Genomic DNA, 112,052 nt, shown 5'->3' on the forward strand with positions numbered 1-112,052 from the left:
GCGCCGTCCATATTGTGGATTTGCTGCTTGAGGCCGCCGAGGGAGCACAAGCAACGCAAGGGGAGGAGCGCATTCGGCAGACGTCCTAACACCACAGTGGGCGGCCTCTCCGTGCCAGGAATGCCCATAGCTGGTCTAACAAGAACCCCCGCGATGGCGCGGGGGTTTTGAGTTGATTCAATGATCGGGAGTTGGAAATGAGCTACAGCGCTGCATCGAGGCGCTTTGGCATCGCCTGGAGCGCCTTCCCCGTGCCGATGGCGACCGCTTCAGCCGGATTGGGCGCGACATGCACCGGCACGTGCAGTTCCGTGCTCAGCCATTGCTCGATGCCATGCAGCAAGGCGCCTCCCAACATGGGGCGGAGTCTTGCCGATCATTTGTTTTGCCTTTTGGCCGATTGCCATGAGCTTGTCCGCCTGGCGGTTATAGGCGACCGTTGCTGGTTCGTCAAACAGAAGCCCTTTCGTCTGGCTGAACAGCCTGACATTCATCGTCCCTAAATCAACGCCCAGCTGTGAGGAAGCGAACAACGGAAACACCTGCCTTTGTCAAAAATCGATGAACGGACAACTAGTCATCATCTATACCATTCGACAAGAGCCGCGGCTTTATGTCCATATTGTCGAAACGGGAGGGGGCAGCCGTTGCGGCTGGGGATCATAAAAAATTTTTTTGTTTTCATGTATAAAAGACGAAAAGGGAGGAAATGAATAATAGCGTAACGTTTCCAGGTATTCCCCCGATCCCCTATGAATATATATTAGGCCCTCCGGTTTCGGAGGGCCGCTTTTTTGGCATAATAAAAACCCCCTGCCTATTAAGCGCGCTTAATATGACAGAGAGCTTTTGCAATGAACCGCTACAGACGCTTGGCTCCGACATATCTTGTTTTCCAATAGCTGCTGTTTAAGCTGTCGATTTTGACACCGCGGGAAACGGCATGAATAACTTGATTGTTCCCAATATAGATGGCAACGTGGGAGACGCCTTTTGTCTGTTTCGAAGTGTCAAAAAACACCAAATCCCCTGGCTGCAATTTCGATTTATGTACGTATTTTCCTTTTTTATACATTTCTTTGGACGCGCGCGGCAACGTGACGCCGACTTTTTTATGGGTATAGTAAACAAATCCGGAGCAGTCAAATCCTTTTGGCGTTGTGCCGCCATACCGATACGGAGTGCCGACCAGTTTTTTGGCCTCGGCGATCAGCCTCGTCTTGTTGGCGGCTGCGTCAGAACTGGGAGTGCTTACAAAGAAGCAGGAAAAAAGAACGATGAATGCTACAGAAACAAGAGTGAGCCATTTTTTCATTTTCCCGAACCCCCGACAAAATCATTTTCCATTCGACGTTGTTTGATTACAGTATAACAGAGGAAAACAGTCTTGTTTTTTACAGTTGAATTAAATAATGTTACAGTGTGATTACAAATATATATTAAGTTGCAATAAAGATTTTCCGATTGTTCGATTCTGTTTTCCTTCATAACAAGTCATTTTGATAGAATGCAGCGGGTGCTCTACTGGATGTAAAACAAAGTTCCAACTTATATATATTTCGTGGCAGTGCCAGCGACTGACTACAATCGGAACGGCCGCATCGACGGCGAAAAGGAACAAGCGGTTCCACCTGGGACAGTTTACCGCCGCCATTTTCCAGAGATCGAAGAGGCGTTCCACGGCCGGTTTGCGTTGGAACAGCATCCGACAACGGATGAATGGGGAAGGAGCATTCAAGGAAAAAAAGATGTCATCTTGCCGGCGATCATCCGCCTCGGGCATAATATAGGTGTCAAAGTGTTGACCGAAGGGGTCGAAACGGAGACCGAAGCGGCCTATTTGCAAGGAAAACGGTGCGATGAGGCGCAAGGCTACTACTTTTCCCCACCGCTTCCGTATGATGAGTTTGTTCGCTTTTTGAAAGAGCAGCATGTGAGGCGGCGGGCGCAGGAGTTGACGTGAAATGGACGGATTTTGGCGCATCGCCGAGGAGAAAATTCGCGAGGCGATGAAAAACGGCGAGTTTGACAACTTGCCCGGCTTCGGCAAACCGCTTGAGATTGAAGACCTTTCCCGCATTCCAGAGGAGCTGCGGCTCGGGTATTTGTTGCTGAAAAACGCCGGCTATGTGAGGGAAGAAGCGGAGTTGCGCAAAGAGCTTTTGACGCTCGAGGACTTGCTTCGTTGCTGCGAGGATGACGAGAAAAAGCAGGAACTTACGAAAAAATGGACGGAAAAACAGCTTCGTTTTTCCGAACTGATGAAAAAACGGCAACGGGCAAACTCGAAGGCGTTGCGCGACTATGGGCGGCGTATTGAAGAGAAATTTCGCTAAACGTTTTTTTTAAACAAGAGCTGAAACAGTTGCATAAAATGAAACGGTGGATGACGAAAGAAGAAAAACAACAGCTTCATCAGCTTCATGAACAAACGAGGCAAGCGATGGAGAACAATGATCAGGAGGCCATGAAAAAACTGCTCCCGCAATGGCTTGAGCATATGAAAAAGAAAAATGAACGGTTGGCGAAATGGCTTCAAGAAGTGAAACAAGGATGATATAATGAAGAAAAAGGCCGTGTTCGATGCACGGCTTCTTTTTTTACTTTTTGTTGTCAGCCAAGGCAGGCGGTCGGGGAAGATTGCGCCTGTTTGTGCGCAGAAACCGACTCAGTCTGCCTGATGGATGCCGGAATGGGGGGTTGCGCCGTGGGGTATCCGATTGTTCTTCATGTGCGCGGCCGCCGCGCGGTCGTCGTTGGCGGCGGGAAGGTGGCGGCGCGGAAAGTTTACGGTTTGCTTGAAGCAGAAGCGGACGTTGTGGTAATCGCCCCGGAGGCGGTGCCGGACATTGAAGCGCTCGCGGCCAAAGGAGAGATCGTTTGGCGTAAGAAAACGTTCGCTGAAGACGACTTGGCAGGAGCGTTTCTTGTCATTGCGGCGACAAACGACCGGAATGTGAACGAAGCGGTGGCGCAAGCAGCAGCGCCCGGCCAACTCGTAAATGTCGTGGATGACCCGAAACGGTGTGATTTTCACGTTCCCGCTGTCATCCGCCGCGGTCCGCTCACCATTGCCGTGTCGACCGGGGGAGCAAGTCCGGCGCTTGCCCGTCGCATCCGCCGCGAGCTTGAGGAGAAGTATGGTGAAGAGTATGAGCCGTATCTTCAGTTTTTGCAGAAGGCCCGCGATATCATTTTGCGTGAGGTGGCGGACGATGCCGCACGAAAGCGGCTGTTTCGGGCGCTCGCTGCTGAGTCTTTCCGGCAGCGCGGCCGATGGGATGAAGAGTTGGCCCAGCTATTGGTGAACGAAAAAGAACGAAACGGGGAAAGAGGGAAAGAGCCATAAACATTCCGATGTATATTGTCGATGCGTTCACTGACCGGCCGTTTGCCGGCAACCCGGCGGCCGTCTGCTTGTTGCCGCAGCCGGCCCGTGATGAGTGGATGCAGCGTGTTGCCGCAGAAATGAATTTGTCTGAGACGGCCTTTTTAGTTCCACATGAGGGCGGCTATCGTCTGCGCTGGTTTACCCCTAAAGCAGAGGTTGATTTGTGCGGCCATGCAACGTTGGCGAGTGCCCATGTGCTGTGGGAGCGCGGGGAACACCGCCGAGATGAAGCGATTGCCTTTTTCACGAACAGCGGAGTATTGACGGCTATAAACAACGATGGTTGGATTCGGCTCGATTTTCCGAACGAAACGCCAGTGCGGGTTGAGTCGCCTCCTGCTGCGCTTGTTGGTGCCTTGCCAGCTGAACCGCTGTTTATCGGGCGCAACCGGTTCGATTATTTGGTGGAAATCGGCTCAGAACAGGAGGTGCGCAGACTGACCCCGGATTTCCGCCTGCTTCAAGAAGTAGATGCGCGCGGCATCATTGTGACAAGCCGTTCAGCGGCAGAAGAAGTGGATTTTGTATCGCGGTCCTTTTTTCCAGCTCTCGGTGTGCCGGAAGACCCGGTTACCGGCTCCGCCCACTGTTGCCTCGGGCCGTATTGGGCGGACAAGCTTGGGAAAACGACGTTAGTCGGCTACCAAGCTTCAGCCCGCGGCGGCATTGTGCGGGTGATGGTGGCAGGCGAGAGGGTTCAGCTCGAAGGAAAAGCCGTCACCGTGCTGAAAGGGGATCTGGCCGCCGAGGCCGCTTTCGGATTGCAACCCATCTGAAACATTCCAGCGGAAACAATGCCTGTTCCGGATCCGGTTGGGCGGGCTGGTGTTTTCTTCACTGCCTATGCCAACGAAAAAGGCGCCCAAGCCTCACGTGAAAGGCGGGCTTCCTTTTTTCGGCGGCGGGCCGGCCGTGCCGGTTCAGCCAGCTTGGAGGTGCGGCCGGCGCCTGTATACGTTTAGTCATCCCACCGATACGTCCAAAACCGTTCTGTTTTGAGCCAAGCAAGTGCATCGCCGCGTTTGGATGCCGCTTGCATCAGCCCTTCGGTTTGCGAACGGTGGGCGCGGATGGCGGCCAGCTTCGTCTCGATCACCGGGCTGACATCGCGGATGACGTCTGGCTGGCCAAGATCTTGTTCACAGTTTTTCGCAAACGCCACACAATGGACGGTCGGCCGTTCTTCTTTCGGCCAGCGCGTCAAGGCGCTGATGACTGCAGCGCCGCATGCATCGTGGTCAGGGTGAACGCTGTAGCCGGGGTAAAACGTGATGACGAGCGACGGGTTTGTTTCTGCCACGATGGCGGCAATCCGGTCAGCGAGTTCGTTTTCATCCTCAAATTCGACCGTTTTGTCGCGATACCCGAGCAGGCGCAAATCGCGAATGCCGAGAACGCGACACGCTTCTTCCAGCTCCTGCTTGCGGATGAGCGGAAGCGTTTCGCGGTTGGCAAACGGGGGCACGCCCATGTTTCGCCCCATTTCCCCAAGGGTCAGGCAGGCGTACGTCACCGGTGTGCCGCTTTGCACATGCTGGGCGATGGTGCCCGAAACGCCAAACGCCTCATCATCCGGGTGGGGAAACACAACAAGTACGTGTCGTTCCTTCATCGCAAGCCCCTCCTTATGCGAACGGCGTGTCGCTCAGCTCAAGAGCGACAGCCAGTTTCCCTTCGTAATCGTGTCCGGCCAACAACAATTGTCCTTCGTTCGTCCATTCCCAATGGGTCAGCCCTTCGGCGTACACCCAGCCGATTTGAAGCTTCAGCCCGACGCGGTACGGCCCCGGGCCGGTGATTTTGCCGCGGGTGAAGCGGATGCGGGCGTTGCGGATGTAGGCGCCGACGGAATAAAAGCCATCGTTATGATGGGAGGCGTATGCTCCGTTCGTCGTTTCCAAATGAATATATACGTCGCGATTGGCAAAACGATTCAGCGCCTCTTGTACGGCGGCCGTGTCGATCGGTTGCAAGCGGCTCCCTCCTTGCTGTTTGTTTTTCTATTATTGTACATGACCGAGGCGTGTGAGCGGAACTATTTCGACTTCTATTGTATAATAAAAAAAGAGACACATCTTGGACTCATCCGCACCTACAAAGCGTTGAATGATGATTCAACGAAAGAAGGGTGATGATCGATGGGGTTTCAAGGCAATGGTGTCACGATGCTCAATTTTGACGGCACTTACCGGCCGCAAAAGCGATTGTTCCGCTTTCCGCACGAATGGATCGATCTGTCGGATGTGCCGGAGACGAATTTGTATTGCAGCGGGGAGGCTCTCGCCGAAATCGAACGGCGGCTGCGCCGTCGGCGGATGCGCGGAGCGGTTTTAATCGGGAACGGCAACTTCCATTATGTAAGCTATTTGCTCATAAAGGAGATGAAAGAGCCGTTTACGCTCGTCTTGTTTGACCATCATACCGATGCCGAAGGGGGGAGCGACCGCCTCATTTCATGCGGCTCGTGGGTCGCTTACGCACTCGGACATCCGCAGCTGCAAAAAGTCATCATTGTTGGTCCGTCATGTTCTCCAAGCCATCTTCGTTTATCTCCAAAGATTACAGTTCTTCCTTTCGATGATCACGATGAATGGCCGACGGCGCTTTTGGACGCTATTCCGACCGGGAGCGTCTATATCAGCATTGATAAAGATGCGCTGCGCCGCGAAGACGCCGTGACGAACTGGGATCAGGGGATGATGCCGCTTTCCCGGCTGCTCGCTTGTTTGCGCCTTCTGCTATTCTATAAAAAAGTGCTCGGCGTGGACATATGCGGGGAGTACCCGCAAGCGGCTGTCGATGTATTCCATCCGTTTTGCCGTGAAGCGCAGCAAAAAAATGAGCGTGCGAATACGGCCATTTTGGAGACGTGTTTTCAATATGCGGCGCCGCATTTGCGGCCGGCTTAAGCAGGACGGATGGTGATCGCGCTTTTTCATTGGTGGAAAGAGCGCTTGGCGGCAGACGGACAACGTCTGCGCTGGGAATAGATCCAAAGCGGTGCAACAGTCAAATGCCGCTTCCGTACACAATGCGGAACTTAGTTTCGTCAGGGCGGACGGGGCGCGGCTCAACGTGCATGCGGGAAACTTTGGCAAACATCGTGCCGGCTTCAATCGTATCCAAAAACAGTTGGAGCTCGCTTTCATGCCCTTGGGCTTCCATCTCCACCGTCCCGTCATCGTTGTTTTTCACCCAGCCGGTCAGCTGGCGTTTGAGCGCTTCGTGTTGGACGAAATAGCGAAACCCGACGCCTTGCACGCGCCCTTCGACCATGACATGAACCCGTTTCATCATGATTGAAGACCTCCTTCGCTGCGGTCGCTTCGCTTCCATCATACCATGAAAAAAGGAGCTTGTCTGCTCAAGCTCCTTTTTTCGCTGCCGACAGCGCCTGCACCTGTTGTTGAATGAGCGTTACAAGCCGCGGATGATCCCCTAAGTATGAGCATAAATGCCACTGTTGATCGGAAACAGGCATCGCTTGCAGCTTCCGTTCGACTGTTTTCATTAAAACGCCGGTAAACAGCAAATACGGCACGATAAAGACGCGCCGGTATATGGATGCCTGCGCCCGCTTGAACCCTTCGTCAAGCGTCGGGCGGATGGCGGCGAGAAAACAAACGTCAACGTGCGGCACGCTCGTTTTTTCTTGCAAGCGCCGGGCGATGGCGGCGATGTCGCGCTTCGTATCCGGGTCGCTGCTGCCGCGGCCAATCAGCAGAACCATTGATTCATGATCAAGCGGCGCCGGCTGCTCGCCGATGCGGTCGATGATGATGTCAATCATTGCATCGTGGACGCCAAACGGTGCTCCGCAGACGATCTCCAAAGACGGATGGCGCTGTTTCGCTGCTTTAAGCGCAGCCGGAATGTCCTGTTTGGCATGTCCGGCGGATAGAAGCAGCAACGGGATGACGATCACACGGGTTGCCCCTTGGGCGGCGCAACGGTCAACGCCGGTCGCAATATCCGGCTCAGCCAGCTCAACGAAGCACAGTTCTTGAATCGGGATGTCGATGGCCGCCTTGCATTGTTCAACGAAGCGGGCTGCTTCTCGGCGCGCAGCCGGAACCCGGCTGCCGTGGCTGACGTACAAAATGGCTTCCATCGCCATTGCCTCACGAGGTGGCGCCGGCAGCTGCCGATGATGACAGCAACCGCTCAAACCATTGAATGTTGGCGCGCAGCCGGACGACATCCCCGATGATGACCATGCTTGGATTTTCGATGCGTTCTTTGGCGGCAATAGCGGTGATTGTCGCCAGCGTGCCGGTGACCGTGCGCTGGATGGGGGTCGTTCCCCACTGAATGATCGCCGTCGGCGTATCCGGCGCCTTGCCGTATTTCATCAGCTGGCCGCAAATGTATGGCAAATTGTGGACGCCCATGTAAATGGCGATCGTATCAATGCCTTTGGCGAGGCTTTCCCACTTAATGTCTTCGCGGGTTCCGTCGCGGCGATGCCCCGTGACAAAGGCGACGCTGGAGCTGAACTCGCGATGGGTGACAGGAATACCGGCGTAAGCGGCCGCCGCGATGGCCGATGTGACGCCAGGGACGATCTCAAACTCGATCCCGTGCTGAACGAGCGCTTCCGCCTCTTCACCGCCGCGCCCGAACACAAACGGATCGCCGCCTTTTAAACGGACAACTGTTTTTCCTTTTTTTGCATGCAGAACGAGTGAACGGTTGATCGTTTCCTGCTGCATAGCATGGTAGCCGGGCAGCTTGCCGCAAAAAATGAGTTCAGCGTCTGGCTTGGCATATGCCAGCAAGTCTTCATTAATGAGGCGGTCGTACAAAATGACGTCGGCTTGTTGAATGCATTTCAACCCTTTGACGGTAATGAGTTCCGGATCGCCGGGGCCGGCCCCGACCAAATATACTTTCCCCATCGTTGTTTCAGCCCTTTCTGTCGTGATCCCGTCAGCTGCCGGCAGCAGTGCAAACGTTCCGTTGACGGGCGTGTTGATTAACCATTAAAAACCAGTTGATATCGCTCTATTCCTAGCTTTTCTGCCGTAGTCGGCAAGCAGTTCGCTTGCCATGCCGACTGGGCATGCGTATAGCATGCCCTCCTCGAACAATGAACGCTTTGCAGGCAAATGACATTTGCCCGCCGGCGTTCTTGTTCGTGGGAAGAGGCAGAAAAGCTTGTGTTCAGCCATATGATTCTGTGTTTTAGTAATGGATAATCAACACTCGTGTTCCGTTGAATTTCATTGTAAACGGCCTGGCCGTGGCATGAAAACGACTTTGTAAAATCGTCTCCCACTCTTTTTTCGAGTGGGAGACACGGTATCGTTAATGGGTTTCCGATGCGGGGATGAATCCGCGCTCCCGCAAATACGCGAGCACTTGCTCGACACATTCGTCCACCGAATAACGATGCGTTTCGATGGTCAGCTCCGGCGCTTCCGGCGCTTCATACGGCGAATCGATGCCGGTGAATTCGCGGATTTCCCCGCGGCGCGCTTTTTGATACAGCCCCTTTGGATCGCGCTTCTCGCATTCCTCAATCGGGCAGTTGACATATATCTCAATGAATTCGTCTTCCTCGACTAAGCGGCGAACGAGCGCCCGGTCTTCGGCAAACGGCGAAATGAATGCCGTTAACACGAACTGGCCGCTGTCGACAAACAGTTTGGCGACTTCGCCGATGCGGCGGATGTTTTCTGTCCGATCGGCGGCGGAAAAGCCGAGGTCTTTATTGAGCCCGTGGCGGATATTGTCGCCATCGAGAACGTAATTTTGAATGCCAAGCTCAAACAGCCGTCTGGAGACGGCGTTCGCCACCGTCGATTTGCCGGATCCGGACAGGCCGGTGAACCAAAGGACGGCGCTATGATGGCCGTTGCGTTGGCGGCGATCTTCTTTTGTCACCGATGTATGATGCCAAACGATATTCGTGCTCATCTCGCTCCTCCTTTAGCGTGTCGACGGGGTGACCGTTTCGCGTTCTTGCAGCCCTTTGATCAAAACGGCGGCCACTTCCGGACGGCTGAATGTGCTCGGCGGCACTTGGCCGTTGCGCAACATTTCACGGACTTTCGTGCCAGAAAGGACAACGTGATATTGCGCGTCGTGCGGGCATGTTTTCGTCGATGCCATGCCTTCGCATTTCGTGCAATAAAAGCTGTGTTCGAAAAAGAGCGGTGTAATGCCAAGCTCTTCGGCTGTAAAGTTCGAGAAGATTTTTTGCGCATCATACGTGCCGTAATAGTTGCCGACGCCCGCATGGTCGCGGCCGACGATGAAGTGCGTGCAGCCGAAGTTTTTCCGCACCATGGCATGGAAAATCGCTTCGCGCGGACCGGCATAGCGCATCGCAGCTTGGAAGACGCCCAAGAAAACGCGGTCTTTCGGATAATAGTTTTCCAGCAGCACTTGATAGCTTTCCATCCGGATGTCGGCCGGAATATCGTCCGCTTTCGTTTCGCCGACGAGCGGGTTTAAAAACAAGCCGTCCACGATTTCAAGCGCGCATTTTTGAATGTATTCATGGGCGCGGTGAACCGGGTTGCGTGTTTGGAAGCCGACGACGGTATTCCAGCCGAGTTCGGCAAATCGTTTCCGCGTTTCGGCCGGATCGAAATAAAACGGAGCAAACTGGCCTTTGTCGGTCCGTTTGACGAGCGTAACCGCTCCGCCGACGTACACATCTGGTTTTTCAAACAGCTTGCGCACGCCCGGGTGAGCGAGTTCATCGGTTTTATAGACGAGCTTGGCTTCTTTCGTTTTATCCGGGCGGTAAATATCGGCGATTTCAATGACGCCGTAGACGTCGCCGCCATAAACGAGTTTCGCTTTGTCGCCGACAGCGAGTTCACTCGCTTTTTCTTCCGTCACCGCCAGCGTGATCGGAATGCTCCAGACAGTGCCATCAGCGAGGCGCATCGTTTCTACGACCGCATCGTAATCGGCTTTCGTTAAAAACCCGGTGAGCGGGCTGTAGGCGCCTGTGCCGATCAGCTCAAGGTCGCTTAGTTCGGCTTTGGACAGCTCGATCGTTTTCGTTGCTTCATCGATTGGGTAATCCGGATTCCAACGGTTGATCAATGTGCCGCCATGCGGAATGCTCAAACTCATGTTCATAACCTCCTAGATTGATAGATGTTCATTAAATGCCGCCGCCATGTTCATGAAGCGAACGCTCTTCTTCGGCGACTGTTTTTTTTAAGCTGATGACGCCAAGCGTCGCCAGGCAGACGCTGAAGATGGCAATCACCGTGTAAACATCGCTGTCAAGCAACAGTTTCACAAGGCTGTACGAAATGACAAGGGAAAATATTGGCGAAACAAACCACACTTTCAACAGTTGCACGACAATCCGCTTTTGCCAAATCGACATCCCGCTTTTCGCCGTGCCGATGCCGATGATCGCCGATGTCGTAATCTGCGTAAGCGGAACAGGCAAACCAAACAGCGACGAAATGATGACGAGCACGGCTCCCGTGCCGGAAATGGCGCTTCCTTCAAACGGGGAGAAGTTTGTAATTTTCTTTCCGTTTGTTTCTAACACGCGATGCCCAAGCAACAGGGCGCCGGCAGCGACAAACAAGCCGCCGAAGATAGTTGCCGGCCCGACCGCCATCAGCCCGGCGCCGACGAGCGGCCCGACGGCATTGGCCACATTGTTCATGCCGGCGGAAAACGCCTCGAGAAAGCCGGTGACAACGAGCAAGGCCATGAATGTTTTTTGCCAGCGCCCTTGTTCAAGCTGCGGATATTTTCGCTTGAGCGCCAAAAACCATTTGCCGACAGCCAGCGTAAACGAAAAGGCGACGATCGGGATCACGATCCATACCGACACGATAAACAGCAGCTTATGAAAGTACAACGCCTGATAGGCGATGCCAACGCCGACGACTGATCCGACGGTGATCTCGCTCGTCGAGAGCGGAATGCCCATGATGTTCGCCGCAAAAAGTGAAATGGCCGCCGCCGTTAAAATGATGACGACGATTTTGACGGTGAGGATCGAAGACGGAATAATGCCCGACCCGATCGTTTTCACTACTTCTCCGCCGCCGAGGCTGCCGAGAAACACGCCGATGCCGCAAAGAAGGAGGGCCATCGACTTTTTCGGAATGGCGCCCGACCCGTACGCGACGCCCATCGAGGCGGCCGCGCCGCTCGCCCCGATGTTCATGGCGAAGAAAAAGGACACAATAAAGGCAATGGCAAGGAGCATATCGTTGTTCTCCCCTTATGTGAGATGGAGCCCGCACTCCGTTTTCCCCTGGCCGGCCCAGCGCCCGGAGCGCAAATCGTTCGGATCCGATGCCGGCGCTGTGCAAGGGGCGCAGCCGATGCTCGGGTAGCCCCGGTCATGGAGCACGTTGTACGGAAGACCGTGTTTATATACGTAATTCCAAACGTCTTTCCACGTCCAATGAATGAGCGGGCACACTTTAATGGAGCGGAATTTGTCGTCTTTATTGATGTACTCGACATGGCGCCGCGTCGGCGACTGTTCGCGGCGCAAGCCGGAAATCCAGGCGGTGACGCCGGTCAAGACTTCCCGCAGCGGAATGACTTTGCGCAACTCACAGCATTTGTTCGGATCGCGTTTCCATAGTTCATCGCCGAACTGTGCAGCCTGCTCCTCCAGCGTCAAGTGCGGCTGTTTCATCACGATGCGGAGCGACGGGTATTTTTCCTGTACGTTCGCGATCGTGTCGTACGTCTCTTGGAAATGCAGCCCTGTATCCAAAAAGACGATTTCCGCATCCGGCTTGACTTGGGAAATCAAATCAATGAGCACAATCCCTTCAATGCCGAAACTGCACGCATAGACAATGTCATCGCCGTATTCGCGGTACGCCCAAGCAAGGACAGCCAACGCCCCTTTCGTTTCATCATCGGACGGAAAAGACGGTTTTTCGGCCGTTTCCCATTGGTCATACGTGAGCATCGTTTCCCCCTCCTTAAAAACAAAGAAAATCAACATAATTAGTCGGATATTCATCCGGCAACGGGCAGCCTGGCGATAAAAACGCCCCTTCCATTTCGGAAAGAGCGGAAGAACGAGGGACGCCTTATCTTCCAAAATGGATCCCATTTTGCTGGAATTAGCACCTTGCCAAACGCGGCAGGTTGCCGGAGTTCATCGGGCCAGTCCCTCCCCCGCTCTTGATAAGCGTATGTAATTTATATTGATTAAAATTTTAACACAATTGGCGCTAATGTCAATCCTAGTTTTTCGATAGGAATTTTTTATATACATAGGCAGCTTCGCGATGCTTCCATCCGGTGACGGAAGGAGAGGATTACCGCTTGCGCAGGCTTCCGAGCTCCTCAACAATGGCCTGTATTTCGCTTGGACTGAACGTTTCACGCTTCATGACCATGTCGTAAATGTCTTTCAGTTCGTCATACCATGCCTCGGAAAAATGGGCCGGCTTAATCGCATCAAAATTGAGCACTTTTAATTTTTTCTTCAGCTGTTCAACGATATATTCGACGTTTTCTGCGGACGGTTTCGATAAATCCATGGTTTCGCTCCTTTCGTGGCAGGTTATCATGTATTGTACCACACCGGCGGTGAAAAAGGGGAGAGGCAATATAGTCCACGCCAGCGTTAGGTGGTAAAATATAGGTGCATGTGCACGAGCTGCTAGAAAGCGGCTATCAAGCGCTTGGATGAAAAGGGAAAACTAATGCCAAGAAAACGGGATGGAAAGGAGTGGCTGCTTCGATGGTCAAAGTGTTGTTTGTTTGCCTCGGCAACATTTGCCGTTCGCCGATGGCGGAAGCGGTATTCCGTCATTTGGTGAACGAACGGGGGCTTGACGGACAGATTGTCGTTGATTCAGCGGGAACGGGCAGCTGGCATGTCGGGGAGCCGCCGCATGAGGGGACAAGACGGATTTTGAGTGAAAACGACATTGATTATTCCGGCATCCGCGCCCGGCAAGTCGGGCGCCGCGACTTGGAGGAATTTGATTACATCATCGCCATGGACGCCGCCAATTTGAGCGATTTGCGCCGGCTCGCCGGGCCGAATTCGCCGGCGGTGATCGCCCGGCTGCTTGATTTTGTCCCGGATCGGGAAAAAGACGATGTGCCGGATCCGTATTATACCGGGAATTTTGCCGAAGTGTACCGCTTGATTCGCTCCGGCTGCGAGCATTTGCTTGACGCGATCGTCCGCGATCATCGGCTGGCCCCTAGGGAAAGAAAATGATGAAAAAACGGAAAAGGAGGGCGACCCGTGTTGGTGGATATGACGTTCATCCGCGAGTTGGCCCGGCGCTTTACGGAGGATGAAGTTCCGCGGCTGTCGGCGGAATTGGCGTATTACTTTCTGTTGTCGTTGTTCCCGTTTTTATTGTTTTTAATGACGCTGCTGGCTTACTTGCCGATCCCGCACGAAGATGTGCTTATGCTTGTGCGGCAGTATGCGCCGAAAGAAGCGCTTCATCTGATCGAGACGAATGTCCACCGTCTGATGGATGAGCAAAACGGAAAGCTGCTGTCGTTAAGCATTATCGGCGCCATTTGGTCGGCATCGAACGGCATGAGCGCCATTATGCGGGCGTTAAACCGCGCATATGACGTACAAGAGGACCGTCCGTTTTGGGTTGTGCGGGGCCTGTCGATTGTGCTGACGCTCGGGATGATCGCGGTCATTATCGTTATGCTTGTATTGCCGGTATTCGGGCGGATGATCGGGTTGTTTTTGTTTTCCACCCTCGGGTTGTCGCAGCCGTTTTTGACGATATGGAACACATTTCGCTGGGTGACGAGTGTGATCATCTTGTTTGTTGTTTTTACCGCCCTTTATTATTTTGCCCCGAACAAACAGCTGCGTTGCGTCAATGTCGTGCGCGGCGCTTTGTTCGCCACCGCCGGCTGGATTGCGATATCATGGGCGTTTGCCTATTATGTCAACCATTTTGCTGACTATACAGCCATGTACGGAAGTCTCGGCGGGATGATTGTGCTGATGATTTGGTTTTATTTATCGGGCATGATTCTCGTGTTAGGAGGGGAAATGAACGCCATTTTCGATTGTGAACGTGAAGGAAGAAAGCGGCTCCGTTGATGTGCATAAATGCTCCGCAAACCGGATAACGTAACGATGCGGGGGATTTTGATACAGGGGGGATTGCGATGACGAAGCACACGAAAAAAGACGGGGGTACGAAGCAAAAAGGGAAAAACAGGCCGAAACATAAAACGAGCGGCAGCGCCAACGGCCAAAACGGCTATCATTAGAAAAGGTGTCCCAATGCGGGACACCTTTTTCGCTGGGGCGGTCAGCGAACGGCGCTTTACTCCACAATTTCTTCATGATGGTGGTAATACCACTCGTAAATGTACTCGATCTCGGCGTCAGTTATGCAGGCGAGCTCTTCCCGCGACAACCCCGCACTTTTTCGATAAACTCGATCATGTTTTTCCGTTCTGCTCTGCTCATCATCGCCACTCCTTTTTTCTGTTTTAAAACAGTAACTTGTTATCTTGTTTTATTATATAACACTGAAAATAAAATGGTCAATGATTTTTTTAAAAAAACAAAAAATAAAAAAGCGGTCAAGCCGCTTTTTCCTGTTCCTTCCGTCCGGAAAGGCAGACGGCGGGGATGAGAAGAACAGCGGTGACCGTTAGAAAAAAGGCGTTCGTTGCCGCATCGACGGCGCTTCCGGCAAGGGGCGGGCCCACCATGCTGCCGAGGCTGTACAGCATTCCGCACAACAAGTTGCCGGTCGGGAGGAGCGCTTTCGGCAACAAGTCGGTCATATAGGCAATGCCAAGGGAAAAAAGGGAGCCAGTAAACATGCCGGCGGCAAACAGACAGGCAGCAAGCCCGACAGTGGACGCACCGACCGTGAGCACGGCCAAAAAACAGCTGGCGCCGGCCAGCAAGGCAAAACGAATTACCGCCCGCCGCCCGAACCGGTCGCTGAGCGCCCCGAGCGGGAGCTGAAAGACGATGCCGCCTAACGAGAAAAACGGCAAAATGAAGGCGATCTGTTCAGCGCTCATCTGCTTGCGCAAGGCATACAGCGGGAACACGGAATGAAGGGACGCTTCCAAAAAGCCGTAGGCAAGCGGCAGCAAGAGCGCTGGCCATGCATGTTTCCATGCACCGACCCACCGGCCGGCGGCTGAGGAAGAGCGTTCAAACGGCTTCGGTTTTTCTTTTGGCAGCCAAAAGACGGCCACCCATCCGCTGAAACTGAGGAGAGCGGCCAAATAAAACGGCCACGCCTCATTGATCGAGGCGAGCGAAGCGAGAAGCGGGCCGGCTGTAAAACCAAGGCCGAATGCCAAACCATACAGTGACAGACGCCGCCCGCGCTTAGCCGGCAGCGAAAAGTCGGTGATCCATGTCTGCGTCGCGAAATGAAGCATATGGTCGCCGACGCCGATCAAAAAACGGAGAGCCAGCCAAATAAAAAATGAAGAAAAAAGTGGAAAAAGAGTGAGCGAACATATTACAATAGAACCACCAAGGAGAATGATGGGTCGATACCCATACTTCACCAACGGACGCTCCAGAAACGGTGAAATGGCCAGCACGCCGATATATAGAGCAGCAGCATGCACCCCGTTGACGGACGAAGGGACGCCTTGTTCATCAAGCAACATGGCTAACAGCGGAAGCAACATTCCTTGGGACAAGCCAGAGATGGCCACGACCGCAGTTAAAATGGCAAAACGCATCGTCATATCCTCACTTCTTTAAATTGGCCAGCCCGCGAACAAACAGAATCCGTCTTTTCACGGCGGAACGGCTGGCCCGTATTCCATCGTACATACAAGCAACGATCAATGCAACGAAAAAATGTTGATGGGAAAGGTGGAAGAAACACAAATGAACAGGTTGTTTGCCTGGATGGCATGGATCGGCGTGCCGGTGTCAGTAATCGGCGGCTTTCTTCACTGGCCGACCGTCTTGATGTTTGGGCTGTATTGTTTGACGATCATTGCGCTCGCCAGCTATATGGGGCGGGCGACAGAGAGTTTGGCCATCGTCGCCGGACCGCGCATCGGCGGGCTGTTAAACGCCACTTTTGGCAATGCGGTCGAGTTGATCATCTCGATTTTTGCCTTGCAAGCCGGACTCGTGGATGTCGTGCTCGCCTCCTTGACCGGCTCGGTGCTGGGAAATTTGCTGTTGGTTGCCGGGTTATCGTTTTTTGTCGGCGGTTTGAAATATAAACGGCAAGAATTCAATATTTATGACGCCCGCCATAACGCCGGGCTGCTGACGTTTGCCATTTTCGTCGCGTTTGTCATTCCGGAAGTGTTTACAATGCAAATGGACGGCGGCGAACGGCTTGCGTTGAGCGTCGGCATTTCGATTATTATGATTTTGCTTTACATCGCTGCCCTTTACTTCCGGCTTGTCACCCACCGCGGCGTATACCAGCATAAATCGGACGAAGCGGAAGAACATGAGGAGCCGGAATGGGGAAAAGGAAAAGCGACCGCCATTTTGGCACTGGCTACGCTCGCGGTTGCCTACTTGTCAGAGCGGCTCGTCCATACGTTCGAAACCGTGGCGGAGTCGTTTGGCTGGAGCGAGCTGTTTATCGGGATCATCATCGTCGCCATCGTCGGCAATGCGGCGGAGCATGCTTCGGCTGTTATGATGGCATACAAAAATAAAATGAACGTCGCCGTCGAGATCGCCGTCGGCTCGACCTTGCAAATCGCCATGTTCGTCGCGCCGGTGCTTGTGCTCGTTTCGCTTTTGTTTCCGGAAAAAATGCCGCTTGTCTTTTCACTTCCCGAACTCGTCGCGATGGCCGCTTCGGTGCTCTTGATGATCGTATTGTCCAACGACGGCGATACGAACTGGTTTGAAGGGGCGACGCTGCTGGCGGCCTATATCATTATGGGCATTGGTTTTTATTTGCTTTGACGGATTCACCCGGGCGGTTGGCGCTCGGGTTTTTTGGACAGAGGCACGGCGCCGGGACGGAAGAAATTTTCACTGTCACGGATAAACGGTGCGTTTTGACGGAAAATAACAGTGAATATGAGATAGAAAGGAGCGAATGCGATGAAAAAATGGGCGGTTTCGCTGTTTGCGAGCGCACTGCTTCTGTATGCGGCAGCGTTCCCGGCATTGGCGGCTTCCGGAAAGCCGGCGCCCGGTGCGGTGATCGATATCTCGAAAGAGAACACATACCCGAATCCAACGCAAGACTTGCCGCATCTAGAGCCAAGCTCGTTTACGAAACAGCTGCTGAAATCAGCCAATGTGAACATTGAGAATCCTGAATTGGTTCATCTCTTTAATGAATCTTCGGCAACGAACGCGCCGTGGGCCATCGGCTACCGGGCGACGATTTATTTAGGCCAATGGCCACTCAACTACCAATCGCTCGAAACATCAACAAATTGGGAGTATCAAAAGGTCAATACGAATTTTCTCGACAACCGCGGCGGCGACACAGCACAAAAACTGTATTACAAACAGGAAATGCAAAAATACGTCCGTGGCGGCTTGACGGTGAAAGTGCCGAATGAAGACGCCGTCAAACGGATGATGTTGAACAAGGCCATGGAAAAAACAAATTTACCGCTCGCTTTCAGCACCGTTGTCGGTCTTGGCACGAAAAAGGATCAGCCGTACAACGTGCCGGCGAAAAAAATGGGCTATTTGTATGCGTATGCTCCGGCTGTGAATGAAAAAGGGAAAGTGACGTACGGGGAAGTGTATATCGTCTTGAAAGGAAACAAAAAGAAAATCGTCGTCAAAAACGTGACGACAAGAGGGGTCGGGGCATGGATTCCGGTGCAAGACCGGCTGTATATGTCCTATGTCGTCAGCGAGCAGCCGAGATAAAAGAGTCGGGCCCAAAAAGCAGGCGCGTTTTGGGCCCGACTCTTTTTTATGCGCATGGCCGATGATGCGCTTGCCTCTGCGGCGTTGCTGTTTATCGGGCGATGCGCGCCGCCCGTTTTGTAAAATCGACGCCGCGGTAATACGTCTGCTTGACGAGCACATTGGGCCCTAAGCAGCGAGCGGCCGGGCAGCGGCAAAGAAGTTCATTGGCGAGTTTCGAGCGCCGCCATCGGTTATACACATCCGGCAATGAATCGCGGACGATGTTGCCAAGCGGCGGTTCATCGCCGAAATCGGTGACGATGACATCGCCGGTGAAAATGTTGACATTAAGCCGCGAACGGCCGTCAGGGTCGTTGCGGACGGTGACGTTTTTGCTTTCATACAGCCGCTTTAATAGGCGAAGATCGTCTTCATTGTCGCTGCACGGGTAAAATGGCAGCGTGCCAAACAACATCCAGACGTTTTCATCGCGAATGTCAAGCAAATGGTGGATCGCCGCGCGCAGCTCATCGAGACTTAGCGTCTCTAAGGCGCTGGCAAAATCGCTTGGGTACATCGGGTGAATTTCATGGCGCCGGCAGCCCATTTCCTCAACGACTTGGCGATGGATCGTTTCCAAATGGCGGACGGTCCGTTTGTTTAACATCGTTTCCGCCGATACCATCACGCCGGCATTGGCCAGCGCTTTTGCATTGTCAAGCATGCGCTGGAAGTATTTCTCACGTTGGGCGCGCGTCGGTTTCCGCTCCATCATAGCGAATCCACCGTCGATGAAATCGTCGATTGTCCCCCAGTTGTGGGAGATATGGAGCACATCCAAATACGGAATCACTTTTTCGTAGCGGGACAAGTCAAGCGTCAAATTCGAATTCAGCTGCGTTCGCACCCCGCGCTCATGTGCATAGCGGAGAAGCGGAACGACGTATTGTTCAACCGATTTTAATGACAGCATCGGCTCGCCGCCGGTGATGCTTAATGAGCGTAAATGCGGAATTTCTTCAAGCCGGCGGAGCAACAACTCAAGCGGCAGCGCCTCGGGATCCTTCGCTGTCAACGTATAGCCGACGGCGCAATGTTCACAGCGCATATTGCAAAGCGTCGTTGTCGTAAACTCGACGTTCGTCAGTTCCAACTTTCCATACTCTTCTAGATCAACGTACGCCTCCCACGGATCGTACGCTGGCGTAATGGCCGGCATGGCGAATGAACGCATCGCTTTCTCCTCTCTCTATATAAAAAAGTTCCATCCTTCATTATTAGCCGCCTTATAAGCCCTTGTCAATCGTTTTAGCTGTTTTGCCTCTACCCCATTCGTATGATGAGAAAGGAACCATCATGAGATGGGAAAGAAAGATTTTTTACACAACAGCGAGAAACGGAGTATAATAAAAAAAGATAAGGACAACTGCCTATGCACGATGAGCATGGGAAGGGGCGTTTAGACAAATGGAAAAGTTCCAGCAAAGCATGTACGACTTGATCGTCGAGACGTCGACGAAGCTGCCGAAGGACGTCCGTCGAGCGATCGCTCGGGCGAAAGCGCGCGAAAACGCCGGCACGCGGGCGGCGATGGCATTGGATACAATCGTTGGCAACATTCAAATGGCGGACGAAAACGTATCGCCGATTTGCCAAGATACGGGCTTGCCGACGTTTAAAATCAAAGTGCCGGTCGGCGTCAACCAAATCGAAATGAAAAAAGCGATCCGGGCTGCCATTGTCGAAGCGACGAAAAATGGCAAACTGCGCCCGAACTCGGTCGATTCGCTCACCGGCAAAAACAGCGGCGATAACTTAGGGGAAGGCGTGCCGGTCATTAAATTTGAACAGTGGGAAAGCGATTACATTGACGTTCGCCTTATTTTAAAAGGCGGCGGCTGTGAAAACAAAAACATCCAATACAGCCTGCCGTGTGAACTCGAAGGGCTCGGCCGCGCCGGCCGCGATTTGGACGGCATCCGCAAATGCATTTTGCATGCGGTGTATCAGGCGCAAGGGCAAGGGTGCAGCGCCGGCTTCATCGGCGTCGGCATCGGCGGCGACCGCTCATCCGGCTATGAGCTCGCCAAAGAACAGCTGTTCCGTCCGGTTGATGACGTCAACCCGATTGAAGAATTGCGCCAACTGGAAGAATACATTATGGAAAACGCCAACAAGCTCGGCATCGGCACGATGGGCTTTGGCGGCGAATCGACGCTGCTTGGCTGTAAAATCGGCGTCATGCATCGCATCCCGGCGAGCTTCTTCGTCTCCGTCGCCTACAACTGCTGGGCGTTCCGGCGCATGGGCGTGAAAATCGATCCGGCCACCGGTGAGATCATCGAATGGCTGTACCAAGACGGCGAAGACGTCGATTTTGCAAAAGAGTTGGAAAAAGCGGAAGCGGCCGCGGCGCTTGAACAAGGAGAGACGCGCGTCATCGATCTCGTTCCGCCGCTGTCGGAAGAACAAGTGCGGAAGCTCCGCGTCGGCGACGTCGTCCGCATCAGCGGCGTCATTTACACCGGCCGCGACGCCATTCATAAATATTTGATGGATCACGATGCCCCCGTCGATTTGAACGGGCAAATCATTTACCATTGCGGCCCGGTCATGCTAAAAGATGAAGACGGCCGCTGGCACGCCAAAGCCGCCGGCCCGACGACCAGCATCCGCGAAGAGCCGTATCAAGGCGACATTATGAAAAAATTCGGCGTCCGCGCTGTCATCGGCAAAGGCGGCATGGGCGCAAAGACGCTGCAAGCGTTAAAAGAACACGGCGGCGTGTACTTAAACGCCATCGGCGGCGCGGCCCAATATTATGCGGACTGTATCAAATCAGTCGAAGGCGTGGATCTCATGGAATTTGGCATTCCAGAAGCCATGTGGCATTTGCGTGTTGAAAACTTCACCGCCGTCGTTACGATGGACTCGCACGGCAACAGCTTGCATGAAGATGTAGAAAAATCATCGTTGGAAAAACTGGCCCAATTCAAAGAACCGGTGTTCAAATAAACGTGAAAAAACGATTGGCAGCGTGACTCCCCAAAAGCATCCGCTTTTGGGGTCTTTTTTTGCAAAAAATGGCGTGCGTAAAGCAGCTGAGGGCGAAAACAATAAAAAAGAGGAAAAGACGGCGGCCAAGGAGGAACCAGGCATGAGATGGCTTATTTCTCTCGTTTTAGCGATTGCGCTTTTTCCCGCTTCTGCGTTTGCCGCAAGCAATCAAGCGATCCATTGGGGATTCAAGCGGAGCGAAAACCACGAGCCCCCGTCGGCGGGAAAAGAGCTCGATGAGCTGCTTGCCAAATATGACGCGTTTTATTTAGGCGATACGAGTGAAAAAACGATTTACTTGACGTTTGACAACGGCTATGAAAACGGCTATACGGTGCAAATTTTGGACATCTTGAAAGAAAAACATGTGCCGGCCGCCTTTTTTGTCACCGGCCATTATTTGCAAACCGCGCCTGATTTAGTGAAACGAATGGCTGCCGAAGGACATATCATCGGCAACCATTCGTGGCACCATCCCGATTTAACGACCGCCAGCGATGAGCGGGTGCGCGAAGAGTTCGAAAAAGTCAAGGAAAAGACAGAAGAGCTGACCGGGCAAAAAGGGATGATGTACCTTCGCCCGCCGCGCGGCATTTTCAGCGAACGGACGTTATCTCTCGCCCGCGAGCTCGGCTATTACCACGTCTTTTGGTCGCTGGCGTTCGTCGACTGGCAAACCGACCGTCAGCGCGGCTGGCAATATGCCTATGACCAAATCATGAAACAAATTCACCCAGGCGCGATTTTGTTGCTGCACTCCGTATCGAAAGACAACGCCGACGCGCTGCCGAAGGTGATCGACGACTTGCGAAAACAAGGGTATACGTTTGCCAGCTTAGATGAATTGATGGCGAAAAAGATGGGACTCCATCCGTGGCTGTTTCGCCCATAAGCGGTTTCGTTTGAAAAATGGCCCCACCCGTGAGCCGTTTGGTTCAGCGGGTGTTTTTCGTTATAATGAGGATACGGACGAAAGAAACAGGTGAATGCGATGTGGACAAAAACAGTGACGGTGACGGCGCCGTACGATTTCGCCCACGCCCTTGAGCGGCTTTCGCTCGACCCGCTGTTGGCCGTGGATCGGGAACGGCAGCGCATCACCGTGCCGCTCGCCCTCGACGGCTGTTTCGTGCCCGTAACGGTGGAAGGCGTCGGCACAAAAGATGACCCGAGATTTGTCGTTTCAGCTCCTTTTCCCGAGCGGCAAGACGAGGTGATGGAGCGGATTTCGCATCTGTTTCAATGGCGGACGCCGCTCGGGCCCATTCACGAGCATTTCCGCCGCACTGACCTGGCGCCGCTGTTTGCCGAGTATGAAGGAATGCCGCTTGTGCTCGATTTTGATCTATATTTTTGCCTCATCAAATGTTTGATCCATCAGCAACTTCATCTCAAAGTCGGCTATCGGCTGACGGAGCGGTTTGTGAAAACGTTCGGAACAGAAGTGGATGGCGTTTGGTTTTACCCGCGCCCGGAAGAAGTGGCCGCCCGTTCGTACGAGGATGTGCGCGCCTTGCAGCTGAGCGGGCGGAAAGCGGAATATATCGTCGATGTGTCGCGCCTCATCGCTGACGGAAAGCTGCGGCTTGATGAACTTAAGCAGATGGAAGACGGCGAGGTGATGGAGCGGCTGACGGCCGTGCGCGGCATCGGCCCGTGGACGGTGCAAAACTTCCTCCTCTTCGGCCTTGGTCGTCCAAACGTCTTCCCGCCGGCGGATATCGGCTTGCAGCGGGCGGTTGAAAAACAATTCGGGCTTCCGAAGCGGCCGACCGCAAAAGAGATGGCGGCGCTCGGCGAGCGGTGGAAACCGTACGCCAGCTATGCGGCGCTTTATTTGTGGCGAAGCATTGAATGAGAGGGACCGATATGGAAAAGCAACAAACGAACATCAAAATCAAAAAAGGCGACCAATTTCCTGTGACCATTCAACGGATCGGCATTAACGGCGAAGGGGTCGGCTATTTCCAAAAACAAGTCGTCTTCGTCCCCGGCGCGTTGCCGGGGGAAGAAGTCGTCGTCGAAGCGACGGACATCCATCCAACCTACGCTGAGGCGAAAATCAAGCGCATCCGCAAGCGCTCGCCAAACCGTATCAAGCCGCCATGCCCGCTCTATGACCAGTGCGGCGGCTGCCAGCTCCAGCACTTATCGTACGAAGCGCAGCTTGAAGCCAAACGCGACATCGTCATCCAAGCATTGCGCCGCCACGCCCGCCGCCTCGATGTCGACAAACTTGACATCCGCCCGACGATCGGCATGGCCGACCCGTGGCAATACCGAAACAAAAGCCAATTTCAAGTCGGGATGAAAAGAGGGAAGGTGCTCGCCGGGCTGTACGGCCTCAACTCCCACCGACTCGTCGACCTATCGGAATGCCGCATCCAGCATCCGCAAACGACGCGCGTGACGAACATCGTGAAAACGATTTTGCAAGACTTGCGCATCCCGATTTACAACGAGCGGACGAGAACGGGCGTCGTGCGGACGATCGTCGTCCGTGTCGGCTTCCATACGGGCGACATCCAGCTTGTGCTGGTGACAGCGACAAAAGACATTCCGCGCAAACAGCTGCTCATTGACGAAATTCGCCGCCGCCTTCCGGAAGTGAAATCAATCGTGCAAAACATCAACGGCGAAAAAACGTCGCTCATTTTTGGCAACGAAACCGAAGTGCTCGCCGGCGACGAGTACATTCAAGAAACGCTCGGCGACTTGTCATTTGAACTGTCGGCGCGCGCCTTTTTCCAGCTTAACCCGATCCAAACGGTCAAGCTGTACGAAGAAGTGAAAAAAGCGGCCGCCCTCACCGGAACGGAGCGGATCGTTGACGCCTACTGCGGCGTCGGCACGATCGGGCTGTGGCTCGCCCGCGATGCGAAAGAAGTGCGCGGCATGGATACGATCCCCGAAGCGATTGAAGACGCCAAGAAAAACGCAGACAAACATGGCTTTACGAACACGCACTATGTCGTCGGCAAAGCGGAATATTGGCTGCCCAAATGGGTGAATGAAGGCTGGAAGCCGGACGTCATCATCGTCGACCCACCCCGCGTCGGCTGCGACCGGGCACTGCTTGACACGATCCTTGGCGTCTGTCCGAAAACGGTCGTCTACGTCTCGTGCAACCCATCGAGCCTCGCCCGCGACCTCGACGCCTTGGCGGCCCAATACCGCGTCGACTACATCCAGCCGGTCGACATGTTTCCGCATACGGCGCATGTAGAAAGTGTAGCTCGATTAGTATTAAAGTTGTAAACACAAAATAAACTCGTTCCACTGAAAACATAACCGTTCATCACGAGAAAGAAAGTTGAGTATTGGAAGATGTTTGTCATAGCCGAGAATTTTTTAAACATATGTGGAAAACCATCGGGACAGGGAAGATATGGAGGAGAGAGATCAAAAATAAAGCGAAAGACGGGAGTTACTACTGGGTTCAGTCTACCATTGTCCCCTTTTTGGATGAACGAGGAAAGCCGTATCAATACGTGTCGATTCGAACGGATATTACCCGTTTGAAACAGTATGAAGAGCAAATCAAATATATGGCCAACCATGATGATTTGACGGGCCTTCCCAATCGCCGTTTTTTAACATTTTTCGTCTTTGCCGGTCATTGCATTCGACTGTCGAGTGACCGAACAACGCCGCTTAAAGACCCATGAATGGGTCTTGTGAAGCGAGTCGTTGTTCGGTCTTCCGTCACGCTAAGGCGTGACGGAGGCAAGCCACACGCTTGCCTTCGACAGTCGAAAATGGGCAAACCACTTTTCTGTCAAGGATATGTTAAACTTCTTTGTTGCATCTATATAAATTGCTGAAAGAGACGAAAGAGGAGGAACGACTGCTGGCCGTTTATTTTATTGATTTAGCGCGGTTTAAAAACATTAATGATTCATTGGGGCATTCGGTGGGAGACGAAGTGTTGAAACAAATGGCTGATCGTTTTCGAACAGTATTAGATCAAAAGCTGTTTTTGACTCGCGCGGGCGGTGATGAGTTTGTCGCTGTGGCGCCGCGGGTGAATTATCAGTTTATCCTTGCGTATGTGCGGACAATCCAACAAGTGTTGGCCCGACCATTGGAGATTGAAGGAAGAGAGCTTATTCTCTCCGCCAATATCGGAATCAGCGTTTTTCCTTTTGATGGAGAAGATTTAAACACGTTGCTCGGCCATGCGGACATGGCCTTGTATCATGCGAAAGAGGAAGGAAAATTTTATCAATTTTATCATCGAACGATCAATCAGCGCTTAATTAGGGAAACGATATTAGAAAGCCATTTGCATCGTGCTATCGAAATCAAATATTAAAGGAAATGGGGTGCAACGGAGGGCAAGGGTATTTTTGGAGGCAACCTGTGTCGGAAACGGAGATTGGATCGTTGTTGCAATGCAATGAGTGAACAGTTCAAAATGGCAATATAGGTCGTCTTGCCATACTCGGGTATGTTGAGGCAACGAATGAAGAGGAAAAGGAGCTGGTTTCATGGAAACGCTCAGACAACGGCTGCGATCCATTGATCAAAAGGGATATAAAGCGTATAAAACGATCGAAGGGACGTATTCGTTTCTATTGTTTACGCTCGCGATTGACCACGTGCAGGGCGATCCGTTTGCTGAGCCGTCCAAGGTCCGCGTGATCATACCGCGGGCGAAAACGGCGTTGGCAGCGGAGTGGATGAATACGAAACCGCGCCGCATCCGCTGTGAAGATGTGCTGGCGCGCCGCGTCTATCATGAATTGCGGCAATGGCCGCTGCGGGCGCGTGGATCGGGAAAAAGCGGGCTCGTCTTGATCGATGCCCCGGAGCAGAAGGTGCTCGAGCGGACAGCAGTGCAAGTGACAGACGAGACGGTCACTGTCTGTTTGTCGGTCGGGTTGCCGGCGAACGGGCGTCGCATTTTGGCGAAAGAAGCTGAGGCCATCTTTTTCGAGCAAATTCCATCTGTCATCGAGCGGGCGGTGTACGGCCTTCGGGAGGAGGATATTCGTGCGGCAGTCGAGCTTGCCGATCAGCAGCACGCCATTCGCCGCTATTTGCGTGAACACGGATTGGTGGCGTTTGTCGCGAACGGTGCGGTTTTGCCGCGGGAGAGCGGAGTGAGCGACAAGCCGCTTCGACGTGGAGCGGTGCCGTTTCAAAGTCCGCCAGAGCTGGAGATTGCGATCCCCGTTCCGCATCGCGCTGAACCGATCAAAGGCATGGGCATCCGCAAAGGGATTACGCTGATTGTCGGCGGCGGCTATCACGGCAAATCGACGCTGCTGCAGGCGCTGGAGCACGGCGTGTATGATCATGTCGCCGGCGACGGGCGGGAGTTTGTCATCACGGACAGCGGGGCGGTGAAAATTCGCGCCGAAGACGGCCGGAGCGTCGCCAGTGTTGACATTTCCCCGCTCATTGGCACGCTGCCGTATGGAAAAGAGACGAAACAGTTTTCGACGGAAAACGCGAGCGGCAGCACCTCACAGGCCGCGAGCATGATCGAAATGATTGAAGCGGGGGCATCGGCGTTTTTGATTGATGAAGATACGAGCGCGACGAATTTGCTCATCCGAGATGGACGCATGCAGGCGCTCGTGGCGAAAGATGCCGAACCTATCACGCCGTATATCGACAAGGCGCGTCAACTATTTCGCGATTACGGCATTTCGACCGTTCTTGTCGTCGGCGGATTGGGGGATTACTTGGATATCGCGGATTGCGTGATCAAAATGGAGCAGTACGTCCCGTTTGATGTGACGGCAGAGGCAAAACAAATCGCCTTGCAGATGCCGTCGGGACGGAAAGCGGAAGGCGGCGAGTCGTTCGGCTGCATTCATGAGCGCATTCCGCTGCCTGGGAGTTTAAACAGCCAAAAAGGAAAAAAAGAAAAAGCGGTCGCGCGCGGACGGCACGTCATTCAGTACGGGCAAACCGATCTATTGCTTTATGCGCTTGAGCAGCTGGTCGATGACAGCCAAACGCGGGCGATTGTCGCGGCGCTGCTGTATATGGAACGAAAAGGATGGTTCGACGGAAAGAAAACCGTCCGCCAACTGCTCGATGCGATCGAAGAACAATGGGATCGCCAAGGCTTGGGCTCCGTTTCGTTCCGAAAAGGGCATCCGGGTGAACTTGCCCGACCACGCCGATTCGAGCTGGCGGCGGCGCTCAATCGGCTGCGGACGCTCCGTTGCCGCCAACGCTGAACCATTGCGGGCGGAAGCGGATTGAACCTGCTTTCGCTTTTCGTTTCCGTTGATTTTGTCTAGCGTCCCCTTTCGATTATCGTTATAATTATGTTTATCAGTTCAATGAAACGGATGGCGGCGGGGAGGCCGCGGTTTGGCTGAAGGGGGATCGAGGCATGGGCAAATCAAAAGGTTCGATTGAATCGGAAATCAGCAAAGCATTGACAAAATGGGAAAAAGATTTTCTTGGCCGCGGTTCGGTATCGGTGAAAACCGATATTTTGCGCGATATGATCATCGTTTCGTTGCACGGCATCCTGACGCCCGCCGAGTACGCGCTTTGCGAATCAAAAGAAGGAATGTTATCGGTGAAGCGGTCGCGGACGAGTTTAGTGGAGTCTGGAGTCGATGACTTGAAAGAAATGATTTTTGAAATCACCGGCGAGAAGGTGAAGAGCTTCCATACGGATTTAAGCACCCGAACGGGCGAGCGGGTGATCGTCTTTAAGCTGTTCAACGATTTAGAAAAACAGCTGACGGGCTAAATGTTCGCCCGCATCGCCATAAAACGGCGCTCCGGACGAAGAAGGCATTTTTTTATAAAGTTGAAGAAGGCATTTTTTTATAAAGTTATTGTATAATTGAAACAACTTTTGTATAGTAAGTATAGGATAAACATAAAGGACAGCATGTCGGGAGCCCTTCAAAAAACTTACGCCAGTGTAAGTTCGTTGAAGGGAAACCGACCGGTGTCTGTTGCACAGCGGGAGATCTTCAAACAATCGCCTCACGATTGGTTGAAGGTAAACCGGCTATGGGCAATCTATAGGCAATGGTGCGGCCTTTTTGGTCGCGTTGCCTGATTGACATAGCCGGTTTTTTCTTTTTTCTCCCGAACGAAGACAAAGGACGAGGGGAGGAGAATGTGATGGCAGCACAATGGTTCATATGGGGATGGCTCGCCGCAGTGGCCATCGTTTTCATCAGCGCAGCCGCATGGCTGCATCCGCGCATGCCGGAGCGGTATGTGCATGTGCACGTCTGGCTGTTGCTTCTTCCGGGAGCGGCGGCTGCCGCCGGATGGATCGGCGCCGGCAACGCAGAGGCCGGGCCGTGGCGGTTTGATGCGGTCAGTTGGTTGGTGGCCGTCTATATTTCACTTCTCAGTTGGGCGATTCAACGGTTTGCCGTTCGCTATTTGCATGGCGACCGCGCTTACCGGCGCTATTTTTCCTTGTTGACGTGGACGGTGTCGGCCGCTTCTCTGACATGGGCAAGCGGCGACATGCGCCTCGTTGCCGTCTGCTGGGGGCTTCCATTGATGGGCCTTGTGGCGTTAACGGCATTGAAAAAAGAATGGAGGCCGGCGCAGTTTGTCGCCCGGCAAATGGCGGTCGTGTTCAGCCTGAGTTGGCTGGCCGTCGTCATCGCTGCCGTCTGGCTCGGAACGGCGGCCGGCGAATGGCAGCTTGCTTCTGCGCTGTCGGCGGAGCGCCTTGCCCGCCTAGACGCCTGGGAGAAGGCGGTGATGAACGGACTGCTTATTTTGGCCGCCATTATCCCGGCTGGACAATGGCCGTTCCATCGTTGGCTGATGGAATCGGCGGTGACGCCGACGCCGGTGTCGGCGGTGATGCATGCGGGGCTCGTCAATGCCGGCGGGCTGCTGCTTTGGCGCTTTTCCCCGCTCTTTAGCGGGACGGGGGCGCATATCGCATTGTTTGTGATCTCCTTTTGCTCGATTTTGATTGGTATGGGCATTAGTTTGGTGCAGGCGGACTATAAACGCCAGCTGGTCGCGTCCACGATGGCGCAAATGGGAGTTATGCTTGTGCAATGCGCCCTCGGCGCCTACGGGGCGGCGGTTGTGCATTTGGTGCTGCACGGGCTGTTTAAAGCGACGCTTTTTCTGCAGTCCGGTTCGGTTGTTCCGAGGATCGGCCGGCCGGGATTCCAACGAGGAAGCGGGTCATGGCAGGGAGGTCTTCTCCTTGGCGTGCTGCTTGGGGTGTCTTTTTGGTTCGCTTCCCCGAATGAACAGGCCCGCCTGCTGAGCGCGCTTTTGCTTGGGGCCTCGGCGGCGGTCGCTTGGGGACGGCTAGCCGATTTCCGCGAAGGCCGCTGGATGGGCCTGGCGGCGGTGGCTGTGTTGGCGTTTGGTTCGGAAACGGTGCGCCATCAGTTTTTGACGCTGCTCGGCCAGGGGGAAGCGACGGTTTTTGTGCCGCCTGCCGCGTTTGAATGGACAGTAGTCGTCTTGTTTGCGATGGCGGCATTGACCGCCGCCTGGCTGGCAAACCGGTGCACATCGGCGCTTGCCGTTCGGGTGTATATGCATCTCGTTCATCTCGGGGAGCCGCGCCCAGCGGCTATGGAGGCGCATCCCCGTTATTTGGCATCCTATCTGAAGGAGGGAATGGCTCATGAGTAAAAGTGCAATGCCGCTTGAACGGCTAACGGGGGAATCGAAGCCCACCGGCGCAGAAGCCCTCCCGCTTGCTATGCTTGTCAGCGAAGCGGCAAAGGCGGTTGCGCCGCTTTGGCCGATTTCCGCCTTTATCGCCCGCCATCCGTGGATGGGGCTTGAAGAGCAGACGTTTGCCGACGCAGCCGACCGCCTGCAGCAGGCGCATGGAATTGATTTGTATCCGCCGATGGCGGTTTTCCATGCGGCGATGGCAAAAGGGGAGATTGACCTTGTATTCGTCGAGCGGCGGCTGCAGCGTTGGCTTGACAACAAGCCGCTCCCGGTGCGGCGCCAAGAAGCAGAGCGAATGTGCCGCGCCCTCCTTTGGAATGAGACGGTGCCCAAGGAGGCGCTTCGTCTGCCGGAACTGGCGGAGCTGGCGCATGCGGCGGCATGGCGTCCGGCGGCTGTTCGGACGGCGGGCGCCGCGTTGCACGGCGTAAGCCAACGCCTTGACCAACAAACCGTCAAATGGTGCAAACTGTTTTATGGTTCGAACACGGCGCCATGGGCGCTTCCACATCGTGAGCTGGGGTTTTACGGAGCATGGCGCCGGCTCATCGCCGCCGACCCGGCGCTCTCGAAAGAGGAACGGAAGCGGCTTGCCGATTGGCCGCACGACGGGGAAGAGGCGCTGCGTCAAGCGTTGATGAAGCTTGGCGTACAGGAGGAAGAGACCGCCGCTTACTTGGAGGCGCATTTGTTGGCGTTGCCCGGCTGGGCTGGCATGGTTGTATGGCAGTCGCGCCGGACGGGCGACGAATTGCGGGGATTGATTGACTATTTGGCGGTCCGTCTGTCGCTTGAATGGACGCTTGTGGCGCCATATTTGCCGCTTGAACGGGAGGATCATGCGGACATCGGCGCTGCTCTTTCACTGTTGGCCGCTTGGCTGCATTGGGGAGGGATGACGCTGGAAGACTGGCGGAACCTGTCCGGCAAAGAGCAGCGCGCCCGGTTGGCGTTTATCGATCGGTTTTGGCGAATTGACCGGTGTCATCTTTGGCTTGAAGCGTGGGAAGATACGTATGAAGCGAAATTGAAAGAAGCGGTATTGGCGCATCAGCCGATGGATGAGACGAAGAAGGCGGTAGCGCAGCTATTGTTTTGCATCGACGTCCGTTCCGAGCCGTTCCGCCGCCATTTGGAAGCGGCCGGACCGTTTGAAACGTATGGCTGCGCCGGCTTTTTCGGCTTGCCGATTCAAACGCGCGCACTTGACAGCGATGACGCTCACCCGTCATGCCCGGCGATCGTCGCGCCGCAGCATGAAATCAACGAAACCGCCGCTTTGGAAGCGGCGCGTCCGTACCGTCGCCGGCGCGATGCATTCCGCTTTGTCGGCCAGACGTTTAAAAAGATCAAACAGCATATGTTGGCCGGCTTATTGCTTCCGGAAATGAGCGGACCATGGCTCGGCCTTCATACCTTCGCCCGCAGCGCCGCGCCGGCTTGGGCTGGCCGGGTCGTCCGCCAGGCGGAAGCGGCAGCCGAACATAAGCCGAAGACGGACTTGTCGCTCCACCGCCATGGAAAGGATGAATCGTCTGGACTGCCGATCGGCTTTACAACCGAGGAACAAGTGCAATACGTGAAGCAGCTGCTCGTCAACATTGGCTTGACGTCTTCGTTCGCTCCGCTTGTGGTTGTTTGCGGCCATGAAAGCGAGACGGCCAACAACCCGTACGCTTCGGCGCTCGATTGCGGGGCGTGCGGTGGTGCGGCCGGAGCGTTCAACGCCCGCGTATTCGCCGCGTTGGCCAACTTGCCGGAAGTGCGCGCTGGACTGGCGGCTGAAGGGATCAACATTCCGGATGAAACGGTGTTTGTCGCTGCGGAACATATTACGACCGTCGATGAAGTCCGCTGGCTTGATATGCCGCCGTTGTCCGCAGCGGCTGAGGCGGCGTTTCGACAGCTGAAGCAGGCGCTTGGCGAAGCGAGCCGCCGTGCGAACGCTGAGCGGATGGCAAAGCTCCCCCATGTCGGACAGACGCCGCGCGATCCGGTGGCGGAAGCGCAACGGCGCGCCATTGATTGGAGCGAGATCCGTCCAGAATGGGGATTGGCCCGGAACGCTGCGTTCTTGATCGGCCGCCGCAAGTTGACAAAAGGAAAGGACTTAGACGGCCGGGTGTTTTTGCATAGCTACGATTGGCGCGAAGATCCGACCGGTGAGGCGCTCGCCGGCATTATCGCCGGGCCGGCGACCGTCGGACAATGGATTAACTTGCAATATTACGCTTCAACAGTCGCACCGCACTACTACGGGAGCGGCGATAAAACGACCCAGACGGTGACCGGCGGCATCGGCGTCATGCAAGGGAACGGGAGCGACTTGTTAGCCGGCTTTCCATGGCAGTCGGTCGCCGCGTCCGATCGCGAACTGTTTCATGCCCCGCTTCGGTTGCTTGTCATCATCGAAGCGCCGTCCTATTATATCGAGCAGCTGCTCGACAGAAATGAAGAGTTTCGTCGCAAAGTGCAAAACGGTTGGCTCCGTCTCGCCTCGATTGACCCAGACAGCGGGGCGTGGGTGAACTGGGAGGCAGGCCGTCTTGCATCAAGGCAGAAGCGCTAAAAAGCAACGATTTGCCGCTTGCCGAGTTTGCTTGGCGGGCGGCTTTTTTTGCTGCCTGCCAAACGAGGCAGGGAAAATAGATGTACGCCGCGAAACAAGATAATAGTTGGTATAACAGCAACAAGAAAGACGAGGAAAGAGGGAAAGCGGATGAAAACGCAGTTTATCGCCGGCCATGCGCGGCTGCCGGCCGGAATGGCGGCCAAAAGCCTTTACGATACGCTGACGATTACGGCGGAAATTGATAAAAAGTACGGGGGGATCGTGGAGGCATCATGCACACTGGCTACTGAATGAACAGGGACTGGGGCAACGGATAAGTGAGACACCTGGATGTCGCCGTAAATTTTTTTATAGCGGTCAACAAATTGCTCTTTGCCGACTGTTTTTTCGTTTCTTCTGAGAGCATGTCGTACATTTTCGCAAATTGCTGTTTCGTCCAGTAGGAGGTGTACGTTTTTAATGCATCGTGCGGCGATGGCGGTTTGCTGCAGGAGAAAAGTGTGATTGCTAAAAACGAAATGAGAGCCAACACCCAACGAACATTCCCCATATGTTTCCAATCCCCCTTTTTCTGTTCTCTTTCCACTATATCATGGACAGGAAATATGATCCAACGAAAAGGATGATAGGAAAACATTGCTGTCCAAGGCCAAAAGGGGCAACATTTGCCTGCGTTCAGATATAATGTAGAGAAAGGGGAAACGATGACGCAAAGGAAGTGATGATGCATGTTCCGCATTTTAGTGACGGCAGACGCCAATTATCTTCCACCGCTGAAAGTGCTTATGTATTCGTTATTTTGCAATAACCGGCGCCCGTTTACATTTTATTTGCTTTATTCGCGCATTGCGGAGGAGGAGATCCGGGCGCTTAGTGATTTCGTTCGCAAGCAAGGGCATGAACTGGTGCCAATTTATGTCGACCCGCAGCTGTTTCATGATGCTCCGGTGTTTCGCCACTATACGGCTGAGATGTACTACCGACTGGCGGCGCATTTGTTTCTTCCGCCCGATGTCGACCGGGTGCTGTACTTGGATCCGGACATTGTCGCCATCAATCCGATCGATGAGCTGTATGAGATGGACTTTGAGGGGAACTGGTTTATCGCCGCCGAGCATACGCATTCGACCAAAGTGGCTAATTTGTTCAACAAACTTCGCTTGAAAACGCCGAATGCGAAAGGTTATTTCAACACGGGCGTCATGATGATGAACATCGCGGCGATGCGCGAACACGTCCGGCTCGCGGACATTTACCAGTTTATCCGCGACAACCGGTTTAAGCTTGTCCTTCCTGACCAAGATGTGCTCAATGGGCTGTATTGGGACAAAATCAAACCGGTCGATGGCTACCGTTACAACTATGATGCCCGTTATTACGATTTTTTGCAGCTGTTGCCCAACCCAAAACATAATTTGGCGTGGATCGAGGAAAACACCGTCTTTATTCATTATTGCGGCAAAGAAAAACCGTGGAAAGACAATTACAAAGGGGAGCTCGGCCTCTTTTACAGGCGATACAGCCAAGTGCTCGAACCGGCGGGGGAGGCGGCGACATAACGGTGCGGTCTGCACAGGAAAGAGGTGTCCCATTGAAAGGACACCTCTTTCCGTTACCGTTTGCGCTCTTGCCGGCGGATGCCAGCAGCGGCCGCGCGCGCCTGCGCCTCGAGGTCTTCATGGTCGGCAAATTCCGCCGAATATTCGACGTCAATGCCGTCAGATTTCAATTGTTTGGGAACCTGCGGCAAAGTTGCTTTGTTTTTGTCGCGCGTCCGTTGTCCGCGAGATCGGCCCATCGTCCATGCCCCCTATAAAGAAGTGTGAATCGTACGATTCATTCATTAGCATGGCATGGACGGCGCCGCCATATAAATAGCAATCATTTCTAATGGCGCGCTTTTTTGGCAGTGTAACCGCCCGCTTGGTCCGCCATTTTAAAATCGCGGGCATAGCTTACTTCTTGGGCGCTTGTCAACGTATGCTTCACTTTTTCGCGTTTTCGTTTTTCCTCCATCGCTCGTTCCCTCGCTTTGCATGATATGCCTTTAGTTCCATTTTGGACGAGGCCAGCCGTTTTTATGCATACATAAATAAAAGAGGATGTCCGAACGGACAGCCTCTTTTTCGATCGTCATGCGTCCTTCCGCGCTTACGCTTCTTTTCGTTGTTCCTTTTCCAGCGTAAAGGAGGGATGGCGCATCGTATAAAGCGTGTAGTTGTCTTTTGTAATTTCGTACAAATTGTATACATCCGCGCCGATTTGCTCGAGCAGCGCCCGCCGCGTTTCATTGGCCGGCGTGACGTACGGCAGTTTTTCCGCCGCTTTGATCGAGCGCACATTGACTTTGCGGATGCGCAAAAACACCGTTTCGATGGAAAGCTCATAAAACAGTTCATGGAAAAACGCTTCCTTGGCGCGCTGATTGTAGCCGCGCCCGTGGTACGGTTTGCCAAGCCACGTTCCTAAAAAGCCGGCGCCGTCTTGAATGTCAAAGAGGCTGATCGTGCCGATTGGGTTTCCCCATTCGTCTAAAATCGTGCGCGAAATCAATTCGCCGCGTTCTTCCGCCTCCATGAGCTGTTTTGTCATGAATAAAAACTCTTCGTACGAGCTGGCTTTTTGGCGCACGAAAGGGAAGACGTCCGGATGCACCATCAGCTCGTACAGCGCATGGCAGTCTTGCAGCTCGCGTTTTTTCAACATGGCCCATCCCTCCTTTGGATGCCGAGGGCAGCCTCCCAGCGGGAACCCACCCTCGAAATTTTTTTATAAAAACATCGTTAAAAAAATTTCGGGGTGGGAATCGAACCCACTAGAACCAGCGCGAGCGCTGGTGGCGCACCATTTGCCTCCCCCTTATTCCTGTCCGTATGCGGTTATGAACCACAACTGCCCTGAAGTCTTCTTTATCATACACGATTAGATGAAAAAAGGGAATTGCTTTTTTGTTAATTTTTTTGGATATTTTTTGTCAGCCTTGCGGCAAAAACAAATCCGTGAGACAATCTTCTAACGTTGGAAACGAAAAGCGGAACCCAGCTTGCAGCAGCTTTTCCGGAATGACGCGTTGCCCTTCGGCAACAAGCATGCTCATTTCGCCGAGGAGAAGGCGAAGTGCCCAGGCGGGAACCGGAAGCCAGTGCGGGCGGCGAAGCAGGCGGGAGACCGTACGACTGGTTTATTTTATGACTTCGCTTTTGGTGTCAGAAGTTCCTGCTTATGATACCATAAAAGATAAGGGGGACAAACAATGGGAACGATTGCCGACATTGTCGCAACCGAACAAAATGCTGAACGATTTTGGATTGTCGTGCACCGTGACGGCGCACCGTCGTTGAGATTGACAGTTGATCAAGATGTATTGCTTCAATTCCGCTTGAAAAAAGGGTTGGAGATCAGCGACGACCTGCTTCAACATATTGTGTATGCCGATGAGGTGAAAAAGGCGTATCAACAGGCGCTTTACTTTTTGGCGCACCGGATGCGTTCGGAGCATGAGGTCGCTGCACATTTGCGAAAAAAAGGCGCTCCGGATTCGGTGATTGATGAAGTGCTCAAAAAACTTCGCGCTGAGCGGTATGTTGATGACGGGGCGTTTGCGGCCGCCTACGTGCGCACGCAAAAAAAGACGGCGGCGAAAGGGCCGCTTCTCATCCGCGCTGAACTGGAACGGCTCGGTGTTTTGGGCTGCTTGATCGAGCAGAGTTTGGCGGAGTATACGTTGGATGAACAGATGGCCATCGCCCGCTCGCTTTACGAAAAGGCGAAAAAACAGCGCCGGGCTGAATCGGCTCGCGCGTTTTTGGAACGGGTGCGGCAGCAGCTGATGCGCAAAGGGTTTCCGCATGAGGTGATTGCCGCCGTTTTGGCGGATGGCGGCGCTCATACTGAACAAGAAGAACGGGAGGCGCTCAGTGTTCAGGCGGAGAAAGCGCACCGCCGTTATGCGCACCACCCGCGGCCGCTTTATGAGCAAAAGATGCGCCAAGCCCTTTATCGGAAAGGGTTTTCACTCGACTTGATCGATGAATGGCTGCGCGGGCAAGGCAGCGGTGAAAACCAAAAAGGGGGATCGTGACCATGAGAGAGGACCAAAAACGGTATAGCGAGATGACGAAAGAGGAGTTGCAGCGGGAAATCGCCGTGTTGGCTGAGAAAGCGCGCAAGGCGGAGCAGATGGGCATGGTGAATGAATATGCTGTCTATGAGCGAAAAATGGCCATGGCGAAAGCGTATATGCTTAACCCTGCTGATTTTCCTCCGGGAGAGATTTATGAAATTGAAGGAGCACCTGGGGAATATTTCAAAGTTCGCTATTTAAAAGGAGTGTTTGCCTGGGGCTGGCGGCTGAAAGGAAACGGGGAGGAAGAAGCGTTGCCGATTTCGCTGCTCCGCAAGCCGAATTTGCCCTCCTCATGACAGGCGGGATCAATTTGCAGCCAGACGGAAAGCGAGTCGAAAGAAAAAACTTAGGGGGAACAACCCCTAAGTTTTTTCGCTACGACTGCTTGCGCGTCTCCCGCTCTAAAATGATGAGGTCGAGCGTTTGCTGCGTTTCACCGTTCACCTGCGAATGAGCGTGTTTCGGATTGGCCCACGGCTGCTGGAACGGATTCGAGTAAAAGTTGTCATAAAATTTTTTGCGCTGATGGTGACTCATGACCGTTCACCTCGCTGCTGAATGTGCCGGGGAGCAGGCGAATGTGTCCATGCTCCCCGGTTTTTCTCTCTTTAGAAGAAGTCGCTGCGCTTGCCTGAAGCGCGCATCCGCTCTTGTGGGTGAGTGTTGGTCGTCCCGTCAGCCCGCTTGGACGCGTATTCCGCTTTGGCGCGCGGCTCGCCTTCGAGCTTGTTGTTGTTTTGGTTCGGGAAGTTGCGTTCCTTATTTCGCACGGCCCATTCCCCCTTTTGAGGCGAGCTCGTGTTGGATGGCCAACACGTATTCTTATTATGAAACGAAGGGGGGCGCTTATGTGTGCAAATTGTTGGGATCAAAACAAGCCGCTCTGTCAGTTTGGCGTCACCTCGAGCTTTTTCCGCAGCCTTCCTTCGCTGAAAATCCAGCCCGTGTATGAGCTGACAATGTTGAGGTTGCGGTCTAGCTGAACGACGGCCACGAATGGATAGTATCCTTTGCTCCGGTAGCGCAAATCAGTAAAGCGCACTTCATAATAGTCGTCGTATTCGTTCATTTCCCAACGGTACACCGGGGAAAACGACAAAAAGGCGGCGACGTTTTCATCGCGCTTGGCGGCGTTGATCACCGGGTGGTCGGGAAGCGGCCGTTTTTGGAAGCGGTCGAGGATGATGAGTTCGCCGTGTTTGACGCGGGCAACGTAAAATTCGTCGCAGGTTGAAATGGCTAAATGCCATTCGCGCGGCCGCCACGTCGGCACAGTAATGATGTCCGTCACTCCTTGTATAGAGGCGTGCACGAGCTGTTTAATGTTGGCTTGCTCGCGGAAGCGGAACACATAATACGCGGCCACGAGCGCATAAACGACGAGAAACGCATAACCGGGGTGGACGTTGAGAAACAGGGCGCCGACGCCGAGCAAATGAAGCGCAAAAATAACTGGGTCAAACGTATGAACGACGCCAAGGGCGATCCATTTTTTTGTGAACGGGCGCAGCGCTTGCGTCCCGTAAGCGTTAAAAATATCGACAAACACGTGAAAGGCAACAGCCAAAAACGTCCAAAGCCAAACGCGGAGCCAGTCCGTTTCCGGATAGACGGCGGCCATGATGCCGACGATCAACAGCGGCCAAATGACAACGGCGGGAATCGAATGGGTGATGCCGCGATGATTGCGAATATATTTGGCGTTATTGCGCAACTTTAAAATTGTATCGATATCGGGTGCCTGTGATCCGGCGAGCGTGCCAATCAATACGGCATGGGATAAAAACGGGTCATGGGCAATGGTGGGGTCGAGCGATGCTAAGCTGCCGAGCGCCACTCCCATCAAAACATGTGTGCCTGTATCCAACGTGAAGGCGCCTCCTTTGTCAGCGTCGCTTGTTAGTATATCCCGCCCGGGGTCGGGCCAATAACCGTTCTCTTGTCCAGTTGGGGCAAACAACGGTATGGCTATTGTATCATACGACACCGACAGCTGAGGAGGGGCGGAATCACTAAAATTCATTGCCGACGCAAGCCGGCAGCGGATGGTGTTTTGGCAAACAAAACAGCGCCCTGCTTTTGCACAGGACGCTGTTGGTTTTGGAAGAAGAGGTTTCAGTTGTCAGCTTTTTAGGTTTGTCGGCTGCGTTCCTTGGCCATTTTGTGGAAAAGCACGGGCCGCGGAAATCCGGGCTATTGGCGGCCGTCTTCTTTGGCCTCGGGGTGACGGGGGCTGGTTTGGCCGTGGCGCTTGGTTCGAAATACTTGCTGTATTTGTTTTACGGGGTGTTGGGAGGAATTGGGCTTGGCGTCGGATACATTGCGCCAGTGTCAACGCTTGTCAAATGGTTTCCGGATCGGCGCGGGTTGGCTACAGGGCTGGCGATTATGGGGTTCGGGTTTGCTGCGGCGATTGCGCGCCCAGCATGAACAAATCGCCTATGTTTCGGCGGCTAAGGAAAGTTGAGAACGATTTCCTTCCGTTTCCCCTCGGCGTGCGGCAAGCCACGCCGAGGGCTTTTTGATATAATGGGATGGACAATAGGCATCATGGGGGAAGAATAGTGAAAATCACAACGTGGACTAAGCGGTTTCCGGCGCGCGAGTTTCAGCGCGATTTGCTTGACTGGTTCGCCCGGGAGCGCCGCGACTTGCCGTGGCGAAAAGACCGAGACCCATACAAAGTATGGGTGTCGGAAGTGATGCTGCAGCAGACGCGCGTCGAGACGGTGATCCCGTATTTTGAAAAGTTTATGGAACAGTTTCCGACGCTGGAGGCGCTCGCCGAGGCTGAAGAAGACGAGGTGCTGAAGGCGTGGGAAGGGCTTGGCTACTACTCGCGCGTCCGCCATTTGCACGCGGCGGTCAAGGAAGTAAAGGAACGGTACGGCGGGCAGGTGCCGGACGATCCGGAGCAGTTTTCGAAGCTAAAAGGAGTCGGTCCGTACACAGTCGGGGCGGTGTTGAGCCTTGCCTACGGCGTGCCGGAACCGGCGGTGGACGGCAATGTCATGCGCGTGTTATCGCGCTTGTTTTTCGTGACGGATGATATTGCGAAACCATCGACGCGAAAACGGTTTGAACAAATCGTCCGCGAGATTATGGCGTACGAAAACCCGGGAGCGTTTAACGAGGCGCTGATTGAGCTTGGCGCTCTTGTTTGCACGCCACGCCGCCCATCATGCCTTCTTTGTCCCGTGCAAGCCTACTGTCAAGCGTTCGCCGAAGGGGTGCCGGAAGAGCTGCCGGTGAAAACGAAAAAAACAGCGGTCAAACAAGTGGCGCTCGCAGTAGCGGTGCTGGCCGATGATGAAGGACGCATTCTCATCCGCAAGCGCAGCAACACCGGCTTGTTGGCGAATTTATGGGAATTCCCGGGCTGTGAAACAGGCGGGGAAGAAGGGAAAGAGAAGCTCGGACAAATGTTGCATGAGCGGTACGGTTTGCAAATCGAGCTGGCCGAGCCGTTTGCCTCGTTTGATCACGCGTTTTCCCATCTAGTTTGGCGGCTGACGGTGTATCGCGGGCGTCTAGTTGACGGCGGACCGGTGGAAGAGCCGCTCCGGCTCGTGCCAGGCGACGAGCTTGAGTCTTATGTGTTTCCGGTGTCACACCAGCGTATTTGGCGTAAGTACAAAGAACAGGCAGGCGAAGCGCACCGCCTGCATTAGTCAGGCACTGTCATCGTGCCGTTTGTATACGTCGCTTCACGGCGCCCAAGGCCGCCGCGCGCTTCGATTTCTTCGAGAATTTCGCGGTAGATCGTTTGCCCTTCGGCGTTTAAATACGGAGCGATTTGCTGGAATGAATGGTGAAAATGAGCGAGTTCGTCGTCTGTCCATTCCGTTTTCGGGATCATGGACAATTCTGTCATATCGCGGCCAACGTACATAGGCTGCGCCTCCTTCGCGGTGGAATTCGGCTATATTATACGTAAAGGGGCGGAAAAACATGAGTGGAAAAGTAGCGGTCGTGACAGGAAGCAGCCGCGGCATCGGCAAAGCCATTGCGATGCGGCTGGCGCAAGAAGGATATGATATCGTGGTCAATTATGCCCGCAGCAAAACCGCTGCTGAAGAAACGGCTCGTGAAATTGAAGCGCTCGGGAGAAAAGCGCTCGTCGTCAAAGCGAACGTTGGCGATGTCGAGAAAATCCGGGCGATGTTTGCCAAAATTGATGAAACGTTCGGACGGGTCGACGTGCTCGTGAACAACGCTGCCTCCGGCGTGCTGCGCCCGGCGCTGGAACTTGAGGAAACGCATTGGAACTGGACGATGAACATCAACAGCAAAGCGCTTCTCTTTTGCGCCCAAGAAGCGGCGAAACGGATGGAGCGGGTTGGCGGCGGGAAAATTGTGAGCATTAGCTCGCTTGGGTCGATCCGCTATTTGGAAAACTATACGGCGGTCGGCGTCTCGAAAGCCGCTCTGGAAGCGTTGACCCGCTACTTAGCTGTCGAGCTGGCGCCGAAAAACATCGCCGTCAACGCCGTTTCCGGCGGAGCAGTTGATACGGAGGCGTTGAAGCATTTTCCGAACCGCGACGAGCTGCTCGCCGATGCGGCGGCCAACACGCCAGCTGGGCGCCCAGTCAAACCGGACGATCTCGTCAACGCCGTTTTGTTTTTATTATCCGATGCCGCCGAGATGATTCGTGGGCAGACGATTATTGTTGATGGTGGAAGATCTTTGCTTTTGTAGTGTCCACGGATAAGTCCGTCACCTTCGGGGCATAGTAAGGCATGTGGAGGTGAGAACAATGGCCAAACAACCGAACAAAACAGTAGCTGGCACGAACATTCAAGAAGTAAGACAACAAAATGCCCAATCGGCTCAAGCTGCTCAAGCAGGCCAATTCGCAACGGAATTTGCGGCTGAGACGAATGTGCAACAAGTAAAACAACAAAATGCGCAAGCGGAAGCTCGCAAAGCGCAAAATGTCAATCAATAACCAACGATCATCCATGGCTGACGCCTGGCGGTTGTGACGACGGCGTATGTTGCTACAAGAGCGCAGGCGATAGGCCGAAGATGGAAGGAAAAAGCAGGGGCAGCGCGCCCCTGCTTTTTTTGCGACAAAAACCGCCACTCTTTTGCAAGATTAGCGAAAGGGATTAACGGCTTAAGGAGCGAACTGTTTTGTTAAAGCCAGGAGGCAAAAGGGGAAGGGAGAATGGAGGAAGAATGATGGGGCATGGGTGGATGAATGCCGGGGACGAAGCGCTGTTTTTGCGGCATGAGATGGAGCGTTGCGACCAGCTTGCTCGCGAGTTGGACGAGCTCGAACGCGAAGCGCCGACCTCCGCGCTTCGCGAGGAAGTGCGGCGAATGAAGCAGCAAGTCGAAGACATCCGCCGCGCATTTTTCGGACAGATGGCGTCCAGAGCCTAGACGGAGCGGCCGCTTGGCCGTTCCGGCCTGGGCAAATCGGCCTGCTTTTCTTTTCATTGCCAAAAGAACACGGTATAATACAGAAGAAAAGCTCCCGTCGGAAAGTGGGGAAGAATGATGCCGGCATATCCTCGGGAAGGGAAAATCATTCAAATCCATAGCTACAAACATAATGGGATGATTCACCGCATTTGGAACGAAACGATCGTGTTAAAAGGAACGCCATCCTATGTGATCGGCGGCAACGACAAGACGCTCGTCATGGAAGCAGACGGCCGGACGTGGGTGACGCGCGAGCCGGCGATTTGTTTTTTTCATGCTAAGCACTGGTTTAACATTATCGCCATGATCCGTGAGGACGGGGTGTATTATTACTGCAATTTAAGTTCACCGTTTGTTTGGGATGAGGAAGCGCTCAAATACATCGATTACGATTTAGACATTAAAGTGTTTCCGGACATGACGTATATGCTGCTCGATGAGGATGAGTACGAACGGCACCGCCGCGAGATGCACTATCCGAATGTGATTGACCGCATTTTAAAAGACAACGTCCATAAGCTTGTCGGCTGGATTCAAGAGCGAAAAGGGCCGTTTGCGCCCGAGTTTATCGACAAATGGTACGCGATGTTTCAAGCTTACCAAAAATAAATAGCGGCGTGAAAAAAGCCTGTTCGGCACCGCTGGCAGGTTTTTTCTGCTTTTTTGTCGAAAGAGGCGCGCATGAGGAACTGATGGAAAAGGGAGGAAGCTATTATCATTTGTTGACGATCCAGCAGTTGCAGTAGTAAGCAAAAATATTAAGAAAATGTTGTCTGATGCCAAAGACTTCTTGACCCAAGCACCGTGGACGATGATTTTCCCTGGATTGGCGATCATGCTGACGGTGCTTGGCTTTAACTTAATGGGCGACGGGCTGCGCGACGCGCTTGACCCGCGGATGAAAAATTGAGAGAGGCGGCCTGCTAGGAGCGGCCGCCTGCCGACTTTTCGAGCTGTTTGGCCAATTCGTCATCGTAATGGTAATGGTGAAAACTATCAATTAACTTGTCTAAATGCTCAAGCCGGTCTCCATAATCAATAATGGCGCCGAGTAACGAAAATAAGCGGTAATCGGAAGGTGGCTGCCCGTCGGCGTAAATCATGGAAGCGAGCTGCCCCCGTTCGCGATCGATGCCTTCTGCCCACATGTGATGGGGAAGCGGCTTTGCTTGATGAACAAACTTCAGCAACATTTGCTCGTGATACCCAACCAGGCTGCCAAGGTGCAGGAAGATGGCATGGCGAAACGGGTCGGACAGGCGGCCCAACTCATTCTCAAGGCGGTGGAGCCATTTTAATACGGACAGCGCCCGGTCGGCTGAGGCAATCATTTGCCGATACAGCACAAGCTTGCGCGACTTTTGGAAGCGTTGGCGTCGAAAATAGGTGCGTTCTTCTTTATACATTAAATACAAGTGCTCCAGTTTCGTCATTTCCTCGTGCAACGTTTCGATCTCGTCCTTTAAGTGATGATGATCGGTCGCCTGCTGTTGACAAAGGCGAATCCATTTCAAAATCGCTTCCGTCTCATCGCGAATTTTTTCGTACAATTTCTTTTCATACTTTGGCGGCAAGAAAATCAAGTTGACAAGAAAGGCGGCGAAAATGCCGAACATAATCGTTAAAAAGCGGATGGCCGCAAATTCGATAAATTGGCGATCCGTGTATTCCATAATGGCAATGACGGTGACAAGCGCCACGGAAATTGTCGACGATTCAAGGCGCATTTTTAGGCAAAGAGCGATCACAACCATGAGCGTCAAGCCGACGACCAGCGGGTCGCGGCCGAGGATAAGAACCGCCGCAATCGCGAACAAGGCGCCGATCACGTTCGCCTGCATTTGTTCGATGAGTGACAAATATGAGCGATAAATGGTTGGCTGCATGGCAAATACAGCGGAAATGCCGGCGAACACCGGTGACGGAAAGTGAAAGAGCGCCGCCAAAAACAAGGCGAGCGCCACCGCGATCCCCGTTTTGAAAATGCGGGCACCGAGCTTCATCTATGGAAACCTCTCCTTTTCCATTTTCGTAGACCATTCAGTACTATACACACTTTTAGATATGAGTGCAAGAAAAAAAATATAACGCCCTGCCGAAATCAGCAGGGCGTGAAGGATCAAAAGGCGATCGGAGCATGTGCATCGCGCCGATTGGAGAGGCGGATTGCCATCTATTGGAGGAAATGGTCGCCATTCAGCCATTGGGTTCGCCCCGTTGTGGAACGGATGAGCGCCAGCGGCTGGCCGGGAGCGAGCGGTTCAGCATGGCCGCCCTGCGGACGAGAGGCGATGAATACACGGGAGGAATCATCCGTTTTCCAAAGCGCTCCGGCTGTTCCGGCGACCCATACGGCTTCTTGTTCGAAGCTGGCGGCCAAACATGCCGGCAGCTGTCCGATAGACGGCAAGCTGTGTCGTTTGGCCGCGTCGGGCCAAAAGGCAGCTCTGGCTGCCTCGAGCAGGCTGTAACCGTGGTCGTAAATAAGCGTTTCCACAGCGCCAACAGACATTTCCCCGCAATGGACAAGCATGCCGGCTGAACCGAGCCGCTGATGGCAAAAGAAAGACTCCGCCCCATTGGCATAGGCGAACGAAGCGGCTGAGGCGAAAAACGGATGGGATACATCCGGTTCGCGCAACAAATCAGCCAGTGTATATGCTTGATAGATCACATGAGTGTGGCCGAGCGAAGCAACGCGGACGTGCGGCTCGCGTTCCATAGCGGCCGTCAGTCGAAACAAGCGGTCTGATAACGAAAATACATCGCCTGGCAGCATGGCGATTTGCCAAAACAAGGCGCTTTCATCTGCGGATGGCCGGATGGTTTCGAACAGAAGAATGAAGCCGAACTGTTTGCACAATTGGCGAAGGTGCGCCCGAACCCGCTCAGCATCAGCGGAAGGCGCAACGTGTATATGGCCGACGGTGAAATAGCTGTTTGTTGCAATTTCCGGATTTTGTCCAGCATTCGCGAGTTTTTCCATCCATAGTTTGCGCGGGATGTCCAGCTGAATCGCAGCGTTTCCTTTTGCGCCCCATTGGGCAAGCGCCTGAAGGACAGTTTGGACATGTTCGTTGGTCGGGATGTTCCGCTTTTCCATTGCCGCCAACAGTATGGCGCCGCGTTGGTTCGCTTCGTTTGCCGAACGATATGTACGTTGCTCCATGTATACTTAGGCGCGGTCGGGAGGGCGCTCTCCCCTCGGCGCCGGTCACCTCCTCCACTGCTTGCTGGATGAAAAATACGAGTCTTAATTTTCAGAATTTGATGTTTATCATATCATGCAGGCAGGTGGAAATCAATGACCCTTTCCTGTTCTCCTGCTTTGTTCACAAAATTGTCAACAAATGCAGTGAAAACAAAACAGCGCCTGCCTGACGCGGGCGCTGTTTGACGAGGGTGACGGAGGCGCAAGCGCTTATAGCTGCCGAAACGCCTTGCCGACCGCCTCGATCGTATAGGCGATGTCGTCTTCTGTATGGGCGAGGGTGATAAACCATGCTTCATATTTCGATGGCGCGAGATTGATCCCTTGTTTGAGCATGAGCTTGAAAAATTTCGCAAACAACTCGCCGTCGCTGCGCTGGGCTTGCTTGTAGTTTTCCACCTTTTCGTCCGTGAAGAAGACGGTGAGCGCGCCTTTTAAGCGGTTGACGGTCACCGGAAGGCCGCATTGGCGAGCATGGGCAAGGATGCCCTCTTCCAGCATGGCTCCCAATCGGTCGAGATGCTCATAGACGCCCTCTTGTTTCAACACCTCAAGGCAGGCGATGCCCGCAAGCATCGATGCCGGGTTGCCGGCCATCGTCCCGGCCTGGTACGCCGGTCCGAGCGGAGCGACTTGTTCCATAATGTTCTGGCGTCCGCCGTACGCCCCAATCGGCAGACCGCCGCCAATAATTTTCCCCATCGCCGTCAAGTCGGGCTCCACACCAAGCAAGTTTTGCGCTCCGCCGTACATAAAGCGGAAGGCGGTGATCACTTCGTCGTAAATGACGAGCGCCCCTTCCTTGTGAGCAATCTCATTGATCGCTTCTAAAAAGCCCGGTTTTGGTAGGACGATGCCGAAGTTGCCGACGATCGGCTCAACCAATACGGCGGCGACTTGTTCGCCCCAAACATTCATCGCTTCACGGAATGAGTCGACATCGTTGTATGGCACGGTAATGACTTCTTGGGCGATGCTTTGCGGCACGCCGGCTGAATCCGGCGTCCCCAACGTCGATGGCCCCGAGCCGGCGGCGACAAGTACAAGGTCCGAATGGCCGTGGTAGCAGCCTTCGAATTTGACGATTTTGCTTCGTCCGGTGTAGGCGCGGGCGACGCGGATTGTCGTCATCACCGCTTCCGTCCCCGAGTTGACAAAGCGGACTTTCTCAAGCGACGGAATCGCCTCTTTCAACATCTTCGCAAATGTAATCTCATGCGGCGTCGGCGTGCCGTACAACACACCGGTCTCGGCGGCGCGGCGGATGGCTTCCGCGATGTGCGGATGGGCGTGCCCGGCGATGATCGGTCCGTAGGCGGCCAAGTAGTCGATGTACTTGTTTCCATCCACATCCCAAAAATACGCCCCTTGCGCCCGCTCCATCACGACTGGGGCACCGCCGCCGACCGCTTTGTATGAGCGGGACGGGCTGTTCACCCCGCCAACGATGTGCTGGAGCGCTTCTTCATACAATTGCTCCGATTTTGTCCATTGCATCGCTTCATCCTCCTGTTCCCGATGACTGCCTCTTTATTTTACCATAGCGCGCACACTTGTCTGGAAAAACAAAAAAGGTGAAAATAGCAACGATTTATGTATAATTGCAACATAGGAGAAGGGCGGATGACGTCCTTTTTGATGTTGATGTGATGAAGAGGCAGGAGGAGAACGATGAACGCCATCGAAGTAGAACAATTGCGCAAAGAATTTAAAGTGCACAAAAGCCGCTCCGGCCTCGTCGGAGCGTTTCGCGATTTATGGACGCGCCGTTATGCGACCATCCGGGCGGTGGACGGCATTTCGTTTGCGGTCAGGCAAGGAGAGATCGTCGGCTATATTGGCGAAAACGGCGCCGGCAAGTCAACGACGATCAAAATGTTGACCGGCATTTTAACGCCGACATCCGGGCGCATTGTCGTCAACGGGATGAATCCGCATAAAGAGCGGGAGAAATTTGTGCGGACGATCGGCGTCGTCTTCGGCCAGCGCTCGCAATTATGGTGGGACATCGCCGTGCAAGAATCGTTTCGTCTGTTAAAAAAAGTATACCGCGTCCCCGATGAGCAATATCGCCGTCATATGGGCGAAGTCATCGAGATGCTAGACATCGGTCCGCTCCTTGACAAGCCGGTGCGCAAGCTGTCGCTTGGCCAGCGGATGCGCTGCGAGATCGCCGCCGCCCTCATTCACAACCCGCCGCTGTTGTTTTTGGACGAGCCGACCATCGGTTTGGATGTGCTGGTGAAACTGAACATCCGCCAGTTTTTAAAGCAATTGAATGAACGGTATGGCACGACGATCCTGCTGACGACGCACGATATGTCAGACATTGAAGCGCTTTGCGAGCGGGTGATTATGCTTGATGAAGGGAAAATCATTTATGACGGTTCGCTCGGGCAGTTGAAAGAAAAATGGGGCCAAGGAAAACGGATTTCGTTTACATTTGTTGAAGAAGCCCCCCTCGTTGCCTTGCAGGAGCTGACAACTGGATTGGATGTTAATTGGAAACAAGGTGAACAGCCGAACGTTTGGGTGGCGCACGTTCCATCAGGAGGCGTGCCGGAAGTCGTCAGCCGCGTCGCCGCCCGCTATCCACTGCAAGACATCCACATTCATGAAGTGCCGACGGAGGAGATCATCCGCAATATTTATCAAGAAGGTGCGGCTAATGGGTAAGTATGTCGAGATGATCCGCATCCGCTTTTTAATGATGCTTGCCTACCGGACAAACTATTATACTGGCATTTTGATTTACGCCATTAACATCTCAGCGTATTACTTCCTTTGGTCGGCTATTTATGGCGGCAAATCATCGATGCAAGGAATGTCGCTTGGGCAAATGACGACGTATGTCGCCATTTCCTGGCTGGCGCGGGCGTTTTATTTTAACAACCTTGACCGCGAAATCGCGATGGAAATCCGCGATGGAAAAATAGCGACGGAACTCATCCGTCCGTACAGCTATTTAGGGATGAAAGCGGTGCAAGGGATTGGCGAAGGGTTGTTCCGCTTGTTCTTCCTATCGTTGCCGGGGTTGCTGGTTGTCTCGCTCTTTTTGCCGCTCGAGTTTCCGGAACACGCCAAAACATGGCTGTCTTTCGGCTTGTCGCTTCTATTCAGCTTTATCATCTTTTCGGAGCTGAACTTGCTTGCGGGAGTCGTGACATTTTTTACGTTCCGAAATGAAGGGCTGCTGAGGGCGAAACGGTTTATTATTGATCTATTTTCCGGTCTGATTTTGCCGTTGTCGTTTTACCCGGATTGGGCGCAACAGCTCATGGCGTATATGCCGTTTCAAGCCATCAGCTACATTCCAAGCATGATCATCACAGAAAGTTTTCAAGGAGCTGCTGTCCGTGATGGCCTGCTTCTGCAGGCGGCATGGTGCGTGCTGTTATGGTTTCCGATTGTGCTGTTATGGCGGGTGGCGAAAAAACGGCTCGTTGTGCAAGGGGGGTAGACTTTGTTTTACGTATCGGTTTTTTTTCAATATATGGCCCAGTACATGAAGACAAAATGGCAATACCGCGCGGATTTGCTGATTGAATGGTTGTCCGACTTCATGGCGCAGGCGGTCAACTTGGTGTTCTTGCTCGTCGTGTTTGGCCATACGACGCTGCTTCACGGTTGGTCGCGCGATGAGATGTTGTTTATTTATGGCTTTTTCCTTGTGCCGTACGCCGTATTTGGCGCCTTTTTTAATCTATGGGATTTCAACGAGCGCTACATTGTTCAGGGAGAAATGGATCGCGTGTTGACGCGCCCGGTTCACAGCCTGTTCCAGATCATTTTGGAGCGGATGGAGCTCGAATCGTTGCTTGGCGCTGTGCCCGGGCTGATCATTATGCTGTATGCCGGCAGCCGCTTGTCTCTTTCATTTCATTGGTATGATGTCTTCGTGTTTATTTTGCTTGTGATTGGCGGTGCATTGATTTACGCCGGCATTTTCATTTCACTGGCGACGATCAGTTTTTTTGCCGACGCCCGCACATCCATCATGCCGATGATGTACAACATCAGCAGCTACGGCCGCTATCCGGTCGATATTTATCACCGCGTCATCCGCTATATATTAACGTGGGTGCTGCCGTTTGCCTTTGTCGGCGTTTATCCAGCTTCGTATTTTCTCCATAAGCAGGAATGGTATGGTTATGCGTTTTTGACCCCGGTTGTCGGCATGTTGTTTTTCATCATCGCCGTGATGCTCTGGAGCGCCGGGGTCAGGAGGTACCGCGGGACGGGGAGCTGAGTGCTCCCGTTGTTTGCCGCGGCGTCTGTCATGAAATGGACAAACAATAGTCAAACAATCGCCACAATCGCGCATGCATTGCGGTGCGCCTTTCGCGTAAAATATTTATATGAAAGTGTTCGCATCACGAGTGTTGATTATCCAAAATTATACATACGCCTTCCATAAATTTGGGCATACTCAAACAAAGCAGCGGCCATCCCGGATTTCCAATCGAGAGGAAGCTGCCCAGAGAAAAAACGGCGAACGAACGAAATGAAGGAAAGAGAGACGTTCGTCTGTTTTTTGGTTTGATCATACAGCCATCGCAGCAACACATACGCGATGAACGCCGCAAACAGTTGGTTGTATACCGCATTTTCCGTCGTGCCAAACAAGGTCGGGACATTCAGATATTGCTTCACCCAACGGAAAAAGACCTCAACAGTCCAACGTTGTTGGTACATGTCGGCAATGGTTTCCGCAGACGCATGGAAGAGGTTCGTCACGACCCGAATGTCGCGGCCATTCGCATCTCGAAAGATCACTACCCGGTGACGCTTGGTGGAGCGGCATTGTTTCGTCCCCAACTGGCACGTGAAGTCGGCTTGAACCGATGAGGATGTGCTGGAAAGGCGTTTCAAGCTTTTTTTCTGATGAAGTTCGATGTTGTCCTTCATTCGAATGACAAAGAGCTGATGCTGCTCCACAAATCGATCGAGGCGTTCGATTTTGAAATACGCCCGGTCTTCCACGAGCACTTGTTGAGCGTTCGTCAACTGTTCTCCCACCGGGCCATCATGACGCAGTCCGATGGTTTCCACCACGTCTGCCGGCAGCGAGGATTCCGGCGAATACGCGACGTGCAGCTTCACTCCGGCGCGTTCGCCGTGATATGGCGCCCATGGCAGGCGGTTTTTCCCGACCGTGACGGTCGTCGAATCCACCACCCGAAGCGGTTTGGGAAACCGAAGCGAGCGGCGGGTTTGGCGGTTGCACTTGGAAATGATCAACGCCAACAAGCGTTTCATGATGTCATAGGGAACTTCTTTCGCTTTCTTGGATACTGTGGAATAATGGAATCGCGGCAATCCATACAGAGGCCCCACATCGGCTCCGTGGCGAAAGCTTTTCCATTGATGCATGGCGGCCAGCAGGAAGAAGTGAATCAACTCGCGCAACGTAAAGGTTCGAGACGAATCACGATACCCAACCGCTTCGGCAATCAGTTGAATCTCTTCATCCGAAACAAGTTTTTGCATCAAATTCGGGAGTGTGGTATGCTTGTTCATAGAGAGCACCTCCTGGGTTTGTTTGTGTCGYTACTCACATTCTACAGGAAAGGTGCYCKTKKTKCTAKAYMMWYTSGAWWYTAWTGSATAAWCAAYACGCCTGTTCAATTATATTAAAATCTTTTATTAAACATTATTCTTTGTTAAGCTACATTTAGCTTAACAGGGTGTAACCCTACACCCTCTACCCCATTGGCGAACGCCTTTGGGAATACTTTTCTCATGATGTTGTATGCTCCATTGACATCTGCGTTAATTAAAATACCTTTATTGGATTTAAATAAACCTCTCTTAATTCTTCTGTTCTTATCATAATTTTCTTTGATTGGAGCTTCGCCATCTAAAAACGATGTTCCACTTGTATATGATTCTTCTGTTAACACAACCTTAATTCCAACTTCTTCACATTTGTATTGTAATTGTTCAATAAACATATCATAAGGAATTTGAACGAACGCTTGATTTAATCGTTTCCCTAAATCAACCTCTTGTTTCCAATTATCATTTTTACCAATAACAATCGTATCAATATTATGCTTAACACACCAATCTACAACATATCTACTTGCTTTATGCATGAAGTCTTTAATTTTATTGTTTCGTTTTAATGTTAATTTTTCTAGTCTTTTACTCCAATTCAATCCATTTTGTTTCTTTAAAATACTTTGAAAATACGCTTTTTGTTTGTTGTAGTATTGATTTATGGATTTGACTCCTTTGCCATTAATAACAATCGGTGTTTCACCGATGTTATTTACCATAGTTACAAAGTTGTTTAATCCTAAATCAATACCTACAACACGATTACTTTCACGAATCATATTTGGAATTTCTTTTTTATAAACAACTTCAATTACGTAAATACTACCCTTTGGTACAATTCGCACTTGTTGCAATCCTTCAATAACCTTTGTTTTTAGTTTTAAATCAGTTTTTGGAAATTTAATATATCCATCTTTAATTTTGCATTGTTGATTAGTAAAAATCACCACATTACGCCCATTTTTCTTTTTATATTTAGGCAACTTTGGTTTACCCAAATATTTTTCTTTGTTTTTACTCCAATCCTTTATAGCCTTGAAAAATGACTTCCAGTTCTTATCTAGCAATCTTAATATTTGTTGCGATGTTTGAGCAGGTAATTCTTTATAAACTTGTTTATGTTTCAACATCTTATCTAATGAATTATAACGAATCCATTCATTGTTATTTATAAACTCTTGTCTAACAATGTAATTAGCATAATTGTAAAGATTTTTAGATTTGAAACATAAATCATTACAATAATGATATAAGTAATGATAGGAATTAATTTGATGTTGTTCAACTCTTGTTACTAAAATATTTATCGCCTCCTTCATTTATATTTTAATATTTTTTTATTATAAATTTTTAATATTCTATATTAGATTTAATTTATTTTTTGACTATACGGATATTTTTATTGAAAAAATAATCGCCTCGCCTCGAGAGAACAATCGGTAAATAGAAAAGAGATGATGGTTTCATTTTCCCCAAACGCTTCTCTTTTTTTAAAAAATCCATCTTCTAACCCAAATACTTCAATCGTTTTATACAAAGGGTCAACAATCCAATATTCTTTTACACCAAATTGTTCGTATAGTTTAAATTTTTCATTTCGATCTTTTAATGCTGTAGACGGAGAAAGAACCTCGACAATGAGTGTTGGTGCGCCTAAACAGCCGTTTGGTGTTAAGTTGTTTCGATTGCAAATGACAGAAATATCGGGTTGAACGACATGTTTTGCATATGTGTAGTCATCGTTTTCGGAGAGACGAACATCAAAAGGAGCAATGGCAACGTAGCAATCTTTATTTTGAAAGTACGAACGAAATGCGAACGATAGTTCCATAACGGTAAACTGATGCTCCCACGTTGGTGAAGGGCTCATGTTGTAAGCTTTTCCATCAATAAGCTCCCAACGCCCATCCCATTGAATATAATCGGCATACGTATACAGTTTGGATGGTTCTGGATTCATCGGATCTCCCTCGCTTTTTTCATTATTATACCATATCCAAAACGGCAACGATGATTGAAGATAACAAATTGCATTCGCGATGGCGGCTTGTGGTTGACTCGACAAGTTTGCAAAGCGGGCTGTCCGTAAGGCCAATGCAGCTGGTCTTACAGACAGCCCGCTGTCTTTTATGCGGCGCTAGACCGTTTCGGTTTGCGGGAGTTCGCGCGGATCGCCCGATGCCGTGTTGGGCGGCCATTGGGGCGCGTTTACGATGGTTTCGCCGCTTGTTCTTTTTGCCTCTGTTTCATGGTGCGGACGAGTTCTTCATCCGGTGTGACGTAGAGCGTTTGCTCGTTTTCGTAAATGACAAATCCCGGCTTGGCGCCGCTCGGTTTTTTTACATAGCGGATGCGCGTGTAGTCGACAGGCACCGACCCGGAGTGGCGGGCTTTGCTGAAGTAGGCGGCCAAGTTTGCTGCCTCGAGGAGCGTCTCGTCAGACGGCTGCTTGCTCCGGATGACGACGTGCGAGCCAGGGATGTTTTTCACATGCAGCCAAACATCGTCCTTATGGGCGAGTCTGGTCGTGAGATAATCGTTTTGTTTGTTGTTTTTGCCGACGAGTATTTCCGTGCCGTCGCTTGCGACGTAGCGGTCGAGCTCAGGGACGGCGGTTTTCCGCTTTTTCGCTCCTTTGGCCGCGCGCGGGCGCAAGTAGCCTTGTTCGATGAGCTCGTCGCGGATTTCCTCGATGTCTTTCGGCGAGGCGGTTTCGAGCTGGCTTAAAATCGTGTCGCAATAGGCGATGTCTTCTTTCGTCCGCTCGATTTGTTGTTGCACGACGGCGAGCGAGTTTTTCGCTTTTTGGTATTTTTGAAAGTACTGTTGCGCGTTCTCGGACGGCGATTTTTGCGGGTCGAGCGGAATGGTGACCGTGCCTCCGTTTTCGTCGTAGTAGTTTGCGACCTCGATTTCCGTCATGCCGCGCTTTGCGGCGTACAAATGGGCGGTGAGCAGTTCGCCGTACAGTCGATAAACGTCGGCTTTCTTTGCTTCTTCGAGCGTCTGTTCGAGCTTTAGGAGCTTTTTCTCGTTTTTCGCCTTTTCGTTCGCCATGAGCCGCTCGATGTCATGGGCTTGCTGCTTGACGCGGTCGCGCTCGGCCTTGCCGAAATAAAAGCGGTCCAATAGCTCGCTTGCACTCGCAAACGGTTGGCCTTCGATTTTTAAGTGCTTAAGCGGCAAAACGTAAAACCATTCTTTTTCCCCGTTCGTGTACATCATCGGGGCAAAGCGGCGGCCGCGCACGTCATCGATGAGCGAAAGAAAGCTTTTTGGCAGCGTCGTCCGGTTGGCGAGTCCAGCGCGGAACACCGCCTCATTGGCAAATAGCGGCGAAATGCCGCTGAAGGCGGAAACAAGCTGATGGGCGAGCTTGCCGGCGTGAAAGTCGATTTTTTTCAGCACCATTTCTTCCGTCGCCTCAAGCGGGTTCAGCTTGCCGTGCGTCGGTGGGGCGACGTACGGATGCCCGGGAAGCACCGTCCGGTAGCGGTTGACCGACGGCGGCAAATGTTTCAAGCTGTCGATGATCGTGTTGGTCGATGCATCAACGAGGATGATGTTGCTATGGCGGCCCATCACTTCGATGATGAGCCGCTTCGTCTGCAGATCGCCGAGTTCATCGCGGCCTTTTGCATCGATGATGATGATGCGGTCGAAATCGGCTTGGCGGACCGACTCGATGATGCTTCCTTCCAACTGTTTGCGCAGCCGCATGCAAAACATCGGCGGCTCGGATGGGTTGTTGTACGTTTCGTTTGTCAAATGGACGCGCGCGTACGTCGGATGCGCCGACAGCATCACTTTATGGTTATGGCCCCGGGCGCGCACAAGCAGCACGATCTCATACGCCGACGGCTGGTGGATTTTCGTGATCCGCCCGCCCGCAAGCGCCTCTTCGAGTTCACCGACAATGGCGTACGTAAACACTCCGTCAAAGGACATAGAAAACACCTTTCTATTTCGTTTGTTTGCTATTTCGATCTTACCATACGACCCGCCGTTTTGAACATTTCTTTGAATATTACCTGAAGACGGACGAAGATGCCCGACGAACATGTTGCATAAAATGGGGAGGCTCGCTTTTTTGACACGATTTTTTCCCTTATGGGGGAGATGGCGTGGCAAAGGGCCCCATGACTCCTTATGTTTGTGTCGCTAAACATCATGGCGGGGACTATCATTTTTTGGGACATGTATGAATAAACATAGAGAAGCGGGAACGGCGTGCGAAAAAATGGAAGGACGGAGGGAGACAGATGCAATGGCATACGCTCGCGGCAAGAGATGTCGCGCACGAGACGAAGACGAATATCAAAACCGGGCTTACGGCGGCGGAGGCGGAAAAACGGCTGCGGCAGTTCGGGTACAACGAGCTGGCGGAAGGGAAGAAGGAGTCGGCCATCGTTGTCTTTTTTCGCCAGTTTCAAGATTTTATGGTGCTTGTGTTGCTTTTGGCGACGGTGATTTCCGCGTTTTTAGGCGAGTATGTGGATGCGGTGGCGATTGTCGTCATCGTGATCATGAACGCCATTCTCGGGTTTATCCAGGAGCGGCGGGCGGAAAAGTCGCTTGCCGCCTTAAAACGGTTGTCCGCTCCGCAAGCGGTTGTGTTGCGCGGCGGGGAGTGGGTGAAAGTCCCCACGCGCGAGCTTGTTGTCGGCGATGTGGTGAGACTTGCAAGCGGCGACCGGGTCGGGGCCGACATCCGCTTGATTGAGGCGGCCGGCCTGGAAATCGAGGAGTCGGCGCTGACGGGCGAATCAGTGCCGGTGGCCAAATCCGCCGCCCCGCTTCATACGAAACAGGCGTCGCTCGGCGATTTGCACAATATGGCGTTTATGGGGACGCTCGTGACAAGGGGGAATGGGGTCGGGATTGTTATCGCCACTGGGATGAAAACAGCGATGGGACAAATCGCAACGATGCTCGAAGAGGCGGATGCGGGGGCAACCCCGCTCCAGCGCCGGCTTGAGCAGCTTGGGAAAATTTTGCTTTTCGTCGCATTGGCGCTGACGGCAGCGGTCGTGGCCGTAGGTGTCATTCAAGGGCACGACCTGTATGAAATGTTTTTGGCTGGTGTGTCGCTCGCGGTCGCCGCCATTCCGGAGGGGTTGCCGGCCATTGTGACGGTCGTCTTGGCGCTTGGCGTGCAGCGGATGATCAAACGGAACGCCATCGTCCGCAAGCTTCCGGCGGTGGAAACGCTCGGCTGTGCTTCGGTCATTTGTTCCGACAAAACGGGGACGATGACGGAAAACATGATGACCGTCACGCAAGTATGGGCAGGCGGGCGGACATTTGCGGTAAGCGGCGCTGGTCTTGAAACGGATGGCGAGTTTTCTGAACGCGGCCGGACGGTTGATCCGAACCGCGTTCCCGAGCTCGCTCGCCTATTGACAATGGGGGTGCTTTGCAATAGTTCGGAGTTGAAAGAGGAAAACGGCCGGCGCTACATCGACGGCGATCCGACGGAAGGAGCGCTGCTGGTCGCGGCAGCGAAGGCGGGGATTACAAAACGAAGTCTGCTAGGTGAGTATGCGATCGAGCGGGAGTTTCCGTTTGATTCCGAGCGGAAAATGATGACGGTCATCATTCGCGACCGAAACGGCCGTCGGTTTGTCGTGACGAAAGGGGCGCCCGATGTGCTGCTTGAGCGGGCGGACCGTCTGGAATGGAACGGGCACGAGCAGGCGCTGACCCCGGCGTGGAAAGAGACGATTGAGAAGGCGATTCGCCAGATGGCGTCTTCCGCCTTGCGCACGATTGCCATTGCGTATCGGCCGCTTGCGGAAACGGAACGGATCGAGTCGGAGAAGGAGGCGGAGACGAAGCTTCGGTTTCTCGGCGTCGCCGGCATGATCGATCCGCCGCGGCCGGAGGTGAAGCAGGCGGTGGCGCGATGCAAAGAGGCAGGCATGAAAACGGTGATGATCACCGGCGACCATGTGTTGACAGCCACCGCCATCGCCCAACAGCTTGGCGTGCTGCCGCCTGGCGGAAAAGTGATGGATGGGGCGACGTTGTCGAAGCTGTCGGTCGATGAGCTCGAACGCGAGGTCGATAATATTTATGTGTTTGCCCGCGTCTCCCCGGAGCATAAGCTGAAAATTGTCAACGCCTTTAAGCGCCGCGGTCATATTGTCGCCATGACCGGCGACGGGGTGAACGACGCGCCGGCATTGAAAGCGGCGGATATTGGCGTCGCGATGGGCCGGTCGGGGACGGAAGTGGCGAAAGAGGCGGCGTCGCTCGTTTTGTTGGATGACAACTTTGCGACGATTGAGGCCGCGATCGAAGAGGGGCGCAACATTTACGAAAACATTCGCAAGTTTATCCGCTACTTGCTCGCCTCGAACGTTGGGGAAATTCTCGTCATGTTGTTTGCGATGCTGCTTGCCTTGCCGCTGCCGCTCGTGCCGATTCAAATTTTATGGGTCAATCTTGTCACCGACGGTTTGCCAGCCATGGCGCTCGGGCTCGACCAACCAGAAGAAAACGTGATGAAGCGGCCGCCGCGCCGTCCCGATGAAGGGGTGTTCGCCCGCGGGCTCGGCTGGAAAATCGTAAGCCGCGGCTTTTTGATCGGCGTTGTTACGCTGGCTGCGTTTCTGACCGCCTATGAACGGAGCGGCGAGGATCTCGTTTACGCCCAGACAGCGGCGTTTGCGACGCTTGTGTTGGCCCAATTGATCCATGTGTTCGACTGCCGTTGCGACCATTCGGTTTTTGACCGCAGTCCGTTCGGCAACATGTATCTCGTTGCAGCGGTGATCGTGTCGCTGCTGTTGCTGCTGGTCGTGATCTACTACCCGCCGCTGGCTGCCGTGTTCCATACGAAGCCGCTTGCGGCCGTCGATTGGCTGCTCATCATCGGTTTGTCCGCCTTGCCGACCTTTTTGTTTGCCGGCTCGCTTTTTACGAGAAAATAAAAGGATGGATATGTTATAATAAAAAAGGTGATAGAGGAGCGCTCTATGACCTTTTCTTTTTCATCAACGACGCAACGGATGTGATGGCATGGTTTACAGCATGACTGGTTTTGGCGCGAGCACGAAAAAAACGGATCGCTTGACGGTGGCGGTGGAAATGAAATCGGTCAACCACCGGTTTTGTGAAATTTCCATTCGCCTCCCTAGACAATGGCTCGTGTTTGAGGATAAAATAAAAAAAGCAATTTCACCGTACGTGCGACGCGGAAAAGTGGAAGTGTTCGTCACGATCGCCGGAGAAGGGCTTGTGAAACGGAGCGTACATATCGATTGGGATTTGCTTGGCCAGTATTGGGCCGGAGTGCAGGAAGCCGCAAAGCGATTTGCCATTGACGGCAGCGTGACGGCGGCCGAGCTGCTTCGGCTTGATGGGGCCGTCGAAGTGGTGGAAGAGGAAGGAGCGAACGAGCAGGTCGAGCCGCTGCTTTTGGCCGCTGTCGATGAAGCGGCAAGGGAACTTGTGGCCATGCGCCGGCGCGAAGGGGAGGCGCTGGCCGCGGATTTGCGCGCCCGCCTTCATGAAGTCGAAGCTGGGGTGGAAGTCATTGAGCAGCGGGCGCCGCTTGTAGTCGAGCAATACCGCGAGCGGCTTGCGCGCCGCCTGCGCGAATGGGCGCCTTCTCCGGTTGATGAAGCGCGGCTGCTCACAGAAGTGGCGGTGTTTGCGGAAAAGGCGGACATTCACGAGGAATTGAAACGCATCCGCAGCCATTTGGCGCAAATGACGGACGTCCTTGAGGCGGACGAACCGATCGGGAGGAAGCTTGACTTTTTGGTGCAAGAGTTGAACCGCGAAGTGAACACGATCGGCGCCAAGGCGAACGACAGCTTGATCGCCGCGCAAGTCGTTGAGATGAAAAGCGTGCTTGAGAAAATGCGCGAGCAGGTGCAAAACGTGGAATAAACCGTTTAAGGCGGCTTGCCGGCGGCAAAACTATGACATATGGCAGGTGGGCGCGTCATGATGAGATTTATTAACATTGGGTACGGAAACATGGTGTCAGCCGCCCGCATCATTACGATTGTCAGCCCTGATTCGGCGCCGATTAAACGGATCATCCAAGATGCGCGCGAAAGCGGCAAGCTCGTTGACACGACGCACGGCCGAAGAACGCGCGCGGTCATCATCACCGACAGCGATCACGTCATTTTATCGTCCGTACAGCCGGAAACGGTGGCGAACCGCTTGTACGGAAGCGATGATTTCTCCGAGGAAGGGTAGGGTTTTCAACGTTGAAAAGCGAACGTGGATTGTTAATCGTCATGTCAGGGCCGTCCGGCGTTGGCAAAGGGACGGTGCGCAAAGCGCTGTTTTCGCGTCCTGACATCAAGCTTCATTATTCAGTGTCCGTCACAACACGCAAGCCGCGCGAAGGCGAAGTGGAAGGCGTCGACTATTTCTTTCGGACGCGCGAGCAGTTTGAACAAATGATTCGGGAAAACAAGCTGCTCGAATGGGCCGAGTATGTCGGCAACTATTATGGGACGCCGATTGATTATGTGGAAAAAACGCTCGCCGAAGGGAAAGACGTGTTTTTGGAAATCGAAGTGCAAGGAGCGATGAAAGTGCGGCGGGCGTTTCCAGAGGCGCTCTTCATTTTCTTGGCCCCGCCAAGTCTCACGGAGCTTGAAAAGCGGATCATCGGACGCGGCACCGAGTCGAAAGAGCTGATTGAAAATCGGCTGCGGGCGGCGAAAGAGGAGCTTGAAATGATGGATGCGTACGACTATGTCGTGGAAAATGATGAAGTCGAGCTCGCCTGCGAGCGGATCAAGGCGATTGTCACGGCTGAGCATTGCCGGCGCGAACGCGTCGCCGAGCGATATAAACGGATGTTGGGGGTGGAATGACGATGCTGTATCCTTCCATCGATTTGCTGATGCAAAAAGTGGACTCCAAGTATAAGCTTGTCACGGTGGTGGCCAAACGGGCACGCGAGTTGCAGGACGGTGCGGAGCTGATGGTGAAAAAGCCGGTGTCGAAAAAATTTGTCGGCCAGGCGCTCGAGGAAATTGCCGGTGACAAGGTCGAATTAGTGGAAGAGGAAAAATAACAACCTAGCTTTAGGTTGTTATTTTTTTCAATGTCGGGGGGTGGCCAACATGATCAAGGGAAAACATATTTTGCTTTGTGTGACCGGGGGGGTGGCGGCGTACAAGGCGGCGGTGCTCACCAGCCAGCTCGTCCAGCGCGGCGCTGAAGTAAAAGTGATCATGACAGAAGGGGCGTGCCAGTTCATTACACCGCTCACGTTTCAAGCATTGTCGCGCCAGGAAGTGTATGTCGATACATTTGCCGAAAACAACCCGGCCGTCATCGCCCATATCGATTTGGCGGACTGGGCGGATCTCGTCCTCGTTGCGCCGGCGACGGCCAATACGATGGCGAAGCTGGCCGCCGGCATCGCCGATAATATGGTGACGACGACGATTTTGGCGACGAAAGCGCCCGTCTGGATCGCTCCGGCGATGAACGTTCATATGTACGAGCATCCGGCCGTTCGGGCGAACATGGAGCGGCTCTGTGAGTTCGGCTACCGGTTCATCGAACCGTCGGAAGGCTACTTGGCGTGCGGCTACATCGGCAAAGGGCGTCTCGAGGAACCGGAGAACATCATTGCCCATATCGAGCGGTTTTTTGCCGGCGATCCGCCGCTGTTTCGCGGGAAGCGCATTCTTGTCACCGCCGGGCCGACGCGGGAGAAGCTCGACCCAGTCCGCTATTTCTCTAACTATTCGAGCGGAAAAATGGGCTACGCCATCGCCGAAGCGGCGGCCCGCTTCGGCGCTTCGGTGACGCTCGTCTCCGGACCGACGGCGCTCCCATCGCCCGATGGCGTCGAGACGGTGGCGGTTGAATCGGCGGAAGAAATGTATGAAGCGGTTTTGTCTCGCTTTGCGGAAACGGACATCGTGATCAAAGCGGCGGCGGTCGCCGATTATCGGCCGAAATATGTCGCAGCTTCCAAAATTAAAAAGCAACCGGGCGGTTATGTCGTCGAGATGGAGCGGACGGTCGATATTTTGAAGGCGCTTGGCGAGCGGAAAACGGGGCAGATTTTGGTTGGATTTGCCGCTGAGACGGACAACCTTGAGCAGTATGCGTTAAAAAAACTGGAAGAAAAGCGGCTCGATATGGTCGTCGCCAACAATGTCACCGAAGAAGGCGCAGGGTTTGCCGGCGATACGAACATCGTCACCATCTTCCGCCGCGACGGCGTCGTTCGGCCGCTGCCGCTCATGACAAAACGCGAGGCGGCCGAGGAAATTTTAAAAGAAATACACGCCTATATCGAGGGGATTCGATGAAAGTCGCCTCCGTGATTGTCGATGTTCCGTCCCGGCAGACGGACCGCCCGTTCGATTATGCGATCCCGGAGCGCTGGCAAGGCGTCATCCAGCCGGGCATGCGGGTGACGGTGCCGTTTGGGGCGCGGCGTTTGCAAGGGTTTGTCGTCGAGGTGAAAGACCATTCCGACATCAAGCAGCTGAAACCGATTGAGCATGTGCTTGATGTCGTGCCGGTGTTAAACGAAGAGCTGCTGGATCTTGGCCGCTATTTAACGGAAACGACGCTCTGTTTCGCCATCTCGGCGTACCAGGCGATGCTGCCGGCGGCGATGCGGGCGAAATATGAAAAAACGCTCCGCTTGACGGATGAACGAAATCGGGAAGCATTGCCGGACGACCTAAAGCCGCTGTTTGTCCATCAAATGGAAGTGGCTTGGAAAGACATTGAAGCCGCCAGCTTATGGCGGGCGGCGCAAAAAGCGGTACAGCAAGGTGTGCTTGAAGCCGTTTACGAAGTGAAAGAAAAAGCAGGCAAGAAAACGGTGAAGCATGCGCGTTTGGCCGTTCCGGACAAACAGGCAAACGACGCGCTGGCGGCGCTGCCTTCAAGGCAAAAGGACGTGCTTTCGTTTTTGCTTGAAAAAGGGGAAGCGGTGCCGGTTGCCGAGCTGCAAGCGGCGCTTGGCGTTTCCTCAGCGCCGCTGAAAGCGCTCGTCGACAAAGGATTGGTGGTGCTGAACGATGTCGAGGTGTACCGCGACCCGTACGAACATCGCACGTTTCAGCCGAGTGAGCCGCCGGCGCTCACTCCGGCACAAGAAGCGGCGTTGGCGAAAATCGCCGCTTCGGTGCGCGCCGGAGAGCACCGCACGTTTTTGCTTTACGGCGTCACCGGGAGCGGGAAGACGGAAGTGTACATGCAGGCGATCGACGAAGTGCTGCGCCAAGGGAAAGAGGCGATTGTCCTTGTCCCGGAAATTTCACTGACGCCGCAAATGGTCGAGCGGTTTAAGGGGCGGTTCGGTCCGAAGGTGGCAGTGCTCCACAGCGGGCTGTCCATCGGGGAAAAATACGACGAATGGCGGAAAATTCACCGGAAAGAAGTGCAGCTTGTCGTCGGTGCGCGCTCAGCCGTGTTTGCCCCGTTTGAAAACTTAGGGATGATCATCATCGACGAAGAACATGAGACGAGCTATAAGCAAGAAGAAATGCCGCGCTACCACGCGCGCGATGTCGCCATTTACCGCGCCCGCCGCCACAGCTGCCCGGTCGTGCTTGGCAGCGCCACCCCCTCGCTTGAGACGTTCGCCCGCGCCGCCAAAGGGGTGTACGAGCTGCTTGAGCTGCCGGAGCGCGTCAGCCGCCAAGGTTTGCCGTCGGTCCATGTCGTCGATATGCGCGAGGAACTGCGCAGCGGCAACCGCTCCATGTTTTCACGCCGGCTGCTTGACGGGTTGCGACAGCGGCTCGAACGCGGCGAGCAGGCGGTGCTGTTTTTAAACCGGCGCGGCTATTCAACGTTTGTCATGTGCCGCGGCTGCGGCTACGTCATCCGTTGTCCGCATTGCGACATCTCGCTTACGTACCATCGCGCCGGCGAGCGGATGAAATGCCATTATTGCGGGCATGAAGAGCCGCTTGCCCCCCGCTGTCCGTCGTGCGGAAGCGAACACATCCGCTTTTTTGGCACTGGCACGCAAAAAGTGGAAGAAGAACTGACGAGGTTGCTGCCGAAAGCGCGCGTCATCCGCATGGATGTCGACACGACCGGACGCAAAGGGGCGCATGAAGAGCTGCTTTCCCGTTTTGCCGCCAAGGAAGCCGATATTTTGCTCGGCACGCAAATGATTGCCAAAGGGCTCGATTTTCCAAACGTCACGCTCGTCGGCGTGCTGGCGGCTGACACGATGCTGCATTTGCCCGATTTCCGCGCCGCGGAAAAAACGTTTCAGCTGCTGACACAAGTGAGCGGGCGCGCCGGACGGCATGAGCTGCCGGGTGAAGTCGTCATTCAGACGTACACGCCCGACCATTACAGCATCGAGCTTGCCGCCCGCCATGACTATCGCGCCTTTTATCGGCAGGAGATGATGCTGCGCAAAGCGCACGGTTATCCGCCGTACTACTACTTGACGCTCATCACGGTCGCCCACCAGGAAGCGCCGGCTGCCGCCAAGACGGCGGAAAAAATCGCCGCCTACATGCGCAAACAGCTGTCAAACGAGGCGGTCGTTCTCGGTCCGGTCGCCTCGCCGATCGCCCGCCTTCACGATAGATATCGTTACCAGTGCATGATAAAATACAAACGGGAACCGAATGTAACGGCGGCGCTCAAAGCGGTCATCGACCGCTACCAAGCCGATGCCGCCCATGGCGGAGCGGCCATCACCGTCGATACGAACCCGTATATGATGATGTGAAAATGGAGGAAATGACGTTGCCAATATTGCCGATTGTCACATATCCCGCCCCGATTTTGGAGCAGCCGTGCGCCCCGGTGACAACGTTTGACCGCGAGCTTGCCCGGCTGCTTGACGACATGTACGATACGATGCTTGCCGCTGACGGGGTCGGCTTGGCCGCCCCGCAAGTCGGCATCGCCAAGCAGATCGCCGTCATTGACGTCGGCGATGAACACGGCCGGATTGAGCTCATCAACCCAGTTATCCTCGAGGCGCGCGGCGAAGAGGTCGATGTGGAAGGCTGTTTGAGCTTTCCCGGCCTGTTTGGCGAAGTGCCGCGCGCGAAATTTGTGAACGTGCGGGCGCAAAACCGGCGCGGCCGTTCGTTTACGCTTTCGGCCGCCGGTTTTTTGGCGCGCGCGTTGCAGCATGAAATCGACCATTTGCACGGTGTGCTGTTTACATCAAAAGTGATCCGTTACTGTGATCTTGAGGAATTGGAAGGATAGATGCCGATGACGAACATTGTGTTTATGGGGACTCCTGATTTTGCCGTGCCGATTTTGCGGCAGCTTCTTGACGACGGCTATCATGTTTCGGCGGTTGTCACCCAGCCGGATAAGCCAAAAGGGCGGAAGCGCCAGCTCGTGCCACCCCCGGTGAAAGTGGAAGCGGAGCGCCACGGCATCCCGGTGCTGCAGCCGACAAAAATTCGTGAGCCGGAGCAATACGAACAAGTGTTGGCGTTTGCGCCTGATTTGATTGTGACGGCGGCGTTCGGGCAAATTTTGCCGAAAGCGCTGCTGGAAGCGCCGAAATACGGCTGCATCAATGTCCATGCCTCGCTTCTGCCCGAGCTGCGCGGCGGGGCGCCGATCCATTATGCCATCTGGCAAGGAAAAACGAAAACGGGCGTCACGATCATGTATATGGTCGAGAAGCTGGATGCCGGCGATATGTTGGCGCAAGTCGAGGTGCCGATTGCTGAAACGGACACGGTCGGCACGCTCCATGATAAATTGAGCGCCGCCGGGGCTAAACTATTATCAGAAACGCTTCCACTTTTATTGGAAGGAAACATTGCGCCCGTTCCGCAAGATGAGGAGAAAGCGACGTATGCGCCGAACATTCGCCGCGAGCAGGAGCGGATCGACTGGACGCAGCCTGGTGAAGCCATTTACAACCATATTCGCGCCTTCCATCCGTGGCCGGTTGCGTATACGACACACAGCGGGAACGTTTGGAAAGTTTGGTGGGGAGAAAAAGTGCCGACACCAGAAGCGGCGCCGCCGGGCACGATTGTGGCGCTCGAGGAAAACGGCATTGTAGTGGCCACCGGCAATGAGACAGCCATTCGCATCACCGAATTGCAGCCGGCCGGCAAAAAGCGGATGGCCGCCGGCGAGTTTTTGCGCGGCGCCGGCAGCCGTCTTTCGGTCGGCATGAAGCTAGGAGAGGATCATGAACGTACGTGAACTTGCGTTGGAGACATTGTTGGCAATTGAACAACAAGGAGCCTACAGCCATCTGGAGCTCAATGAAGCGATTCGCAAAGGCCGGCTTGACGGGCGCGATGCGGCGTTGCTGACGGAGATCGTCTACGGCACGGTGCAGCGGCGTGATACGCTTGACTACTATTTAGCTCCGTTTTTGCGAAAGGCGCGCCGGCTGGAGCCGTGGGTGCGCATGCTGCTCCGGTTGACGCTGTACCAAATGGTGTATTTGGACCGCGTCCCGGATCACGCCGCCATTTTTGAAGCGGTCGAGATCGCCAAGCGGCGCGGCCATCGCGGCATCGCCTCGCTTGTCAACGGCGTTTTGCGCACGATCGGCCGTGAGGGTCTGCCTTCGCTTGAGGCGATTCACGACTCCGGAAAACGGCTCGCCGTCGCCACCAGCCATCCGGAATGGCTTGTCCGGCGCTGGATCGGCCAATACGGTTTTGAGGAAACGGCGCGCATGTGCGAGACGAATTTGCGCCCGCCGCAGTCAACAGCCCGCGTCAACCGGCTGCGGGCGACGGTGGAGGAAGCGCTTGACCGGCTGCGTGCTGAAGGCATGGCAGCTGCTCCCGGCCATCTCGCGCCGGAGGCTGTCCGCGCGGAAAAAGGAAATTTGGCGCATACGCAAGCGTTTCGCGCCGGTTTGCTGACGATCCAAGATGAAAGCTCGATGCTTGTCGCCCGGGCGCTTGATCCGGCTCCCGGCGAGCGGGTGCTTGACTGCTGCGCGGCGCCCGGGGGGAAGACGACCCATATCGCCGAGCGGATGGGCGGCCGCGGTGAAGTGGTCGCCGTCGATGTTCATGAGCATAAAGTGAAGCTCATTGAGCAGCAGGCGCAAAGGCTTGGGTTTCGCTGCATCACCCCCCTCGCCCTTGACAGCCGCCGGCTCGGCGAGCGGTTTGCCCCTGAGTCGTTTGACCGCATTTTGGTCGATGCGCCGTGCACCGGATTCGGCGTCATTCGCCGCAAGCCGGAGATCAAATACACGAAAGGGAAAGACGACGTCGCCTCGCTCGTTGCGGTGCAGCAAGCCATTTTGCGGGCGGCCGCGCCGCTGTTGAAAAAAGGGGGCGTGCTTGTTTACAGCACGTGCACCATCGAGCGCGAAGAGAATGAAGACGCGATCGCCCGTTTTTTGGCCGACCATCCGGATTTTGCCCTTGACGACCGTCTCGCCGAGCGGATGCCAGAGCCGGTGCGGCCGCGCGTGCGAAGCGGAATGCTGCAGCTGTTGCCGCATTATTTTGATTCCGACGGGTTTTTTATCGCATTACTACGAAAGAAGGTGTAAATGGAGTGGAAATCGTCCAGACCGCTGTCCGCCGGGCCTCCAGCGGCGGGCAGCCGCCATCGTTGCCGTCTGTTTATTCGCTCACGCTTGACGAGTGGAAAGAATGGCTTGCTGCTCAAGGCGAAAAGCCGTTTCGCGCCACACAAATTTACGAATGGCTGTATGAAAAGCGCGTCACCGATTTTGCCGAGATGACGAACTTGCCGAAACGGCTGCGCGAACAGCTCGCGGCGTCGTTTTCGATCACGACGCTCAAAACGATTGTCAAGCAAACGTCCAAAGATGGGACGATCAAGTTTTTGTTTGAGCTCCATGACGGCTATTCGATCGAGACCGTGCTCATGCGCCATAACTACGGCAATTCGGTGTGCGTGACGACCCAAGTCGGCTGCCGCATCGGTTGCACGTTTTGCGCCTCGACGCTCGGTGGGCTGAAGCGTCATTTGGAAGCGGGCGAAATCGTCGCTCAAGTTGTACACGTGCAAAAGGCGCTCGATGAGACCAATGAGCGCGTCAGCAGCATCGTCGTGATGGGCATTGGCGAGCCGTTTGACAATTACGATGCGCTCATCAAATTTTTGCGCATCGTCAACCATCCGAAAGGGTTGAACATCGGCGCCCGCCATATCACCGTGTCAACGAGCGGGATTATTCCGAAAATCTATCAATTTGCTGACGAAGGCATGCAAATCAATTTCGCCATTTCGCTGCATGCACCGACGAACGAGCTGCGGACGAAGCTGATGCCGATTAATAAGGCGTATCCGCTGCCGAAGCTCATGGAGGCGGTCCGATACTACATTGAAAAAACTGGACGGCGCGTGACGTTCGAGTACGGATTGTTCGGCGGAGTGAATGACCAACTTGAGCATGCCGAGCAGCTGGCCGAGCTGCTTAAAGGGCTGAAATGCCATGTAAATTTGATTCCGGTCAACTATGTGCCGGAGCGAAATTATGTGCGCACGCCGCGCAACCAAATTTTTGCCTTTGAACGGGCGCTGAAAAAACATGGAATCAACGTCACCATTCGCCGCGAACACGGACACGACATCGATGCCGCCTGCGGACAGCTTCGCGCGAAGGAGCGGAAAGAAGAGACGAGGTGAATCGGATGCGAGCCGTTTTCCGAACTGATATCGGCCAAATTCGCGAGCATAACGAAGACAACGGCGGTGTATTTGTCAACGAAAGCGGCCAATATTTCGCGGTTGTCGCCGATGGAATGGGCGGTCACCGCGCCGGCGATGTGGCGAGCGCGATGGCGGTGGCGCACTTGCAAGAGCAATGGGAGCAAGCGCCGTGCGTTTCCTCGCCGGCTGAGGCGGAGCAGTGGCTGAAAGTGCAGATCGCAGCCGCCAATGAGCGGCTGTTTCGCTACGCCCTCTCCCATCCGGAATGCCAAGGGATGGGAACGACGGTCGTCGGCGCCATTTGCGCTGGGCCGTTTGCCACCATCGCGCATATCGGCGACAGCCGCTGCTACTTATTGAACCAAAACGGAATTCAACAGTTGACCGATGACCATTCTCTTGTCAATGAGCTGGTCAAAAGCGGGCAAATTTCCAAAGAGGACGCCGAACACCATCCACGCAAAAACGTGCTTTTGCGGGCGCTTGGCACCGAACCGGCCGTGAAGGTCGATATCAAAACCGTTTCCATCGATGACGGCGATATGCTCCTGCTATGCTCGGACGGATTGTCAAATAAAGTGCCCGAGGCAGACATCGTGCAAATTTTGACCGGTGCCGGCGCGCTTGAAGAAAAAGCGCAGGCGCTCATCGAATTGGCGAACGGGCGGGGCGGAGAAGACAACATTTCGCTTGCAGTCGTTGATTTTTCAGTGGAACGTGAAGGTGGGTGATCGGCGTGCTTATCGGAAAGCGATTGAACGACCGCTACAAAATCATCAGCCTGATCGGCGGCGGCGGCATGGCGAATGTCTATTTGGCCCGCGACATCATTTTGGAGCGCGATGTCGCCGTGAAAGTGCTCCGCCTTGATTTTGCCAACGACGACCGGTTTATTAAACGGTTCCGCCGCGAAGCGCAGGCGGCGACGAGCTTAAATCATGAGCATATTGTGCCGATTTACGACGTCGGCGAGGAAGAAGGCCTTTATTATATCGTGATGGAGTATGTGCGCGGTTCGACGCTGAAACAGTACATTCAGCAGCATGCCCCGCTTCCGGTCGAGCGGGCGCTTTGCATCATGGACCAACTGACGTCGGCCATCGCCCATGCCCATGAGAACGGTATTATCCACCGCGACATTAAACCGCAAAACATTTTGCTTGATGAGCACGGCAACGTGAAAGTGACCGACTTCGGCATCGCGGTGGCGATGAGTGGAACGACGATTACACAGACGAACTCGGTGCTCGGTTCGGTTCATTATTTGTCGCCGGAGCAGGCGCGCGGCGGCATTGCCACTGAAAAGTCGGACATTTATTCGCTTGGCATCGTCATGTTTGAGCTTGTCACCGGCCGGCTGCCGTTTTCCGGCGAATCGGCCGTTTCGATCGTGCTGAAGCATTTGCAGGCGGAAACGCCGTCGCCCAAGGCGTGGAATCCCGACATTCCGCAAAGCGTCGAAAATATTATTTTAAAAGCGACGGCGAAAGACCCGTTTTACCGCTATGAATCGGCGCGCGCCATGAACGAGGACATCCGGACGGCGCTGGACCCGAGGCGGCGCAACGAGGCCAAATTCACGATCCCGGATGACGGCGATGAAGCGACGAAGGCCATCCCGATCATAAAACATCCGGAAAGCGCCGCGCTTGAGCCGGAGACGCTTGTCTATGAGGAAAAGGCGAACGAGCCGGCCAAAGCGGATGACGAGCCAAAGGCGAAGCCGAAACGGAAGCGGGTCTGGATCGCCTGGCTTGCCGCCGTCATCCTATTGCTTGGAGCGGCCGGCGTGAGCGCGCTCACATGGATTCCGGACGTGTTCTTTCCAAAGGAAGTGACGGTGCCGGATGTCGTCAATAAAGACTATGACGAAGCTGTTGAACAGTTGTCGGCGCTCGGCTTGGAAATCAAAGACACGATCGATGTCGAAGATGATGCAATAGAAGAAGGAAAAGTCGTGCGCACCGACCCGGAAGCCGGAATGACGGTGAAGCAAGGGGCCGGCATTGTCATCTATAAGAGCGCCGGCAAAAAGAAAATCGAGTTTCCAAGCTTTATCGGCGACGATATTTCGGCCGCCGAGGAGGAGCTGCGCGCGGAAGGGTTCACTCGCATTACGCGCAACGGCCGCCATAGCGATAAGCCGGAAGGGACGATTTTGGATCAATATCCGTACGCCGGCGATGAAGTCGTGCCGAGCGAAACGGAAGTGATGTTCACGGTCAGCCTCGGTCCGGAAACCGTAACGCTCAAAGACTTGAGCGGCTATACGGAAAAAAGTGTGCGCGACTACGGCGAAGACCAAGGGCTGCGCATTGAAGTGAAGTACGAGTATTCCGATGAAGTGCCGAAAGGGCTTGTCATCTCGCAAACTCCGGCAGCCAATGAGCAGGTGGAAAAAGGCGAGACTGTTACGGTCGTCATTTCCCGCGGCCCGGAGCCGAAGCCATCCAAAACGGTCATCAAAGAAATCGTCATCCCATACGAGCCGGCGGAAAACGGACAGGTGGTGGAAGCCCAGCTTTACATTCAAGATGCGAACCATAACATGACAACGCCATATAAAACGTACCGGCTGACAGGGCCGGCCACGGAGATCGTAGAGTTTGAAATTCCATACGGGGAGACGGCGTATTATCGCGTTATTGTCAACAATGTTGTCAAAGACGAAGGATCGATTCCATATCCAGAACACGGCGGAAAAAAGGAGTGAGGCTATGGCAGAAGGGCAAATCATCAAAGCGTTGAGCGGATTTTATTACGTGCTCTCGGAAGGGAATGTGTTTCAGTGCCGCGGGCGCGGTGTGTTTCGCAAGCAAAAAGTGACGCCGCTTGTCGGCGACCGCGTCGTCTTTACGGCGACAAGTGAGACGGAAGGCTACATTTTGGACATTCGCGAGCGGCAAAATGAACTGGTGCGGCCGCCGATCGCCAACGTCGAGCAGGCGATTTTAGTTTTTTCTGCCGTAAGCCCGGACTTTAGCGCCAAGCTGTTGGACCGCTTTCTCGTCTTAATCGAATCGAAGGAAATTGCGCCGATTATCGTCATTAGCAAAATGGATTTGCTCGATGGCGAGGCGAAAGACGCGATCGCCCGTTATGCAGGTGATTACCGGCGCATTGGCTATGAGGTGATTGAGACGTCGACCGTGACAAAAGACGGCCTCGATAAGCTGGCGGCGCACCTGCGCGGCCGCGTCTCGGTCGTTGCCGGACAGTCCGGCGTCGGCAAGTCATCGCTGTTAAATGCGCTTCGCCCGGATTTGCGGCTGAAAACCGGCGATATTTCCACCCATTTAGGGCGCGGCAAACATACGACCCGCCACGTCGAGCTGCTGGAGGTGGCCGGCGGGCTCGTCGCCGACACACCGGGGTTTAGCGCCCTCGAGTTCGACGATATTGAACTTGACGAGCTGCCGCGCTATTTTCCGGAATTCCGGGAATACGGAGAAGGGTGCAAGTTCCGCGGCTGCCTTCATGTGGCCGAACCGAAATGTGCGGTCCGCGAGGCGGCTGAGGCTGGGGACATTCCGCCGTACCGCTACGACCATTATTTAAGTTTTGTTGCGGAAATGAAAGAACGAAAGCCGAGGTATTGAACGATGATTCGAATTGCGCCATCGATTTTGTCAGCTGATTTTTCCCGTTTGGCCGAGGAAATCCGTTCGGTGGAAGAAGGCGGAGCCGATTGGCTTCATGTCGATGTCATGGACGGACGGTTCGTGCCGAATATCACGATCGGGCCGCCGGTCGTTGCCGCCATTCGCCCGGTGACGAAGCTGCCGCTTGACGTTCATTTAATGATCGCCGACCCTGACCGATACATTCCGGCGTTCGCCAAAGCCGGGGCGGACATCATCTCCGTCCACGCCGAGGCGTGCGTGCATTTGCACCGGACGATTCACTTTATTAAAGAGCAAGGTGTCAAGGCCGGGGTCGTGTTGAATCCGCATACGCCGGTTGAGACAATCCGCCATGTCATCGCCGACGTCGATCTTGTTCTATTGATGACAGTCAACCCGGGGTTTGGCGGGCAGGCGTTCATTCCGTCCGTCGTGCCGAAAATTCGCGAAGTCGCCCGTTTGGCCGGCGAACAAAACAAGACGCTGGACATCGAAGTGGACGGCGGCGTCAACGCGAAAACAGCGCCGCTTTGCGCCGAAGCCGGGGCGAATGTGCTCGTCGCCGGGTCGGCCATTTACAATGAGGCGGACCGGGCGGCGGCCATTCGCGCTTTGCGAGAAGCGTGCGCCAAGTAGAGAACGGGCTCCTGCATCCGGCAGCCGCTGCAACGGTAGGCGGTGAGCGCCGGAAAAGCCAGGCAAGGCGAAACAAGGCTTTTTCTTATTGAAAAAGGCGAAGGGGGGAAGGGGAATGGTGATCCATATTGTCGGCGGCGGCCCGCGTGAGCTTCTCCCTAGCTTGCGCCGCTATGACGGCGCGGATGTGCATTGGGTCGGCGTCGACCGCGGCACAACGGCGCTGCTTGAAGCCGGCCTCCAGCCGGTGCGGGCGTTTGGCGATTTCGATTCCGTGCCGGCTGAAGAAGTGGCCAAGCTTCAGCAAATGCTTCCGGATTTGGAAATATGGCCGGCAGAAAAAGACAAAACAGATATGGAGATCGCCCTTGATTGGGCGGTGGAACAGGACGCCTGCCACATCCGTCTGTTTGGCGCCACCGGCGGACGGCTTGACCATCTGTTTGGCAATGTCGAGCTGTTGCTGAAATACGCCGGCCGGCCGATTGAAATCGTCGACCGGCAAAATGTGTTGACCGTCCATCTGCCCGGCGTGCATACGATCACACGCGACGATCGATACCGCTATGTGTCTTACATCCCGATTTCTGAAACGGTGGCGGGGCTCACGCTTATTGGATTTAAATATCCATTGGCCGACTGTCATATTTCCCGCGGTTCCACACTATGTATTAGTAACGAACTTATCCAATCTTCCGGTACTTTTTCGTTTTCGGAAGGCATATTAATGATGATAAGGAGCAGCGATTTTGCCGGCTGCCCGTAGTTGCGATTGGTCAGCAACGGAATATACTGGATAAGGAAATGGCGGGAAGTGCGTGATATGACGGGTGTGAGGAGGGAATCGGGATGAAGTTTTATACGATCAAGCTGCCGAAATTTTTAGGCGGAATTGTGCGGGCGGTGTTGAACGCGTTTAAAAAAGGGTAAGAAAAAAGCACCATTTTTGGTGCTTTTTTTGTTGAACGGTTAGACGCGTTTTACTTTTCCGGATTTCAGGGCGCGCGCCGAAACCCAAACGCGTTTCGGTTTGCCGTCGACTAAAATGCGCACTTTTTGCAAGTTGGCTTTCCACGTGCGGCGGCTGGCGTTCATGGCGTGCGAACGTGTGTTGCCGAACGATTTTTTCTTGCCGGTAATGAAGCATTTCGCCATCGTTTTTCCCTCCTTGCTTTTACATCCCTCTAAAAACACTATTATAATTTATCATACAACGGAAGGGATTGCAATAGACGCGCTCTTTCTCTTTCAAGAAAATGTCCTTGACATATATTTCAGTTTTCGGCTAAATAATACTAGTGGGCGGCCGAGCGCTTTGAAAACAGAAAACGTTATAGTACAATGGGGGTAGCTGTGCGAGATACGCAAAGGGGGAACGAACATGTCAATTGAATGGCAAACAAAATATGGGCGCATTGAAATTGCCAATGAGGTCATTGCCATGATTGCCGGGGGAGCGGCCGTCGATTGCTACGGCATTGTCGGAATGGCGTCGAAAAATCAAATTCGCGACGGGCTGTCGGAAATTTTGCGCCGTGAGAACTTTTCCAAAGGAGTTATCGTCCGCGAGGAAAACGGCGAAGTACATATCGACATGTACATCATCGTCAGTTACGGGACGAAAATTTCCGAAGTCGCCCACAATGTGCAGTCGAAAGTGAAATATACACTCGATCAGACGCTTGGATTGGCGGTTCAGTCCATCAACATTTACGTCCAAGGGGTTCGGGTGGTGAATCCGTAGTAAGGGGGAATCAGCCGGTGGCAATGAGGACGCTTGACGGAAGACGGTTTGCCGATATGGTGCAGCAAGGAGCCGCGCATTTGGCGAACAACGCCAAGGCGGTCGATGCGCTGAACGTCTTTCCGGTTCCAGATGGCGATACAGGAACAAACATGAACTTGTCGATGACGTCCGGAGCGAAAGAGGTGAAGGCGCATGTCTCCGACCATATCGGCAACGTCGCCGCGGCGCTGGCGAAAGGATTGTTGATGGGGGCGCGCGGCAATTCCGGCGTTATTTTGTCGCAGTTGTTCCGCGGGTTTGCCAAAGCGGTGGAAGGCAAACCGCAAGTGGACGGCTTCGAATTTGCCGCCGCCCTGCAAGCGGGGGTCGATACGGCCTATAAGGCGGTGATGAAGCCGGTCGAAGGAACGATCCTCACCGTAGCGAGAGAGGCGGCGCGAAAGGCAATTGAAACAGCGAAAAAAGATCGCGATGTCGTATCGGTGATGGAAGCGGCGCTTGCGGAGGCGAAAGCCGCGCTCAAGCGCACGCCGGAGCTGCTGCCGGTCTTAAAGGAAGTCGGGGTTGTCGACAGCGGCGGCCAAGGGCTTGTGTACGTGTACGAAGGATTCCTTGCCGCTTTGAAAGGAGAAGCTGTCAGCACCGCTCCCGCCGAAGTGCCGATGGAAGAGCTTGTAAAGATGGCTCATCATCAAAGCGCGCAAAGCCATATTCATACCGACGAAATTGAGTTTGGCTACTGTACGGAATTCATGGTTCGGTTTGAGAAGGACAAACTGGCCCAGCATCCGTTTTCCGAAGAAGTGTTTCGCCGCGACTTGAGCCGATTTGGCGATTCTTTGCTTGTCGTCGCCGACGACGAGCTTGTCAAAGTGCACATCCATTCGGAAACGCCGGGCGAGGTGTTGACCTACGGCCAGCGCTACGGAAGTCTCATCAACATTAAAATTGAAAACATGCGCGAACAGCATGCCAACATCGTCGGCAAAGAGGCGGAACGGCCGCTGCAAGCCGGCGCGGAAGAAGCGAAGCCGTACGGCATCGTTGCCGTCGCGATGGGCGCCGGCGTGGCCGAATTGTTTCAAAGCATCGGCGCGCACGCGGTCATTGAAGGCGGACAGACGATGAACCCAAGCACCGAAGAAATCGCGGAGGCCATTCGCCGCGTCAACGCGGAGACGGTGTTCGTGCTGCCGAACAACAAAAATGTCGTGATGGCGGCCAAACAAGCGGCCGAGCTTTCCGAGCGGCAGGTGATCGTCATCCCATCGAAAACCGTTCCGCAAGGCATGGCGGCGCTCTTGGCGTTCAATCCAGCGCAGTCAGCCGAGCAAAACGAGCGGGCGATGACGGCGGCGCTTTCGCGGGTGAAAACGGGGCAAGTGACGTTTTCCGTGCGCGATACAACAATCGATGGCGTCGAAATCGAAAAAGGCGACTACATGGGGCTGTTCGATGACCGCATCGTCGTCGCCGATAAGGACAAGTTGGCCGTGACGAAGCGGCTGCTTGATGCGCTCATTGACGAGGAAAGTGAAATTGTCACCATTTTGTACGGCGAGGATGCGACCGAAGTGGAAGTGGAAACTGTTGTCGCCTATCTGGAAACGGAATATGATGGAGTGGAAGTCGAAGTGCACAACGGCCGGCAGCCGCTCTATCCGTTTATCATTTCCGTCGAATAATATTATGTTAAAATAATAGAAGGGAGCATTCCCTTCTATTTTTTATACGAACGGAGGAAAGGCACCGATGAAATATAAAAGCGTCTTTGACATCATCGGCCCGGTGATGGTCGGACCGTCAAGCTCGCATACCGCCGGGGCGGCGCGCATCGGCCTCGTCGCGCGCAAGCTGTTTGGAAGACAGCCTGAATGGGCGCACATCTCGTTTTACGGCTCGTTTGCCGAAACGTACCGGGGGCATGGGACCGATGTGGCCATCGTCGCCGGGCTGCTTGGATTTGATACGTTTGATGAGCGCATCCCGGACGCTCTGGCGATCGCTCAGGCTGCGGGAATGGACGTCTCGTTTTCCGCCGAAGAGGCGATTCCGCATCACCCGAACACGGCGCGTGTGCGCATTGGCGACGGAAAAGGGGAGCTTGAGCTTGTCGGCGTGTCCATTGGCGGAGGGAAAATTGAAATCATCGAGTTAAACGGGTTCGAGTTAAAGTTGTCGGGCCATCACCCAGCGCTATTAATCATGCATAACGACCGTTACGGGACGATCGGGGCGGTGGCCAGCGCGCTGGCGAAGCATGCCATTAATATCGGCCATATGGAAGTATCGCGCAAGGAAAAAGGGAAGGAAGCGCTGATGACGATCGAAGTCGATCAACCGTTGACCGACGAGCTTTTGCAAGAGTTGGAGCAGCTGCCTAACATTATTCAAGTAACCAAACTCGTTGATTAAATCGAAAACGGTTCCATGTTTTGCGAAGACAGCCATGATGACGGACAGGAAGGATGGGGAAAAGAGAATGTTTCGCAATGTTGCCGAGCTTGTTGCATTGGCGGAAAAAGAGCAAATCAAAATCGCTGAGGTGATGATCCGCCAAGAAGTCGAAGTGAGCGGGCGCAGCCGGGAGGAGATTATGGCGCAAATGGAGCGCCACCTCGAAGTGATGGAGCGGGCTGTTGAAAGAGGGCTGCAAGGAGTCGTTTCCCGCTCGGGGCTGACAGGCGGCGATGCGGTGCGGGTGCAGCGCTATATCGAGCAGGGTCGCTTTTTGTCCGGGGAAACGATTTTGGATGCCGTCAGCAAAGCCATGGCGACAAATGAAGTGAACGCGGCCATGGGCGTCATTTGTGCGACGCCGACAGCGGGCTCAGCCGGCGTTGTCCCCGGGACGCTGTTTGCCGTGAAAGAGCGGTTGAATCCGACGAGAAAAGAAATGGTCGAATTTTTGTTCACCGCTGGGGCGTTCGGCTATGTCGTTGCCAACAATGCTTCCATCTCAGGGGCGGCCGGCGGCTGTCAAGCCGAAGTCGGTTCGGCAGCCGGCATGGCGGCTGCGGCGCTCGTTGAGCTGGCCGGCGGAACGCCTGCTCAAGCAGCCGAAGCGATGGCGATCGCCTTAAAAAATATGCTAGGATTAGTATGTGATCCTGTCGCTGGCTTGGTCGAAGTGCCGTGCGTCAAACGGAATGCGATGGGGGCGGCCAACGCCATGATCGCTGCTGATATGGCGCTGGCCGGTGTAAAAAGCCGCATTCCGTGTGATGAAGTGATCGAGGCGATGTACCGCATCGGCGCGGCCATGCCGGTGGCGCTGAAAGAAACTGCGCAAGGGGGGTTGGCCGCGACGCCGACCGGCCGCGCCATCGCGGCCCGCATTTTCGGCGCTTCTGCGGCATCGAAGTGAACGAAACGATGCAACAGCCGGTGACGGCGGTCAAAGGCATCGGTGAAGAAACGGCGGCGGCGCTCGCCGACATCGGCATCACAACCGTCGGCGACCTGCTCATGTATGCGCCGTACCGGTATGACGATTACGAACAAAAAGATCTAGCCGCCGCCCGCCATGAAGAAAAAGTGACAGTGGAAGGGAAGGTGCACAGCGCCCCGCTTGTAACGTATTACGGAAAAAAAAAGTCGCGCCTTTCCTTTCGCCTGCTTTCCGGCCGCTATTTAATCACGGTTGTCTGCTTCAACCGCCCGTATTTGAAAGAAAAACTCGCCTTCAATGAAACGGTGACCGTAATCGGCAAATGGGACCGGCACCGGCAGGCGATCAACGCCTATGAGCTTCGTTTCGGGGCCGCCCCGGAGACGGCCGGCATTGAACCGGTCTATTCGGTGCGCAGCCCGCTGACGGTCAAAACGATGCGCCGGCTCATGAAGGCGGCGTTCGCCCAGTTTGGCGCGCACATTCCCGATCCGCTGCCGCCCGCTTTGCGCCGCGCCTACCGTCTTGTCGACAAGCAGGAGGCGGTTCGCGCCCTTCATTTTCCGCGCTCGCGTGAAGAGTTGCACCAGGCGCGACGCCGGCTCGTCTATGAAGAGTTTTTGCTGTACCAGCTGAAAATGCAGGCGTTTCGGCGAATTGTGCGCGACGGGCAGCACGGCGTCGCCCATTCGTTTTCCGAAGAGCGGCTGGCGGCGTTTCTTTCCGCTTTGCCGTTTTCATTAACGAACGCCCAGCGGCGCGTCATCAAGGAGATTTTGGCCGATATGCGGGCGCCAAGGCAAATGAACCGTCTTTTGCAAGGCGATGTCGGCTCCGGCAAGACGGTCGTGGCCGCCGTGGCGCTGTATGCGGCGGTATTGTCCGGCTTTCAAGGAGCGCTGATGGTGCCGACGGAAATTTTGGCTGAGCAGCATGCCCGCTCGCTCGCCGACCTGTTTGCCGGCACAGATGTCACGCTGGCGCTGTTGACAAGCTCCGTGAAAGGGAAGAGGCGCAAAGAGCTGCTTGCGGAATTGGAGGAAGGGGCGATCGACATCGTCATTGGGACGCATGCGTTGATTCAAGAAGGTGTACAGTTTCGCCGGCTCGGCCTCGCCATTACTGATGAGCAGCACCGGTTTGGCGTCGAGCAGCGTCGCATTTTGCGCGAAAAGGGGCATGCCCCGGACGTGCTGATGATGACGGCGACGCCGATTCCGCGCACGCTGGCGATCACGGCGTTCGGCGATATGGACGTATCAGTGCTCGACGAAATGCCGGCCGGGCGGAAGAAAGTGGAAACGTATTGGGTCAAGCATCATCAATTCGCGCGTGTGCTCGATTTTATCGAAAAAGAGCTTCGTCGGGGGCATCAGGCGTACGTCATTTGTCCGCTTATTGAAGAGTCGGAAAAATTGGATGTGCAAAATGCCATTGATGTTCATAGTCAGCTCGTCCACTACTACCGCGGGAAATATGAGATCGGCCTCATGCACGGCCGGCTGTCGGCCGATGAAAAAGAAGCGGTGATGCGAGCGTTCAGTGAAAACCGCATTCATGTGCTCGTTTCGACAACGGTCGTGGAAGTCGGGGTGAATGTGCCGAACGCCACCGTGATGGTCATCTATGACGCCGAACGGTTTGGACTTGCCCAGCTTCATCAGCTGCGCGGCCGGGTCGGGCGGGGGGACGCCCAGTCATACTGCATTTTAATTGCCGACCCGAAATCGGAAGTCGGCAAAGAACGGATGCGCATCATGACGGAGACGACGGACGGGTTTGTGCTGGCGGAAAAGGATTTGGAGCTGCGTGGTCCAGGCGATTTTTTCGGCACGAAACAAAGCGGGCTTCCGGAGTTTCAATTTGGCGATCCGGTGCATGATTACCGCATCTTGGAAGTCGCGCGCCGCGATGCCGCCAAACTCGTGTCGACGACGGCGTTTTGGAGTGATGAAGCGTACGCGGGGCTGCGCGCCGAACTTGAGGCGTCCGGCGTGCTCGATGGAGAAAAGCTAGATTAATAGGCAGGCGGCAAAATGTGACCGCTTTTCACTTTTTCTGCTTGCATTCCGTTTTTTGATATTATATATTACTTTTAGTACCTAGTCATAAAACCGGACGGTGTAACGAATCGATGAGAAAAAGCAAACGCGAACGGCAACGGCTGCTGCAGGAGACGATCCGGGAAAATCCGTTTATTACCGACGAAGAGCTGGCAGAAAAGTTCTCAGTCAGCGTGCAGACGATCCGCCTCGACCGGCTTGAACTGTCGATTCCGGAGCTGCGCGAGCGCATTAAACATGTCGCCCGCCAGTCGTTCGCGGATAAAGTGCGGGCGCTGCCGCTTGAGGAAGTGATCGGCGATATTATCGACATTGAGCCGGATGAGAGCGCCATTTCCATTTTCGATGTGAAAGAAGATCATGTGTTCCGGCGCACCCGCATCGCCCGCGGCCATCATTTGTTCGCCCAGGCGAATTCGCTCGCCGTTGCCGTAATCCATGACGAATTGGCGCTGACGGCGAAAGCGACGATCCGCTTTGTTCGTCAAGTCAAGGAAGGCGAACGGGTGGTGGCGAAGGCGAAGGTGACCGGCAAAACGGCGAACGGGCGCACGATTGTCGACGTAAACAGCTACGTCGGCCAAGAGCTCGTGTTTTCCGGAACGTTCGAGATGTATCGTTCAAACATAGAGAAAAAGGATGGCGACAGCAATGAACATCGCGATTGATGCCATGGGAGGCGACCATGCTCCACGCGAAATCGTCCTTGGGGCGGCTCGAGCCGCCGCGCATTTTCCCGACATTCATATTACGCTTATCGGCGACGAAGCGAAAATCCGTCCGCATGTGCCGGACGGAGGGCGCCTGTCGATCCTCCATGCCGATGAGGTGATTGAAGCGACCGATGAGCCGGTGCGGGCTGTGCGGCGCAAAAAAAACTCGTCGTTGGTGCGCATGGCGGAAGAAGTGAAAGAAGGACGCGCTGACGCGTGCATATCGGCCGGCAATACTGGTGCGTTGATGGCGGCTGGGCTGTTTGTCGTTGGGCGGATTGCCGGCATCGACCGGCCAGCGCTCGCGCCGACATTGCCTACGCTAGACGGGCGGGGGTTTGTCTTTTTGGATGTCGGCGCCAATGTCGACGCCCGCCCGGAGCATTTGCAGCAATATGCGATTATGGGGCACGTGTATGCCCAACAAGTGCGGGGCATCGCCAAGCCGCGCATCGGCCTGCTCAACGTCGGCACCGAAGATCAAAAAGGGAATGAAACCGTGAAGCGGGCGTTCTCCTTGCTGAAAGAAACGAACCTTCATTTCATTGGCAATGTGGAGGCGCGCGATTTGCTCAATGGCGTGGCCGATGTCGTTGTCGCTGATGGGTTTGCCGGCAATGTCGCCTTAAAAACGATCGAGGGAACGGCGATGGCGCTTTTTTCGTTGCTCAAGCAGACGCTGACAAGCGGCGCGGTCGCAAAACTCGCCGCCGCTGTCCTCAAGCCGAAGCTCGCCGGACTGAAAAAGATGATGGACTACTCCGAATACGGCGGGGCGGCGTTGTTCGGCTTGAACGCTCCGGTCATTAAAGCGCACGGCTCATCCGATGCGAACGCTATTTTCCATGCCGTCCGCCAAGCGCGCGAGATAGTGGCCCATGATGTCATTGGCACGATCAAAGCGGAGCTCGAGCGGGCATAATGGATAAAGGAGGAAGCAAAATGGGTAAAATCGCCTTTTTATTTCCGGGACAAGGGTCGCAAACGGTCGGCATGGCCAAGGACGCCGCCGACCGCGACGCCCGCGCCCGTGCGGTGATTGAGGCGGCTGACGAGCGGCTCGGATTTCCGCTTTCTTCGCTCATGTTCAACGGGCCGCAAGCTGAGCTGACGCTGACGTACAACGCCCAGCCGGCGCTTTTGACCGCTAGCATCGCCTTGCTTCAGCTCGTAGACGGAGAAGGCTTGAAGGCCGATTACGTCGCCGGCCATAGTTTGGGTGAATACACGGCGCTCGTGGCCGCCGGCGCCATGTCGTTTGCCGACGCTGTCTATGCGGTGCGCCGCCGCGGCGAGCTGATGGATGAAGCGGTGCCGGCCGGCGAAGGGACGATGGCTGCCGTATTAGGGATGGAGGCAGAGGCGCTCGAAGCGGTGACGAACGAAATTGCCGCCCAAGGCCATCCGGTTGAGCCGGCCAATTTCAACTGCCCGGGGCAAATCGTCATCTCCGGTTCGAAAGCGGGAGTGGAAAAGGCGGGGCAGTTGGCGAAAGAGCGCGGCGCGAAACGCGTCATTTCGCTGGAAGTGAGCGGACCGTTCCATTCGTCGCTCATGAAGCCGGCGGCGGAAAAACTGCAGGCTGTTCTTGACAGCCTGGCCATTGAAGATGCTGCTGTTCCCGTCATCGCCAACGTAACGGCTGAGCCGGTGACGAAGAAAGAGGACATTGCCCGTCTTCTTATTGAACAGCTCTATTCGCCGGTGCGCTGGGAACAGTCGGTGCGCACGCTGTTGGCGCTTGGGGTCGACACGTTTGTCGAAATCGGACCGGGGAAAGTGTTGTCCGGTCTCGTGAAAAAAATCGACCGCAACGCCCGTGTTTATGCGGTAAACGATCTCGCTTCCTTGGAAACGACCATTGCGGCGCTGAAAGGAGAATAACAAAACAATGCTTGAAGGAAAAATCGCCCTCGTTACCGGGGCGTCGCGCGGCATCGGCCGGGCGGTTGCCTTGGAGCTCGCCCGTCAAGGGGCGAACGTCGTTGTCAACTATGCCGGCAGCGAGGCAAAAGCGAATGAAGTCGTTGAGATGATCCGCTCGCTCGGCCGCGAAGCGATCGCCGTCCAGGCGGACGTCGCCCGGGCGGAGGAGGTGGAGCGCTTGGTGAAAACAGCGCTCGACCAGTTCGGCCGCCTCGACATTTTGGTGAACAACGCGGGCATTACGCGCGACAATTTGCTCATGCGGATGAAAGAAGAAGAATGGGATGCGGTGATTAATACGAACTTAAAAGGGGTATTTCTTTGTACGAAGGCTGTGACACGGCCGATGATGAAGCAGCGCGGCGGCCGGATCATCAACATCGCCTCCGTCGTCGGGGTCATCGGCAACCCTGGGCAGGCGAACTACGTGGCGGCCAAAGCCGGCGTCATCGGATTGACGAAGACGGCCGCGCGCGAACTCGCCAGCCGGAACATCACCGTCAACGCCGTCGCACCGGGATTCATTACAACCGATATGACCGAAGCACTCAGCGAGGAATTGAAGGGGGAAATGTTAAAACAAATTCCGCTCGCCCGTTTCGGCGAGCCGGATGACGTCGCCCGCGTTGTGGCGTTTCTCGCGTCCGACGCCGCCGGCTACATGACCGGCCAGACGCTTCACGTTGATGGCGGCATGGTCATGCCGTAACAAAAGGCGGCTAGTATTTTCCCTGAGAATCGACTATAATCATGAAGGGAGGTGAACAGAATGGCAGACGTATTGGAACGTGTCACGAAAATCATCGTCGACCGGCTCGGGGTTGACGAATCGCAAGTGACGCTCGAGGCGAAGTTCAAAGACGATTTGGGTGCTGACTCGCTCGACATCGTCGAATTGGTCATGGAGCTCGAAGACGAATTCAACATGGAAATTTCCGACGAAGAAGCGGAAAAAATTGTCACAGTCGGAGATGCTGTGAACTACATAAAAAGCCATCTGTAATCCCGCTTTTTTGCAAAGTCCCGTTGCTCCGAACGGGGCTTTCTCTGCTTTTTAAGAGGCGCACGGGACCTAGCCGCGGAAAAAAGGCGCCTTTGCCACTCGCGTAGCGGGATGGTGAACGGATATAATAAAGGATAGTATACGGCCAGTTTTGTCTGGAACGAAGTCGGAGGGCATTTTTATGTCAAAACAAAAAGACAAAGAACGCATCCACGAAAAAAGGCGGGCGAAGTTTCAAGAACTGCAAAGGAAAATCGGGATCACCTTCCAAAATGAAAAGCTGTTGATGCAAGCGTTCACCCATTCATCGTATGTGAATGAGCATCGGCGGCGGCTTCACGAGGATAATGAACGGCTCGAGTTTTTGGGCGACGCCGTGCTGGAGCTGACCGTTTCCCAATATTTGTTTCAAAAATTCCCACATATGAGCGAAGGGCAGTTGACAAAGCTGCGGGCGGCCATTGTCTGCGAGCCGTCGCTTGTGAAATTTGCCAACTCCCTGTCGTTTGGCGAACTCGTTTTGCTTGGCAAAGGCGAGGAGCTGACCGGCGGACGGACGCGCCCGGCGCTTTTGGCTGACGTGTTTGAAGCGTTTATCGGCGCCCTTTATTTGGATCAAGGAATGGAGGCGGTCCTCCATTTTTTAGGGCAAACGATCTTTCCCAAAATAGATGAAGGTGCTTTTTCTCATGTGATGGATTTTAAAAGCCAGCTGCAGGAACTCGTGCAGCGCGACGGCAGCGGGACGCTTGAATACACCATTTTGGAAGAAAAAGGACCGGCCCACAACAAAGAGTTCGTCGCCCGCGTGGCGTTAAACGGCCAAGAGCTCGGCATCGGTGTCGGCCGCTCCAAAAAGGAAGCCGAGCAGCATGCGGCACAAATGGCGCTTGAGACGCTGCGGGCTGCCGAGCGGCCATAGAAGGCTGGCGCTTTTACGTCAGTCTTTTTGTATGAACATTTTTTCTCGACGCACTGTGGTGGTATATTGAAAACAGCAGCCTGTCCCGGTCCGCTCCGGCGGGCCGAGATCAAAGCGGAAAGATGGTGAAGCATCGTATCATGTTCCTGAAACGGTTAGATGTGATCGGCTTCAAATCATTCGCCGACCGCGTATCGATTGATTTTGTCCCCGGTGTCACGGCGGTTGTCGGCCCGAACGGAAGCGGCAAAAGCAACATTACCGACGCGATCCGCTGGGTGCTCGGCGAGCAGTCGGCGAAATCGCTGCGCGGGGCAAAAATGGAAGACGTCATTTTCGCCGGCAGCGACTCGCGCAAGCCGCTGAATGTCGCCGAAGTGACGATCACGCTCGACAACGAAGATGGCTTTTTGCCGCTTGAGTATCAAGAGGTGAGCATCACCCGGCGCGTTTACCGCTCCGGGGAAAGCGAGTTTTTCATCAACCGCCAGCCGTGCCGCTTAAAAGATATTGTCGATTTGTTTCTGGACTCCGGGCTTGGCAAGGAGGCGTTTTCGATCATCGGCCAAGGCCGGGTCGAAGAAATTTTAAGCAGCAAGCCGGAAGAGCGGCGTACGATTTTTGAAGAAGCGGCCGGTGTCTTGAAATACAAGCTGCGCAAAAAAAAGGCGGAAACAAAACTTGCGGAAACACAAGACAACTTGCATCGCGTCAACGACATTTTGCATGAGCTCGAACAGCAGCTTGAACCGCTTCGGATGCAGGCGTCAATCGCCAAAGAGTATTTGGAAAAACGCGAGGAGCTCGAGCGGTTTGAAGTGGCGCTTATGGTGCACGACATCGAGGAGCTGCACCGGCAATGGAGCGGACTGAAGGAAGCGCTTGATCGGCACCAGCAAGAGGAAGGAGCGCTGGCGGCGGCGCTGCACAAAATGGAAGCCCATATCGAACAGCTGCGCGACCAAATGGCGGCCATTGACGAGTCGATCGACGGCCTGCAGCAAGTGCTGCTGTTGGCAAGCGAGGAGCTTGAAAAACTCGAAGGCCGGAAGGAAGTGTTAAAAGAGAGGAAAAAAAATGCAGAAAAGCGGAAAGAGCAGCTTGAGGAGACTGCCGCCGCTTTAACGGCGAAACAGCGCCGCCTGGCCGAACGGCTCCGTGCAGAGCGGGCTGAGCTCGCCCGGCTTGAGGGCGCTGCCGCGGCGCTGGAGAAAGAGCTGAAAGAGAAACAAATGTCGCTTTCCGAGTATGAGGTTGATCTTGAGGAGGAGATCGAGCGGCGAAAGGGCGATTATATCGACCTTGTCCACGAACAAGCGGCGTTGAAAAACGAGCGCACGCATGTGGAGCAGGCGATCGGCAAGCTGCAGGCCAAGCGGGCGGCGCTCGACGAAGCGAACCGCCACCATCTTGCTGAACGCGAGCAGATAGAACGAAAACTGGCGGCTTCGCGTGCTGAGCAGTCCCGCCTTGAACAAGCCATCGCTGAGACGAGCGGGAAGCTGGCTCATATGACGGCCGCACTTGCGGCACAAAAGGCGGAGCTCGAACGGAATGAGTCGCTTTTGCAGCAGGCGCGTCAATACCGGCAGCAAACAAAAGCGCGCAAGCAATGGCTGGAAGAGATGCAACACGATTATGCCGGCTTTTTCCAAGGGGTGAAGGAAGTATTAAAAGCGCGCGACCGGCTTCCCGGTATTCATGGCGCAATCGTTGAGCTGATCCGCGTGCCGGACCGCTACGAAACGGCGCTCGAAACGGCGCTCGGCGGCGCGATGCAGCACATCGTCGTCGACAGCGAAGCGGCGGCGCGGCAAGCCATCCACTATTTGAAAACGAACGGCCATGGGCGGGCGACGTTTTTGCCGCTTGACGTCATTCAAGCGCGCGCCCTGTCGGAGCGGGAGCGGGCGATGATCAGCGGCCATCCGGCGTTTGTCGGCATCGCAAGCGAGCTGGTCGAGTACGATCGCGCCCACCAGGCGGCGATCGCCCATTTGCTTGGCCACGTCATCGTCACGGCGGACTTAAAAGGAGCCAATGAACTCGCCAAACTCCTTCAGTACCGCTATCGGCTCGTCACCCTTGACGGCGATGTCGTCAGTCCGGGCGGCGCGATGACCGGCGGCGGGGCGGCGAAAAAGACGGCTTCGCTGTTGGGCCGAGCCCGCGAGCTCGAGGCGATGGCTGCCAAATTGCGTGAAATGGATGAAACGATCGCCCGGCTCGAGCGCGATATCGCAGGGAAAGAGCGAGAGCGGGCGGAGCGGGAACGGGAGGCGGCTGCGCTGCAAGAGAAGATGGCGGCGCTGCAGCAGTCGTTGCAGGCGCAAAAAGACGAACAACGCGAACTCGACTGGCAAAAAAAGCGGATCGACGAGCGGCTCGCGCTGTACGATGAAGAAAAAGCGAACGATGAGCGTGAAGCGGCGGAACTCAACCGCCGTCTCGTCGCCGTTGACAGACAGCTTGAGCAGCTTGCCGGAAAGCTGCAAGCGATTGACGACGACATCAGCCGGCTGCAGGCGCAAAAACAGACGGAGCAAACGACAAAAGAAGCGCTGCAAGCCGCGATCACAGAACAAAAAGTCGCTTTGGCCGAGACGAAAGAACGGGTGAAACACGCGCGGCGGACAGTGGAGGAGCTTGAAACGGAATTGGCTGAAACGGCCCGCGAGCTCGAAGCAGCCGAACGGGAGCGCGCCGCCCTTGCCGCCGAAATGAACGCGCCGTCCTGGAACGAGGACGAACTGGAGCAACAGCGGCAGCAAAAGCTAGAAGACAAGCAAAAAACGATTGAACTCATCGCCAGCCGCCGCGAACAGCGGCTTGACTGCCAAGGCCGGCTTGAGCATTTGGAGCGGGAATGGAAAGAAGCGAAGCGCCAGCATAAACAGCTTGTCGATGTGGTCAAAGACGAAGAAGTGAAGTTGAACCGGCTGGACGTTGAGCTTGATAACTTGCTCACCCGGCTTGGCGAAGAGTATGGAATGTCGTTTGAGGCGGCCCGTTTGGCCTATCCGCTTGAAATCGGGGCCGAAGAGGCGCGCAAGCGAGTGAAGCTGATCAAGCGCGCCATCGATGAGCTCGGCACCGTCAATTTAGGAGCGATCGATGAATATGAGCGCGTTTCCGAACGGCACCGTTTTTTGAGCGAGCAAAAAGCCGATTTGGAAGAGGCGAAAGCGACGCTCCATCAAGTGATCGACGAAATGGACGAGGAAATGAAAAAACGGTTTTTTTCAACGTTCGAACAAATCCGCGCTCATTTCGGCGAGGTGTTCCGCGAGCTGTTCGGCGGCGGGCGCGCCGATTTGCGCCTGACTGACCCGAACGACTTGCTTGAAACCGGGGTGGAGATCGTCGCCCAGCCGCCGGGGAAAAAGCTGCAGCACTTAAGCCTGCTTTCAGGCGGTGAGCGGGCGTTGACGGCGATCGCCCTTTTGTTCTCGATTTTAAAAGTGCGCCCAGTGCCGTTTTGCGTCCTCGATGAAGTCGAGGCGGCGCTTGATGAAGCGAACGTGCAGCGCTACGCCCAATATTTGAAGCGGTTCAGCCGCGATACGCAATTTATCGTCATCACCCACCGGAAAGGGACGATGGAAGAGGCGGACGTGCTGTATGGCGTCACGATGCAAGAATCGGGCGTCTCGAAGCTCGTTTCCGTCCGTTTGGAAGACTCCAAGCAACTCGTGTCGTCATAGAAAGGAGGAGCCTCGATGGGCTTTTTTCAAAAGTTGAAAGAAAAGTGGACAAAACAGGCGGATGCCGTCACGGAAAAGTTTAAGGAAGGGCTGTCGAAAACGCGCGATTCACTCGCCGGGAAAGTGAACGACTTGATCGCCCGCTACCGGAAAGTCGATGAGGAATTTTTCGAAGAGCTGGAGGAAATTTTAATCGCCGCTGACGTCGGCGTGGCGACCGTCATGGAACTGATCGATGAGCTGAAAATGGAAGTGAAGCGCCGCAACATTCAAGATTCGGCGCAAATGCGCGACGTGATCGCGGAAAAACTGATTGACATTTACCGCGCCGGCGCCGATGACAACGAGCTTTCCGCCTTGAATATGCAAGAAGGAGGGCTGACGGTCATATTGTTCGTCGGCGTCAACGGCGTTGGCAAGACGACGACGATCGGAAAACTGGCGCATAAGCTGAAATCGGAAGGGAAATCGGTGCTCTTGGCCGCAGGCGACACGTTCCGCGCCGGAGCGATCGAGCAGTTGGAAGTATGGGGCGAACGCGTTGGGGTCGATGTCATTAAGCAGGCGGCCGGCTCCGACCCGGCGGCCGTTATGTACGACGCCATTCAGGCGGCAAAAGCACGCAGCGTTGACGTGTTGTTGTGCGACACAGCCGGGCGGCTGCAAAACAAAGTGAACTTAATGAAAGAGCTTGAAAAAGTGAAGCGCGTCATCAGCCGCGAAATCCCGGGCGCTCCGCATGAAGTGCTGCTTGTGCTTGATGCGACGACCGGGCAAAATGCGATGAGTCAGGCGAAGCTGTTTAAAGAAGCGACCGATGTGACCGGCATCGTGTTGACAAAGCTCGACGGAACGGCAAAAGGCGGCATCGTGCTCGCCATTCGCAACGAGCTGGCCATCCCGGTGAAATTCGTCGGCCTCGGCGAAAAGATGGACGATTTGCAGCCGTTTGATGCAGAAAAATATGTATACGGACTGTTTGCCGGTTTGTTCGATGAACAATAACGGCTAGTTGGCCAGTTGCATGCCGTTTAGCGGCTCGTACGGCATCGGCGCGGCCTGCATTCGTGTTTTCCCGCCAGGCTGGCGGCCAACCGCGCCCCAGCCTTGCTTTTATGGGGGGGAAAATCGTCCTCATCTTGACAAGAGCCGGAAAACAAAGTACACTCACTTGTAAAGGGAATTTACTTAACAACGGGGGAGGGAGCGTTCGGTGCTCGAAAAAACGATGCGCATGAACTATTTGTATGATTTTTATCACGCGCTGCTGACGCCGAAACAGCGCAATTACATGGCGCTGTACTACTTGGACGACTACTCCCTCGGGGAAATTGCTGAACAATATGAGGTGAGCCGCCAGGCGGTGTACGATAACATCCGGCGCACAGAAGCGATGCTTGAGCAGTATGAAGAGAAGCTCGGGCTGCTGCAAAAATATGAACAGCGGCGGCAGGCCATCGAGCGGCTGAAAGACTACATCAGCCGGCATTACGGCGCTGACGCCGAATTGGCGGCGCTTGTCCGCGAGCTGGATGAACTTGATTAAAAAAAGGGGGTGGCCGCCATGGCGTTTGAAGGATTGTCCGAACGTTTGCAGCAGGTGATGAACCGCATCCGCGGCAAAGGGAAAGTCACCGAAGCGGATGTCAAAGAGATGATGCGCGAAGTGCGCCTCGCTTTGCTCGAGGCGGACGTCAACTTTAAAGTCGTCAAAGATTTCATCAAACGGGTGAGCGAACGGGCCGTCGGGCAGGAAGTGATGAAAAGCTTGACGCCGGGCCAGCAGGTGATTAAAGTGGTCAAAGAGGAGCTGACGGCGTTAATGGGCGGCGAACAGAGCAAAATCGCGGTCGCCAAAAAGCCGCCGACGGTCGTCATGATGGTTGGCCTGCAAGGGGCTGGGAAGACGACAACGACCGGGAAGCTCGCCAACTTGCTGCGCAAGCGCCATAACCGGAAGCCGCTGCTGGTCGCTGCTGACGTCTACCGCCCAGCGGCGATCAAGCAGCTGGAGACGCTCGGCAAACAGCTGAACGTTCCTGTCTTTTCGCTCGGCGAGGATGCCAATCCAGTCGAGATCGCGAAACAGGCGCTCGAGCGGGCGAAAGAAGAGTATTACGACTATGTGCTGATCGACACGGCCGGCCGCCTTCACATTGATGAGGCGCTCATGGATGAACTGAAGCAAATGAAAGAGGCGGTCAAGCCGGACGAAATTTTCCTCGTTGTCGACGCCATGACCGGTCAAGACGCCGTCAATGTCGCGCAAAGCTTCCATGAACAGCTCGGCATCACCGGCGTTATTTTGACGAAGCTCGATGGCGACACGCGCGGCGGGGCGGCGCTGTCGATTCGCGCCGTGACGGGAGCGCCGATCAAGTTCGCCGGGATGGGCGAAAAACTGGATGCGCTCGAGCCGTTTCATCCGGAGCGGATGGCGTCCCGCATTTTAGGGATGGGCGATGTCTTGACGCTCATTGAAAAAGCGCAGGCCGCCGTTGATGAGGAGAAGGCGAAAGAGCTCGAACAAAAAATGCGCACGGCCACCTTCACGCTTGACGACTTTTTGGAGCAGCTCGGCCAAGTGCGCAAGCTCGGACCGCTTGACGAACTGATTAAAATGCTGCCGGGAGCCAATAAAATCAAAGGGCTTTCCAACATTCAAGTCGATGAAAAGCAAATCGCCCGCGTCGAAGCGATCATCCGCTCGATGACGAAAGAGGAGAAAATGCATCCGGAAATCATCAACGCTAGCCGCAAAAGGCGGATCGCCAAAGGGAGCGGCACGACCGTGCAAGACGTCAACCGGCTGCTCAAGCAATTTGATGACATGAAAAAAATGATGAAAATGATGACGAATATGCCCAAAGGGAAGAAAAAAGGATTTCGCTTCCCATTTATGTAAATGATGTTCTGTTAAGCGAAAAACCTTTACAAACGGAAAAAGAATTGTTAATATACTATCTTGTGTGAACACTATACGGAGGTGCGTACAAACTATGGCAGTAAAAATTCGTTTAAAACGCATGGGCGCAAAGAAAAAACCGTTTTACCGCATTGTTGTGGCGGATTCCCGCTCGCCGCGCGACGGCCGCTTCATTGAAACGATCGGCACATACAATCCGGTTGCGGAGCCAGCCGAAATCAAAATCGATGAAGAGCTGGCGCTCAAATGGCTGCAAAACGGTGCCAAACCGTCCGACACGGTGCGCAGCTTGCTGTCGAAACAAGGCATTTTAGAGAAGTTCCATAACTTGAAATACGGCAAATAAGCGGGATGCACATGAAACCGCTCATTGAAACGATCGTCAAGGCGCTTGTCGATCATCCGGAGGCGGTGGCGGTCGAAACCCGTGAGGAAGAGACGGCCGTCATCTATGAACTATCGGTGCACGATGACGACATCGGCAAAGTGATCGGCAAACAAGGACGGACGATCCATGCGATCCGCACGGTCGTTTATGCCGCCGCCGCTGGATCGCCCAAGCGGGTGATTGTGCACGTGAAAGAAAAAGGGTGAGGATGTTCCTCTCCCTTTTTTGATATCTTCGTAAAGGGGGATGGGGATGAAGCTCATTCAAACGGTCGAAGTGCGGCAAGTTGTCACCGAGCGGAGCAAACAAGAGCTTGCGGCGGCATTTGCGGCGCGCAAGCAGCAGTTGGAGCGCGAGTGCGGCCAGCTTCGCTTCGAGCAAAAGCGGATGGAAAAAAGCGGGAAATACCCGGCTAGTCTTGTAAAGCAATATTTTGCCAAAGAAATCGACGACCGGATGGAGAAAATCAAGCTGCTTGAGTTTCAGCTTGAACAGTTACATATGCTATCGTTAGGAAGTGAATTGAAAGAGCGGGAAGTCGAGGCGCTCATTGAGGTGAACGTCGGCGACCGCTGGGAAGAGGTGACGAAAACGCGCGCCATTATCGTTGAAGACGGCGTCGTGAAAGAGATTCGCTAAGGAGGGAGCAAAGAATGGAACGATGGTTTAACGTCGGCAAAATCGTCAATACGCACGGCATTCGTGGCGAAGTGCGCGTCATTTCCCGCACCGATTTTCCGGAAGAGAGATACAAAAAAGGAAATAAGCTGTACATTTTCCGCGAACGAGACAGCGAGCCGATCGAAGTGACGGTGAAAAGCCATCGCGTCCATAAATCGTTCGACTTGCTGTCGTTTGAAGGCTATGACAGCATCAACGATGTCGAACCGTTTAAAGGAGCGATGCTGAAAGTGCCGGAAAGCCAGCTCGGTGAACTCGCGGAAGGCGAGTATTATTTCCATGAAATCATCGGCTGTACCGTCGTAACGGAAGAAGGAGAAACGATCGGCACGGTCAGGGAAATTTTAACGCCGGGGGCGAACGACGTCTGGGTCGTCCGGCGCGGCGACGGCACCGATGCGCTCATTCCGTACATCGATGAAGTCGTTCTTCGCGTCGATCCGGCGCAAAAAACGATCATCATCCGACCGATGGAAGGGCTGCTTGAATGATGCGGATCGATATTTTGACGCTGTTTCCCGACATGTTTTCCGGCGTATTGAATGAGTCGATTTTAAAGAAGGCGCAAGAAAAAGGGGCGGTGGACATCCGGCTTGTTGACTTCCGCGAATTTGCCGACAACAAGCATAAGACGGTTGATGATTACCCGTACGGTGGCGGCGCCGGCATGGTGCTGAAGCCGCAGCCGATTTTCGACGCGGTGGAACATGTGACAGCCGGCTCGCCTGGCGCGCGCATTATTTTGCTTTGCCCGCAAGGCGAGCGCTACACGCAAAAAAAGGCAGAAGAGCTCGCCCAAGAAGAGCATTTGGTGCTTATTTGCGGCCATTACGAAGGATATGATGAGCGCATCCGCCAATATTTGGCGACCGATGAAATTTCGATCGGCGATTACATTTTAACAGGCGGGGAGCTCGGCGCCATGGTCATCGTCGACAGCGTCGTCCGCCTGCTGCCCGGCGTGCTCGGCAACGAAGCGTCGCCGGTTGACGACTCGTTCAGTTCCGGCCTGCTGGAGTATCCGCAATACACAAGGCCAGCCGACTTTCGCGGCATGAAAGTGCCGGACATTTTGCTTTCCGGGAACCACCAGCTCATTGCTGAATGGCGCGAGAAGGAGTCGCTCCGGCGCACGTTTTTGCGCCGCCCGGATTTGCTCGCCGGCTATCCGCTCACCGAGAAACAAAAGCAATGGCTGAAAGAGTGGGAACATGAACGCGAAACGGAAAACAGCGGCTCTCAATGCGAATAACTATTGCTTGCGCCCGGCGTTTATGCTATCATATCTTTTGTGTGACTGAAGCAGTCCGCTTAAGGACGGAAAACGATGTTCCGCTGCAATGATCAAACGCATTGGCATGAACATCTGTGGAAGGAGTGGAAAATGATGCATCATTTAATCCAAGAGATCACGAAAGAACAATTGCGGACCGACTTGCCGGATTTCCGCCCGGGCGACACGGTGCGCGTCCACGTGAAAGTTGTGGAAGGCAACCGCGAACGCATCCAAGTGTTTGAAGGTGTCGTCATCAAACGGCGCGGAGCGGGCATCAGCGAAACGTTCACCGTCCGCAAAGTGTCCTATGGCGTCGGCGTTGAGCGCACATTCCCGGTGCATACGCCGAAAATCGCAAAATTGGAAGTCATCCGCCGCGGGAAAGTTCGCCGTGCGAAATTGTACTACTTGCGTGAACTTCGCGGCAAAGCGGCGCGCATTAAAGAAAAAACGGCCCAATAACGGGCAACGGTGGATCACAGCGGAAAAGGAGCTTGCTTTCAAGCTCCTTTTTTCACTACCGCCAATGATGATTACGGTAGTGATCCACGACTGCAAACTTTGATTTAGGTGGGTGGACAATGGAACAGAAAAAAAGCGAATGGCGCGAATGGCTGAAAGCCATTGTTGTTGCGGTGCTGTTGGCCGGGGGCATCCGCTACTTTATTTTTGCCCCGATTATCGTCGACGGCATTTCGATGATGCCGACGTTACATAATCACGAGCGGATGATTGTCAATAAGTTGGCCTACAAAATCGGCATGCCGCATCGTTTCGATATTATTGTGTTTCATGCCGAGGAAGGGAGAGACTATATTAAACGGGTGATCGGCTTGCCGGGCGACCGGATCGAGTACAAAAATGATACCTTGTACGTAAACGGCAAACCGTATAAAGAGCCGTATTTGGACGAACGTAAAAAGCAGGTTGCCGACGGGCCGCTGACCGAGCCGTTTACACTTGAGGAATTGACCGGGCGGAGCACGGTGCCGGAAGGGCATTTGTTCGTCATGGGCGACAATCGCCGATTCAGCAAAGACAGCCGCCATATCGGCTTCATTCCGATGTCAAAAGTCGTTGGCAAGGCGAATCTTGTGTATTGGCCGCTTTCTGACGCCCGGATTGTGAAATAAACGAGGCAGGTGATGCCAATGACAGTGATTCAATGGTTTCCCGGCCATATGGCAAAAGCGAAGAGGGAAGTGCAAGAAAAATTAAAGTTGATCGACGTAGCGTTTGAGCTGCTTGACGCCCGTTTGCCGATGTCATCGCGCAACCCGATGATCGATGACATTCTCGGACAAAAGCCGCGCCTCATTTTGCTCAATAAGGCGGATATGGCCGATGAGGCCGTGACTGAGCAATGGATCCGCTATTTCCGCGGCCAAGGCCGAACAGCCATCGCCATCGATGCGCAAAGCGGGACGGGGGTCAGGCAAATCGCTTTCATTGCCAAAGAAATGGTAAAAGAGAAATTTGAGAAAATGCGGGCGAAGGGCATTAAAAATCCACGCCCCGTGCGGGCGCTCATTGTCGGCATCCCGAATGTCGGCAAATCGACGCTCATCAACCGGCTCGCCGGCCGCCATATCGCCAAAACCGGCGATAAGCCGGGGGTGACGAAAGCCCAGCAATGGATCAAAGTCGGCAAAGAAATGGAGCTGCTTGATACGCCAGGGATTTTATGGCCAAAGTTCGAGGATGAAGACGTCGGCTTCAAGCTCGCGGTCACCGGAGCGATCAAAGATGAAATTTTGAACTTGCAAGACGTCGCTGCCTATGCGCTCCGCTTTTTGTCAGTCCATTATCCGGAACGGCTGTCGGAGCGCTACCGCCTTGACAGCATCCCCGATGACATCGTCGCCTTATTTGACGCCATCGGCCGGCGGCGCGGCTGCCTGACAGCGGGCGGCGGCATTGACTATGACAAGGTCGCTGACATTGTCTTATACGACATTCGCACCGAAAAATTAGGACGGTTGAGTTTTGAAACGCCCGCTTCCTGGACGTAATGGCGTCCGGCGGGCGTTTTTTGCTTCACAGCCGGCTGAACATGGCCGATAGTATAAGTAGAAAAGGGAGAGAAACATGAAGGAGTACACGGTAAAAGAAATCGAAGCTCTGCTTCCGGAGCTTGGCGGCGAGGATGACCCGCGCTGGGAGATGCTGCGGCGCGATGAACGGAAAAGCGTGCAGGCGCTGCTTGCCCGTTTTGTGAAACAAAAAGAGCGGGAAAAAGTGATGCGGCGGCGTTGGGAGGAGTTGATGCGCTATGAGCGTGAACTGTACGCCGCCGGCATCGAACGAATCGCCGGCATTGACGAGGCCGGGCGCGGGCCGCTTGCTGGCCCGGTCGTCGCGGCGGCGGTCATTTTGCCGCCTGACGCCTACTTGCCAGGGCTTGACGATTCGAAACGGCTGACAGCAGCCAAGCGCGAGGCGTTGTTTGCGCAAATTGAGGCGTGTGCGGTTGCGGTCGGCATCGGCATTGTCAGTGCGGCGGAAATTGATGAGCGGAATATTTACGAGGCGACGAAACAGGCGATGGCAAAGGCGGTCAGCGCGCTGTCGCCGCCGCCTGACTACTTGCTCGTTGATGCGATGGCGGTGCCGTGCGCGCTGCCGCAGCGGCGTCTGATGAAAGGCGATGCCAACAGCGCTTCGATCGCCGCGGCTTCCATTATGGCCAAAGTGACGCGCGACCGGCTGATGAAAGAGCTCGACCGCCGCTATCCGCAGTACGGGTTTGCCCGTCATATGGGCTACGGGACGCCGGAGCATCTCGAGGCGATCCGCCGTTACGGCATAACGCCGGAGCACCGCCGCTCGTTCGCGCCGGTAAAGGAAGCGGCGGGCGTTGAAAATTAGCCGGCCCCACGGCTGGGATGCGGGCCGGGACGAAAGGGGGAAAGCAAAATGGTGGAGCGGATGGAACGAACCGTTCCTGTCGCCGCCGTCCGTGATGCGGCGTCAAGCGGACAGTTTCGGCCGGGGCAGGCGGTTGTCGGCCGAATCGAGCGGGTGGAAGAGGCGGAGACGGGGGAGCGGACAGCGCTTGTCCGCACCGGCGGCCGCCTCGTGCGCGCCCGCCTCGAGGCGCCGCTTGCCGCCGGGCGCACGTACTTGTTTGAAATCAAGGAAAGCGGCAGCAACGTTTACTGGAAAGCGGTCGCGCTTTCCGAACCGGAGCAGGCGGTTCCCCGTGAAGATGTCGTCCGCCGATGGCAGCAGGCGTGGAAGCTGCCCGAGGCCGCGCTCCCGGTGCTTCGCCAAGCGCTGAAGGCAGGCGCGGCCGTAACGAAAGAAGAAGCGGCGGAACTGGCTGCAGCGGTGCGGAAAACCGGCCGGCCGGCCGACGCGGAGGAGGTGCTTGCTTATTTGTTCCATCGCCGCCTCCCACCGTCTCCCGCCGTATTTCGCGCACTGTGGGCGGCGCGGACCGGAGAGCCGCTCGCAGTGCAGCTTGAAAGGCTAAAAGCGGTGTTCACTGAACGTTCTTCAGGCCCGATGGCGCCGGTGTTCAAGCAGGCGGCTGACCGTCTTCTTTCGCCGCCGCTGTTCGCCTATGAGGCAGCGGTGCGCCTGTTGTTGACAGCGGAAGAAGGAGCGGAGGGGCCGGCTCATGCGCTTCTTTTCCGCCTCGGGCTTGTTCCGCTACCGGCAGGACGGATGGCTACCATTCAGAACGCCATGCAGCAGCGGCAGTTTGCTGAAGTCGGGAAGCTGCTCGGCCTGACGGACGAGGAAGCGTTTTTCGCGCGCTTTGCCGCTGTCGATGCCGCCTGCAAAAGCGGTGCGCTGTCAGAGGCGGAAGCGAAGCTGTGGACGTCTGTCCGCACGGCCGGCGACCCGGCGCTGTCGCTGTTTCATTGGTTGAGGCGGATCGCTGGCCGCCTCGGGCTTGAGGATGAGGCGATGCTCGCCGAAGCGTTGAAAACAAGAGGCGCGCCGCCGATGGCTCCTTCGTTGAGACGGCTGCTTCTTCATCTGCTCGGCGGAGCGGGAAGCAAAGAGGCAGAAGCCGCGGCGGAAGCGTTTCTTGACCGCCTTGACGGAATGGCCGTCATCGCCGGAAGCGATGGGCCTGTCGGGCACATTTGGATTTCTTTTCCTTTGCCGCTGGGCGGGCGCAACCACGATTTTTCGGTTTATTGGCAAGGGCGGCGGAAGGATGGAGGGGCGCTTGATCCCGATTATAGCCGCATCGTTTGCAGCGTCACGCTCGAACAACTGGGCGGGATTTTGATCGATATGCGTGTGCAGCGGCGGATCGTCCACATTTCCCTTTTTCACGATGATCCGAGGCTGCCGGAGCTCGTTCATCGCTTTGCCCCGCTGGTGAAAGAGCGTCTTCAGGCGCACGGTTATCTGCTGTCGGGCATTGATGTGAAAGCGGCCGAAGCTAGTCCCCCGGCCCCTTCCGTGCTGCCGTTTGCCGGCAGCAGCAGCGAGGTGGATTGGCGCGTATGAGCGAGGAGCGGAAAAAAGCGGTCGCCCTGTCCTATGACGCGGCGGTTCACGAAGCGCCTGTCGTGAAAGCGAAGGGAGCGGGAACGGCGGCGGAAGCGATCATCGCTGCCGCCCAACAGCATGGCGTGCCGATTCGAAAGGATCCGTCGCTCGTTGAACTTCTCAGCAAAGTGGAAATCGATAACACGATTCCGGAAGTGCTGTATGCGGTTGTGGCGGAGTTGTTTGCGTTCCTTTATCAGCTGGATCAGGCGGCGAAACAGGAAACGGAGGGAGAAAAGGGATGATTTTTCAACCTCCTAATTTCTCAATTTTGCGACGAAACGGTGGACAAGCGGGAAATGTTAGGTATAAAATGAAAGCGCTAAGACTTTTTCAGTTTCATACATAGGAGGTTGGCGCATGAACATTCATGAATACCAAGCAAAAGAAATTTTGCGAAGCTATGGCGTAAGCGTGCCGAACGGCCGCGTCGCGTTCACGGTTGATGAAGCAGTGGAAGCCGCCAAAGCGCTCGGCACGCCGGTATGCGTTGTCAAGGCGCAAATTCATGCCGGCGGGCGCGGCAAAGCGGGCGGGGTGAAAGTGGCGAAAAGCTTAGAGGAAGTCCGTACATACGCCAGCGAACTGCTCGGCAAAGTGCTCGTCACCCACCAAACCGGCCCGGAAGGAAAAGAAGTGAAACGGCTGTTGATTGAAGAAGGGTGCGACATCCAAAAAGAATACTATATCGGCCTTGTCGTCGACCGCGCCACCTCGCGCGTCGTGTTGATGGGCTCGGAAGAAGGCGGCACGGAAATCGAAGAAGTCGCGGCGAAAACGCCGGAGAAAATTTTCAAAGAGTACATTGACCCGGCCGTCGGGCTGCAGGCGTTCCAAGCGCGCCGCTTGGCGTTCAACATCAACATTCCGAAGCATCTCGTCAACCAAGCGGTCAAATTTATGATGGGCTTGTACCAAGTGTTTGTCGACAAAGACTGCTCGATCGCCGAAATCAACCCGCTTGTCGTCACCGGCGACGGCAAGGTGATGGCGCTTGACGCGAAGCTGAACTTTGATTCGAACGCGTTGTACCGCCACCCGGACGTGCTCGAATACCGAGATTTGGACGAAGAAGATCCGAAAGAGGTTGAAGCATCGAAATACGACTTGAACTACATCGCCCTTGACGGCAACATCGGCTGCATGGTCAACGGCGCCGGCTTGGCGATGGCGACGATGGACATCATCAAATATTACGGCGGCGAGCCGGCCAACTTCCTCGATGTCGGCGGCGGCGCCAGCGAGGAAAAAGTGACGGAAGCGTTCAAAATCATTTTGTCGGACCCAAACGTGAAAGGCATTTTCGTCAACATTTTCGGCGGCATTATGAAATGCGACGTCATCGCGAGCGGCATCGTCGCAGCGACGAAGCAAGTCGGCCTCACGCTTCCGCTTGTCGTCCGTCTTGAGGGTACGAACGTCGAGCTCGGGAAAAAGATTTTAGAAGAATCGGGCTTGAACATTACGGCGGCGGAATCGATGGCGGACGGCGCGCAAAAAATCGTCGAGCTAGTACGTTAAGAAAGCGAGGGAGACACGTGAGTGTTTTTGTCAATAAAGATACGAAAGTGATCGTACAAGGGATTACCGGTTCGCAAGGGCTGTTTCATACAAAACAGATGATTGAATACGGCACGAACATTGTCGGTGGCGTTACGCCGGGCAAAGGCGGCACGGAAGTCGAAGGCGTGCCGGTGTTTGACACCGTTTCCGAAGCGGTCGAAAAAACAGGCGCGAACGCCTCGGTCATTTACGTTCCGCCGGCGTTTGCTGCAGACGCTATTATGGAAGCGGTCGACGCCGGGCTTGATCTTGTCGTCTGCATCACCGAAGGCATTCCGGTGCTCGATATGGTGAAAGTGAAGCGGTACATGGAAGGGAAAAAGACTCGCCTCATCGGCCCGAACTGCCCGGGCGTCATTACGCCGGAAGAGTGCAAAATCGGCATTATGCCGGGCTACATCCATAAAAAAGGGCACGTCGGCATCGTCTCGCGCTCCGGCACGCTGACGTATGAAGCGGTTCACCAATTGACGCAAGCCGGCATCGGCCAATCGACGGCGGTCGGCATTGGCGGCGACCCGGTCAACGGCACGAATTTCATCGATGTGCTGAAGGCGTTTAACGAAGACGAGGAGACGTACGCGGTCATTATGATCGGCGAAATCGGCGGCACGGCGGAAGAAGAAGCGGCCGAATGGGTGAAAGCGAACATGACGAAGCCGGTCGTCGGCTTTATCGGCGGGCAAACGGCGCCTCCGGGCAAACGGATGGGCCATGCCGGCGCTATCATTTCCGGCGGCAAAGGCACGGCGGCGGAAAAAATCAAGAAAATGACCGAATGCGGCATCAAAGTAGCGGAAACGCCGGCCGTCATCGGCGAAACGCTCATTTCGGTCTTGAAAGAGCGCGGTTTATACGAAAAATGCAAAACGCATTAACATGGGGCTCCGCACGTTGCCGTGCGGGGCGCTGTTTGCCATTGACGCAGAAAGGAGAATGGTATGTACGATACAGTTCGCGACCGGCTCATTCATCTTCACCATTGCCGCGGAGCCGGCTGGAAGACGATCCGCTCTCTGCTTGACGCGGACCCGACGCTTGCCGCTCCATTTTTCATGTCCCCTCAATCCCTTCGCCCGCTCGTTCCGCTTACTTCTCAACAATTCGCTGCTTTTTTCCGCGACCTGCATTCCATTGATCTTCACCGGCTCATCAAAACGTATCAAGCTCGCCGCATTCACGTCATAACCGTGTTCGATGATCACTATCCGCCGCTGTTAAAGCATATTTACGCGCCGCCATGGGTGCTGTATGCAAAAGGGAACGCCGGCTTGCTTCAACAAACAAAGTTGATCAGCATCGTCGGCACGCGGCGCCCGACCAAATACGGGCTCGAAGCGCTTGACAAGCTTGTTCCGCCCCTTTCGGCCGCCGGATGGACGATCGTCAGCGGGCTGGCTGCCGGCATCGACATTCATGCCCATCGGCTTGCTGTCAAGTACGGCGGAACGACGATCGCCGTCATCGCCGGCGGGCTGGATCATGTTTACCCGAAAGCGCACTGGCCCTTCGCCCGCTATTTGATGAATGAACAGCTTGTCATCGCCGAACATCCGCCGGCAACGAAGCCGCAGGCATGGCACTTTCCGGCGCGCAACCGCATCATCAGCGGACTGTCGCTCGGCACGCTCGTCGTGCAAGCGAAACGGAAAAGCGGTTCGCTCATCACCGCCGCGTATGCGCTCGAGCAAGGGCGAGAAGTGTTTGCCGTCCCCGGTCCGATCGGGGCGGCCGAGGCAGCCGGGCCGAATACGCTTATTCAGCACGGGGCAAAACTAGTGCAGGAAGCGGAAGACATCATCGTCGAATTCCCGTACGTATAATGATCATGTTTGACAAATGCGGCAATAATCATTAATAATAATGAAGATTTCAATTTACTTCCTAGGGGTGGAAGATGGATGTCAGACTACTTGGTTATCGTCGAATCGCCAACGAAAGCGAAGACGATCGAGCGGTACTTAGGAAAAAAATATACGGTCAAAGCTTCGATGGGACACGTTCGCGATTTGCCAAAAAGCCAGATGGGCGTTGATATAGACCGCGGCTACGCATTGAAATATATTACGATTCGCGGCAAAGGCCAGGTGATTAAGGAGCTGAAAATGGCGGCCAAAAAGGCGAAAAAAGTGTTTCTTGCCGCCGACCCGGATCGGGAAGGGGAAGCGATCGCCTGGCATTTGGCCCACATGCTCGATTTAGACATTCACTCAGACTGCCGCGTCGTTTTTCATGAAATTACAAAGGATGCCATTCAACAGTCGTTCCAGCAGCCGCGCTCCATCAACATGAATCTTGTCGACGCCCAACAGGCGCGGCGCGTGCTCGACCGCCTCGTCGGCTACAACATCAGCCCGCTCTTATGGAAAAAAGTCAAAAAAGGGTTGAGCGCCGGCCGCGTCCAATCGGTTGCGCTCCGTCTGATCATCGACCGGGAAAAAGAAATCCGCCAGTTTCAGCCGGAAGAATATTGGACGATTCAAGCGACGTTTCAAAAAGGGGATGAGGCGTTTGCGGCTTCGTTTTACGGGATGGACGGCGAAAAGCGGGAATTAAAAACGGAAGCGGACGTCAAAGCGGTGCTCGCCCGCTTGAGCGGGCCCGCGTTTACGGTGAAAACGGTGACAAAGCGGGAGCGAAAACGCAGCCCGGTGCCCCCATTTACCACATCGTCACTGCAGCAGGAGGCGGCGCGTAAGCTGAATTTCCGCACGAAAAAGACGATGATGATCGCCCAGCAGCTGTACGAAGGGATCGACCTCGGCAGCGAAGGAACGGTCGGGCTCATTACGTACATGCGCACCGATTCGACACGCATCGCCGAAACGGCGCAGCAAGAGGCGGCAGCGTACATTGAGGCCAAATTCGGCGCGGCGTACGTCAGTCAGGAGAAGCGGAAAGAAAAGAACAGCGCGAACGCCCAAGACGCCCACGAGGCGATTCGCCCGACCTCGGCGTTTCGCGATCCGGAGAACGTGAAGCCATATTTGACGCGCGACCAGTTTCGGTTGTATAAACTCATTTGGGAACGGTTTATCGCCAGCCAGATGGCGGCGGCGGTGCTCGACACAATGAGCGTCGAGCTGGAAAACAACGGCGTCGTGTTCCGCGCGAGCGGCTCGACGGTGAAGTTTCCGGGGTTTATGAAAGTGTATATTGAAGGGACGGACGATCAAGCGGAAGAGCAAGACCGGCTTCTTCCGGACTTGACGGAAGGGGAGACGGTCAAGAGCGAGGCGGTCGACCCGAAGCAGCACTTTACCCAGCCGCCGCCGCGCTATACGGAAGCGCGCCTTGTCAAAACGTTGGAGGAGCTCGGCATCGGCCGCCCATCGACCTACGCCCCGACGCTCGATACGATCCAAAAACGCAACTACGTCGTGTTGGAAAACAAACGGTTCGTCCCGACGGAGCTCGGGGAAATCGTTGTCGAGCTGATGCTAGAGTTTTTCCCGGAAATCATCGATGTCGAGTTTACGGCGAAAATGGAAAAAGAGCTGGATGGAATTGAAGAGGGAAAAGTGGAATGGATCAAAGTCGTCGATGAGTTTTACCGCGAGTTCGAGAAAAGGTTGAAAGTGGCGGAAAAAGAAATGCGCGAAGTGGAGATTAAAGACGAGCCGGCCGGGATCGACTGCGACATATGCGGCAGCCCGATGGTGTACAAAATGGGCCGCTTCGGCAAGTTTATCGCCTGCTCCAATTTTCCCGAATGCCGCCATACGAAGCCGATCGTCAAACAAATCGGCGTCAAATGCCCGAAGTGCCATGAAGGAGAGATTGTCGAGCGCAACACGAAGAAAAAGCGGATCTTTTACGGTTGCAGCCGCTTTCCGGAGTGCGATTTTGTCTCCTGGGATAAACCGCTTGCCCGCCCATGCCCGAAATGCGGCGGCCTGCTTGTCGAGAAAAAGTTAAAAAAAGGCGTGCAAGTGCAGTGCACGGCCTGCGATTATGAAGAACAGCCGGAAACATAACGGAGTGTTGAACACAATTCAGAATTTTAGAAGAAATAGTTGCGCTGCAACCAATCATATGGTACGATGTAGAGGCATTGCGGGGTGAGGCGATGAAAAATGCGACATTTGCGTTACAATTGTTCATGGAATATTTACAAATCGAGAAAAATTATTCACAATATACTATTGCGTGCTACCGGCGCGATATTGAGCAGTTTTTCCAGTTCATGAACGAAGAAGGGATCAATGAGCTTGACCAAGTCGCCTACAGCGACGTCCGCTTATATTTGACGAAACTGTATGGCCAGCATTTGGCCAGCCGTTCGGTCGCCCGTAAAATTTCCAGTTTGCGCAGCTTTTACAAATTTTTGATGCGCGAAGGGCGGGCGGCCGAAAATCCGTTTGCGCTTGCGACACTGCCGAAGAAAGAGCAAAAAATTCCTAATTTTTTATACCCGAAAGAATTAGAAGCGTTGTTTCTTGTCAATGATGAAAATACGGCCCTCGGCCAGCGCAATACGGCGCTGCTTGAGTTGTTGTACGCGACTGGTGCTCGGGTTAGTGAATGTTGTCACATACAGCTGTCTGATGTCGATTTTGTGGCGGAAACTGTGCTCATTCACGGCAAAGGAAACAAGCAGCGCTACGTTCCGTTTGGCCGTCCGGCCCGCGAAGCGCTTGAACGGTATATTCATGGGGGCCGACGCGAGCTGACCAGAAAGCTGCGGGCGGACCACCGCTATTTATTTGTCAACGCCCGAGGCAATCCGCTCACGCCTCGGGGAGTGCGCCATATTTTGGATCGGATTGTCGAAGCTGCTGCGCTGACGCAAAACATCAGCCCGCATGTGCTTCGGCATACGTTTGCGACTCATTTGCTCAACGAAGGGGCCGATCTCCGTTCGGTGCAGGAACTGCTCGGCCATGCGCATTTGTCATCGACGCAAGTGTATACACATGTAACGAAAGACCGGTTGCGACATATTTATTTGCAGGCGCATCCGCGGGCATAGCCCGCATGTAAGGAGGGGAAAGCGATGGAACGCTTTCATGCAACGACGATTTTTGCCATCCGCCATAACAGCGCAGCGGCGATGGCTGGCGACGGCCAAGTGACGTTCGGCAACGCCGTCGTGATGAAGCATACAGCGAAAAAAGTGCGGCGCCTGTTTCAAGGCAAAGTGCTAGCCGGCTTTGCCGGCTCAGTGGCGGACGCGTTTACGCTGTTTGAAATGTTTGAAGGCAAGCTGGAACAGGTCAACGGCAACTTGCCGCGCGCGGCCGTCGAGCTGGCGAAAGAGTGGCGGAGCGATAAAGTGTTGCGCCGCCTTGAGGCGATGTTGATTGTCATGGATAAGGAACATTTGCTGCTGATTTCCGGCACAGGGGAAGTGATTGAACCGGATGACGGCATGCTCGCCATCGGCTCGGGCGGTCAGTATGCGTTGGCTGCTGGGCGTGCGTTGAAGAAGTACGCCGGCGGCTCGATGACCGCCAAGGAGATTGCGAAGGCGGCGCTGGAGATCGCCGCTGACATTTGCGTTTATACGAACAGCCATATTATTGTCGAAGAGCTGTAAAAAGGAGGAGGCCGATGATGGCGGAATCGTTGACTCCACGGCAAATTGTTGAGAAGCTCGACCAGTTTATCGTCGGACAAAAAGAGGCGAAAAAGGCGGTGGCGATCGCGCTTCGCAACCGGTACCGCCGCAGTTTGCTCGATGAAAAACTGCGCGATGAAGTAATGCCGAAAAACATTTTAATGATCGGCCCGACCGGGGTCGGGAAGACGGAGATCGCCCGCCGTCTCGCGAAGCTCGTCGGCGCGCCGTTTATCAAGGTTGAGGCGACGAAATTTACGGAAGTCGGTTATGTCGGGCGCGACGTCGAATCGATGGTGCGCGATTTGGTGGAAACGTCAGTTCGGATCGTGAAAGAACGAAAAATGAATGAGGTGAAAGACCGAGCTGAACAACAGGCGAACAAGCGGCTCGTTGAACTGCTCGTTCCGGGCAAACAAAAGCAAACGATCAAAAATCCGCTCGAGCTGTTGTTTGGCGGCCAAGGGAATCCGTCGGACAACAGCTACGGCCATGAGGATGAACAAATCGAGCAAAAACGGCGTCAAGTGGCCTGGCAGCTGGCAAACGGCCAGCTCGAAAACGAGATGGTCACGATTGAAATTGAGGAGCAGACGCCAATGCTCTTTGACTTTTTGCAAGGGACGGGCATTGAGCAGATGGGCGTGAATATGCAAGACGCGCTCAGCAGCCTGATGCCGCGGCGACGCAAAAAGCGGCGCCTGAAAGTGAGTGAAGCGCGCAAGGTGCTCATCAATGAAGAAGCGCAAAAACTGATCGACATGGATGAAGTGACGCAAGAGGCGGTCCGCCTCGCCGAACAGTCGGGCATCATCTTTATCGATGAAATTGATAAAATTGCCCGCAGCGGGGCGGTGTCCGGATCGGCCGACGTCTCGCGCGAAGGGGTGCAGCGCGACATCTTGCCGATCGTCGAAGGATCGACGGTCATGACGAAATACGGACCGGTCAAAACGGACCATATTTTGTTCATCGCCGCCGGCGCGTTTCATATGGCGAAGCCGTCCGACTTGATCCCTGAGCTGCAAGGTCGGTTTCCGATCCGCGTCGAGTTGGCGAAACTTTCGGTTGACGATTTCGTAAGTATATTGGTCGAGCCGAATAATGCGCTCATTAAACAATATCAGGCACTTTTGGCAACAGAAGGTATAAGTCTTGAATTTTCTGACGATGCTATTCGTAAGATTGCCGAAGTGGCCTTCGAAGTCAACCAGACGACTGACAACATCGGCGCGCGCCGGCTACATACGATTTTGGAAAAACTGCTTGAGGATTTGCTGTTTGAAGCGCCCGATATCGGGCTCGACAAAGTCGTCATCACGCCGCAATACGTTGAGCAAAAACTCGGCAGCATCGTCAAAAACAAAGATTTGAGCGAATTTATTTTATGAGGAGGAGATGGACTCGATGAACTTGCTAGAGAAAACACGAAAAATCAACGCCATGCTGCAGAAGGCAGCTGGGCGGCCGGTCAATTTCAAAGAGATGGCGGAAACGCTTTGCGATGTCATTGAAGCGAACGTGTTCGTCGTCAGCCGCCGCGGCAAACTGCTTGGCTTCGCCATTAAACAGTCGATTGAAAACGAACGGATGAAACGGATGCTTGAGGAGCGCCAGTTTCCGGAAGAATACACGAAAAAATTGTTCAACATTACGGAAACGTCCCCTAATATCGATATTAATAGCGAATATACGGCGTTTCCAGTGGAAAATCGTGACTTGTTCAAAACCGGTTTGACGACGATCGTTCCGATCAACGGCGGAGGCGAACGGCTCGGCACGCTTATTTTGTCGCGCCTTGATCGTGAGTTTGATAACGATGACCTGATTTTGGCCGAGTATGGCGCAACGGTCGTCGGCATGGAAATTTTGCGTGAAAAAGCGGAAGAAATCGAAGAGGAAGCGCGCAGCAAGGCGGTCGTGCAAATGGCGATCAGCTCGCTTTCTTACAGCGAACTTGAGGCGATTGAACATATTTTTGAAGAGCTTGACGGAACGGAAGGGCTGCTTGTCGCCAGCAAAATCGCCGACCGCGTCGGCATCACCCGTTCGGTGATCGTCAACGCCCTGCGCAAGCTTGAAAGCGCCGGCGTCATCGAATCGCGCTCGCTCGGCATGAAAGGAACGTACATTAAAGTATTGAATGACAAGTTTTTAAGCGAACTGGAAAAATTGAAATCAAGCTGAACGGCATAGCTGCCTAAGCCCGCTGGGTATTTTGGCCCGGCGGGTTTTTTGTTGTTGACAAACATCTTTGGCATCGTTTTTCTGTCATGGCATCTTCGAAAAATAGTACCAAGTTCCGTCTATACATTAGGTTTTCTTTCCCGTAAAATGAAAATTAGCAGAAACTGTCGAAAAATAGGAGAAAAGAGGGGATTCCATTGGCGCTCTTTTCAGCGACGATCGGTTGGCTTGAACAAGGGCTTCGCTACGCTGCGCTTCGCCAACAGGCGATCGCCGACAATATCGCCAACGCCGATACGCCGGGCTATAAGGCGAAAGATGTGCGCTTTCAGGCGGAGCTTGACCGGGCGCTTGCCCTTGAGGCCAAACGGACGGATCCGCGCCATTTTCCGTTTCGAAACGAACAGAATGGAAAAATTGTCGTGACGACCAATGCCAGCATCAGTTACAATCATAATGGAAACAGTGTCGATATCGACCAAGAAATGTCGAAATTGGCAGGAAACCAAATTTATTATAACGCTCTGATTGAGCGGTTAAACGGCAAATTCAATACGCTAAAGACGGTGATCAAAGGAGGAAAATAGGCTGTGTCCGTGTTTCAAAGCTTAAACATTTCGGCGTCGGCGCTCACCGCTCAGCGGCTGCGCATGGACGTGATTTCTTCCAACATCGCCAACGCTGATACGACGCGGGCCCGCTTCGTCAATGGCGAATGGGAGCCGTACCGACGCAAAATGGTCATCATCGAACCGCAGAGCGGGGCGTTTTCGGGCTATTTGCAGGCCGCCCTCGGACGTGCTGAAGCTGTCGGCAACGGCGTTCGGGTGCACGAAATTGCTGACGATCCGGCTCCGTTTAAACTCGTCTACGACCCGGACCATCCGGATGCGGGCGCAGATGGCTACGTTCGCCTGCCAAACGTCGAACCGCTCAAAGAAATGGTCGATTTGATCGGTGCGACGCGCTCGTATGAGGCGAATGTCACCGCGCTGAACGCTTCAAAAGGGATGCTCATGAAGGCGCTTGAAATCGGGAAATAAGCCGAAGAGGAGGAATGACAAATGGTTGATGGAGTGAGCCGCATCGGGCTGGCGCCGGCGGCCGCCGCTTCAAGCCCGGTGAAGCCGGCAGCGGTGCAAAAGCAGTTCGCCTCCTTTTTCAAAGAAGCGCTCAACAATGTCAATAACGCACAAATCGAGGCAGATGCGCTGACAGAAAAGCTTGTCCGTGGGGAAAACGTCCAATTGCATGATGTGATGATCGCGTCGCAAAAGGCAAGCATCGCGCTGCAACTGACGATCGAAATCCGTAACAAAGCGGTTGAGGCGTACCAGGAAATGATGCGCATGCCGTTGTAGACAGCAAGGGACGATACATACAGAGCCCGCCATGGCCGAACGGTGGCCGCGGCGGCTGTATGGCTGGATGATCGGGGGAATCGTATGAGCAACAAGTGGAAAGAGTGGTGGGGCCGGGCCCGTTTGTTTTGGCAAGAGCGGACGAAAAAACAGAAATGGCTTGCCGCCGGAGGCGCGGCTACGGTCCTTTTGATCCTTGGCCTCGGTATTTTTTTCGCCTTCAGGACGGAAATGGTGCCTCTATACAGCGATTTGACGCCGCAAGAAGCCGGACAAATCAAGGCGACGCTGGATCAGCGCGGTGTTCCCGCCGAAGTGACGGATGGCGGCACGACAATTAAAGTGCCGAAAGAGCAAGTGGATGCGCTGAAAGTCGAGCTGGCCGCCGAGGGCATTCCGAACAGCGGGGTTATTGATTATTCGTTTTTCGGCCAAAACGCGAGCTTCGGCATGACCGACAACGAGTTTAATATGGTGAAACTGAAGGCGATGCAAACGGAGCTCGCCAACTTAATCAAAACGATCGACGGCGTCGAGGACGCGAAAGTGATGATTAATCTTCCGCAGCCGAGCGTATTCGTTTCCGATGAAAAGGGGGAAGCCTCGGCTTCGATCGTGCTGAAGACGAAGCCGGGCTATGAATTCAGCGACGAGCAAATTCGGGCTTTGTATCATCTCGTCGCCAAAAGTGTTCCCCACCTCTCTACAGATAATATCGTCATTATGAACCAGTTTTTTGAGTATTTCGATTTGAAAAATGAAAACAAAAATTCGACAGCGGCGGCATTCACTGAGCAGCAACAGATCAAACGACAAATCGAACGCGACATTCAACGGCAAGTCCAGCGAATGCTCGGCACGATGATGGGGCAGGACAAAGTCGTTGTCTCGGTGACGGCCGACATCGACTTTACACAGGAAAAGCGAGAGGAGCAGTTGGTCGCTCCGGTGGACGAAAAGAACAATGAAGGCATTGCCGTCAGCGTCCAGCGCATTAAAGAGACGTACTCGGGAAGCGGTGCGCCGCCGGGCGGCACGGCCGGAACGGGGACGAATGAAGTGCCGGGCTACCAAGGAGCAAACGGCGGAACGAACGGAAACTATGAGCGGACCGAAGAAACGATCAACAATGAGGTCAACAAAATTAAAAAACAAATCGTAGAAAGCCCGTATAAAATTCGCGATCTAGGCATTCAAGTGATGGTCGAGCCGCCAAATCCGGATGATCCGAATTCATTGCCGCCGGAAACGGTCAATGACATTCAAAAACTATTAGGGACGATTGTCCGGACGTCGATTGACAAAGAAGAAGCGCAGGCGCTGACCGACCAGGATGTCAATAGCCGCGTCGTCGTCTCGGTGCAAAAGCTCAACGGCAAACCGGTATTCACCGAACCGGCGCCGGTTCAGCCGGCGTGGCGGTGGTACGCGGCCGGCGGAGGCGCGCTATTGCTCATTGCCCTACTGCTCTTCTTCTGGCTGCGACGCCGCCGTGAAGATGAAGAAGAAGAAGAGGAGGAGCTCGCATTCGCCCCGCCGCTTCCGGTCGAGCCGGATTTGCCGGAGCCGCCGGAGACGGAGGCGGTGCTGCGCCGTCGGCAGCTGGAGCGGTTGGCGAAAGAAAAACCGGATGAGTTTGCCAAACTATTGAAAACATGGCTATCGGAAGAGTAGGAGGAGCGGCGTATGGCAAAACGCGATCGGAAAGGCGGGCTGACGGGCAGGCAAAAGGCAGCCATTTTGCTCATTTCCCTCGGCCCGGACGTATCGGCCTCCATCTATAAACATTTATCCGAAGAAGACATTGAAAAGCTGACGCTCGAAATTTCCAACGTCCGCCAAGTGGCGGCCGAGCAAAAAGAGGAAGTGCTTGAGGAATTCCGGCAGCTCGCTTTGGCGCAGGATTACATCGCCCAAGGCGGCATCGCCTACGCGAAAGAAGTGTTGGAAAAAGCGCTCGGCCCGGACAAGGCGATGAACATTATCAACCGTCTGACATCAGCGCTTATGGTGCGGCCGTTTGATTTCGCCCGCAAAGCCGACCCGATGCAGCTGTTAAACTTTATTCAGCATGAGCATCCGCAAACGATCGCTCTCATTCTTTCGTATTTAGACCCGGCGCAGGCGGGGCAGATTTTATCAGCGCTGCCGCAAGAGATGCAGGCCGATGTGGCCAGGCGCATCGCGCTTATGGACAGCACGTCGCCGGAGATCATTAGCGAAGTCGAGCAAATTTTGGAGCGGCGGCTGTCGGCGACAGTGATGCAAGATCACACGCAAACCGGCGGCATTGAGGCGGTCGTCGAAGTGCTGAACCAAGTCGACCGAAGCACGGAGCGGACGATTTTAGAGGTTTTGGAAATTCAAGACCCCGAGCTTGCGGAAGAAATTAAAAAGCGGATGTTTGTGTTTGAAGACATCGTTACGCTCGACAATCGCGCCATTCAACGCGTCATCCGCGAAGTGGATAACAATGACCTTATGCTGGCGCTTAAGGTGGCGAGTGATGAAGTGAAAGAAATTGTCTTCCGCAACATGTCAACAAGAATGGCCGAGACGTTCAAAGAAGAAATGGAATATATAGGCCCGGTCCGGCTGCGTGATGTGGAAGAAGCGCAATCGCGCATTGTCGCCATTATCCGCCGTCTCGAGGAAGCCGGGGAAATCGTCATCGCCCGCGGGGGAGGAGATGATATTATTGTCTAGCGTCATTAAAGCGCCGGCATTGGCCGGGCGCGCCGGCAAAAAGACGATCGCTGTGCAGCGCTGCATTTTCGATGTTCCGCCTTCGAACGAGGATCGGCAAAAGGAAATCGAGGCGATTTCCGCCGCCAAAGAAGAGGCGGCCGCGCTTCGCCGCCAAGCCGAGCAATATTGCGAGACGGTGCGCGAACAGCTGGCCCGTGAACGGGAGCAATGGGAGCGCGAGAAAGACCGGCTTAGGCAGGAAGCGCGCGCCCAAGGGTACGAAGACGGCTACGCCGCCGGGCGCGAGGCGGCGCTTCGCGAACACCGCGAATGGATCGACCAAGCCCGCCGCTTGGCGGAGCGGATGAATCACGAATTTTATGCGAAGGTCGAGGCGGCGGATGAGATGATGCTCGAAGTGGCGCTGAAAGCGGCGGAACGCATCATCGGCGCCACGCTCGAGCGAGACCGGAGCGCGTTTTTGCCGCTTGTGCGCCAAGTGCTGCAGGAAGTGCGGCGGCAAACGGAAGTGTCCGTTTACGTGCATCCGGGTTGTTATGAGACGGTAGCCGAACAGCAAGAATTGTTGAAATCGCTATTTCCGCACCGTGTCGATTTGTTCATCTATCCGGATGAGGCGTTGCCGGAATACGGTTGTCTCGTGGAAACGCCGTTCGGCCGCATCGATGCCAGCGTAGACATGCAACTTGAACGGCTGCGCGAAGCGCTCTACAGACGGCTGAAGGAGGGAATGTCCTCTGAACTGGCAGGCGCTTCTTGAGGACATCGCCACCGTCGATTTGTACAAACGATTCGGCAAAGTATCGCGCGTCGTTGGGCTCATGACCGAATCGAAAGGTCCGGGCAGCTCGATCGGCGACCTTTGCTACATTCATGAAACGAGTGGCCGGAAAATTCCGGCGGAAGTCGTCGGCTTTCACGAGCACCACGTCTTGCTCATGCCGTTTTCCGCCATGACGCATATCGCCCCCGGCTGTTTGGTGGAAGCGACCGGCAAGCCGCTCGAAGTGTATGTGGGCGATGCGCTCATCGGCATGGTTCTTGATCCGCTCGGCCAACCGTTGGACGGTGCCCCACTGCCGCCCGGGCTGAAGCCTGTGTCGGTCGACCGCGATCCGCCCAATCCGCTCACCCGGCCGCCGATCGCCGAGCCGATTGAAGTCGGCGTGCGCGTCATCGACAGTCTGCTGGCGGTCGGGAAAGGGCAACGGGTCGGCATTTTTGCTGGTTCCGGCGTCGGCAAGAGCACGCTCATGGGAATGATCGCCCGCCGCACATCGGCTGACGTGAACGTTATCGCCTTAATCGGCGAGCGGGGGCGCGAAGTGCGCGAATTTTTAGAGCGCGATCTTGGGCCGGAAGGATTGGCCCGTTCCGTCGTCGTTGTCGCCACCTCGGACCAACCGGCGCTCATGCGTGTCAAAGGGGCGTACACCGCGACAGCGATCGCCGAATATTTCCGCGACCAAGGGGCGGATGTCATGCTGATGATGGATTCGGTCACCCGCGTCGCGATGGCGCAGCGGGAGATCGGGTTGGCTGTCGGCGAGCCGCCGACTACAAAGGGCTATACCCCGTCGGTGTTCGCCTTGCTCCCGAAGCTGCTCGAGCGGGCCGGGACGAGCGACTCAGGCACCATTACCGCGTTTTATACGGTGCTCGTTGACGGCGACGATATGAACGAGCCGATTGCCGATGCGGTGCGCGGCATTTTGGACGGCCATTTTGTGTTGGAACGCCAGC

General features: G+C 54.6%; 117 protein-coding genes, 9 pseudogenes and 1 riboswitch (2 of these 127 only partly in view). Of the genes and pseudogenes, 93 read left to right on the forward strand and 33 right to left on the reverse strand.

The annotated features are described in order from the left end of the window. Positions 1-89 carry the final stretch of a (Fe-S)-binding protein gene (locus AP057_RS06730; RefSeq protein WP_055358370.1) on the forward strand. The gene continues 1,276 nt to the left of window position 1, outside the view, so 89 of the gene's 1,365 nt are visible here — the last part of the coding sequence; its start codon lies off the left edge, out of view; it ends in the stop codon at positions 87-89. A 113-nt stretch (positions 90-202) separates the two neighbouring features. Here the strand turns inward: AP057_RS06730 and AP057_RS17820 are convergent, their stop codons facing one another. The 3 genes and pseudogenes from AP057_RS17820 to AP057_RS06735 form a co-directional block, all read right to left on the reverse strand. Beyond that, positions 203-358 carry a rod shape-determining protein gene (locus AP057_RS17820; RefSeq protein WP_235468498.1) on the reverse strand — a complete coding sequence of 52 codons (156 nt, stop codon included), beginning with the start codon at positions 356-358 and terminating at the stop codon, positions 203-205. Then, positions 354-533: pseudogene (locus AP057_RS18135) on the reverse strand (rod shape-determining protein); the annotation flags it as partial. The gene AP057_RS17820 and the pseudogene AP057_RS18135, both read right to left, overlap by 5 nt. 329 nt (positions 534-862) lie before the next feature. Continuing rightward, on the reverse strand, positions 863-1,315 hold the full coding sequence (locus AP057_RS06735; protein WP_049626124.1) for a C40 family peptidase: 453 nt from the start codon (positions 1,313-1,315) through the stop codon (positions 863-865). A gap of 417 nt (positions 1,316-1,732) precedes the next feature. On the opposite strand from AP057_RS06735, the pseudogene AP057_RS16160 reads away from it, so the two are divergent. The 5 genes and pseudogenes from AP057_RS16160 to AP057_RS06760 all read left to right on the forward strand — a co-directional run. After that, positions 1,733-1,963: pseudogene (locus AP057_RS16160) on the forward strand (EAL domain-containing protein); the annotation flags it as partial. 1 nt (position 1,964) lies between these two features. Beyond that, the gene (locus AP057_RS06745; protein ID WP_055358372.1) at positions 1,965-2,336 is read left to right on the forward strand and encodes a DnaJ family domain-containing protein; all 372 of its coding nucleotides are present in this window, start codon (positions 1,965-1,967) and stop codon (positions 2,334-2,336) included. A gap of 8 nt (positions 2,337-2,344) precedes the next feature. After that, positions 2,345-2,557 (forward strand): annotated as a pseudogene (locus AP057_RS06750) (hypothetical protein); the annotation flags it as partial. Between the two features lie 150 nt (positions 2,558-2,707). Next, positions 2,708-3,349 carry a bifunctional precorrin-2 dehydrogenase/sirohydrochlorin ferrochelatase gene (locus AP057_RS06755; RefSeq protein WP_033013936.1) on the forward strand — a complete coding sequence of 214 codons (642 nt, stop codon included), beginning with the start codon at positions 2,708-2,710 and terminating at the stop codon, positions 3,347-3,349. Then, complete coding sequence (locus tag AP057_RS06760; RefSeq protein WP_055358373.1) at positions 3,346-4,167, forward strand: PhzF family phenazine biosynthesis protein; 822 nt, start codon at positions 3,346-3,348, stop codon at positions 4,165-4,167. Before AP057_RS06755 ends, AP057_RS06760 begins: the two co-directional genes overlap by 4 nt. Before the next feature lie 182 nt (positions 4,168-4,349). Here the strand turns inward: AP057_RS06760 and bshB2 are convergent, their stop codons facing one another. Further along, entirely contained in the window at positions 4,350-5,003 is a 654-nt protein-coding gene (gene bshB2, locus AP057_RS06765; protein ID WP_033009572.1) for a bacillithiol biosynthesis deacetylase BshB2, read from the reverse strand. Between the two features lie 13 nt (positions 5,004-5,016). Next, the gene (locus AP057_RS06770) at positions 5,017-5,364 is read right to left on the reverse strand and encodes a YojF family protein (RefSeq protein ID WP_055358374.1); all 348 of its coding nucleotides are present in this window, start codon (positions 5,362-5,364) and stop codon (positions 5,017-5,019) included. A gap of 165 nt (positions 5,365-5,529) precedes the next feature. On the opposite strand from AP057_RS06770, the gene AP057_RS06775 reads away from it, so the two are divergent. Further along, positions 5,530-6,300, forward strand: coding sequence for an arginase family protein (locus AP057_RS06775; RefSeq protein ID WP_044743039.1), 771 nt, complete (start codon positions 5,530-5,532; stop codon positions 6,298-6,300). A 100-nt stretch (positions 6,301-6,400) separates the two neighbouring features. On the opposite strand, the gene AP057_RS06780 is transcribed toward AP057_RS06775, so the two are convergent. From AP057_RS06780 to AP057_RS06815, 8 genes are all read right to left on the reverse strand, one after another. Next, positions 6,401-6,685 (reverse strand): acylphosphatase, encoded by a 285-nt coding sequence (locus tag AP057_RS06780; protein WP_055358538.1) that lies wholly within the window; start codon positions 6,683-6,685, stop codon positions 6,401-6,403. A 70-nt stretch (positions 6,686-6,755) separates the two neighbouring features. Beyond that, complete coding sequence (locus AP057_RS06785) at positions 6,756-7,502, reverse strand: sirohydrochlorin chelatase (protein WP_055358375.1); 747 nt, start codon at positions 7,500-7,502, stop codon at positions 6,756-6,758. A gap of 10 nt (positions 7,503-7,512) precedes the next feature. Further along, positions 7,513-8,289: a uroporphyrinogen-III C-methyltransferase gene (gene cobA / locus AP057_RS06790; protein WP_055358376.1), complete on the reverse strand. Its 777-nt coding sequence runs from the start codon at positions 8,287-8,289 to the stop codon at positions 7,513-7,515. 409 nt (positions 8,290-8,698) lie between these two features. Next, complete coding sequence (gene cysC, locus AP057_RS06795) at positions 8,699-9,310, reverse strand: adenylyl-sulfate kinase (protein WP_033009577.1); 612 nt, start codon at positions 9,308-9,310, stop codon at positions 8,699-8,701. 12 nt (positions 9,311-9,322) lie between these two features. Continuing rightward, on the reverse strand, positions 9,323-10,483 hold the full coding sequence (gene sat, locus AP057_RS06800; RefSeq protein WP_033009578.1) for a sulfate adenylyltransferase: 1,161 nt from the start codon (positions 10,481-10,483) through the stop codon (positions 9,323-9,325). Positions 10,484-10,514: 31 nt separating this feature from the next. After that, positions 10,515-11,588: an inorganic phosphate transporter gene (locus tag AP057_RS06805; protein WP_055358377.1), complete on the reverse strand. Its 1,074-nt coding sequence runs from the start codon at positions 11,586-11,588 to the stop codon at positions 10,515-10,517. Positions 11,589-11,603: 15 nt separating this feature from the next. After that, the gene (locus AP057_RS06810; RefSeq protein ID WP_033009598.1) at positions 11,604-12,311 is read right to left on the reverse strand and encodes a phosphoadenylyl-sulfate reductase; all 708 of its coding nucleotides are present in this window, start codon (positions 12,309-12,311) and stop codon (positions 11,604-11,606) included. A 121-nt stretch (positions 12,312-12,432) separates the two neighbouring features. Next, a riboswitch (SAM riboswitch) is annotated at positions 12,433-12,539 on the reverse strand. 127 nt (positions 12,540-12,666) lie between these two features. Continuing rightward, positions 12,667-12,891, reverse strand: coding sequence for a DUF1128 domain-containing protein (locus AP057_RS06815; RefSeq protein WP_033013939.1), 225 nt, complete (start codon positions 12,889-12,891; stop codon positions 12,667-12,669). Positions 12,892-13,094: 203 nt separating this feature from the next. Here AP057_RS06815 and AP057_RS06820 point away from each other — a divergent pair, with 203 nt between their 5' ends. Both AP057_RS06820 and AP057_RS06825 read left to right on the forward strand, forming a co-directional pair. Next, positions 13,095-13,583: a low molecular weight protein-tyrosine-phosphatase gene (locus tag AP057_RS06820; RefSeq protein WP_033009583.1), complete on the forward strand. Its 489-nt coding sequence runs from the start codon at positions 13,095-13,097 to the stop codon at positions 13,581-13,583. Positions 13,584-13,622: 39 nt separating this feature from the next. Next, positions 13,623-14,444 (forward strand): YihY/virulence factor BrkB family protein, encoded by an 822-nt coding sequence (locus AP057_RS06825; RefSeq protein ID WP_369813959.1) that lies wholly within the window; start codon positions 13,623-13,625, stop codon positions 14,442-14,444. Between the two features lie 229 nt (positions 14,445-14,673). Here AP057_RS06825 and AP057_RS16165 read toward each other — a convergent pair. Both AP057_RS16165 and AP057_RS06830 read right to left on the reverse strand, forming a co-directional pair. After that, a pseudogene (locus tag AP057_RS16165) lies at positions 14,674-14,819 on the reverse strand (BH0509 family protein). Between the two features lie 116 nt (positions 14,820-14,935). Continuing rightward, positions 14,936-16,069 carry an MFS transporter gene (locus AP057_RS06830; RefSeq protein WP_055358539.1) on the reverse strand — a complete coding sequence of 378 codons (1,134 nt, stop codon included), beginning with the start codon at positions 16,067-16,069 and terminating at the stop codon, positions 14,936-14,938. Between the two features lie 151 nt (positions 16,070-16,220). On the opposite strand from AP057_RS06830, the gene cax reads away from it, so the two are divergent. Both cax and AP057_RS06840 read left to right on the forward strand, forming a co-directional pair. After that, entirely contained in the window at positions 16,221-17,273 is a 1,053-nt protein-coding gene (gene cax / locus AP057_RS06835; protein WP_033013951.1) for a calcium/proton exchanger, read from the forward strand. 141 nt (positions 17,274-17,414) lie between these two features. After that, positions 17,415-18,203: a YfkD famly protein gene (locus tag AP057_RS06840; protein WP_047817777.1), complete on the forward strand. Its 789-nt coding sequence runs from the start codon at positions 17,415-17,417 to the stop codon at positions 18,201-18,203. A gap of 91 nt (positions 18,204-18,294) precedes the next feature. Here AP057_RS06840 and yfkAB read toward each other — a convergent pair whose 3' ends face one another. Beyond that, positions 18,295-19,419 carry a radical SAM/CxCxxxxC motif protein YfkAB gene (gene yfkAB, locus AP057_RS06845; RefSeq protein ID WP_055358378.1) on the reverse strand — a complete coding sequence of 375 codons (1,125 nt, stop codon included), beginning with the start codon at positions 19,417-19,419 and terminating at the stop codon, positions 18,295-18,297. Positions 19,420-19,652: 233 nt separating this feature from the next. Here yfkAB and AP057_RS06850 point away from each other — a divergent pair, with 233 nt between their 5' ends. From AP057_RS06850 to AP057_RS16985, 11 genes and pseudogenes are all read left to right on the forward strand, one after another. Continuing rightward, positions 19,653-21,200 carry a fumarate hydratase gene (locus AP057_RS06850; protein WP_055358379.1) on the forward strand — a complete coding sequence of 516 codons (1,548 nt, stop codon included), beginning with the start codon at positions 19,653-19,655 and terminating at the stop codon, positions 21,198-21,200. A gap of 142 nt (positions 21,201-21,342) precedes the next feature. Continuing rightward, positions 21,343-22,134 carry a delta-lactam-biosynthetic de-N-acetylase gene (gene pdaA, locus AP057_RS06855; RefSeq protein WP_049625096.1) on the forward strand — a complete coding sequence of 264 codons (792 nt, stop codon included), beginning with the start codon at positions 21,343-21,345 and terminating at the stop codon, positions 22,132-22,134. Positions 22,135-22,233: 99 nt separating this feature from the next. Next, on the forward strand, positions 22,234-23,100 hold the full coding sequence (locus AP057_RS06860) for a DNA-3-methyladenine glycosylase (protein WP_055358380.1): 867 nt from the start codon (positions 22,234-22,236) through the stop codon (positions 23,098-23,100). Further along, complete coding sequence (rlmD, locus tag AP057_RS06865) at positions 23,097-24,500, forward strand: 23S rRNA (uracil(1939)-C(5))-methyltransferase RlmD (RefSeq protein ID WP_055358381.1); 1,404 nt, start codon at positions 23,097-23,099, stop codon at positions 24,498-24,500. Before AP057_RS06860 ends, rlmD begins: the two co-directional genes overlap by 4 nt. A 77-nt stretch (positions 24,501-24,577) precedes the next feature. Next, positions 24,578-24,841: pseudogene (locus tag AP057_RS06870) on the forward strand (PAS domain-containing protein); the annotation flags it as partial. Between the two features lie 218 nt (positions 24,842-25,059). Continuing rightward, complete coding sequence (locus tag AP057_RS06875; RefSeq protein ID WP_235468517.1) at positions 25,060-25,557, forward strand: GGDEF domain-containing protein; 498 nt, start codon at positions 25,060-25,062, stop codon at positions 25,555-25,557. Positions 25,558-25,732: 175 nt separating this feature from the next. Further along, positions 25,733-27,439: an ABC-ATPase domain-containing protein gene (locus tag AP057_RS06880; RefSeq protein WP_055358384.1), complete on the forward strand. Its 1,707-nt coding sequence runs from the start codon at positions 25,733-25,735 to the stop codon at positions 27,437-27,439. Between the two features lie 158 nt (positions 27,440-27,597). Beyond that, a complete protein-coding gene (locus tag AP057_RS06885) occupies positions 27,598-27,966 on the forward strand; it encodes a DUF2294 domain-containing protein (RefSeq protein WP_033016693.1) in 369 nt (122 codons plus the stop codon). 383 nt (positions 27,967-28,349) lie between these two features. After that, entirely contained in the window at positions 28,350-29,852 is a 1,503-nt protein-coding gene (locus AP057_RS06890; protein ID WP_055358385.1) for an NADH dehydrogenase subunit 5, read from the forward strand. After that, on the forward strand, positions 29,845-32,469 hold the full coding sequence (locus tag AP057_RS06895; protein WP_055358386.1) for a DUF2309 domain-containing protein: 2,625 nt from the start codon (positions 29,845-29,847) through the stop codon (positions 32,467-32,469). Before AP057_RS06890 ends, AP057_RS06895 begins: the two co-directional genes overlap by 8 nt. A 150-nt stretch (positions 32,470-32,619) precedes the next feature. Next, positions 32,620-32,763 (forward strand): annotated as a pseudogene (locus AP057_RS16985) (DUF3870 domain-containing protein); the annotation flags it as partial. Here AP057_RS16985 and AP057_RS18140 read toward each other — a convergent pair. Next, positions 32,756-33,211 carry an NTF2-like N-terminal transpeptidase domain-containing protein gene (locus tag AP057_RS18140; protein WP_327058481.1) on the reverse strand — a complete coding sequence of 152 codons (456 nt, stop codon included), beginning with the start codon at positions 33,209-33,211 and terminating at the stop codon, positions 32,756-32,758. The pseudogene AP057_RS16985 and the gene AP057_RS18140 sit on opposite strands and share 8 nt — an antisense overlap. On the opposite strand from AP057_RS18140, the gene AP057_RS06910 reads away from it, so the two are divergent. Next, positions 33,201-34,031: a glycosyltransferase family 8 protein gene (locus AP057_RS06910; RefSeq protein ID WP_055358388.1), complete on the forward strand. Its 831-nt coding sequence runs from the start codon at positions 33,201-33,203 to the stop codon at positions 34,029-34,031. The two genes, AP057_RS18140 and AP057_RS06910, sit on opposite strands and share 11 nt — an antisense overlap. Before the next feature lie 53 nt (positions 34,032-34,084). Here AP057_RS06910 and AP057_RS06915 read toward each other — a convergent pair whose 3' ends face one another. The 4 genes and pseudogenes from AP057_RS06915 to AP057_RS16175 all read right to left on the reverse strand — a co-directional run. After that, complete coding sequence (locus AP057_RS06915; RefSeq protein ID WP_033009876.1) at positions 34,085-34,270, reverse strand: YfhD family protein; 186 nt, start codon at positions 34,268-34,270, stop codon at positions 34,085-34,087. Positions 34,271-34,359: 89 nt separating this feature from the next. Then, positions 34,360-34,488, reverse strand: a complete 129-nt coding sequence (locus AP057_RS16170; protein ID WP_080706560.1) for a YfhE family protein — start codon at positions 34,486-34,488, stop codon at positions 34,360-34,362. Between the two features lie 135 nt (positions 34,489-34,623). Beyond that, complete coding sequence (locus AP057_RS06920; protein WP_055358389.1) at positions 34,624-35,178, reverse strand: GNAT family N-acetyltransferase; 555 nt, start codon at positions 35,176-35,178, stop codon at positions 34,624-34,626. A 268-nt stretch (positions 35,179-35,446) separates the two neighbouring features. Next, a pseudogene (locus AP057_RS16175) lies at positions 35,447-35,644 on the reverse strand (DUF1731 domain-containing protein); the annotation flags it as partial. Between the two features lie 81 nt (positions 35,645-35,725). Between AP057_RS16175 and recX the strand changes: the two are divergent. Together recX and AP057_RS06930 are read left to right on the forward strand one after the other, a co-directional pair. Next, positions 35,726-36,553: a recombination regulator RecX gene (gene recX / locus AP057_RS06925; RefSeq protein ID WP_033009880.1), complete on the forward strand. Its 828-nt coding sequence runs from the start codon at positions 35,726-35,728 to the stop codon at positions 36,551-36,553. A gap of 2 nt (positions 36,554-36,555) precedes the next feature. Continuing rightward, positions 36,556-36,894: a YfhH family protein gene (locus AP057_RS06930; protein WP_033009882.1), complete on the forward strand. Its 339-nt coding sequence runs from the start codon at positions 36,556-36,558 to the stop codon at positions 36,892-36,894. Between the two features lie 79 nt (positions 36,895-36,973). On the opposite strand, the gene AP057_RS16180 is transcribed toward AP057_RS06930, so the two are convergent. The 3 genes from AP057_RS16180 to AP057_RS06940 all read right to left on the reverse strand — a co-directional run bounded on the left by AP057_RS16180 (position 36,974) and on the right by AP057_RS06940 (position 38,465). Continuing rightward, complete coding sequence (locus tag AP057_RS16180) at positions 36,974-37,135, reverse strand: YpzG family protein (protein WP_080706561.1); 162 nt, start codon at positions 37,133-37,135, stop codon at positions 36,974-36,976. Positions 37,136-37,206: 71 nt separating this feature from the next. Beyond that, a complete protein-coding gene (locus tag AP057_RS06935) occupies positions 37,207-37,368 on the reverse strand; it encodes a small, acid-soluble spore protein K (protein ID WP_033009883.1) in 162 nt (53 codons plus the stop codon). Between the two features lie 116 nt (positions 37,369-37,484). Continuing rightward, positions 37,485-38,465: a metal-dependent hydrolase gene (locus AP057_RS06940; RefSeq protein ID WP_055358390.1), complete on the reverse strand. Its 981-nt coding sequence runs from the start codon at positions 38,463-38,465 to the stop codon at positions 37,485-37,487. 155 nt (positions 38,466-38,620) lie between these two features. On the opposite strand from AP057_RS06940, the pseudogene AP057_RS06945 reads away from it, so the two are divergent. Beyond that, positions 38,621-39,022: pseudogene (locus AP057_RS06945) on the forward strand (MFS transporter); the annotation flags it as partial. 146 nt (positions 39,023-39,168) lie between these two features. Further along, positions 39,169-40,269, forward strand: coding sequence for an A/G-specific adenine glycosylase (gene mutY / locus AP057_RS06950; protein WP_055358540.1), 1,101 nt, complete (start codon positions 39,169-39,171; stop codon positions 40,267-40,269). Here the strand turns inward: mutY and AP057_RS06955 are convergent. Then, positions 40,266-40,490 carry a hypothetical protein gene (locus tag AP057_RS06955; protein ID WP_033016704.1) on the reverse strand — a complete coding sequence of 75 codons (225 nt, stop codon included), beginning with the start codon at positions 40,488-40,490 and terminating at the stop codon, positions 40,266-40,268. The genes mutY and AP057_RS06955 overlap by 4 nt on opposite strands. Before the next feature lie 59 nt (positions 40,491-40,549). On the opposite strand from AP057_RS06955, the gene fabL reads away from it, so the two are divergent. The 5 genes and pseudogenes from fabL to AP057_RS16185 all read left to right on the forward strand — a co-directional run. Further along, a complete protein-coding gene (gene fabL, locus AP057_RS06960; RefSeq protein ID WP_033016705.1) occupies positions 40,550-41,299 on the forward strand; it encodes an enoyl-[acyl-carrier-protein] reductase FabL in 750 nt (249 codons plus the stop codon). Positions 41,300-41,357: 58 nt separating this feature from the next. Further along, on the forward strand, positions 41,358-41,549 hold the full coding sequence (locus AP057_RS06965; RefSeq protein ID WP_055358392.1) for a gamma-type small acid-soluble spore protein: 192 nt from the start codon (positions 41,358-41,360) through the stop codon (positions 41,547-41,549). Between the two features lie 236 nt (positions 41,550-41,785). Next, positions 41,786-41,989 carry a YgaB family protein gene (locus AP057_RS06970; protein WP_230581390.1) on the forward strand — a complete coding sequence of 68 codons (204 nt, stop codon included), beginning with the start codon at positions 41,786-41,788 and terminating at the stop codon, positions 41,987-41,989. Between the two features lie 117 nt (positions 41,990-42,106). Then, on the forward strand, positions 42,107-42,640 hold the full coding sequence (locus AP057_RS06975) for a DUF402 domain-containing protein (protein ID WP_055358541.1): 534 nt from the start codon (positions 42,107-42,109) through the stop codon (positions 42,638-42,640). A gap of 154 nt (positions 42,641-42,794) precedes the next feature. Next, positions 42,795-42,941 (forward strand): annotated as a pseudogene (locus AP057_RS16185) (ABC transporter permease); the annotation flags it as partial. A gap of 13 nt (positions 42,942-42,954) precedes the next feature. Here AP057_RS16185 and AP057_RS06980 read toward each other — a convergent pair. The 3 genes from AP057_RS06980 to AP057_RS06990 all read right to left on the reverse strand — a co-directional run bounded on the left by AP057_RS06980 (position 42,955) and on the right by AP057_RS06990 (position 46,739). Then, positions 42,955-44,034 carry an aromatic acid exporter family protein gene (locus tag AP057_RS06980; protein ID WP_055358393.1) on the reverse strand — a complete coding sequence of 360 codons (1,080 nt, stop codon included), beginning with the start codon at positions 44,032-44,034 and terminating at the stop codon, positions 42,955-42,957. A gap of 170 nt (positions 44,035-44,204) precedes the next feature. Further along, on the reverse strand, positions 44,205-45,200 hold the full coding sequence (locus AP057_RS06985; RefSeq protein ID WP_055358394.1) for a hypothetical protein: 996 nt from the start codon (positions 45,198-45,200) through the stop codon (positions 44,205-44,207). 252 nt (positions 45,201-45,452) lie between these two features. Beyond that, positions 45,453-46,739 carry a glutamate-1-semialdehyde 2,1-aminomutase gene (locus tag AP057_RS06990; RefSeq protein ID WP_033016710.1) on the reverse strand — a complete coding sequence of 429 codons (1,287 nt, stop codon included), beginning with the start codon at positions 46,737-46,739 and terminating at the stop codon, positions 45,453-45,455. A gap of 174 nt (positions 46,740-46,913) precedes the next feature. Here AP057_RS06990 and AP057_RS06995 point away from each other — a divergent pair, with 174 nt between their 5' ends. From AP057_RS06995 to AP057_RS07005, 3 genes are read left to right on the forward strand one after another with little or no spacing between them, the layout of a single operon-like run. Continuing rightward, entirely contained in the window at positions 46,914-47,918 is a 1,005-nt protein-coding gene (locus AP057_RS06995) for an ATP-binding cassette domain-containing protein (RefSeq protein WP_055358395.1), read from the forward strand. Next, positions 47,911-48,702, forward strand: a complete 792-nt coding sequence (locus AP057_RS07000; RefSeq protein WP_055358396.1) for an ABC-2 family transporter protein — start codon at positions 47,911-47,913, stop codon at positions 48,700-48,702. The genes AP057_RS06995 and AP057_RS07000 overlap by 8 nt, the downstream gene beginning before the upstream one ends. Before the next feature lie 3 nt (positions 48,703-48,705). Beyond that, the gene (locus tag AP057_RS07005; protein WP_033016713.1) at positions 48,706-49,491 is read left to right on the forward strand and encodes an ABC transporter permease; all 786 of its coding nucleotides are present in this window, start codon (positions 48,706-48,708) and stop codon (positions 49,489-49,491) included. A 137-nt stretch (positions 49,492-49,628) separates the two neighbouring features. Here the strand turns inward: AP057_RS07005 and AP057_RS07010 are convergent, their stop codons facing one another. The 4 genes from AP057_RS07010 to AP057_RS07025 all read right to left on the reverse strand — a co-directional run bounded on the left by AP057_RS07010 (position 49,629) and on the right by AP057_RS07025 (position 54,752). After that, a complete protein-coding gene (locus tag AP057_RS07010; RefSeq protein WP_015375695.1) occupies positions 49,629-50,762 on the reverse strand; it encodes an IS4-like element IS5377 family transposase in 1,134 nt (377 codons plus the stop codon). A 143-nt stretch (positions 50,763-50,905) separates the two neighbouring features. Next, on the reverse strand, positions 50,906-52,123 hold the full coding sequence (locus tag AP057_RS07015; RefSeq protein ID WP_055358397.1) for an RNA-guided endonuclease TnpB family protein: 1,218 nt from the start codon (positions 52,121-52,123) through the stop codon (positions 50,906-50,908). An 80-nt stretch (positions 52,124-52,203) separates the two neighbouring features. Then, the gene (locus AP057_RS07020; protein WP_033016078.1) at positions 52,204-52,764 is read right to left on the reverse strand and encodes a Uma2 family endonuclease; all 561 of its coding nucleotides are present in this window, start codon (positions 52,762-52,764) and stop codon (positions 52,204-52,206) included. Between the two features lie 248 nt (positions 52,765-53,012). After that, entirely contained in the window at positions 53,013-54,752 is a 1,740-nt protein-coding gene (locus AP057_RS07025; protein WP_055358398.1) for an NFACT RNA binding domain-containing protein, read from the reverse strand. A gap of 314 nt (positions 54,753-55,066) precedes the next feature. On the opposite strand from AP057_RS07025, the gene AP057_RS07030 reads away from it, so the two are divergent. From AP057_RS07030 to spoVM, 17 genes are all read left to right on the forward strand, one after another. After that, positions 55,067-57,739 carry a calcium-translocating P-type ATPase, SERCA-type gene (locus AP057_RS07030; protein WP_055358399.1) on the forward strand — a complete coding sequence of 891 codons (2,673 nt, stop codon included), beginning with the start codon at positions 55,067-55,069 and terminating at the stop codon, positions 57,737-57,739. Between the two features lie 88 nt (positions 57,740-57,827). Then, entirely contained in the window at positions 57,828-58,703 is an 876-nt protein-coding gene (locus tag AP057_RS07035) for a YicC/YloC family endoribonuclease (RefSeq protein WP_055358400.1), read from the forward strand. A 39-nt stretch (positions 58,704-58,742) separates the two neighbouring features. Next, entirely contained in the window at positions 58,743-59,021 is a 279-nt protein-coding gene (remA, locus tag AP057_RS07040; protein WP_055358401.1) for an extracellular matrix/biofilm regulator RemA, read from the forward strand. Positions 59,022-59,032: 11 nt separating this feature from the next. Then, positions 59,033-59,650: a guanylate kinase gene (gene gmk, locus AP057_RS07045; RefSeq protein ID WP_080706534.1), complete on the forward strand. Its 618-nt coding sequence runs from the start codon at positions 59,033-59,035 to the stop codon at positions 59,648-59,650. 2 nt (positions 59,651-59,652) lie between these two features. Then, on the forward strand, positions 59,653-59,853 hold the full coding sequence (gene rpoZ / locus AP057_RS07050) for a DNA-directed RNA polymerase subunit omega (RefSeq protein WP_011230668.1): 201 nt from the start codon (positions 59,653-59,655) through the stop codon (positions 59,851-59,853). 49 nt (positions 59,854-59,902) lie between these two features. Beyond that, positions 59,903-61,108, forward strand: coding sequence for a bifunctional phosphopantothenoylcysteine decarboxylase/phosphopantothenate--cysteine ligase CoaBC (gene coaBC / locus AP057_RS07055; RefSeq protein WP_033016073.1), 1,206 nt, complete (start codon positions 59,903-59,905; stop codon positions 61,106-61,108). Next, a complete protein-coding gene (gene priA / locus AP057_RS07060) occupies positions 61,105-63,510 on the forward strand; it encodes a primosomal protein N' (protein WP_033016071.1) in 2,406 nt (801 codons plus the stop codon). Before coaBC ends, priA begins: the two co-directional genes overlap by 4 nt. Before the next feature lie 17 nt (positions 63,511-63,527). After that, positions 63,528-64,001, forward strand: coding sequence for a peptide deformylase (def, locus tag AP057_RS07065; RefSeq protein ID WP_033016092.1), 474 nt, complete (start codon positions 63,528-63,530; stop codon positions 63,999-64,001). A 6-nt stretch (positions 64,002-64,007) separates the two neighbouring features. Beyond that, positions 64,008-64,967, forward strand: a complete 960-nt coding sequence (fmt, locus tag AP057_RS07070; protein WP_033016091.1) for a methionyl-tRNA formyltransferase — start codon at positions 64,008-64,010, stop codon at positions 64,965-64,967. Further along, entirely contained in the window at positions 64,954-66,288 is a 1,335-nt protein-coding gene (gene rsmB, locus AP057_RS07075; RefSeq protein ID WP_033016065.1) for a 16S rRNA (cytosine(967)-C(5))-methyltransferase RsmB, read from the forward strand. Before fmt ends, rsmB begins: the two co-directional genes overlap by 14 nt. 5 nt (positions 66,289-66,293) lie before the next feature. Continuing rightward, entirely contained in the window at positions 66,294-67,394 is a 1,101-nt protein-coding gene (rlmN, locus tag AP057_RS07080) for a 23S rRNA (adenine(2503)-C(2))-methyltransferase RlmN (RefSeq protein ID WP_033011194.1), read from the forward strand. A 5-nt stretch (positions 67,395-67,399) separates the two neighbouring features. Further along, on the forward strand, positions 67,400-68,149 hold the full coding sequence (locus tag AP057_RS07085) for a Stp1/IreP family PP2C-type Ser/Thr phosphatase (RefSeq protein ID WP_033011190.1): 750 nt from the start codon (positions 67,400-67,402) through the stop codon (positions 68,147-68,149). A 5-nt stretch (positions 68,150-68,154) separates the two neighbouring features. Continuing rightward, positions 68,155-70,131 (forward strand): Stk1 family PASTA domain-containing Ser/Thr kinase, encoded by a 1,977-nt coding sequence (gene pknB / locus AP057_RS07090; protein ID WP_033016080.1) that lies wholly within the window; start codon positions 68,155-68,157, stop codon positions 70,129-70,131. A 4-nt stretch (positions 70,132-70,135) separates the two neighbouring features. Beyond that, on the forward strand, positions 70,136-71,017 hold the full coding sequence (gene rsgA, locus AP057_RS07095) for a ribosome small subunit-dependent GTPase A (protein ID WP_033016062.1): 882 nt from the start codon (positions 70,136-70,138) through the stop codon (positions 71,015-71,017). Positions 71,018-71,020: 3 nt separating this feature from the next. After that, complete coding sequence (gene rpe / locus AP057_RS07100; RefSeq protein ID WP_033016061.1) at positions 71,021-71,677, forward strand: ribulose-phosphate 3-epimerase; 657 nt, start codon at positions 71,021-71,023, stop codon at positions 71,675-71,677. Between the two features lie 115 nt (positions 71,678-71,792). Next, positions 71,793-72,443, forward strand: a complete 651-nt coding sequence (locus AP057_RS07105; protein ID WP_033011184.1) for a thiamine diphosphokinase — start codon at positions 71,793-71,795, stop codon at positions 72,441-72,443. An 83-nt stretch (positions 72,444-72,526) separates the two neighbouring features. After that, the gene (gene spoVM, locus AP057_RS07110) at positions 72,527-72,607 is read left to right on the forward strand and encodes a stage V sporulation protein SpoVM (protein WP_033011182.1); all 81 of its coding nucleotides are present in this window, start codon (positions 72,527-72,529) and stop codon (positions 72,605-72,607) included. A 39-nt stretch (positions 72,608-72,646) separates the two neighbouring features. Here the strand turns inward: spoVM and rpmB are convergent, their stop codons facing one another. Beyond that, the gene (gene rpmB / locus AP057_RS07115) at positions 72,647-72,832 is read right to left on the reverse strand and encodes a 50S ribosomal protein L28 (protein WP_033011180.1); all 186 of its coding nucleotides are present in this window, start codon (positions 72,830-72,832) and stop codon (positions 72,647-72,649) included. A gap of 226 nt (positions 72,833-73,058) precedes the next feature. Between rpmB and AP057_RS07120 the strand changes: the two genes are divergently transcribed. The 41 genes from AP057_RS07120 to fliI all read left to right on the forward strand — a co-directional run. After that, complete coding sequence (locus AP057_RS07120; protein WP_033011178.1) at positions 73,059-73,421, forward strand: Asp23/Gls24 family envelope stress response protein; 363 nt, start codon at positions 73,059-73,061, stop codon at positions 73,419-73,421. A 17-nt stretch (positions 73,422-73,438) separates the two neighbouring features. Continuing rightward, positions 73,439-75,109, forward strand: coding sequence for a DAK2 domain-containing protein (locus tag AP057_RS07125; RefSeq protein ID WP_033016058.1), 1,671 nt, complete (start codon positions 73,439-73,441; stop codon positions 75,107-75,109). A 67-nt stretch (positions 75,110-75,176) separates the two neighbouring features. Then, positions 75,177-75,839, forward strand: coding sequence for an L-serine ammonia-lyase, iron-sulfur-dependent subunit beta (gene sdaAB / locus AP057_RS07130; protein WP_033011174.1), 663 nt, complete (start codon positions 75,177-75,179; stop codon positions 75,837-75,839). Positions 75,840-75,906: 67 nt separating this feature from the next. Further along, the gene (gene sdaAA / locus AP057_RS07135) at positions 75,907-76,791 is read left to right on the forward strand and encodes an L-serine ammonia-lyase, iron-sulfur-dependent, subunit alpha (protein WP_055358402.1); all 885 of its coding nucleotides are present in this window, start codon (positions 75,907-75,909) and stop codon (positions 76,789-76,791) included. Beyond that, complete coding sequence (gene recG / locus AP057_RS07140) at positions 76,788-78,836, forward strand: ATP-dependent DNA helicase RecG (RefSeq protein WP_033016052.1); 2,049 nt, start codon at positions 76,788-76,790, stop codon at positions 78,834-78,836. The genes sdaAA and recG overlap by 4 nt, the downstream gene beginning before the upstream one ends. A gap of 113 nt (positions 78,837-78,949) precedes the next feature. Further along, on the forward strand, positions 78,950-79,546 hold the full coding sequence (fapR, locus tag AP057_RS07145) for a transcription factor FapR (RefSeq protein WP_033011168.1): 597 nt from the start codon (positions 78,950-78,952) through the stop codon (positions 79,544-79,546). Continuing rightward, on the forward strand, positions 79,530-80,513 hold the full coding sequence (gene plsX, locus AP057_RS07150) for a phosphate acyltransferase PlsX (RefSeq protein WP_033016046.1): 984 nt from the start codon (positions 79,530-79,532) through the stop codon (positions 80,511-80,513). Before fapR ends, plsX begins: the two co-directional genes overlap by 17 nt. Positions 80,514-80,533: 20 nt before the next feature. Then, positions 80,534-81,475 carry an ACP S-malonyltransferase gene (gene fabD / locus AP057_RS07155; RefSeq protein WP_033016045.1) on the forward strand — a complete coding sequence of 314 codons (942 nt, stop codon included), beginning with the start codon at positions 80,534-80,536 and terminating at the stop codon, positions 81,473-81,475. A gap of 7 nt (positions 81,476-81,482) precedes the next feature. Next, on the forward strand, positions 81,483-82,226 hold the full coding sequence (gene fabG / locus AP057_RS07160; protein ID WP_033011164.1) for a 3-oxoacyl-[acyl-carrier-protein] reductase: 744 nt from the start codon (positions 81,483-81,485) through the stop codon (positions 82,224-82,226). A 60-nt stretch (positions 82,227-82,286) separates the two neighbouring features. Beyond that, the gene (gene acpP, locus AP057_RS07165) at positions 82,287-82,520 is read left to right on the forward strand and encodes an acyl carrier protein (protein WP_033016040.1); all 234 of its coding nucleotides are present in this window, start codon (positions 82,287-82,289) and stop codon (positions 82,518-82,520) included. Between the two features lie 181 nt (positions 82,521-82,701). Beyond that, complete coding sequence (gene rnc / locus AP057_RS07170; RefSeq protein ID WP_033016039.1) at positions 82,702-83,442, forward strand: ribonuclease III; 741 nt, start codon at positions 82,702-82,704, stop codon at positions 83,440-83,442. 140 nt (positions 83,443-83,582) lie between these two features. After that, entirely contained in the window at positions 83,583-87,146 is a 3,564-nt protein-coding gene (gene smc, locus AP057_RS07175; RefSeq protein WP_033016032.1) for a chromosome segregation protein SMC, read from the forward strand. 15 nt (positions 87,147-87,161) lie between these two features. Then, positions 87,162-88,151 (forward strand): signal recognition particle-docking protein FtsY, encoded by a 990-nt coding sequence (ftsY, locus tag AP057_RS07180; protein ID WP_055358403.1) that lies wholly within the window; start codon positions 87,162-87,164, stop codon positions 88,149-88,151. A gap of 208 nt (positions 88,152-88,359) precedes the next feature. Further along, positions 88,360-88,692 (forward strand): putative DNA-binding protein, encoded by a 333-nt coding sequence (locus AP057_RS07185; RefSeq protein WP_033011156.1) that lies wholly within the window; start codon positions 88,360-88,362, stop codon positions 88,690-88,692. 18 nt (positions 88,693-88,710) lie between these two features. Next, positions 88,711-90,051: a signal recognition particle protein gene (ffh, locus tag AP057_RS07190; RefSeq protein WP_055358404.1), complete on the forward strand. Its 1,341-nt coding sequence runs from the start codon at positions 88,711-88,713 to the stop codon at positions 90,049-90,051. 94 nt (positions 90,052-90,145) lie between these two features. Continuing rightward, complete coding sequence (rpsP, locus tag AP057_RS07195; protein ID WP_033011154.1) at positions 90,146-90,418, forward strand: 30S ribosomal protein S16; 273 nt, start codon at positions 90,146-90,148, stop codon at positions 90,416-90,418. Between the two features lie 11 nt (positions 90,419-90,429). Then, positions 90,430-90,666, forward strand: a complete 237-nt coding sequence (locus AP057_RS07200; RefSeq protein ID WP_014195433.1) for a KH domain-containing protein — start codon at positions 90,430-90,432, stop codon at positions 90,664-90,666. A 46-nt stretch (positions 90,667-90,712) separates the two neighbouring features. Then, positions 90,713-91,099: a YlqD family protein gene (locus tag AP057_RS07205; protein WP_055358405.1), complete on the forward strand. Its 387-nt coding sequence runs from the start codon at positions 90,713-90,715 to the stop codon at positions 91,097-91,099. Positions 91,100-91,113: 14 nt separating this feature from the next. Next, positions 91,114-91,632, forward strand: a complete 519-nt coding sequence (gene rimM, locus AP057_RS07210) for a ribosome maturation factor RimM (protein WP_033011151.1) — start codon at positions 91,114-91,116, stop codon at positions 91,630-91,632. Further along, positions 91,632-92,393: a tRNA (guanosine(37)-N1)-methyltransferase TrmD gene (trmD, locus tag AP057_RS07215; protein ID WP_162839645.1), complete on the forward strand. Its 762-nt coding sequence runs from the start codon at positions 91,632-91,634 to the stop codon at positions 92,391-92,393. Before rimM ends, trmD begins: the two co-directional genes overlap by 1 nt. Before the next feature lie 135 nt (positions 92,394-92,528). After that, on the forward strand, positions 92,529-92,879 hold the full coding sequence (gene rplS / locus AP057_RS07220) for a 50S ribosomal protein L19 (RefSeq protein ID WP_014195437.1): 351 nt from the start codon (positions 92,529-92,531) through the stop codon (positions 92,877-92,879). Positions 92,880-92,998: 119 nt separating this feature from the next. After that, entirely contained in the window at positions 92,999-93,550 is a 552-nt protein-coding gene (gene lepB, locus AP057_RS07225; protein WP_033016029.1) for a signal peptidase I, read from the forward strand. Positions 93,551-93,562: 12 nt separating this feature from the next. Beyond that, a complete protein-coding gene (ylqF, locus tag AP057_RS07230) occupies positions 93,563-94,429 on the forward strand; it encodes a ribosome biogenesis GTPase YlqF (RefSeq protein ID WP_033011146.1) in 867 nt (288 codons plus the stop codon). Positions 94,430-94,505: 76 nt separating this feature from the next. Then, on the forward strand, positions 94,506-95,285 hold the full coding sequence (locus AP057_RS07235; RefSeq protein WP_049624363.1) for a ribonuclease HII: 780 nt from the start codon (positions 94,506-94,508) through the stop codon (positions 95,283-95,285). Positions 95,286-95,333: 48 nt separating this feature from the next. Beyond that, the gene (locus tag AP057_RS07240) at positions 95,334-96,887 is read left to right on the forward strand and encodes a hypothetical protein (RefSeq protein ID WP_055358406.1); all 1,554 of its coding nucleotides are present in this window, start codon (positions 95,334-95,336) and stop codon (positions 96,885-96,887) included. Continuing rightward, complete coding sequence (locus AP057_RS07245; RefSeq protein ID WP_033016017.1) at positions 96,884-97,174, forward strand: EscU/YscU/HrcU family type III secretion system export apparatus switch protein; 291 nt, start codon at positions 96,884-96,886, stop codon at positions 97,172-97,174. Before AP057_RS07240 ends, AP057_RS07245 begins: the two co-directional genes overlap by 4 nt. 115 nt (positions 97,175-97,289) lie before the next feature. Continuing rightward, positions 97,290-98,450 carry an ADP-forming succinate--CoA ligase subunit beta gene (sucC, locus tag AP057_RS07250; RefSeq protein WP_020278184.1) on the forward strand — a complete coding sequence of 387 codons (1,161 nt, stop codon included), beginning with the start codon at positions 97,290-97,292 and terminating at the stop codon, positions 98,448-98,450. A 17-nt stretch (positions 98,451-98,467) separates the two neighbouring features. After that, on the forward strand, positions 98,468-99,370 hold the full coding sequence (sucD, locus tag AP057_RS07255; RefSeq protein ID WP_015374401.1) for a succinate--CoA ligase subunit alpha: 903 nt from the start codon (positions 98,468-98,470) through the stop codon (positions 99,368-99,370). A 63-nt stretch (positions 99,371-99,433) separates the two neighbouring features. Further along, positions 99,434-100,315, forward strand: coding sequence for a DNA-processing protein DprA (gene dprA, locus AP057_RS07260; RefSeq protein ID WP_049624365.1), 882 nt, complete (start codon positions 99,434-99,436; stop codon positions 100,313-100,315). Between the two features lie 78 nt (positions 100,316-100,393). Further along, the gene (gene topA / locus AP057_RS07265) at positions 100,394-102,469 is read left to right on the forward strand and encodes a type I DNA topoisomerase (protein ID WP_033016014.1); all 2,076 of its coding nucleotides are present in this window, start codon (positions 100,394-100,396) and stop codon (positions 102,467-102,469) included. A gap of 92 nt (positions 102,470-102,561) precedes the next feature. Then, on the forward strand, positions 102,562-103,464 hold the full coding sequence (xerC, locus tag AP057_RS07270; RefSeq protein WP_033016013.1) for a tyrosine recombinase XerC: 903 nt from the start codon (positions 102,562-102,564) through the stop codon (positions 103,462-103,464). A gap of 24 nt (positions 103,465-103,488) precedes the next feature. Next, positions 103,489-104,031, forward strand: coding sequence for an ATP-dependent protease subunit HslV (hslV, locus tag AP057_RS07275; RefSeq protein WP_033016012.1), 543 nt, complete (start codon positions 103,489-103,491; stop codon positions 104,029-104,031). A gap of 17 nt (positions 104,032-104,048) precedes the next feature. Then, positions 104,049-105,443: an HslU--HslV peptidase ATPase subunit gene (hslU, locus tag AP057_RS07280; RefSeq protein WP_033008184.1), complete on the forward strand. Its 1,395-nt coding sequence runs from the start codon at positions 104,049-104,051 to the stop codon at positions 105,441-105,443. A 16-nt stretch (positions 105,444-105,459) separates the two neighbouring features. Next, entirely contained in the window at positions 105,460-106,239 is a 780-nt protein-coding gene (gene codY, locus AP057_RS07285; RefSeq protein WP_033016011.1) for a GTP-sensing pleiotropic transcriptional regulator CodY, read from the forward strand. 197 nt (positions 106,240-106,436) lie between these two features. Then, a complete protein-coding gene (gene flgB / locus AP057_RS07290; protein ID WP_033016010.1) occupies positions 106,437-106,826 on the forward strand; it encodes a flagellar basal body rod protein FlgB in 390 nt (129 codons plus the stop codon). A 3-nt stretch (positions 106,827-106,829) separates the two neighbouring features. Beyond that, on the forward strand, positions 106,830-107,282 hold the full coding sequence (flgC, locus tag AP057_RS07295; RefSeq protein WP_049624594.1) for a flagellar basal body rod protein FlgC: 453 nt from the start codon (positions 106,830-106,832) through the stop codon (positions 107,280-107,282). A gap of 21 nt (positions 107,283-107,303) precedes the next feature. Further along, on the forward strand, positions 107,304-107,600 hold the full coding sequence (gene fliE, locus AP057_RS07300; protein WP_033016005.1) for a flagellar hook-basal body complex protein FliE: 297 nt from the start codon (positions 107,304-107,306) through the stop codon (positions 107,598-107,600). An 84-nt stretch (positions 107,601-107,684) separates the two neighbouring features. Further along, a complete protein-coding gene (gene fliF / locus AP057_RS07305) occupies positions 107,685-109,274 on the forward strand; it encodes a flagellar basal-body MS-ring/collar protein FliF (RefSeq protein WP_055358542.1) in 1,590 nt (529 codons plus the stop codon). A 12-nt stretch (positions 109,275-109,286) separates the two neighbouring features. After that, positions 109,287-110,306: a flagellar motor switch protein FliG gene (gene fliG, locus AP057_RS07310; protein WP_055358407.1), complete on the forward strand. Its 1,020-nt coding sequence runs from the start codon at positions 109,287-109,289 to the stop codon at positions 110,304-110,306. Next, a complete protein-coding gene (fliH, locus tag AP057_RS07315; protein WP_033016002.1) occupies positions 110,290-111,069 on the forward strand; it encodes a flagellar assembly protein FliH in 780 nt (259 codons plus the stop codon). The genes fliG and fliH overlap by 17 nt, the downstream gene beginning before the upstream one ends. Next, on the forward strand, positions 111,047-112,052 hold the 5' portion of the coding sequence (gene fliI, locus AP057_RS07320; protein WP_080706533.1) for a flagellar protein export ATPase FliI. It continues 302 nt past the right edge of the window; 1,006 of the gene's 1,308 nt are visible here — the first part of the coding sequence; the start codon lies at positions 111,047-111,049; the stop codon falls past the right edge of the window. The genes fliH and fliI overlap by 23 nt, the downstream gene beginning before the upstream one ends.

Origin of the sequence: Geobacillus sp. Sah69, from assembly GCF_001414205.1 — a bacterium.
GTDB classification, from domain to species: Bacteria; Bacillota; Bacilli; order Bacillales; family Anoxybacillaceae; genus Geobacillus; species Geobacillus stearothermophilus.

Bases quoted from the DNA above. Each gene is read 5' to 3' on its own strand.
- AP057_RS16180 (WP_080706561.1), bottom strand. From the start codon at position 37,135: ATGAGTCACCATCAGCGCAAAAAATTTTATGACAACTTTTACTCGAAT.
- AP057_RS07020 (WP_033016078.1), bottom strand. From the start codon at position 52,764: ATGAATCCAGAACCATCCAAACTGTATACGTATGCCGATTATATTCAA.
- bshB2 (WP_033009572.1), bottom strand. From the start codon at position 5,003: ATGAAGGAACGACACGTACTTGTTGTGTTTCCCCACCCGGATGATGAG.
- AP057_RS18140 (WP_327058481.1), bottom strand. From the start codon at position 33,211: ATGCGGAACATGCATCATCACTTCCTTTGCGTCATCGTTTCCCCTTTC.
- AP057_RS06830 (WP_055358539.1), bottom strand. From the start codon at position 16,069: ATGCGTTTTGCCATTTTAACTGCGGTCGTGGCCATCTCTGGCTTGTCC.
- AP057_RS06785 (WP_055358375.1), bottom strand. From the start codon at position 7,502: ATGGAAGCCATTTTGTACGTCAGCCACGGCAGCCGGGTTCCGGCTGCG.
- AP057_RS06965 (WP_055358392.1), top strand. From the start codon at position 41,358: ATGGCCAAACAACCGAACAAAACAGTAGCTGGCACGAACATTCAAGAA.
- fliH (WP_033016002.1), top strand. From the start codon at position 110,290: ATGATATTATTGTCTAGCGTCATTAAAGCGCCGGCATTGGCCGGGCGC.
- AP057_RS07205 (WP_055358405.1), top strand. From the start codon at position 90,713: ATGAAGCTCATTCAAACGGTCGAAGTGCGGCAAGTTGTCACCGAGCGG.
- AP057_RS17820 (WP_235468498.1), bottom strand. From the start codon at position 358: ATGTTGGGAGGCGCCTTGCTGCATGGCATCGAGCAATGGCTGAGCACG.
- AP057_RS06745 (WP_055358372.1), top strand. From the start codon at position 1,965: ATGGACGGATTTTGGCGCATCGCCGAGGAGAAAATTCGCGAGGCGATG.
- ylqF (WP_033011146.1), top strand. From the start codon at position 93,563: ATGCCAATGACAGTGATTCAATGGTTTCCCGGCCATATGGCAAAAGCG.
- AP057_RS06930 (WP_033009882.1), top strand. From the start codon at position 36,556: ATGAGAGAGGACCAAAAACGGTATAGCGAGATGACGAAAGAGGAGTTG.
- AP057_RS06860 (WP_055358380.1), top strand. From the start codon at position 22,234: ATGTGGACAAAAACAGTGACGGTGACGGCGCCGTACGATTTCGCCCAC.
- AP057_RS06805 (WP_055358377.1), bottom strand. From the start codon at position 11,588: ATGCTCCTTGCCATTGCCTTTATTGTGTCCTTTTTCTTCGCCATGAAC.
- fapR (WP_033011168.1), top strand. From the start codon at position 78,950: ATGAGAAAAAGCAAACGCGAACGGCAACGGCTGCTGCAGGAGACGATC.
- dprA (WP_049624365.1), top strand. From the start codon at position 99,434: ATGTACGATACAGTTCGCGACCGGCTCATTCATCTTCACCATTGCCGC.
- acpP (WP_033016040.1), top strand. From the start codon at position 82,287: ATGGCAGACGTATTGGAACGTGTCACGAAAATCATCGTCGACCGGCTC.
- yfkAB (WP_055358378.1), bottom strand. From the start codon at position 19,419: ATGCGTTCATTCGCCATGCCGGCCATTACGCCAGCGTACGATCCGTGG.
- AP057_RS06980 (WP_055358393.1), bottom strand. From the start codon at position 44,034: ATGAAGCTCGGTGCCCGCATTTTCAAAACGGGGATCGCGGTGGCGCTC.
- AP057_RS06970 (WP_230581390.1), top strand. From the start codon at position 41,786: ATGGGGCATGGGTGGATGAATGCCGGGGACGAAGCGCTGTTTTTGCGG.
- AP057_RS06915 (WP_033009876.1), bottom strand. From the start codon at position 34,270: ATGGGCCGATCTCGCGGACAACGGACGCGCGACAAAAACAAAGCAACT.
- codY (WP_033016011.1), top strand. From the start codon at position 105,460: ATGAACTTGCTAGAGAAAACACGAAAAATCAACGCCATGCTGCAGAAG.
- AP057_RS07120 (WP_033011178.1), top strand. From the start codon at position 73,059: ATGTCAATTGAATGGCAAACAAAATATGGGCGCATTGAAATTGCCAAT.
- AP057_RS06985 (WP_055358394.1), bottom strand. From the start codon at position 45,200: ATGGAGCAACGTACATATCGTTCGGCAAACGAAGCGAACCAACGCGGC.
- ftsY (WP_055358403.1), top strand. From the start codon at position 87,162: ATGGGCTTTTTTCAAAAGTTGAAAGAAAAGTGGACAAAACAGGCGGAT.
- sucC (WP_020278184.1), top strand. From the start codon at position 97,290: ATGAACATTCATGAATACCAAGCAAAAGAAATTTTGCGAAGCTATGGC.
- rnc (WP_033016039.1), top strand. From the start codon at position 82,702: ATGTCAAAACAAAAAGACAAAGAACGCATCCACGAAAAAAGGCGGGCG.
- AP057_RS07105 (WP_033011184.1), top strand. From the start codon at position 71,793: ATGGTGATCCATATTGTCGGCGGCGGCCCGCGTGAGCTTCTCCCTAGC.
- fliF (WP_055358542.1), top strand. From the start codon at position 107,685: ATGAGCAACAAGTGGAAAGAGTGGTGGGGCCGGGCCCGTTTGTTTTGG.
- AP057_RS06810 (WP_033009598.1), bottom strand. From the start codon at position 12,311: ATGCTCACGTATGACCAATGGGAAACGGCCGAAAAACCGTCTTTTCCG.
- AP057_RS06975 (WP_055358541.1), top strand. From the start codon at position 42,107: ATGCCGGCATATCCTCGGGAAGGGAAAATCATTCAAATCCATAGCTAC.
- pdaA (WP_049625096.1), top strand. From the start codon at position 21,343: ATGAGATGGCTTATTTCTCTCGTTTTAGCGATTGCGCTTTTTCCCGCT.
- AP057_RS06885 (WP_033016693.1), top strand. From the start codon at position 27,598: ATGGGCAAATCAAAAGGTTCGATTGAATCGGAAATCAGCAAAGCATTG.
- rpsP (WP_033011154.1), top strand. From the start codon at position 90,146: ATGGCAGTAAAAATTCGTTTAAAACGCATGGGCGCAAAGAAAAAACCG.
- AP057_RS07245 (WP_033016017.1), top strand. From the start codon at position 96,884: ATGAGCGAGGAGCGGAAAAAAGCGGTCGCCCTGTCCTATGACGCGGCG.
- AP057_RS06990 (WP_033016710.1), bottom strand. From the start codon at position 46,739: ATGCAATGGACAAAATCGGAGCAATTGTATGAAGAAGCGCTCCAGCAC.
- fabD (WP_033016045.1), top strand. From the start codon at position 80,534: ATGGGTAAAATCGCCTTTTTATTTCCGGGACAAGGGTCGCAAACGGTC.
- ffh (WP_055358404.1), top strand. From the start codon at position 88,711: ATGGCGTTTGAAGGATTGTCCGAACGTTTGCAGCAGGTGATGAACCGC.
- AP057_RS06995 (WP_055358395.1), top strand. From the start codon at position 46,914: ATGAACGCCATCGAAGTAGAACAATTGCGCAAAGAATTTAAAGTGCAC.
- AP057_RS06850 (WP_055358379.1), top strand. From the start codon at position 19,653: ATGGAAAAGTTCCAGCAAAGCATGTACGACTTGATCGTCGAGACGTCG.
- AP057_RS07015 (WP_055358397.1), bottom strand. From the start codon at position 52,123: ATGAAGGAGGCGATAAATATTTTAGTAACAAGAGTTGAACAACATCAA.
- AP057_RS07085 (WP_033011190.1), top strand. From the start codon at position 67,400: ATGCGAGCCGTTTTCCGAACTGATATCGGCCAAATTCGCGAGCATAAC.
- rsmB (WP_033016065.1), top strand. From the start codon at position 64,954: ATGAACGTACGTGAACTTGCGTTGGAGACATTGTTGGCAATTGAACAA.
- cobA (WP_055358376.1), bottom strand. From the start codon at position 8,289: ATGGGGAAAGTATATTTGGTCGGGGCCGGCCCCGGCGATCCGGAACTC.
- rpe (WP_033016061.1), top strand. From the start codon at position 71,021: ATGATTCGAATTGCGCCATCGATTTTGTCAGCTGATTTTTCCCGTTTG.
- AP057_RS06920 (WP_055358389.1), bottom strand. From the start codon at position 35,178: ATGTTGAAAAAACGCGAGCTGCAAGACTGCCATGCGCTGTACGAGCTG.
- AP057_RS06815 (WP_033013939.1), bottom strand. From the start codon at position 12,891: ATGGATTTATCGAAACCGTCCGCAGAAAACGTCGAATATATCGTTGAA.
- AP057_RS06890 (WP_055358385.1), top strand. From the start codon at position 28,350: ATGGCAGCACAATGGTTCATATGGGGATGGCTCGCCGCAGTGGCCATC.
- AP057_RS06880 (WP_055358384.1), top strand. From the start codon at position 25,733: ATGGAAACGCTCAGACAACGGCTGCGATCCATTGATCAAAAGGGATAT.
- AP057_RS06775 (WP_044743039.1), top strand. From the start codon at position 5,530: ATGGGGTTTCAAGGCAATGGTGTCACGATGCTCAATTTTGACGGCACT.
- recX (WP_033009880.1), top strand. From the start codon at position 35,726: ATGGGAACGATTGCCGACATTGTCGCAACCGAACAAAATGCTGAACGA.
- hslU (WP_033008184.1), top strand. From the start codon at position 104,049: ATGGCGGAATCGTTGACTCCACGGCAAATTGTTGAGAAGCTCGACCAG.
- AP057_RS07200 (WP_014195433.1), top strand. From the start codon at position 90,430: ATGAAACCGCTCATTGAAACGATCGTCAAGGCGCTTGTCGATCATCCG.
- rpoZ (WP_011230668.1), top strand. From the start codon at position 59,653: ATGCTGTATCCTTCCATCGATTTGCTGATGCAAAAAGTGGACTCCAAG.
- rplS (WP_014195437.1), top strand. From the start codon at position 92,529: ATGCATCATTTAATCCAAGAGATCACGAAAGAACAATTGCGGACCGAC.
- rimM (WP_033011151.1), top strand. From the start codon at position 91,114: ATGGAACGATGGTTTAACGTCGGCAAAATCGTCAATACGCACGGCATT.
- spoVM (WP_033011182.1), top strand. From the start codon at position 72,527: ATGAAGTTTTATACGATCAAGCTGCCGAAATTTTTAGGCGGAATTGTG.
- AP057_RS07240 (WP_055358406.1), top strand. From the start codon at position 95,334: ATGGTGGAGCGGATGGAACGAACCGTTCCTGTCGCCGCCGTCCGTGAT.
- AP057_RS06735 (WP_049626124.1), bottom strand. From the start codon at position 1,315: ATGAAAAAATGGCTCACTCTTGTTTCTGTAGCATTCATCGTTCTTTTT.
- remA (WP_055358401.1), top strand. From the start codon at position 58,743: ATGGCAGGTGGGCGCGTCATGATGAGATTTATTAACATTGGGTACGGA.
- AP057_RS06840 (WP_047817777.1), top strand. From the start codon at position 17,415: ATGAAAAAATGGGCGGTTTCGCTGTTTGCGAGCGCACTGCTTCTGTAT.
- AP057_RS06895 (WP_055358386.1), top strand. From the start codon at position 29,845: ATGAGTAAAAGTGCAATGCCGCTTGAACGGCTAACGGGGGAATCGAAG.
- AP057_RS06910 (WP_055358388.1), top strand. From the start codon at position 33,201: ATGTTCCGCATTTTAGTGACGGCAGACGCCAATTATCTTCCACCGCTG.
- smc (WP_033016032.1), top strand. From the start codon at position 83,583: ATGTTCCTGAAACGGTTAGATGTGATCGGCTTCAAATCATTCGCCGAC.
- AP057_RS16170 (WP_080706560.1), bottom strand. From the start codon at position 34,488: ATGGAGGAAAAACGAAAACGCGAAAAAGTGAAGCATACGTTGACAAGC.
- cysC (WP_033009577.1), bottom strand. From the start codon at position 9,310: ATGAGCACGAATATCGTTTGGCATCATACATCGGTGACAAAAGAAGAT.
- AP057_RS07030 (WP_055358399.1), top strand. From the start codon at position 55,067: ATGCAATGGCATACGCTCGCGGCAAGAGATGTCGCGCACGAGACGAAG.
- fliE (WP_033016005.1), top strand. From the start codon at position 107,304: ATGGTTGATGGAGTGAGCCGCATCGGGCTGGCGCCGGCGGCCGCCGCT.
- lepB (WP_033016029.1), top strand. From the start codon at position 92,999: ATGGAACAGAAAAAAAGCGAATGGCGCGAATGGCTGAAAGCCATTGTT.
- AP057_RS07000 (WP_055358396.1), top strand. From the start codon at position 47,911: ATGGGTAAGTATGTCGAGATGATCCGCATCCGCTTTTTAATGATGCTT.
- sat (WP_033009578.1), bottom strand. From the start codon at position 10,483: ATGAGTTTGAGCATTCCGCATGGCGGCACATTGATCAACCGTTGGAAT.
- AP057_RS07010 (WP_015375695.1), bottom strand. From the start codon at position 50,762: ATGAACAAGCATACCACACTCCCGAATTTGATGCAAAAACTTGTTTCG.
- fmt (WP_033016091.1), top strand. From the start codon at position 64,008: ATGACGAACATTGTGTTTATGGGGACTCCTGATTTTGCCGTGCCGATT.
- AP057_RS07025 (WP_055358398.1), bottom strand. From the start codon at position 54,752: ATGTCCTTTGACGGAGTGTTTACGTACGCCATTGTCGGTGAACTCGAA.
- rpmB (WP_033011180.1), bottom strand. From the start codon at position 72,832: ATGGCGAAATGCTTCATTACCGGCAAGAAAAAATCGTTCGGCAACACA.
- rsgA (WP_033016062.1), top strand. From the start codon at position 70,136: ATGGCAGAAGGGCAAATCATCAAAGCGTTGAGCGGATTTTATTACGTG.
- AP057_RS07035 (WP_055358400.1), top strand. From the start codon at position 57,828: ATGGTTTACAGCATGACTGGTTTTGGCGCGAGCACGAAAAAAACGGAT.
- fabL (WP_033016705.1), top strand. From the start codon at position 40,550: ATGAGTGGAAAAGTAGCGGTCGTGACAGGAAGCAGCCGCGGCATCGGC.
- hslV (WP_033016012.1), top strand. From the start codon at position 103,489: ATGGAACGCTTTCATGCAACGACGATTTTTGCCATCCGCCATAACAGC.
- sdaAA (WP_055358402.1), top strand. From the start codon at position 75,907: ATGTTTCGCAATGTTGCCGAGCTTGTTGCATTGGCGGAAAAAGAGCAA.
- rlmD (WP_055358381.1), top strand. From the start codon at position 23,097: ATGAGAGGGACCGATATGGAAAAGCAACAAACGAACATCAAAATCAAA.
- AP057_RS06780 (WP_055358538.1), bottom strand. From the start codon at position 6,685: ATGAAACGGGTTCATGTCATGGTCGAAGGGCGCGTGCAAGGCGTCGGG.
- sdaAB (WP_033011174.1), top strand. From the start codon at position 75,177: ATGAAATATAAAAGCGTCTTTGACATCATCGGCCCGGTGATGGTCGGA.
- fabG (WP_033011164.1), top strand. From the start codon at position 81,483: ATGCTTGAAGGAAAAATCGCCCTCGTTACCGGGGCGTCGCGCGGCATC.
- AP057_RS06825 (WP_369813959.1), top strand. From the start codon at position 13,623: ATGACGTTCATCCGCGAGTTGGCCCGGCGCTTTACGGAGGATGAAGTT.
- xerC (WP_033016013.1), top strand. From the start codon at position 102,562: ATGAAAAATGCGACATTTGCGTTACAATTGTTCATGGAATATTTACAA.
- trmD (WP_162839645.1), top strand. From the start codon at position 91,632: ATGCGGATCGATATTTTGACGCTGTTTCCCGACATGTTTTCCGGCGTA.
- cax (WP_033013951.1), top strand. From the start codon at position 16,221: ATGAACAGGTTGTTTGCCTGGATGGCATGGATCGGCGTGCCGGTGTCA.
- plsX (WP_033016046.1), top strand. From the start codon at position 79,530: ATGAACATCGCGATTGATGCCATGGGAGGCGACCATGCTCCACGCGAA.
- AP057_RS06955 (WP_033016704.1), bottom strand. From the start codon at position 40,490: ATGTACGTTGGCCGCGATATGACAGAATTGTCCATGATCCCGAAAACG.
- coaBC (WP_033016073.1), top strand. From the start codon at position 59,903: ATGATCAAGGGAAAACATATTTTGCTTTGTGTGACCGGGGGGGTGGCG.
- AP057_RS07235 (WP_049624363.1), top strand. From the start codon at position 94,506: ATGAAGGAGTACACGGTAAAAGAAATCGAAGCTCTGCTTCCGGAGCTT.
- priA (WP_033016071.1), top strand. From the start codon at position 61,105: ATGAAAGTCGCCTCCGTGATTGTCGATGTTCCGTCCCGGCAGACGGAC.
- topA (WP_033016014.1), top strand. From the start codon at position 100,394: ATGTCAGACTACTTGGTTATCGTCGAATCGCCAACGAAAGCGAAGACG.
- AP057_RS06820 (WP_033009583.1), top strand. From the start codon at position 13,095: ATGGTCAAAGTGTTGTTTGTTTGCCTCGGCAACATTTGCCGTTCGCCG.
- fliG (WP_055358407.1), top strand. From the start codon at position 109,287: ATGGCAAAACGCGATCGGAAAGGCGGGCTGACGGGCAGGCAAAAGGCA.